Origin of the sequence: Streptomyces flaveolus, assembly GCF_044765825.1 — a bacterium.
Taxonomy (GTDB): Bacteria; Actinomycetota; Actinomycetes; order Streptomycetales; family Streptomycetaceae; genus Streptomyces; species Streptomyces flaveolus.
Genome location: NZ_JBIWKU010000003.1, coordinates 1 through 113,256, shown reverse-complemented (window position 1 = coordinate 113,256; position 113,256 = coordinate 1). Strand labels below are relative to the sequence as shown.

The following is a 113,256-nucleotide window of genomic DNA, read 5'->3' as shown; positions in this document are numbered from 1 at the left end:
GACAGGCGGGCTGTCGCGCGGCGGTCGGGCTCGCTGGGCTCCACGCCGGCCTATGGGATGGTTGTGGGCTCCGCCGAAGGCCGTGCCGCTCGTGGCTAGGACCAGGGTCAGCACATCGCGGACAGGAAGAAGAGAGCGGTCAACCGTGCCCTCGGTCAGCGTCGCCTTCCGCAGTACTGCGCCAGCCGCGTCGCACACGACCACCACGACCCGCTCGTGCCTCAGACCCCTCAGCAGCGGTGCTGCGATCCCTGGCCAGGTCGGCGTATCTGCGAACGTATTGCCAGACCTCGGCTGGTGCTGCCCGGCGCCCCAGCTAAAGGGCGGCCGCGACGCGCACCGCCTTCGCCCGCCCCATCCCTGAGAGCCCCGCCAGCTCATGTGCCGGTGCCCGGGAGAGTTCGCACAGCCCGCCGTGCTGAGCGATGAGCTGCCCGGCCAATTCCACCGCATCGTCCGTGCCTGAGCCAATCCGCAGGGCAAGGGGTTCGCAGTCGGAGAGCGCTTCCGCTCCTCGATCCAGCAGCCACTCCCGGGGCCGGTCAGCAACCGGTACATCCACCATCCGCATTCGGCCCCAACTCATCCATCAGTCCGCAGAATCGCGGTCGATCGGTTCGTCCAGGAGGGAGTCGGAGTCCGCTTCCTCCTCTAGTCCCTCGTTATCGGGCAACGACTCCTCACCCCTCGCGGCAGGGCTCACCGGTCCCGCCGCTCCACCGATCAACTCCATCAACCGCCGGTGCAACGTCTCCGACCTCACGCGCAGAAATGTGTCGTAGTCGTCCCGCAGCGCCGCCTGGTAGGCGTCTTCCTCTACCAGGCAGGTGCTCAACCGCTCACGTAGCGGCCCCTCGCCCTCGATATCGGCCAGGTCCCGCAGATACTGCGAGGGCGGCCGGTCGGTCACCCAGATGTTGCTGTGAGAGGTCAGCATGACCAGATTGCCGCAGACATTCGCCCCGGCGCTGCTCACCCCGCGCGACCGCAGAAACGCCTTGGGAAAGAAGTGGTGAAACTCCTTATCGTTCTGCCACGACAAGGCCCTGCCCACGTCGATCCGTTGTCCAGTGAGCAGGTCCAGCGGGTCCTCGTACGCAAGGAGGAGAGCGAGGAGCTTGCTCGGTGCGTTCCGTTTGGAGAAAGCGCTCCGCCGCCACACAGCGCTCCGCGGGAGTGCCGCTCCCGTCTCGATTTCTTGGGCCTCACCCTTGGCGAAGGAAGTGATCGCCTGCAGGTCGGGACCCATCTGGGCCTCGCTCCAGCCCTTGAAGTACTCACCGCTCGCGGTCAGCCAGAACCAGCGGCGCAACGCGTCGTACTGCGCGGACGAAGGCTTCGGTAGCTGCCGGAACACTTCGACGAGCACCGCGAACTGGTTGTAGTAGGGCAGCGCATCGGCCTTCGGTGTACGGATCTGGGTGCTGAGGAAGTCCACCGCCCGCTCGGCCGCCTTCGCCGCCTCGGCCACAGCCTCCCGCAACCGCTCCTTGTCGAGTTCTCTCAGACGGTTGATGTCCTTGGTGGAGAACCCGAATCCGGAGGCAACCGCGATCGTGCGGAGCATGGTCTTGGTGTCGACCCGGCCGTAGCGCTTCGCGTCGAGGACCTGGAGCAGTGATTCGATCTCCTCCTTGAGGTCGAAGTCGGGGCTCCATGTGCCCGCCCGCGCCACGTCGACGATGTTCATCGTCGTGCCCGTGCTGTTGATCCGCACGAAGACCTCCGCCGACTCCTCAGCAGACATGTGGTCCAAGGTCACCACTGGCACCAGGTAATTGGCGAACTGCTCGTACAGCTCGGTCGCGCGCTCGCGCAGCTCGGGGGACAACTCGGCCACCTGACCGAAGAGAGATCCCGCCGAGCTCACCTTCCGCATGGGAATGATGTGCGGCCCCGTCGGGCTCTCCGGGGTGCGCTGGAAGAAGCGCTCCTCTTCCAGGTCGTAGGCGATGTCCCAGGCGCCGGTGCCGCCGTGCAGTGCGCCGATGATGCTGGCGAGCCTCTGCTGGCCGTCGAGGATGTACTTGACTGGGCGACCGGGGCGCGGCGGGTCCACATCCAAGCCAGCGACGGTTTCCTCGCTCGCGAGTGGCTCCGTGGTGTCCCACAGCAGCAGGCTGCCGATGGGGTAGTTGCGCAGCACCGAGTCCAGAAGGTGGAGGATCTGGTGCGGCCCCCACACGAACGCCCGCTGGTACTTCGGAAGCACGATCTCGCCGGTCAGCACACGGTCGGCGAGCCGGGAGACCGGCACGATCGTCGGTTCCGGGCTGGCGGATTGGCGCCTGCGGCCTGTTGCGCTCACTGAGCATGCCCCCGTATGCCGAATCCTTGGAAGAGTGTTCACTGTGCATCCTAGGGAGTAGCACTGACAGACAGACGTGCTCGAGACCGGATCGGCACGGATGCTTCGGCACTGTCGTGCCCAGCAGAGCTCACTCTCGCGGCCGCCGGACGCTGGCGGCCTTTAGAAGCACAAAGACCTGCACCCACGGTTCTGCCAACCGACAGGGTCCCAACACACTTTCCAACTGTGGTGGTGCCTTGCGGGGGCGCGTCCAGGGTCGTTCACGGGTGGTCGGCGGCCGGTGCCCGGCTAGCTGCGGAACGCGTCTGAACGCCTATGAACGAGACGGGCCGCTGCCCTCTTACGCCGGGTAGGTTAACCCCAAGCCCTGCTATTAGCCGGTGAGTTAACGCCAGTCGAGTCCGTGCCATTTGTGCGGCACCCGATCGGCTGACCAGGCCAGGTCACTACGGGGAACCTAGGGCGTCACGGCTGCGCAACAGATCAGACGCTTGACGGCGGCGCTCGCAACTCTGTGGTTGTGCATATCGACATCAACATCGGCGGCACGCTCGCATCCGTTGCACTCGGTGCGGGGTTGACCGCCGGCATCAACTCCCGTGTGGCCGCCCGTACCGAAGCCAGGCAAGACCGAGAGACCCTCGGCGCTCAGTTCGACGCCATGGTGCTCGCCGTCGCCGGACTCCGCGCAGCGATCGAGGCGGACCATGTCCTGTGGAGCGGCTGGAAGGAGCAGGCGCGCACCTTCGTACTGGCGGCGGTGACCGGTCTCGCCCCGGCTGCGTTCGTCACGGGCTCCGACCGCCGCGAGGTCGCCGCCGCGCTCGGCGGCGCAGGCTGGTTCCTGGCCCACGAGCGGCATCAATCAAGGGCAGCCTCCGCCGGCATAACCCCGAAGCTCGAAGCAGTCATAGCCGCCGCCGCTCCGCTTCAGCGACACCCCAGCAGTGATGTCGTCGACGCCACCGACAGACTCGTGGCGGCCACCTTTAGCTATCACGCGTCGCGCGACTCTCGGCACCTCGACTCAGCAGCCGCCGACTTCGGAAACGCGGTGCGCGCTGTGCTTCACCCCGCCCCACGACGGCGTCTCCCGCGGCGCCGCCGCGGCCAGTAACGTCCGGGCAGCCTGAGGCGTACGCTGATCGCGAGTCCTCGAAAATGTAGCGTTTAGGGGGCGTGAATCGTGTGCCGTGAGTGCTAGAACCTCGCCTCAGAGGTGCGCAGATTGCAGAGTTGCGGCGCACCCTGCTCAGGCGTTGACGATCTTCTGGACCTCGCGCAGCTTCTCATCCGCAGTCAGTGACGAGTAGTCGCCGCTCACCAATCCGTCCAAAGCGCTTCGTACGTTGTATGACTGGGGGCGCAGAATGGCATCCAGAATACGGGCACGCTCGCCCCCATCCCGCGTGTACACCCACAACTGCTGGTCCTTACGGGGCTCCGTGTTACACCGAGGATCCAAGACGGCGAGCGGGAAGTACCCGAGACCGACGGATTCAAGCTCACGAGCGATGGAGCTGAGAACATGCTTGCCGAGTCTGTCGAAACCCAATGAGGTCCGTAGACGCCCCAAGTTGTCTTGCATCAATCCGCCCTCATCCTCGCATGCCCCAGCTGTCTCCTGAAGATCAGCCACTTCGCCCTCCCTCTTATGCAGTACCGAGCTGGAAAATCCTACAAAGTTCAAGTTGCTTATTCTGATGGCCAAAAGCGCTTCGCGTTTACGGCTTCGATGAAATTGGTCTCTATTTCTTCTTCAAGATTGAGCGCCAGAATGTCAATTGGCGGGTAGGTGACAAGTTCCCTTATTCTGTTACAGATTTCATGCGCCAGACTCAGATCTCCCTCTCTGTACACGAGAAGAATGTCGACATCCTTGGGATGGTGATTGGTAGGATTTGTGGCGGAGCCGAATACGTATAGCTGCACCTCGGTGAGGTGTACTGGCCAACAGGCAAGCACCTGGCCGAGGATCCGTTCGGTGCACCGCAAGGTGGCTCGGTTACGGATTTTTCAGCGCTCCCATAAGGGAACTCAGGTTCAGTAGGCGAACGCCAGCGTGTTTGGCGTGCTCGAGTGCGGCCGCTGTCATCCTCCCATTGGGATTGGAGTTCAAAACGACGTCCATCCCTGGGTGGCGATCCAGCGCCTTTACTAGAGCCTCCTCGCTGAACTCATATCCATATTCAACGGATACTGTGACGTTGGACATGTTCCCCACTCGGACAATCCGCATGGAAGACTCGCAGATCATCTGGACTTGATGGACCTGTGAATGCTGACGCAAGATTCGTCTGGTAACGGTCACATCGTTCGACAAGAACCCCTGTGGGTTCTCCTCGGTCATCGACCAAAATACTTCGCTCATTGTCTGTACGTCTGAACCCAACGCGGCGGCACGCTCGCGGGCAGACCACAGGTAGTGCGAAGCTTTAGGGACCAGGCAGATAATTGTCGCTATATCCTCCCGAATAATTTCCTCCACCAGATCCGCGGACAGGACCTCCACCTGAACCGGCGCGATCGTCAGAGCAACACCATCTTTTCGAAGTACACTGAGACGCTTGTCGGAAAGACGCTTCGATGATGCAACTGCGCTGTGCTGCGCGATTTTAGGGATGAACCAGTCGGTGAGATACCGGATCTCAGTCATTTGTTCGCCTCACTGAAAAGCGCTTCTGCTCGCTCCGGGAAGCGAGGTGCCGGCCCGAGGAGGGTTTCTCCTCTGTGTTTACTCTCAAGAGCGTCAGTATGCTGTCTAAGTAGTTCTGCCGTTTCCATCTCTTCAGCAGTGGCCAAGTCCTCGTTCACCTCTATCAGTGCCACTAGGAGCCGATTATTTGGCACGATTTCATTCAGAACGCAATCGGACCAGACTGCGGCCCGCTCGCGCGAGTCGATTGCCCCTGTCTCGGGATTCGGCCCTTTCGCCCTGAACGACGTCATGTTGCGCAACAAAAGGCGTTTTGCTGCTTTCCGGGCATCGCTGCGGTTGGAGAATGTCGGTGTCCCGCCGATGTAAGCAATGGCCTGCTGGCGGTCCTTCTTTGCTTTGAGTAGAGACTCGACTGGGTAACTCTCGGGCGCCTTGTCAATTTTGGTGTGACAATTCGGACAAAGGAGAACGATATTTGCTGGGTCGTCTCGGAACTCCTGGGATGCATCAGCATTCGCGCGTGGGCCTTCGTCGCTGTAAGCGACAATGTGTGCCCGTTCGGCGATAGGAATGGATCTCTTGCGTGCGGGGTCGCTTGGGAAGAGAGTGGTATTGCATAGAAGGCAAGTTCCCGCCGATTCGGCAAATAGAGCGCGATCGGCGTCTTGGCTTAGAGTTGGCCGCCCCGAGATGCACGCCATCCAGCACTCCCCTTGTGAAGATAATGTGTGTGCCATGGATCATGCCAGAGCCCCAACCCCCTGGCCACCGCTTCGCCTATAAAGACCCGACGAGGTCGGCGGAGCGGCTTTGGGCTGGAGCTGCTTTGGCGCGAGTGATCATGGCCCCGTAAGCTTCCGGCGCGTCGGGCAGTCTGTGGACCTGCCCGCTAAAGCACGACGTTGGGGCCATGATCTTCGAGGCTCGCGCCAAAGTGGCTGCCTAAAGCCGTGGAGGCGACCGCCCCAGCCACGACGCACCCCTTCTCTAACCCCAAGCGGCTGATTGCCCTGAGCGCGGCACGGGCGCCGGCCGGGCTGGAGCGGGGCGGAGACAGGAGCGCAGGCCCGGCCGGGGGTCGGGCCGCGCGCGGTGAGCGGAGCGAGCCGCCTTGAACCAGTAAAGAAAGTTGTAACTCAGTCCGTGGTGCGGGGCTTGAAGTCGTGCGCGCACGCGGGTAGTTCGGCCGGTCCTCGGTGTGCGAATGGCAGGAAGAGTGCTGGTCGGACCGTCCATGTGATGCGGGTGCTGACGTGTGTGACTGTCACTGTGCAGGGCTCCGACCGCAGGAGGGCCTGTCTGGTGTCGATTCGGCCGTCGTACAGCCAGGTCCATGCCTCGTCGGATGCGTCGGAGTCGAGTGCTGGTGAGATGGTGCGTAGGGCGACTGCGATCCAGCGGTCTGCCTGTGGTGCCGAGTGGGCGTCGAAGGAGGCCCGGAGTGTCGGCCTTTCGTCAGTGGCCAGGTTCTCGGTCCAGCACTCGCACCAGTAGCCGCGGGTGAGCGCCTTCATGAGGTCGCTCTCGTGGGGTAGGCCGCCAGGACGTAGCGGGTGGTGTCGTCGTAGAGGGTGAGTTGGTAGCCCGTGCCTGTGGCCAGGTAGGTGAGGGCGCGTTCGTGCTCCGCCTCGTCTGTCAGCCAGTGCAGTCCCGGGCGTGCGTATGCGACGTCGAGCTGGTCGGTGATGTGGCGCGTGCGTTCACGTAACCAGCGCAGAGCCAGGCGTGGGCTCGTTGCCGCATGTGATCCCAGTGAGATCGACCGGGCCTCGTCCATGGGGTAGGCGGCGGCCTGGCACTGGTAGGGGTGGAAAGGGCTGCCCGCCGCCGGTGCTGCGGGATGCGGGTGCGTCAGCATCGGTGTTCTCCCGTGCTGCCCGGTGCGGCGAACAGTTCTGCCGTGACGGTGTGGCCGGCCTCGCTGTGGTGGACGATGACCCGGTGGGCGAGGGCGCTGACGAGTCCCAGGCCGCGGCCGTGTTCGGCGTCCTGGTCCTGGTGCTCGGCCTTGGGGGCTGTGCTGGTGCCTCCGTCGTCCGTGATCGACAGGGCGATGGCCTGGGGCGATACCGCCAAGGCGAGGTGGAAGCCGCCCGACTGCTGCCCGCTGGCCGTGTGCAGGATCGCGTTCGCGCTCAGCTCGCTCACGATCAGTTCGGCGTCCTCCGCCCATGGCGATCCGCGCAGGATGTCCCGCGTCCAGCGGCGGGCTCTGCTCACCTCTTCCGGGAATCCTGGACAAGACAGTCCCCAGACCCTCGCCGTACTCGTATACTCGTGCATACAAGTTCCTTCATGCTGGTAGGCCGCCATGTGCAGCGGGTTCGGGCTAGACGAGTTTCACGCCGTCATGGGCGCGGATGGCCGGCGGAGACGCCGCGTCGAGTGCGTCCAGGACGCGGATCGCGTACGCCTCGTCGGCAAGCTCGGTGACTTCTTCGCGGGTGGCCCAGCGCAGTGCGCGGGTTTCGGCTCCGGTGGTGGGAGCGCCATCGGCGGCTTCGCAGCGGAAGACCAGCGAGACGATCAGACCCGTCATGTTCTTGTAAACGCCGGTCAGGATCGCCGGAAGTGCGATCTTGATGCCGGTCTCTTCGAGGACTTCACGCTGAAGGGCCTCGGGGACGGTCTCCTCGCGTTCGAGGACACCGCCCGGCGGTTCCCACTTGCCGTTGTCCCGGCGCTGGATCAGGAGGGCCCGGCCCTGGTCGTCAACGACGACTCCGGCCACGCTCACGGAGTGCGGGCGTTCAGTGCTCACGTTCCTCGGCCCTCTCGGCTGACTAGGCTCTCCACCGTAGCAACAACACTCGGCCACTCGTCTAGATACCTAAAGGAGTACACGTGAGCCCTCTTCCTTCGGGCCTCCTCGGTGATCTCGACCCCACGAGCGATCGTGCGGTCTTCCGGCAGATCGCCGACCAGTTGCGCGAGGCCATCGACCGTGGGCGGTTCCGTGAGGGCGAGAAGCTGCCCTCGGAGGCCGAGCTGGTCGAGCACTACGGGGTCTCCCGGATGACGGTCCGGAACTCCTTCTCCATCCTCCAGGGCGAGGGCCTGGTGCACGCCGAGCACGGCAAGGGCGTCTTCGTCCGCCCCCGGCCGCCGGTGCGCCGACTCGCCTCCGACCGGTTCGCCCGGCGGCACAGGGAGCAGGGGAAGTCCGCGTTCATCGTGGAGGCCGACGCCGCCGGAAGTCACCCGCAGGTCGACAGCCTGGAGGTGAAGGAGGAGAAGGCCAGCCCCGACGTCTCCGCACGGCTCGGGTCCGTGCGGCGCGTGCTCGCCCGGCGCCGGCGGTACCTGCTCGACGGGCGCCCGGTGGAGTTCGCCACCTCGTACCTGCCGCTCGACATCGCCCGCGGCACGCAGATCGCCGAGCCGAACCCCGGCCCCGGCGGCATCTACGCCCGCCTCGAGGAACTGGACCACCACCTCGACCACTTCGAAGAAGAGATCCGCGCACGGATGCCCTCGCCGGACGAGGTCCGAACGCTGCGGCTCGCCTCCGGAGTGCCGGTCATCCACTTGATCCGGACGGCCTTCGACAGTGACGGGCGGGCCGTGGAGGTCTGCGACACGGTCATGGCGGCGGACGCGTACGTCCTGTCGTACCAGCTCCCGGCCACGTGAGCGCATGACCTGCGGTGGTGCGCGGGGACGCTCTCCCGAACTCGTACACCCCAACACGCTTACTCGTATAGACGAGTGGGCAAGTTGTATGGCAAGGTGATCGCGTGATCCCGGAAGTCGGGCTCACAGGTCGATTCTTGTCTAGACGAGTAGATAGGAGTGTGTGCCTTGCGCACCATCCGCGTTGAGACCTCCGCCGCCACGATCCTGCTGACCGAGGCCCCGGAACCGAAGATCCGCGACCGGCAGACCGGCGAGATCGCCAAGGACGCCGTGTCCGGCGAGGCGCTGATGACCATCGGCGTCGTCTACATCGAGGACGGCGAGTCCTCGCTGCTCAAGGTCACCGTTCCGGAAGGCGGCATCTCCGAGGGGCTGGTCCTCGGCTCTCCCGTGTCGCTGCCGGGGCTGGTCGCCCGTCCGTGGGAAAGCGTCTTCAACGGGCAGCAGCGTCACGGCATCGCCTTCCGGGCCGCCGCCGTCACGCCGGCCGCGTTCCCGGCCGCCATGGGGGCCACGGCCTGATGACCGATCTGGTGACGCTTCTGGAGGTGGGTGGTCCTGTCGCCGCGCTCGGTGGCGGGGCCGCCTACACCCGGGCCAAGTACCCGGCTGCCTACTGGTCCGCAGTCGGCCTGCCGATCACCACCGCCCGGCTGCTCGGCTCCTACGGCTCGGTCATGGACGCATGCGGCCTCACCGTCGCTCCGTCCCGGCTGCGGGCCCTGACCATGAAAGCCACCACCCGCCGCGAGGTCCGGCCGGTCCCGCCCCGCCGGGGCATCATCCGGCCCACCTCGACCGGCTTACGGCTTCGGCTGCGGCTGGCTCCGGGGCAGGAACCGGCGGACGTCGCTGCCTCCGCGGAACGGCTGCGGCACGCCTGGGGCGTCCACGCCGTGTACGTGACCGCCGTCAGGCCGGGCGTGGTCGAACTGCGGCTCGTCGGCTTCGATGTGCTGCGGCGGGTACGGATGCCCCGCAAGGTCGAAGCGGGACTCCTGCAAGTTCCCGTCGCGCTGCGCGAGGACGCCACGCCCTTCGTACGCGACTACCGCGTCATCCCGCACCAACTCACGCTGGGCGCAACGCTGTCCGGCAAGTCCATGTACCTGCGCCACCTCATCACGGGCCTCGCCCGTCAGCCCGTCGCCCTGGTCGGCATCGACTGCAAGCGCGGGGTGGAACTGGCGCCGTTCGCCTCCCGTCTGTCGGCGCTCGCCACCGACCCGGAGCAGGCGGCCGAACTGCTGCCCGTACTGATCAAGGAAATGGAGGACCGGTACGACCTGATCAAGGCCCGGCAGGGCATCGCGCCCGGCACGCCGTTCGAGGAGATCACCTCCGACATCTGGGGCCTGCCCGAGGGCGAACGGCCGGTGCCGGTCGTGCTGTTCGTCGACGAAGTGGCCGAACTCTTCCTCGTCGCCACGAAGAAGGACGAGGAACGGCGCGACGAGATGGTCACCCAGCTCATCCGCCTCGCCCAACTCGGCCGGGCCGCCGGCATCTACCTGGAGGTCTGCGGACAGCGCTTCGGCGCCGAACTGGGCAAGGGCGCGACCATGCTGCGGGCCCAGTTGACCGGCCGCGTCTGCCACCGCGTCAACGACGAAGCCTCCGCCAAGATGGCGCTCGGCGACATCGCGCCCGAAGCCGTCACGGCCGCCTGCGCCATCGCCCCCGAACGGCCAGGCTTGGCCGTCGCCGGTGACACCTCGGGCGGCTGGTCCCGCATCCGTACGCCGTACCTCTCCCTCGGCGACGCGGCACGCATCTGCCAGGAGTCGGCCCACCTCGCGCCCGAACTGACCGCGCTGAAGCCGTTCCGGCCCGATGCCCCCGCCGGACTCGTCGAGACCCCGGCACCAGTACCAGTCGTCCGGCCATTCCCGGTCGCCGACTGAGGCTCACCCCTCCTCAGCATTCAACTGGCGCGGCTGCCTCGCGCCACGTCCCTACCCCGTCATGCCCGATTCCGGAAGGAGCCGCGTCATGCGTGCTCACCTGGCCCGTGTCGACGCGGTGCTCGTCCAAGCACTCATCGCGGCGGCGCTGTCCTTCGCCCACCTTCACGATGTCGCCTCGGCGGCCGGACAGGACGGGTGGAAAGCGTGGGCCTATCCCGTCTCGGTCGACCTGCTGCTCGTCGCCGCCTGGCGCCGACTGCGGTCCGGTGACGCCAAGGCGTCCGGGTGGTGCTGGTTCGTGATCGCTCTCGCCGCCTCGCTCGGCGCCAACGTGGCCACCGCCGGTCTGCTCGACCTGCACCAGGTGCCGGCCTGGCTGCGCATCCTCGTCGCCGGGTGGCCCGCGGTCGCCTTCCTGGGCGGCACGCTGCTCGCCCATTCGGCGTCCGCCTCCACCGACAGTGCCCCGGAGGCCGCCGACGTCGTCGAGGACCAGGACGAGCGGGACGGCCGGGAGAACACGCCCGATCCAGCACTCGGACAGGCCGAGCCGACCACCTCGCCCGCACCGCAACCGGCCCCGGTGGCCGTCCCCGAACTGCCTGCCGTATCCGTCCCGGCCGCACTCGTCGAGCACGCCCGCAAGGTCGCCGCCGAGCACCACACCCGCACCGGCACTCCCATCGACACGCCAACCCTGCGCGCCCGCCTCGGCGTCCCCGCGCCCCTCGCCGAAGCCATCACCGCCTGCCTCTGAAAGGAGTCTCCGTGACCGCGAACCGCCGCTTCCGCTCCGTCGTCCGTATCGGCCCCGTACAGGTCGGCACCTCCTACGACGGCCGGGGCCGCGAGAAGCACACCGCTGCGTGCACCGCCCCGCGCTGCGGCTTCTCCGCCGACTACGACAGCCGGGCCGCCGCCGAGCTGGCCGCCCGCACCCACCGCTGCCCCGTCCGCTGAAAGGACTCCGTGCCCGTGACCGTCAGCCTCCCGCTCGTCGTCGTCCTCGGCTTCTTCGCCTGGGGAGCGGTCAAGTTCCTCGGCGTCCGCACCTGGGTCGTCGTCCTGGTCGCCCTCTTCGGGTTCTGGCTCTCGCACACCTTCCTCGCCCCCGCCATCGAGTCCGGTACGCGCTCCGGCGTGGACGTCATAAACGGCTCACATGACTAGACGAGTAGACCAGAGGAGTTCCGCTGTGTTCCTGCCCAAGTACCCCGACAGCCCCACCCCGCCGCCGGCGCACACCCACACTCCGACCGACCCGGCGCCCGTACGACGCGCGCTGCCGTCCGTCTCGATCAGCACCGGAACGGTCGTCGCCGTGATCACCGGCGGCGTGGTCCTGACCGCGCTCCTGGCCGCCGTCGCCGTCACGGCCGTCTCGGTGGCCGTCGCCGCCGTCGTCCTGCGCTCCCTGCTCCGCGAGCACCACCGCCGCTGAACACGACGCGCACACCCCTGGGGCGGCCACGACACCGCCAAGCATCCGGCCGCCCCAGGGCTCTCACTCCCGACCCGAACAGTCAGAAGGAGAGAAGCCATCTTCACCCGCCCCACCCCGCCCCCGCTCCCGGAACTGGCCAAGCTCGCCGCGCACGGCACCCTGCCCGGTATCCTCCGCCAGCTCTCCGGCCTCGGCGGCTGCACCCAGCCGATCCGCCTCGACGGCCACCGCACCGAGTACGACGTCGACACGACCACCGGCGAGATCGGCCGCGTCCTCCAGCACCTCGACTCGACCGACCTGCCCGCCGGCCAACTCCTCGTGCGCTGCAACAACCGCCGAACTACCCGCTGCCCGGCCTGCTCGGAGGTCTACCGCCGCGACACCTTCCACTTGATCACCGCCGGACTGCGCGGCGGCAAGGGCCTGACCGAACAGGTCGCCGCGCACCCGCGCGTCTTCGCCACCTTCACCGCACCGAGCTTCGGCCCGGTCCACAACCGCCCCAGCGGCCCAGCGGGCACAGTGCGCCCCTGCCGCTGCGGTGCACGCCACGACCAGGACGACCCCGCCCTCGGCACCCCGCTCGACCCGGACACCTACGACTACGAAGCGGCCGTGCTGTGGAACGCGCACGCCGGGGCCCTCTGGCAGCGCTTCTCGACCTACCTACGCCGGGAGGTCGCCAAGCGCGCGGGCCTCTCCCAGCGCCGGTTCCGCGAACACGCGCGGGTGTCCTTCGCCAAGGTCGCCGAGTACCAGAAACGCGGCGCCGTCCACTTCCACGCCGTCATCCGCCTCGACGGCCCCGGAGGCGGCGACACCGCCCCGCCGACCTGGGCCACCGCCGAGCTGCTGACCGATGCCATCCGGGCCGCGACCTCGAAGGTCCGCGTGGACGGGCCGGTCGTCGACGGCCGCGCCCACACCTTCACCTTCGGCTGCCAACTCGACGTCCGCACGATCCGGTCCGCCGACTTCAACGACGGCCAGGAGCTGACCGAACGGGCCGTCGCCGCCTACATCGCCAAGTACGCCACCAAGGGCGCCGAGACCGCGACGGGAGCTCTCGACCGGCCGCTGAAGTTCGCCGCCGAGTTGGCCCAGCTCGATATCAGCGACCATGCCCGCCGCCTCATCCGCACCGCCTGGGCCCTCGGCGCACGCAAGGACCTCGAACACCTCCGCCTGCGCGCCTGGGCCCACATGCTCGGCTTCCGCGGCCACTTCTCCACCAAGTCCCGCCGCTACTCCACCACCCTCGGCGCCCTCCGCGACGCCCGCGCCGAATGGCGCCGAGCCCAGGTCGCTGCGGCGAACGGGCCCGAGCTCGACACGACGTACGTCCTCGCGCACTGGGTCTTCGCCGGGACCGGCCTGTCCGACGCCGAAGCCTGGCTCGCCACATCCCTCGAACCCGCCCCCGGAACGGAAGGAGAATCGACATGGACCACCGACGCGACGAGCTGATGACTGTTCGGCAAGTCCTGGATGAGTTGGGCGGTGTCTCTCGCCGAACGTTCTACCGGTGGCGCGAGCTGGGACAGGGACCCGCTGCATTCAAGCTGCCCAACGGCGAACTTCGGGTGTGGCGGAGTGACTTCACCACGTGGCTGCGGCAGTTGGAGGCGGCGGCGTGAAGTCTCTCGACGTAAAGGTGTGGGGCGTCCGGAAGAGGAACACCAAAAAGTCTTCCTATGACGTCCGGTGGACCGTTGCCGGGAATGTGTTTTCCGAACAGTTCCGCACCAAGGGGCTCGCGGACCACTACCGTTCCAAGTTGCTCCGCGCCGCCCATGCTGGCGAAGAGTTCGACACAGAGACCGGGCTGCCCGATTCGATGGTCGAAAAAGCAGCCTCAATGACCTGGTACACCTTCGCTTTGAAGTACCTCGCCATGAAGTGGCCGCACGCAGCACCAAACACGCGCAACGGGATCAATGAGGCCCTGACCGCCGTGACGATGGCCCTCCTCGACGAGCGACCGGGGCAGCCTCCCGAGGAACTGACCAGGAGGGCGCTTCGCAACTGGGCCTTCGTCCTTCCCGGACCGGACGAGCGCGAAGTGCCGACCGAGATTGCGAACACCTTGCACTGGGTGGCCAAGGCATCGCGCCCGCTCTCGGACCTCGGTGACGCTGCGATTGGCAGGGCCGTCCTGGATTCGCTCAAGCTGAAGCTCGACGGGACGGCGGCAGCCGCGGAGACCGTCCGACGCAAGCGTCGGACGCTCGTCAATGCGCTGCACTATGCAGTCGATCTCGGGGAGTTCAAAGAGAACCCGATCACAGGCATTCGCTGGAAGAAACCGAGGGTGGCCGGGGAAGTTGATCCTCGGGTGGTCGCCAATCCCGCTCAGGCGCGTGCCCTGCTGACTGCAGTCTCGTACGTCGGTGGGTACGGCCGGGCGCGTGGTCGCCGACTCGTCGGCCTGTTCGCCTGCATGTACTACGGCGCCTTGCGTCCGGCTGAGGCCGTCGGCCTCACCGATGCGGACCTGAAACTGCCCGAGGCCGGCTGGGGGACGGTGTTGCTCAACCGGACGCGTCCCAGCGTTGGAAAGCAGTGGACAGACTCCGGTGAGACTCATGACGACCGAGGCCTCAAGAACCGACCAGCGGAAGAGGTCCGGCTCGTGCCGATCCCGCCCCAACTCGTCGCCATCCTCCGGCAGCACCTCGACACGTTCGGCACCGCTGAGGACGGGCGGCTGTTCACCAACGAGCGTGGGGGAGTGGTCGGGTCATCGACGTACTACCGCGTCTGGCAGGAGGCCCGTGCGCTGGCGCTTCCGCCGGCCGCGGTCGCCTCTCCGCTCGCGGCTCGCCCGTACGACCTCCGACACTCTGCCCTGTCGACCTGGCTCAACTTCGGGGTGGACCCGACGGAGGTCGCCGAGCGTGCGGGCAACAGCGTGGAGGTCCTGCTGAGCCGCTACGCCAAGTGCATCGACGGACGGCAGGAGATCGTCAACCGCAAGATCGAGGAGTTGTTGCGCGAGTACGAGTGATCACGCGCGCAGGCCGTCAGCCCTCCAGCCCGCTTGGGCCGGAGGGCTTCGCCATGTCTCGGCCGTGTGCCGTCGGCCATTGGTTGCTGGCTGCACCTGCCGCGTCGTGTTTCGCCCCGCTGGCGGACGGTTGCCCCAGGGGTTCCGTCCGGTTCGCGCTCTACGCTTGGACTGCCGGGCTGGCGACCCTCGCAGTATGGGGGCCTTGGAGGAAAAGCCGCGGCGGCTGGGGGCTGGGCAGCCCCGCTGCCCGTACTGCGGGCTGCTGCAGGATCGGGTGGCGACGCTGGAGCAGGACTGGGTATTGCTGGAGCCGGACATGCATCCGCTAGCCCACACAGTGCCGGCGGAGCATCGGTGGATCGAGCTGTCCGACGGACGGGTGACGGTCTACGGGGTGTGCCCGCCGGATCAGTTCCAGCGGTGCCGCATTGAGCACCGTCTCGCCTGCCCGGCACAGCCGCTCCCGGACCTGTGGCCGTGGTTGACGAGCCTGCGAGGCGAGAACGCCCGACAGGCAGAGCGACAGAGCGATCCGGAGCCACCTCCGCCTCCGGAAGAGTGGCCGGACGCCGGCTGACGGGCACTTCGAAAACCTCGGGGCTGACCAGGGAGGATGCCCCAAGATCCTGTCCACGAATAGTCCACGGACCCCGGCATACGGCCGCTCCGGGCGGCACATAGCTGCACATACGCGAAGACCCCGTTCTCAGCGTTTCCGCTGGTGACGGGGTCTTTGGGCACCTCATGCTGGGTGCCCCCGGCAGGATTCGAACCTGCGCACACGGCTCCGGAGGCCGTTGCTCTATCCCCTGAGCTACGGGGGCGTGTCGGCCGGGGAGCTGTTGCTCGCGGCGACGGGTAGAACACTACCAGCTCGGTCGGGGTGGTCATGAACGGGTTTTCACCGCTGGCCGCCGTTCCTCGCCGGGGCCGAAGCGGAGCGTCGGCGTCAGGGGGGAGGGCGGCGATGTCCCCCGCGTGGGGTGGAAGTGGGGAAAACCCGGACGCGGTGGCCGGGCCGGACCTACTCTCGAGTTGTGCCTAGGGCGTCTGGCCGAGTTCTTGTTGTGGACGACAACAAGGTCATCCGGCAGCTGATCAGGGTCAATCTCGAGCTGGAGGGCTTCGAGGTCGTGACCGCGGCCGATGGTGTCGAATGTCTGGAAGTGATCCATCAGGTGCGGCCCGACGCCGTCACGCTGGACGTGGTCATGCCGCGGCTGGACGGGCTCCGGACCGCCGCGCGGCTGCGTGCGGATCCGCGGACCCGGGACCTTCCCCTCGCCATCGTCAGCGCCACCTCTCAGTACGAGGTCGGCGCCGGGGGAGAAGGCGGTGTCGCTGTCGGTGTCGATGGTGGCGTCGACGCTTTTCTGTCCAAGCCCTTCGAGCCCGCCGAGCTCGTCGCCCTCGTACGGCAACTGGTCGACGGGCGGAGCGACCTCTTCGGGGCCGCCGGGGAGAATGAGGCCTCCGCCCAGGCCGAGTCGGCCGGGTAGGTGCTCCGCCCCGCCCATCGATCCGCCCCGCCCACCGATCCGCATGCCGACGCCCTGGTCATCGCCGCCGACCAGGACTCCGCCCGCGCCCATCGATCCACCCCGCCCACGCGGGCTTCCGTCCACATCCCGGGATTGCCGTAAACCGGTTCGCTTACCCACCCCCTTCCTCCCATACGCTTGACCCGTGACCCCCGTAGAGCTCTCCCGCACCGTGCTGCACGCGGTGCGTCGCGCTGTCGACGCGGGTGAGCTCCAGGTGGCCGTTCCCGAGCGGGCCGTGGTCGCTCCGCCGGGGCCCGGGGGGTGTGGCGACTACGCCACCAACATCGCCCTCCAGCTCGCAAGGCCGGCCGGACAGCCCCCTCGCCGTGTCGCCGAGGTGCTGCGGCCCTATCTCGCCGACGTCGACGGCATCACGGACGTCGTCCTCACCGGGCCCGGGTTCCTCAACATCAGCCTCTACGGCACCGCCCCCGCCGCCCTCGTCGAGGAGATCCTGCGGCGCGGCACCGGCTACGGACACGCCGACGGACCCGACGGACGGGTCGTGCAGCTGCACTGCCCCCACGATCTCCGTGCCGTCGTGGTCGCCGAGGCCGCCGCCCGCATCCTCCGTTCCCAGGGCGCCCTCGTCCGCACGAGCTGCGCGGCCCCCCTCGCCCCCGAGTGGACCGCTGCCCTCGGGGTCCGCGTCGACGCCGCCGGGCCGGCGCCCGCGGAGCTCGCCGTGACCACCCGGCCCGTGCCCGCCCCCGGCGATCCCGACCCCCTCCGCCTCGGTCGCGACGCCGGCCGCTGGGCCCTGCTCCACCCGGCCCCGCACGACCGGCCCCGGACCGGCGGCGAGCACCTCGTCCAGCGCGAGAGCAACCCGCTCTTCCGCGTCCGGTACGTCCACGCCCGCGCCCGCGCGCTCACCCGCAACGCCGCCGACCTGGGCTTCACCGCCGAGCCGGGCCCTCTTGTCCGGCCTGCCGGTTACGCAGCGTCCCCCGCCGAGTCCACCGCCCAGGCCCTCCTCGCCGCCCTCGCCGACCACCCCCGCGTCCTCGCCGCCGCGGCGGAGCACCGCGCCCCCGACCGGCTCGCCCGGCACCTCGTCACCGTCGCCGACGCCGCGCTGCCCTTCCTGCCGGCCGTGCTCCCGCGCGGGGCGGAGAAACCCTCGGCCGCCCACCGCGCCCGGCTCGCGCTCGCCGAAGCCGCCGGGACGGTGCTGGCCGGCGGCCTGTCCCTGCTCGGTATCGACGCACCCGACCATCTCTGAGAGAGCCCTGAAGACGCCATGAGCCGTTCCGCCCACCCCGCCGGGCCCCGTCACGCCGACGTCCTCCCCGAGGGGCACTACTCGGCGCCGCCCGCCGACCTCAACGCCCTCGACCCCAAGGTCTGGGCCCAGACCGTCGCCCGCGACGCGGACGGCGCCGTCACCGTCGGCGGGATTCCCGTCACGCGGCTCGCCGAGGAGTACGGCACCCCCGCCTACGTCCTCGACGAGGCCGACTTCCGGGCCCGGGCGCGGGCCTGGCGCACCGCCTTCGGTGCCGACGCCGACGTCTTCTACGCGGGCAAGGCCTTCCTGTCCCGGGCCGTCGTGCGGTGGCTGGACGAGGAGGGGCTGAACCTCGACGTGTGCTCCGGCGGCGAGCTCGCCACCGCGCTGTCCGCCGGGATGCCCGCCGACCGCATCGCCTTCCACGGCAACAACAAGAGCGAGCGGGAGATCCGGCGGGCCGTCGAGGCCGGTGTCGGGCGGATCGTGCTCGACTCCTTCCAGGAGATCGTGCGCGTCGCCCACATCGCGCAGGAACTCGGCACGCGCCAGCGGGTGCAGATCCGGATCACCGTCGGCGTCGAGGCCCACACGCACGAGTTCATCGCCACCGCCCACGAGGACCAGAAGTTCGGCATCCCGCTGGCCGGCGGGCAGGCCGCCGAGGCCGTGCGGCGGGCGCTGCAGCTCGACGGGCTCGAGGTCATCGGGATCCACTCCCACATCGGGTCGCAGATCTTCGACATGTCGGGCTTCGAGGTCGCCGCGCACCGCGTCGTCGGGCTGCTCAAGGACATCCGTGACGAGCACGGTGTCGAGCTGCCCGAGATCGACCTCGGGGGCGGCCTCGGGATCGCGTACACCAGTGACGACGACCCCCGTGAGCCGCACGAGATCGCCAAGGCGCTGACCGAGATCGTGACGAGGGAGTGCGAGGCCGCCCGGCTCGCCACCCCCCGCATCTCCGTCGAGCCCGGGCGGGCCATCGTCGGGCCCACCGCCTTCACGCTCTACGAGGTCGGCACCATCAAGCCGCTGGAGGCGCTGCGTACGTACGTCTCCGTCGACGGCGGCATGTCGGACAACATCCGCACCGCGCTGTACGACGCCGAGTACAGCGTGGCCCTCGTCTCCCGCACCTCCGACGCGGAGCCCATGCTCGTCCGGGTCGTCGGCAAGCACTGCGAGAGCGGCGACATCGTGGTCAAGGACGCCTTCCTGCCGGGCGACCTGGCACCGGGTGACCTCATCGCCGTACCCGCCACCGGGGCGTACTGCCGGTCCATGGCCAGCAACTACAACCACGTGCTGCGGCCGCCCGTCATCGCCGTGCGGGACGGTGAGGCACGCGTCATCGTCCGGCGTGAGACGGAGGATGATCTGTTGCGTCTCGACGTCGGATGAGACGTCGGGCGAGGCGCCGGACCGGGCGTCGGACGACGTCGGGGTGGAAGATCTTCCGTCCTCCAGCCCTGCGAAAATGAAATAAATGTCTCACGATCCGGACGAAACGCAGAAAATCCCGTCCGGTGCATGAGACTGGTCCCACCGTAGAAGGTATGAAGGAAACGAGGTCGGATGATGCGTACGCGTCCGCTGAAGGTGGCGCTGCTGGGCTGTGGAGTGGTCGGCTCAGAGGTGGCGCGCATCATGACGACGCACGCCGACGACCTCGCCGCCCGCATCGGGGCCCCGGTGGAGCTCGCCGGGGTCGCCGTACGCCGGCCCGACAAGGTGCGTGAGGGAATCGACCCCGCCCTGGTCACCACCGACGCCACCGCCCTCGTCAAGCGCGGGGACATCGACGTGGTCGTGGAGGTCATCGGTGGCATCGAGCCCGCCCGGACCCTCATCACCACCGCCTTCGAGCACGGCGCCTCCGTCGTCTCCGCCAACAAGGCCCTCCTCGCCCAGGACGGCGCCGCCCTGCACGCCGCGGCGGACGCGAACGGCAAGGACCTCTACTACGAGGCCGCCGTCGCCGGTGCCATCCCGCTGATCCGTCCGCTGCGCGAGTCCCTCGCCGGCGACAAGGTCAACCGGGTGCTCGGCATCGTCAACGGGACGACCAACTTCATCCTCGACGCCATGGACACCACCGGCGCCGGGTACCAGGAGGCCCTCGACGAGGCCACCGCCCTGGGCTACGCCGAGGCCGACCCGACCGCCGACGTCGAGGGCTTCGACGCCGCCGCCAAGGCCGCCATCCTCGCCGGGATCGCCTTCCACACGCGCGTGCGCCTCGACGACGTCCACCGCGAGGGCATGACCGAGGTCACCGCCGCCGACTTCGCCTCCGCCAAGGAGATGGGCTGCACCATCAAACTGCTCGCCATCTGCGAGCGGGCCGCGGACGGGGCGTCGGTCACCGCGCGCGTGCATCCCGCGATGATCCCGCTCAGCCATCCGCTGGCGAGCGTGCGCGGGGCCTACAACGCCGTCTTCGTGGAGTCCGACGCCGCCGGGCAGCTCATGTTCTACGGGCCCGGCGCCGGCGGTTCGCCGACCGCGTCCGCCGTGCTCGGCGACCTCGTCGCCGTCTGCCGCAACCGGATCGGCGGCGCCACCGGGCCCGGCGAGTCCGCCTATGCCGCACTGCCCGTCTCGCCGATGGGCGACGTCGTCACGCGCTACCACATCAGCCTCGACGTCGCCGACAAACCGGGCGTCCTCGCCCAGGTGGCGACCGTGTTCGCCGAGCACGGTGTCTCCATCGACACCGTCCGGCAGTCGGGGAAGGACGGCGAGGCCTCCCTCGTCGTCGTCACCCACCGAGCGTCCGACGCCGCCCTCGGCGGTACGGTCGAGGCGCTGCGCAAGCTCGACACCGTGCGGGGTGTCGCCAGCATCATGCGGGTTGAAGGAGAGTAACCAGCAATGACCCACCAGTGGCGCGGAATCATCGAGGAGTACCGGGACAGGCTGCCGGTCTCCGACAGCACGCCGGTCGTGACGCTCCGTGAGGGCGGCACGCCGCTCGTGCCCGCGCAGGTGCTCTCCGAGCGCACGGGCTGCGAGGTCCACCTCAAGGTGGAGGGTGCGAACCCGACCGGGTCCTTCAAGGACCGCGGCATGACCATGGCCATCAGCAAGGCCAAGGAGGAGGGTGCGCAGGCCGTCATCTGCGCGTCCACGGGCAACACGTCCGCCTCCGCCGCCGCGTACGGCGTGCGGGCCGGGATGGTCTCCGCCGTCCTCGTGCCGCAGGGCAAGATCGCGCTCGGCAAGATGGGCCAGGCCCTCGTGCACGGCGCGAAGATCCTCCAGGTCGACGGCAACTTCGACGACTGCCTCACGCTCGCTCGCGCGCTGAGCGACAACTACCCCGTGGCGCTGGTCAATTCGGTCAACCCGGTACGTATCGAGGGGCAGAAGACGGCCGCCTTCGAGATCGTGGACATGCTCGGCGACGCGCCCGACATCCACGTCCTGCCGGTGGGCAACGCGGGCAACATCACCGCGTACTGGAAGGGCTACAAGGAGTACGCCGCCGACGCGATCAGCACGAGGACGCCCCGGATGTGGGGCTTCCAGGCCTCCGGCAGCGCCCCGATCGTGCGCGGCGAGGTCGTCAAGGACCCGTCGACCATCGCCACCGCCATCCGCATCGGCAACCCCGCCTCGTGGGACTTCGCGCTCGCCGCGCGGGACGAGTCCGGCGGCGCCATCGACGAGGTGACGGACCGTGAGATCCTGCGCGCATACCGGCTGTTGGCCTCCCAGGAGGGCGTCTTCGTCGAGCCCGCGTCCGCCGCGTCGGTGGCCGGTCTGCTGAAGGCCGCCGAGCAGGGCAAGGTCGACCCGGGGCAGCGCATCGTGTGCACCGTCACCGGCAACGGGCTGAAGGACCCCGACTGGGCCGTCGCCGGCGCCCCCCAGCCGGTCACCGTCCCGGTCGACGCGGCCACCGCGGCCGAGCGCCTCGGCCTCGTCTGAGCACGCGCCCGGCCGGGCGCGTGCCGGGCTCTCGGCGGGGCGGCCCGGCCGTCCCGCCGACGGGAAAACGCGCCCCTCCCACCGGCGCGAACGGGCGTAAGCGACGCCCATCCGGGAAAGCCCTTAGCGGGGGGTGCACAGGGGGCTTACGACACGCATCGTGCGCCGCCTGTGCGCCCTGTGTCGCCACAGAACCTTCCTTCGATAGGCTGTACCGAACCCGCCCGCCGCATATGCCGCGGTACCGCGCTGTCTCCGCGGTCGGCAAGCGGCAGCGGTCCGGTCGCCCGTTCGGCAGGAAGCGGCGGCCCCGGGGTTCCTGTACGTCACCGAATGCCGATCGAACGTCATTCGACCACCACGCAGCTCAAGGAGAGTCATCGAGCGATGGCCGGTCCAGCGTTCCGCGCCGCCGCCGTCCGGGTGCGCGTCCCCGCCACCAGCGCCAACCTCGGCCCGGGCTTCGACGCCCTCGGCCTCGCGCTGGGCTTGTACGACGACGTGGTCGTCCGGGTGGCCGACTCCGGGCTGCACATCGACATCGCGGGTGAGGGCAGCGAGACGCTGCCGCGCGACGAGAAACACCTGCTCGTACGCTCCCTGCGCACCGCCTTCGACCTCCTCGGCGGACAGCCGCGCGGCCTGGAGATCGTCTGCGCCAACCGCATCCCGCACGGCCGCGGCCTCGGTTCCTCCTCCGCCGCCATCTGCGCCGGCATCGTCGCCGCGCGCGCGGTGACGATAGGCGGCGAGGCCCGCCTCGACGACGCCGCGCTGCTCGACCTCGCCACCGAGATCGAGGGCCACCCCGACAACGTGGCGGCCTGTCTGCTGGGCGGCTTCACCCTGTCCTGGATGGAGTCCGGCGCCGCCCGGGCCATCAGGATGGAGCCCTCCGATTCCATCGTTCCGGTGGTTTTCGTGCCCGGAAAGCCGGTCCTGACGGAGACCGCGCGCGGTCTGCTCCCGCGCACCGTGCCGCACGTCGACGCCGCCGCCAACGCGGGCCGCGCCGCCCTGCTCGTCGAGGCCCTGACCAGGCGCCCCGAGCTGCTGCTGCCGGCCACCGAGGACCGTCTCCACCAGGAGTACCGCGCGCCGGCCATGCCGGAGAGCGCCGCACTGGTGGAGCGGCTGCGCGGCGACGGCATCCCGGCGGTCATCTCCGGTGCCGGCCCCACGGTGATGGCGCTCGCCGACGCCGTCACGGCCGACAAGGTCGAGGCGCTGGCGGGCACGGACTGGGCGGCCAACCGGCTGAGCCTGGACCAGCAGGGCGCCAGCGTCCTGCCACTGGCGACCTCCGGTGACCTCTAGACGCGGACGGTTGCCGGATTTCGAGAGGGGGAATGTTTGTTGGATCCGGTAGTGTTAATCTCAAGTCTGCACCCGACCCCACCATGGCGAGGTGCCTCGTGTCCCCGTCCGGGACAGACATTCTTCCGGGAGCCCCCCAAGCCGCATTGTGTGCTCGACGTCGTACGTCATCAGTACGGCCGACACGGACACTGAGCGGCCCGCCGGGCACGCTTCGGAACCGGTGCGACCACACCGCGTGACACAGACACTGGGTGCCACGGCCAGGGGGAGCGCCATCACCAGATATCTCTTCCGCCGCTTAGGCGGACCACCGCCCCGGCACGGTTCACACAGCAAGGACCGAAGCCGGACAGCACAACCGGTCGCCGAGCCAGACAGGCCGACGTCCGCTCCAGGGAAGGACCCTTCGTGAGCGACACCACCGATCTGATGGGCGCACGTGTCGAGGAGACCGCTGCCGCGCCCGCCACGGACGCCTCCGCGCCTGCCACCGGTGCCGGCTCCCGGCGGCGCCGCGGTACCGGCCTCGAGGGCATGGTGCTGGCCGAGCTGCAGCAGGTCGCATCCGGCCTCGGCATCAGGGGCACCGCGCGGATGCGCAAGAGCCAGCTGATCGAGGTCATCAAGGAAGCGCAGGCCGCGGGGGGCGCCCCCGCCAAGGCCGCGCCCGCCGCGGACGCCGCCGGCGAGACCAAGCCGAAGCGCCGCGCCACCTCCCGCTCCCGTACGGGCGACGAGAGCGCCACCGCCGAGAAGGCCGCGAAGGCCGGCAAGGCCGAGAAGAAGGCGGACAAGACGGCCGCCGACAAGGCCGTGGCCCAGCAGCAGATCGAGATCCCCGGCCAGCCGTCCCCGAAGGTGTCGGCCTCCGCCGACCAGTCGGGTGCCCCCGCCGACGACGCCCCCTCCGAGCGCCGCCGTCGCCGGGCCACCGCCGACGCCGGCAGCCCGGCCGCCGCCACCGACACGGCCGTCGCCGAGGTCAAGAGCGAGCCGAGGAACGACTCCTCCGCGCAGCAGTCGCAGCAGAACCAGGGCGACGGGCGGGGCGACGCCGGTGACGGCGCCGAGGGCCGCCGCCGCGACCGCCGCGACCGCGACCGCGATCGTGACCGCGGGCGTGACCGCGACCGCCGCGGCAAGGGCGACGACCAGCAGCAGAACCAGGGCGGCGGTCAGCAGCGCCAGCAGCAGGGCGGCGGACGCCAGGACCGTCAGCAGCAGGACGACGACGACTTCGACGGCGGCCGCCGTGGCCGTCGCGGCCGCTACCGGGACCGCCGGGGCCGTCGCGGGCGCGACGACATCCAGCAGGAGCCGCAGATCAACGAGGACGACGTCCTCATCCCGGTCGCGGGCATCCTCGACATCCTCGACAACTACGCGTTCATCCGGACCTCCGGCTACCTGCCCGGTCCGAACGACGTGTACGTCTCCCTCGCCCAGGTCCGCAAGAACGGCCTGCGCAAGGGCGACCACCTCACCGGTGCGGTGCGGCAGCCGAAGGAAGGCGAGCGGCGCGAGAAGTTCAACGCGCTGGTCCGCCTGGACTCCGTCAACGGCATGGCGCCCGAACACGGCCGCGGACGGCCGGAGTTCAACAAGCTGACGCCGCTGTACCCGCAGGACCGCCTCCGCCTGGAGACGGACCCCGGCGTGCTCACCACCCGCATCATCGACCTCGTCTCGCCCATCGGTAAGGGCCAGCGCGGTCTGATCGTGGCCCCGCCGAAGACCGGCAAGACCATGATCATGCAGGCGGTCGCCAACGCGATCACCCACAACAACCCCGAATGCCACCTGATGGTCGTCCTCGTCGACGAGCGTCCGGAAGAGGTCACCGACATGCAGCGGTCGGTGAAGGGCGAGGTCATCTCCTCGACCTTCGACCGCCCGGCCGAGGACCACACCACGGTCGCCGAGCTCGCCATCGAGCGCGCCAAGCGACTGGTGGAGCTGGGCCACGACGTCGTCGTGCTGCTCGACTCGATCACGCGTCTGGGCCGTGCGTACAACCTCGCCGCCCCGGCCTCCGGCCGCATCCTGTCCGGTGGTGTCGACTCGACCGCCCTGTACCCGCCGAAGCGCTTCTTCGGTGCGGCCCGCAACATCGAGGACGGCGGCTCGCTGACCATCCTCGCCACCGCCCTGGTGGACACCGGGTCCCGCATGGACGAGGTGATCTTCGAGGAGTTCAAGGGCACCGGCAACATGGAGCTCAAGCTCGACCGCAAGCTCGCCGACAAGCGCATCTTCCCGGCGGTGGACGTGGACGCGTCCGGTACCCGTAAGGAAGAGATCCTGCTCGGCAGCGACGAGCTGGCCATCGTCTGGAAGCTGCGCCGGGTGCTGCACGCGCTCGACTCGCAGCAGGCGATCGAACTGCTCCTCGACAAGATGAAGCAGACCAAGTCGAACGCCGAGTTCCTGCTGCAGATCCAGAAGACGACCCCGACGCCGGGCAACGGCGACTGACGTCTTCGCACACCACAGAGCCGCCCCCGTCACACCCGTGACGGGGGCGGCTCTGTGCGTTGTCTGTGAACAGGTGTACGATCACGCCTTCGCGAGTGTTCGGCGTCCGGGGGGATCGACCGGCGCCACGCCGCTCGCTTCACCAATTTCTCATCTCCTGGGGGGACTTGAGTGCCTACATCCCTGTCCGCGTCCGGACGGACCCGCCGCCACAGACGCGGCACTCGTGTCGCGCTGCCCGCGCTCGCCGCCGGCCTCGCCGGGCTCGTGGCCGCCACGCTGACGACGTCGTCCGCCACCGCCGCTCCCACCGTGCCGGACCCGACGGTCCGGCCCGCCCCGAGGACCGTGCCGCAGGCCGAGCTGCAGCGGCGCATCGCGGGCGCCGTGGCCGGCGACGACAAGGCCGGCGAGCACGCCGGCCGGACCCAGCGCAGTGACACCACCGGCGACGCCGCCGCGATCGACCCGAAGATCATCGGCGGCACGCAGACCGGCATCTCCACCGCGCCGTGGATGGCCCAGCTCTGGTACTACGACGACCGCGGCACCACGGGCGAGAGCGACGACATCGGCTTCTTCTGCGGCGGCGCCGTCGTCGCCCCGACGAAGATCCTCACCGCCGCGCACTGCGTCAAGGGCTACAACTGGTACGCCAACGGCGCCGTCGTCACCGGCACCGCGCAGCTGGCCACGAACAGCGACCTGCACGGCGGCACCGTGTCCGGCGTGTGGCGGCAGTGGAACCACCCGTCGTACAACGCGGTGACCATCGACAACGACCTGGCCCTGCTGACCCTGCCGAACCCGGTCACGGCCAAGCCGATCCCGATGACGACGGCGAACGACACGGCCTCCTACCAGGCCGGGACCGGCGCCAAGGTGTACGGCTGGGGCCGCACCAGCTCCACCTCCGACGACATCTCCGACGTGCTGAGGACGGCCACGCTGCCGATCCAGTCGGACGGCACCTGCGCCGGCGCCTGGGGCGCCGACTACGTCAAGGGCCACATGATCTGCGCCGGCGCACCCGCGACCGGGTCCGACACGGGCACCGTCACGCCGTGCAACGGCGACTCCGGCGGCCCCCTGGTCGTCGGCGGCCGCATCGTCGGCGTCGTCTCCTGGGGCGTGGAGGACTGCGTCGCAAAGGGCGCGTACGGTGTCTTCGCCAAGGTCAGCACCTACGCCGGCACCACCTACCCGCGGGTGGACGACACCGACATCAGCGGCGACGGCCGCGCCGACCTGTGGCTGCGCCAGGCGTCCAACAAGGTGGGCTACTCCCAGAACTCCAAGGGCACCTCCTTCGCCGCCCGCGAGGCCTGGGGCGACTGGAGCGGCGTCAACCTGGTCGTCCAGGCCGACCTCGACCGGGACGGCTACCAGGACCTCGTCAGCCGCGGCACCGACGGCAGCCTGGTCTGGTCGCACTACCAGCCCTCCAGCCAGTCCTGGGCGCACAAGACCCTCGCCACCGGCTGGGGCAGCCGCAAGCAGATCCTCGTGCCGGGCGACCTGACCGGGGACACCCTGCCCGACCTCCTGTCGCTGGACTCCGCGAACACCCTCCTGCTCTACCCGGGCCGCGGCAACGGCACCTTCGGCAGCCCGATCCGGGTGACCACCGGTTTCTCCGCCTACAACCAGCTCCGCGGGCACGGCGACTTCACCGGCGACGGCAAGGCGGACCTGCTCGCCCGCGCCGGCAACGGCGACCTCTACCTGTACTCGGGCCGCGGTACGGCCACCAGCGCCTTCTCGTCCCGGATCAAGCTGCGGTCCTGGCCCGACGTCAAGACCGTCGTCTCGCCCGGCGACGTGACCGGCGACGGCAAGGCCGACGTCGTGGCCATCACGAAGTACGGGAACGCCTACCTGTACGCCGGTACCGGCAAGGCCGGAACCGCGATCTTCGCCACAGCCGTCAAGATCGGCAGCGGCTACGGCAGTTACGACATCGTCAGCTGAAACCGCAGGTGACCGCGGGATTCGCGGTCCCGCAGGCGACTCTCTGTGCCCGGCGCGTCACGCGCCGGGCACAGTGTGTTGTGCAACCCTGTCCCGAGTTCCGCCGTCCGACGTACGGGGGGACGATGGTGAGGTACCGGTGGAAACCCGCCGGATCCGCACCGACCCGACCCTGAGAAGCAGGGGGTAGCCGACCGTACGAGAACCGAGGAGCACATGTCCGCCGAGAGTATGCCGGATCCCGCCATACCCGGCCCCGGAGAGTCCGGCGCCGACGGGCCCCGCCGCCGGGGCAAGGGGCGCCGCCGCAAGCCCCGCGACAGACGGCGCAAGGCGCTGCTCGCCATGGCCTGGACCGCCGCGGGCATCGTGGTCCTGGGCGGCACCGGCGCCGGAGTCCTGTACTTCAAGCTCAACGGCAACCTCACGAGCGTCGACATCGACCAGGCCCTCGGCACCGACCGGCCCGAGAAGGCCGACAACGGCTCCGAGAACATCCTCGTCCTCGGCTCGGACACCCGCTCCGGCGGCAACAAGCGGCTCGGCGGCGGCGCCGACGACGGCACCGCCCGCTCCGACACGGCGATGGTCGTGCACGTCCACAAGGGACACAAGAAGGCCAGCGTGGTCTCCATCCCCCGCGACACCCTCATCGACCGGCCCGAGTGCACCGGCACCGACGGCGACGAGCACCCCGCCGCGACCGACGTGATGTTCAACTCCGCCTACTCCACCGGCGGCGCCGCCTGCGCCGTGAAGACCGTCGAATCGGTCAGCGGCCTGCGCATGGACCACTACCTCGAGGTCGACTTCAGCGGCTTCCAGCAGCTCATCGACGACCTCGGCGGCGTCGAGGTCACCACCACCGCGGACATCAAGGACCCCGACAGCCACCTCGACCTGAAGGCCGGCACCCACCGGCTCGACGGCGAGCAGTCCCTCGGTCTGGTCCGCACCCGGCACGGCGTCGGCGACGGCTCCGACCTGGGCCGCATCCAGCTCCAGCAGGCCTTCGTCAAGGCCCTGGTCAACCAGGTCGACGACATCGGCCTGCTCGGCAACCCCAAGAAGCTGTACGACGTCGCCGACACCGCCACCAAGACCGTCACCACCGACTCCGACCTGGGCTCGGTGAACTCCCTGATGTCCTTCGCGAGCGGCCTCAAGGGCATCGGCCCCGCCAACATGCACATGGTCACCATGCCGGTGATCTACGACCCCGCCGACGCCAACCGCGTCCTCGTCGAGGAGGCCAAGGCCCGGCAGGTGTGGGACGCGCTGAGGCACGACCGGCCGATCCCGGCGAGCGCGACCGCGGACACGGCCACCGGCCAGGCCAAGGACGTCGTGTCCGCGTCCTGAGCACCCGGCACCCGGAAGGCGGCCTACGGCACCCGGGGAATAGATCACCCGGCCCCCCGGTTTTGGGAGATGCGGCCGGTCCTGGCAGACTGGTACGTCGGCCCCGGTTCACGCTCCCGCATCCCGCGGCGGCGACCCGGCGCCCTCCCGAACCTAGGAGACACCTTGAAGCGCGACATCCACCCCGAGTACGTCGAGACGCAGGTCAGCTGCACCTGTGGCGCGTCGTTCACGACCCGCAGCACCATCGACTCCGGCACCATCCGGGCCGAGGTCTGCTCCGAGTGCCACCCGTTCTACACGGGCAAGCAGAAGATCCTCGACACCGGTGGCCGCGTGGCCCGCTTCGAGGCCCGCTTCGGCAAGGCTGCCGCCGGCTCCAAGAAGTAGCGAGCCACCGATCGCCGGTCCACGGCCGCACCCCCGGGCGGGGGGCGCCGGGACCGGCGTTTTTGGTCGCCCGCCTTCCCCCTCACCGCAGTAGCAGGAGCCCAAGATGTTCGAGGCCGTCGAGGAACTCGTCGCCGAGCACGCCGACCTGGAGAAGAAGCTCGCCGACCCGTCGGTCCACTCCGACCAGGCCAACGCGCGCAAGCTGAACAAGCGTTACGCCGAGCTCACCCCGATCGTCGCCACGTACCGCTCCTGGAAGCAGACCGGCGACGACATCGAGACCGCACGCGAATTCGCCGCCGACGACCCGGACTTCGCCGCCGAGGTCAAGGAGCTGGACAAGCAGCGCGAGGGGCTCACCGAGAAGCTGCGCCTGCTGCTCGTCCCGCGCGACCCCAGCGACGACAAGGACGTCATCCTGGAGATCAAGGCCGGTGCGGGCGGCGACGAGTCGGCGCTGTTCGCCGGTGACCTGCTGCGCATGTACCTGCGCTACGCCGAGCGGGTCGGCTGGAAGACCGAGATCATCGACGCCACCGAGTCCGAGCTGGGCGGCTACAAGGACGTCCAGGTCGCCGTGAAGACCAAGGGCGGCCAGGGCGCCACCGAGCCCGGCCAGGGCGTCTGGGCCCGGCTGAAGTACGAGGGCGGCGTACACCGCGTGCAGCGCGTGCCCGCGACCGAGTCCCAGGGGCGCATCCACACCTCCGCGGCCGGCGTGCTCGTCACGCCCGAGGCCGAGGAGATCGACGTCGAGATCAACCCCAACGACCTGCGCATCGACGTCTACCGGTCCTCCGGCCCCGGCGGCCAGTCCGTCAACACCACCGACTCCGCCGTGCGCATCACGCACATTCCGACCGGAGTCGTCGCCTCCTGCCAGAACGAGAAGAGCCAGCTGCAGAACAAGGAGCAGGCGATGCGTATCCTGCGCTCCAGGCTGCTCGCGGCGGCGCAGGAGGAGGCGGAGAAGGAGGCCGCGGACGCCCGTCGCAGCCAGGTCCGCACCGTCGACCGCTCCGAGAAGATCCGTACGTACAACTTCCCGGAGAACCGCATCTCGGACCACCGCGTCGGCTTCAAGGCGTACAACCTGGACCAGGTCCTGGACGGCGACCTCGACTCGGTGATCCAGGCCTGCGTCGACGCGGACTCGGCGGCCAAGCTCGCCGCCGCGTAAGCACCGCCGCACCACCCGCACCGGACCACAGCTCAGCCCCGGAGGACCAGCGTGAACCTGCTGCTCGCGGAGGTGGCCCAGGCCACCCAGCGGCTGGCCGACGCCGGCGTGCCCTCGCCGCGCACCGACGCGGAGGAGCTCGCCGCGTACCTGCACGGCGTCAAGCGGGGCGAGCTGCACACCGTGCCGGACGCGGACTTCGACGCCCGCTACTGGGAGGTCGTCGCCCGCCGCGAGGCGCGTGAGCCGCTCCAGCACATCACCGGCCGCGCCTACTTCCGCTACCTGGAGCTCCAGGTCGGCCCCGGCGTCTTCGTGCCCCGCCCCGAGACCGAGTCCGTCGTCGGCTGGGCCATAGACGCCGTGCGCGCCATGGACGTCGTCGAGCCGTGCATCGTCGACCTGTGCACCGGCTCGGGCGCCATCGCGCTCGCGCTCGCCCAGGAGGTGCCGCGCTCGCGCGTGTACGCCGTGGAGCTGTCCGAGGACGCCCTGGTATGGACCCGCAAGAACATGGAGGGGTCCAGGGTCGAGCTGCGCCAGGGCGACGCCCTGACCGCCTTCCCGGACCTCGACGGCCAGGTCGACCTGGTGGTCTCCAACCCGCCGTACATCCCGCTCACCGAGTGGGAGTACGTCGCCCCCGAGGCCCGCGACCACGATCCCCAGATGGCCCTGTTCTCCGGCGAGGACGGCCTCGATCTGATCCGCGGCCTGGAACGCACCGCGCACCGCCTGCTGCGCCCCGGCGGGGTCGTCGTCGTCGAGCACGCCGACACCCAGGGCGGCCAGGTGCCGTGGATCTTCACCGAGGAGCGGGGCTGGGCCGACGCGGCCGACCACCCCGACCTCAACAAGCGCCCTCGCTTCGCGACCGCCCGCAAGGCGCTGCCGTGAACACCCCGATGACTTCGACCCCGCAGTACGTGTACGAGGAGGCCCGCTAAATGGCTCGGCGATACGACACCAACGACGCGACCGACCGTGTGACCGGTCTGCGTGAGGCCGCGTCCGCCGTCCGCCGTGGCGAGCTCGTGGTGCTGCCCACGGACACGGTGTACGGCATCGGCGCCGACGCGTTCTCGTCGGAGGCCGTCGGTGACCTGCTGGAGGCCAAGGGCCGCGGCCGCAACATGCCCAGCCCCGTCCTGATCGGCTCCCCGAACACCCTGCACGGCCTGGTCACCGACTTCTCGGAGAAGGCCTGGGAGCTGGTCGACGCCTTCTGGCCGGGCGCGCTGACCCTCGTCGCCAAGCACCAGCCCTCGCTGCAGTGGGACCTCGGCGAGACCCGCGGCACGGTGGCCGTGCGGATGCCGCTGCACCCCGTCGCCATGGAGCTGCTCACCGAGTTCGGCCCCATGGCCGTCTCCTCCGCCAACCTGACCGGTCACCCGGCGCCGGAGGACTGCGACGCCGCCCAGCAGATGCTCGGCGACTCCGTCTCCGTCTACCTCGACGGGGGCCCCACCCCCGGCAACGTCCCGTCGTCCATCGTCGACGTCACCGGCGAGGTGCCGGTGCTGCTGCGCGCGGGCGCGCTGTCGGCGGAGGAGCTGCGCAAGGTGGTACCCGACCTCGAGGTGGCGAATTGACGGCCCCTGAGACGGGGCGTGGCATAGGCATCGGGGAACGCGCCGCGGAGGTGACGACGACCTTCGGCTTTCCGCGCGACAGCTTCCGCATCCTCCACGTCAGCACGGGCAACGTCTGCCGCTCGCCCATCACCGAGCGGCTGACCCGGCATTTCGTGACGGAGCGGCTGGGCGTCCTGGGCGGCGGCCTCATCGTGGAGAGCGCGGGCACCTGGGGCCACGAGGGCGCGCCCATGGAGGCGAACGCGGAGACGGTCCTCGCGGAGTTCGGCGCGGACGCGGCCGGCTTCACCGGGCGTGAGCTGCTCGACGAGCACGTGATCCGGGCCGACCTGGTGCTGACGGCGACCCGGGACCACCGGGCGCAGGTCATCTCCATGGGGCACTCGGCGGGGCTGCGCACCTTCACGCTCAAGGAGTTCACCCGCCTGGTGAACGCCATCGACCCCGCGACCCTGCCGTCCCTGGACGAGGGCGTGGTCGCGCGTGCGCGCGCGCTGGTGCGCGCGGCGGCGGCTCTACGCGGGTGGCTGCTGGCGCCCACGGCGGAGGCGGACGAGGTGTACGACCCCTACGGGGCGCCGCTGACGTTCTTCCGGTCGATCGGCGACGAGATACACCAGGCGCTGGACCCGGTGGTCACGGCGCTGACCGGGGTCGCCGCGCGGACGTGACGCGGTAACTCGGGCATTCGGGACTTTCCGGGCCTACATTGGTCGTACGTCACCGTCGACGCACGCCCGGAGCGCACCATGTCGGTCACCCACGCCCTCGAGGCCGGTCACAGCATGTTGGAGGGACTGCTGCGGCAGGACCCCGAGCTGGCCGAGATCCTGCTCGCCGAACGCCGCCGGCAGTCGACGACGCTCCAGCTGATCGCCGCCGAGAACTTCACGTCCCCCGCCGTGCTGGCCGCCCTCGGCTCCCCGCTCGCCAACAAGTACGCCGAGGGCTATCCGGGTGCCCGGCACCACGGCGGCTGCGAGATCGTCGACGTGGCCGAGCGGCTCGCGGTCGAGCGGGCACAGGCCCTGTTCGGCGCCGAGCACGCCAACGTGCAGTCCCACTCCGGCTCCTCCGCCGTGCTCGCCGCCTACGCCGCGCTGCTGCGCCCGGGTGACACGGTCCTGGCGCTCGGCCTGCCGTACGGCGGTCACCTCACGCACGGCTCGCCCGCCAACTTCTCCGGCCGCTGGTTCGACTTCGTCGGCTACGGCGTCGACGCGGAGACCGGGCTCGTCGACCACGACCAGGTGCGCACCCTGGCCCGCACGCACCGGCCCAAGGCGATCGTGTGCGGGTCGATCGCCTATCCCCGCCACCTGGACCACGCCTTCTTCCGCGACGTGGCCGACGAGGTCGGCGCCTATCTGATCGCGGACGCCGCGCATCCGATCGGCCTGGTGGCCGGGGGAGCGGCGCCCAGCCCGGTGCCGTACGCCGACATCGTCTGCGCCACCACGCACAAGGTGCTGCGCGGCCCGCGCGGCGGCATGATCCTCTGCGGGAGCGAACTGGCCGAGCGGGTCGACCGGGCCGTGTTCCCGTTCACACAGGGCGGCGCGCAGATGCACACCATCGCCGCGAAGGCCGTCGCGTTCGGTGAGGCGTCGACCCCGGCCTTCGCCGCGTACGCCCATCAGGTGGTCGCCAACGCCCGCACCCTCGCCGCCCACCTCGCCGCGGAGGGGTTCGTCGTGACCACCGGCGGCACCGACACCCACCTGCTCACCGTCGACCCCGCCCCGCTCGGCGTCGACGGCAGGGCGGCCCGGGGGCGGCTGGCGGCGGCCGGGATCGTGCTGGACTGCTGCGCGCTGCCGCACGCGGACGCCCGGGGACTGCGCCTGGGCACGGCGGCGCTGACCACGCAGGGCATGGGGGAGCGGGAGATGCGGACGGTGGCCACGCTGCTCGCGGGGGTGCTGCGGGGCGCCACGGACCCCGCCGCGGCGCGGGACGGCGTACGGGACCTGACCGCGGAATTCCCGCCGTATCCGGGCTGAGGTGGGGTAGGGGCACACCTGTGCACAGCCACTCGTGCAACCATCGTCGCTACCCGGAAGTCCTCACCCGTATGCGCGCATCGCTAGGGTGTGGGGCTGGGAATGGCCAGCGAGACCTGTGGGGAAGCCCGTGCGTGAATACCTGCTGACGCTCTGCGTCACGGCCGCGGTGACGTATCTGCTGACAGGGCCGGTACGGAAGTTCGCGATCGTGGCGGGAGCGATGCCGGAGATCCGGGCGCGTGACGTGCACCGGGAACCCACTCCGCGGCTCGGCGGGATCGCGATGTTCTTCGGACTGTGCGCGGGCCTGCTGGTCGCCGACCACCTCACGAACCTCAACGAGGTCTTCGAGAAGTCCAACGAGCCACGGGCCCTGCTCTCCGGGGCCGCCCTGATCTGGCTGATCGGCGTCCTGGACGACAAGTTCGAGATCGACGCCCTGATCAAGCTGGGCGGCCAGATGATCGCCGCCGGTGTGATGGTGGTGCAGGGTCTGACCATCCTGTGGATCCCCGTGCCGGGCGTGGGGACGGTGGCCCTGACCCAGTGGCAGGGCACACTGCTCACCGTCGCGCTGGTGGTCATCACCATCAACGCGGTCAACTTCGTGGACGGCCTCGACGGGCTGGCCTCCGGCATGGTGTGCATCGCGGCGGCCGCGTTCTTCATGTACGCCTACCGGATCTGGTACTCGTACGGCATCGAGGCCGCCGCCCCGGCCACGCTGTTCGCCGCCATCCTCATGGGCATGTGCCTGGGCTTCCTGCCGCACAACATGCACCCCGCCCGGATCTTCATGGGCGACTCCGGCTCGATGCTGATCGGGCTCATCCTCGCGGCCGGCGCGATCTCGGTCACCGGGCAGGTCGACCCGGACGTGATGAAGCTGTTCTCCGGTTCCGAGCGCAACGCCGTGCACCAGATGGTGCCGGTGTACATCCCGCTGCTGATGCCGCTGACCATCATCGCCATCCCGGCCGCCGACCTGATCCTCGCGATCGTGCGGCGCACCTGGCGCGGCCAGTCGCCGTTCGCCGCGGACCGGGGGCACCTGCACCACCGGCTGCTGGAGGTCGGGCACTCCCACAGCCGCGCGGTGCTGATCATGTACTTCTGGTCGGCGCTGATCGCCTTCGGCGCGCTCGCCTACTCCGTCAACTCGGCGTCGATGTGGATCGTGCTGGGCGTCGTCTTCCTCAGCGCGATCGGCCTGGTGCTGCTCCTGCTGCCCCGCTTCACCCCCCGCGCCCCGCGCTGGGCCGAGCACTTCGTGCCGCCGCGCTACCGGCGCCGCAGGAAGGCGGCCGCCGAGGCGCCGGCCGCCGCGGACGAGGCGGAGGACCGCGTCCCCGTCGTCGCCGGCGTCTCGGGCGTCTCGGGTGTCAACGGCGCGACCGCCGTCGGCCCCCGCTCGGGCACAAGGTAAGAATCTGACTAGAGCATTGCCAACTCGTGGTGGAGCAAAGCGCCGTAATACCAGACAAGTCGGTGCGGTAATTGCACAGACGCGCACGGTCACTCTCATGTGTGACAGCAAGCACACCCTCAGGTAAAGACCTCATCAAATAGTTTGTGATACGGTTCACGAGAACCCCCGGGTAGAGCCTAAGGACCGTAGTGCGACGGTCTCTTGGCCGTCAGGACTCCGTTCGGCCCGGGACTACGCTCGTCCATGACGACACACTGCCCCCTGCGAAAAGCGGAGTTGCCGCCATGCCGTCCAATGACGTCCGGATCTTGCTTCAGGCTGCCGTGCCCACGGCTGCCGTCGGCGCTGTTGCCGCCGTCGTCAGTGCTGTGGTCGCCGGCGGCAAGGGGGCGGTCGGAGCCGTCGTCGCGACCGTGGTGGCGATGCTCTTCATGGGTATCGGTCTCTACGTTCTGCAGCGCACCGCCAAATCGCTTCCGCACCTTTTCCAGGCGATGGGCCTGATGCTCTACGCGGCACAGATCCTGCTGCTGTTCGTCTTCCTCGCCGTCTTCAAGAACACGACGCTGTTCAACCCCCGGTCCTTCGCGATCACCTTGGTCGCCGTCACGCTGGCATGGATCGCGGCGCAGACGCGGGCCCACATGAAGTCCAAGATTCTCTACGTCGAGCCTGAACCGTCGGGCAAAAAGCCCGAAAAGACGGGCCACTCGTCGTGAGGGGTAGGGCCGGGATAAAGAGGCATGTGAAGTCCTGCTATCGTCCGGTGCCAACTGCGGCATCGCGGGCGCGGGCATTCGAGCTGACGCCTGCTCAATCGCGAGGCGAGATGCCCCACAGCCGCCCCCACATCCGTAACACCAGTCCCGTGCCGAACTGCGGCCCCGCGCCGCGCCGACACAACGAGGTTGCCGTATCCATGCGCCACGCTGAAGGAGCCCGCGGTGAGTGCTGACCCGACGCAGGTGCTCGCCTTCGAGACCGACTGCCACATCTTCGACGGCTGTGGCTTCCCGGCTCCCGGCCTGCACTCGTTCCTGTTCGAGCCCCTCTGGGGCGACGCGGACAGCAACGTCTACTTCAACAAGACGATGTTGCTGGCGCTGCTCGGCTCGCTCGTCATCATCGGCTTCTTCTGGGCCGCCTTCCGCAAGCCGAAGGTCGTCCCGGGCAAGCTCCAGATGGTCGCCGAGGCCGGTTACGACTTCATCCGGCGCGGCGTCGTGTACGAGACCATCGGCAAGAAGGAAGGCGAAAAGTACGTCCCGCTGGTCGTCTCGCTCTTCTTCTTCGTCTGGATGATGAACCTCTGGTCGATCATCCCGGTCGCTCAGTTCCCCGTCACCGGCATCATCTCGTACCCGCTGGTGCTGGCCCTGATCGTCTACATCCTGTGGGTCTCGCTGACGTTCAAGCGGCATGGCTTCGTCGGCTTCTTCAAGAACGTGACCGGCTACGACAAGTCGCTCGGTGCAGTGCTGCCGTTGGCCATGACGATCGAGTTCTTCTCGAATCTCTTCGTCCGGCCGTTCACCCACGCCGTCCGGCTGTTCGCGAACATGTTCGCGGGTCACACCCTGCTGCTGCTGTTCACGATCGCCAGCTGGTACCTGCTGAACGGCATCGGCATCGCCTACGCCGGCGTCTCGTTCATCATGACGATCGTGATGACGGCCTTCGAGCTCTTCATCCAGGCACTGCAGGCATACGTCTTCGTGCTCCTGACCTGCACCTACATCCAGGGCGCCCTCGCCGAGCACCACTGAGCGTCCGCACCCCAACACCTGGTCGTCCGGTGGCCAACCCCCACCGGTCCGTAAAGAAAAGGAAGAACTGGCATGTCCCAGACCCTTGCCGCTGTCACCGGTGACCTGAAGGCTCTCGGCTCCATCGGTTACGGCCTCGCTGCCATCGGCCCCGGCGTCGGCGTCGGCATCATCTTCGGTAACGGCACGCAGGCCCTCGCCCGCCAGCCCGAGGCTGCCGGCCTGATCCGCGCCAACCAGATTCTCGGCTTCGCCTTCTGTGAGGCGCTCGCCCTGATCGGTCTGGTTATGCCGTTCGTCTACGGCTCCTGATCACTTCAGGCTGACGACCAGCAACCCAGACGAAAGGCAACGACATGAGCCAGCTGCTCATCCTGGCGGCTGAGGGGGAGGCAGAGAACCCCCTCATTCCGCCGATCCCCGAGCTCGTCATCGGCCTCATCGCCTTCGTCATCGTCTTCGGCTTCCTCGCCTGGAAGCTCCTCCCGAACATCAACAAGGTTCTGGAAGAGCGTCGCGAGGCCATCGAGGGCGGTATCGAGAAGGCCGAGGCCGCGCAGACCGAGGCCCAGAGCGTCCTTGAGCAGTACAAGGCCCAGCTCGCCGAGGCCCGGCACGAGGCCGCGCGCCTGCGCCAGGAGGCACAGGAGCAGGGCGCCACGCTCATCGCCGAGATGCGCGCGGAAGGCCAGCGGCAGCGTGAGGAGATCATCGCCGCCGGTCACGCCCAGATCCAGGCCGACCGCAAGGCCGCCGCTTCGGCGCTGCGCCAGGACGTCGGCAAGCTGGCCACCGACCTGGCCGGCAAGCTCGTCGGTGAGTCCCTCGAGGACCACGCCCGGCAGAGCCGCGTCATCGACCGCTTCCTGGACGAGCTCGACGACAAGGCGACGAAGGCCGAGGCCACGCGATGAACGGAGCGAGCCGCGAGGCCCTGGCCGCCGCACGTGAGCGTCTCGACGCGCTGACGGACTCCACGTCCGTGGACGCCGGCTCGCTCGCCGACGAGCTGGCCTCCGTCACCGCGCTGCTCCACCGCGAGGTGTCGCTGCGTCGGGTCCTGACCGACCCGGCGCAGGCCGGCGAGGCCAAGGCCGAGCTCGTCCAGCGCCTCCTCGGCACCCAGATCAGCGGCCCCGCCGCCGACCTGGTGTCCGGCATGGTGCGCTCCCGCTGGTCGCAGTCCCGCGACCTGGTGGACGCGCTGGAGGAGCTGGCGAACACCGCCGACCTCACCGCCGCGCAGAAGCGGGGCCGGCTCGACAACGTCGAGGACGAGCTGTTCCGGTTCGGCCGGATCGTCGCCTCGAACACCGAGCTGCGCGCCGCGCTGACCAACCGGTCGGCCACCACCTCGGCCAAGGGCGAGCTGCTGCGCAGCCTGCTCGGCGGCCGGGCGGAGCGGACCACCGAGCGTCTGGTGACGCGCCTTGTGACCGCGCCGCGGGGACGTAGCCTGGAGTCGGGACTCGAGTCCCTGTCCAAGCTCGCCGCCGACCGGCGAGACCGGATGGTCGCCGTCGTCACCTCGGCGGTGCCGCTGAGCGACACGCAGAAGCAGCGCCTCGGCGCCGCCCTCGCGAAGGTCTACGGCCGTCCGATGCACCTCAACCTCGACGTGGACCCCGAGGTCCTCGGCGGGATCCGGGTGCAGGTCGGCGACGAGGTCATCAACGGCTCCATCGCGGACCGCCTGGAGGACGCCGGCCGCCGCCTGGCGGGCTAGCGACCACGGCGGCCACGGCGACACGTCGCCGGCGGCCGACGGCACAGCACAACAAGCAGTACGTACTTACGACGGCCCTGGTTGGGCCGTGCAGAGGATTCACCTCTTATTGGGGGGAGTCCCGACTCGTGGAATACCCCCCAAGTGAAACTTCGGGCCCAACAAGGAGAGCAGGGAACTCAGATGGCGGAGCTCACGATCCGGCCGGAGGAGATCCGGGACGCGCTGGAGAACTTCGTCCAGTCGTACAAGCCGGACGCGGCCTCGCGCGAGGAGGTCGGTACGGTCACCCTTGCCGGCGACGGCATCGCGAAGGTCGAGGGTCTTCCCTCGGCCATGGCCAACGAACTGCTGAAGTTCGAGGACGGCACCCTCGGCCTCGCCCTCAACCTCGAGGAGCGCGAGATCGGTGCCATCGTCCTCGGTGAGTTCAGCGGCATCGAGGAGGGTCAGCCGGTCTCGCGTACCGGTGAGGTCCTCTCCGTGGCCGTGGGCGAGGGCTACCTCGGCCGCGTGGTCGACCCCCTCGGCAACCCGATCGACGGCCTCGGCGAGATCGAGACCAGCGGTCGCCGCGCCCTCGAGCTGCAGGCCCCCACGGTCATGCAGCGCAAGTCGGTGCACGAGCCGATGGAGACGGGCTACAAGGCCGTCGACGCCATGACCCCGATCGGCCGCGGTCAGCGTCAGCTGATCATCGGCGACCGCCAGACCGGCAAGACCGCCCTGGCCGTCGACACGATCATCAACCAGCGCGACAACTGGCGCACCGGCGACCCGAACAAGCAGGTCCGCTGCATCTACGTCGCCATCGGTCAGAAGGGCTCCACCATCGCGTCGGTCCGCCGCGCGCTGGAGGAGAACGGCGCGCTGGAGTACACGACCATCGTGGCCGCCCCGGCGTCCGACCCGGCCGGCTTCAAGTACCTGGCGCCGTACACCGGCTCGGCCATCGGCCAGCAGTGGATGTACGAGGGCAAGCACGTCCTGATCATCTTCGACGACCTGTCGAAGCAGGCCGACGCCTACCGCGCCGTGTCGCTGCTGCTGCGCCGCCCGCCGGGCCGCGAGGCCTACCCGGGTGACGTCTTCTACCTGCACTCCCGTCTGCTGGAGCGCTGCGCCAAGCTCTCCGACGACATGGGCGCCGGTTCCATGACGGGTCTGCCGATCGTCGAGACCAAGGCCAACGACGTCTCGGCGTTCATCCCGACCAACGTCATCTCCATCACCGACGGCCAGTGCTTCCTGGAGTCCGACCTGTTCAACGCCGGCCAGCGTCCGGCCCTGAACGTCGGTATCTCGGTCTCCCGCGTCGGTGGCTCCGCCCAGCACAAGGCCATGAAGCAGGTCTCCGGCCGACTGCGCGTGGACCTCGCCCAGTTCCGTGAGCTCGAGGCGTTCGCCGCCTTCGGTTCCGACCTGGACGCCGCGTCGAAGTCGCAGCTGGAGCGCGGTCAGCGCATGGTCGAGCTGCTGAAGCAGGACCAGTACCAGCCGATGGCCACCGAGGACCAGGTCGTCTCCGTCTGGGCCGGCACCACCGGCAAGATGGACGAGGTGCCCGTCGCCGACATCCGCCGCTTCGAGAAGGAGCTGCTGGAGTACCTGCACCGCCAGGAGCAGGGCCTCATGACCTCCATCCGCGAGGGCGGCAAGATGTCCGACGACACCCTGCAGGCCGTCGCCGAGGCCATCGCGTCGTTCAAGAAGCAGTTCGAGACCTCGGACGGCAAGCTGCTCGGCGAGGACGCCCCGTCCACCGCCAAGTGACGTAAGGAAGGGACCTGACTCATGGGAGCCCAGCTCCGGGTCTACAAGCGTCGCATCCGATCCGTCACCGCGACCAAGAAGATCACCAAGGCGATGGAGATGATCGCCGCCTCGCGTGTCGTCAAGGCGCAGCGCAAGGTGGCGGCCTCCACGCCGTACGCGCAGGAACTGACCCGCGCGGTCACGGCGGTCGGTACCGGGTCGAACACGAAGCACCCGCTCACCACGGAGGCGGACAACCCGACCCGTGCCGCGGTTCTGCTCCTCACGAGCGACCGCGGTCTGGCCGGCGCCTTCAACTCCAACGCCATCAAGGCGGCGGAGCAGCTGACCGAGCGCCTCGAGCGCGACGGCAAGCAGGTCGACACGTACATCGTCGGCCGGCGCGGTCTCGCCCACTACAACTTCCGTGAGCGCAAGGTCGCGGAGTCGTTCACGGGCTTCACCGACGAGCCGACGTACGCGGACGCCAAGAAGGTCGCGGCGCCGCTGATCGAGACCATCGAGAAGGCGACGGCGGAGGGCGGCGTGGACGAGCTCCACATCGTCTACACCGAGTTCGTCTCGATGATGACGCAGACGGCGGTCGACTCCCGGCTGCTTCCGCTGCGCCTCGAAGAGGTCGCGCAGGAGTCGGCGGCGAAGGACGAGATCCTTCCGCTGTACGACTTCGAGCCGTCGGCGGAGGACGTCCTCGACGCCCTGCTGCCGCGCTACGTCGAGAGCCGCATCTACAACGCGCTGCTGCAGTCGGCCGCTTCCAAGCACGCCGCCACGCGGCGCGCGATGAAGTCGGCCACCGACAACGCGGGCGAGCTGATCAACACGCTCTCCCGTCTTGCCAACGCGGCCCGCCAGGCCGAAATCACCCAGGAAATCAGCGAGATCGTCGGTGGCGCGAGCGCACTGGCCGACGCGACCGCGGGGAGTGACAACTAATGACCACCACTGTTGAGCCGACCGCTGCGTCGGGCGTGGCCACCGGCCGCGTCGCGCGGGTCATCGGCCCGGTCGTCGACGTGGAGTTCCCCGTCGACGCGATGCCGGAGATCTACAACGCCCTCCACGTCGAGGTCGCCGACCCGGCGCAGGAGGGTGAACTCAAGACGCTGACCCTGGAGGTCGCCCAGCACCTGGGTGACGGCCTGGTCCGCACCATCTCCATGCAGCCCACCGACGGTCTGGTCCGCCAGGCCCCGGTGACCGACACGGGCTCGGCCATCTCCGTCCCCGTCGGCGACTTCACCAAGGGCAAGGTGTTCAACACCCTCGGTGAGGTGCTGAACGTCGACGAGACCTACGACGGTGAGCGCTGGCCGATCCACCGCAAGGCGCCGGGCTTCGACGAGCTCGAGTCGAAGACCGAGATGTTCGAGACCGGCGTCAAGGTCATCGACCTGCTGACCCCGTACGTCAAGGGCGGCAAGATCGGTCTGTTCGGCGGCGCCGGCGTCGGCAAGACGGTGCTCATCCAGGAGATGATCTACCGCGTCGCCAACAACCACGACGGTGTCTCCGTGTTCGCCGGTGTCGGTGAGCGCACCCGTGAGGGCAACGACCTCATCGACGAGATGAGCGAGTCCGGCGTCATCGACAAGACCGCGCTGGTCTTCGGTCAGATGGACGAGCCGCCGGGCACCCGTCTGCGCGTCGCGCTGGCCGGCCTGACCATGGCCGAGTACTTCCGTGACGTCCAGAAGCAGGACGTGCTGTTCTTCATCGACAACATCTTCCGCTTCACCCAGGCGGGTTCCGAGGTGTCGACCCTGCTCGGCCGCATGCCCTCCGCGGTGGGCTACCAGCCGAACCTGGCCGACGAGATGGGTCTCCTCCAGGAGCGCATCACCTCGACCCGTGGTCACTCGATCACCTCGATGCAGGCGATCTACGTCCCCGCGGACGACCTGACCGACCCGGCCCCGGCCACCACCTTCGCCCACCTCGACGCGACGACGGTTCTGTCCCGTCCGATCTCCGAGAAGGGCATCTACCCGGCCGTGGACCCGCTGGACTCGACGTCCCGCATCCTCGACCCGCGGTACATCGCGGCGGACCACTACCAGGCCGCGATGCGCGTGAAGAACATCCTGCAGAAGTACAAGGACCTGCAGGACATCATCGCGATCCTCGGTATCGACGAGCTCGGCGAGGAGGACAAGCTCGTCGTCCACCGTGCCCGTCGCGTGGAGCGCTTCCTGTCCCAGAACACCCACGTCGCCAAGCAGTTCACCGGCGTGGACGGTTCGGACGTGCCGCTGGACGAGTCGATCGCCGCGTTCAACGCGATCTGCGACGGCGAGTACGACCACTTCCCGGAGCAGGCGTTCTTCATGTGCGGTGGCATCGAGGACCTGAAGAACAACGCCAAGGAGCTGGGCGTCTCCTGAGCCACGTGCTCATCGTGAGCCCCAGGGCTCACACCGGAGGGGGCGGGCACGTCCCGCCCCCTCCGGCACGCCCCTTAGACTTGTAACCAACACCCGGCTCTCCCGCCGGGTGGTGACCCGAGGAGCCACCTTGGCTGCTGAGCTGCACGTCGCGCTGGTCGCGGCCGACCGAGAGGTCTGGTCCGGCGAGGCCACCCTGGTCGTCGCGCGCACCACGTCCGGCGACATCGGCGTCATGCCCGGTCACCAGCCGCTGCTCGGTGTGCTGGAGTCGGGCCCGGTGACCATCCGTACGAGTGATGGTGGGACGGTCGTCGCCGCGGTGCACGGCGGTTTCATCTCGTTCGCCGACAACAAGCTGTCGCTGCTGGCCGAGATCGCCGAACTGTCGGACGAGATCGATGTCCAGCGCGCGGAGCGGGAGCTCGAGCGCGCGAAGGCGGAGGGCGACGCCCACGCCGAGCGCCGCGCGGACGTCCGACTGCGCGCGGCGGCGGGGCGCTGACCCACGGCGCTGTGCTATGACGTCACTCAGCCGCGGCTGGGACCGGAGCGATCCGGACCCGGCCGCGGCTGAGGCAGATCAGGGTGATTTTTCCGTTCCGTTACCTAGGAGACGAGGAGGTCGGTGCCGATGGTCCTCGCTCTGACCGTGTGCGGAATTGTCGTCGCCCTGGTGGTGGTCGGACTGTTCGTCTTCGGTCTGCGCCGCAGACTGATCCAGCGTTCCGGCGGCACCTTCGACTGTTCCCTGCGCTGGGACGCGCCCGAGGAGGGCGACGGCGGCGGCAAGGGCTGGGCCTACGGCGTGGCCCGCTACAACGGCGACCGGGTCGAGTGGTACCGAGTCTTCTCGTACTCTCCCCGGCCGCGGCGGGTCCTGGAGCGTTCCGCGATCGAGGTGGCCGGCCGGCGGCTCCCGGACGGGGAGGAGGAGCTGGCGTTGCTCTCCGACGCCGTCGTCCTGGCCTGTCTGCACCGGGGCACCCGGCTCGAACTGGCGATGAGCGAGGACGCGCTGACGGGATTCCTCGCATGGCTCGAGGCGGCTCCGCCGGGACAGCGGGTGAACGTGGCCTAGCCGCGTTCACCCGCTGACGCACGTGACGCTCCCCCCGGACCGGATCCGGGGGGAGCGTCGTCGTTGTTCCGCGGTGGTTACTTCAGGCCGCTGTCGATGGCGCTGACCAGCTCGCCGTTGGCGGTGTCGCCGCTGAACTCCCAGAAGAAGGAGCCGCCGAGACCCTGGCTCTTCGCCCAGTCCATCTTGGACTTGACGGTCGCCGGGGTGTCGTAGGACCACCAGTTGGTGCCGCAGTGCGCGTACGCGGTGCCGGCGACGGTGCCGGTGGTCGGGCAGCTGTTCTTGAGGACCTTGTAGTCCTCGATGCCCGCCTCGTACGTACCGGCCGCCGGGCCGGTCGCGGTGCCGCCGGGCGCCGCCTGCGTGACGCCGGTCCAGCCGCGGCCGTAGAAGCCGATGCCGAGCAGCAGCTTGCCGGCCGGCACGCCCGCCGCCTTGAATTTCGCGATTGCGTCGGCGGAGTTGAAGCCCTGCTGCGGGATGCCGGTGTACGAGGTCAGCGGCGAGTGGGGAGCGGTCGGACCGTTCTTCTCCCAGGCGCCGAAGAAGTCGTACGTCATCACGTTGTACCAGTTGATGTACTGCGCGGCCGGGCCGTAGTCGGCGGCCTCGATCTTGCCGCCGGCCGAGCCGTCGGCGGTGACGGCCGCGGTGACCAGGTCGTTGCCGAACTCGGCGCGCATCGCCTTCATCATGGAGCTGAAGGCGTTCTTGGTGCTGGTCGTGTCGCAGCTGAGGCCGCAGGCGTTCGGGTACTCCCAGTCCAGGTCGATGCCGTCGAAGACGTCGGCCCAGCGCGGGTCCTCGACCAGGTCGTGACAGGACTTGGCGAAGGCGGCCGGGTTCTTGACCGCGTCGGGGAAGCCGCCGGACCAGGTCCAGCCGCCGAAGGACCAGATGACCTTGATGTGCGGGTACTTGGCCTTCAGCTTGCGCAGCTGGTTGAAGTTGCCGCGCAGCGGCTGGTCCCACGTGTCGGCGACGCCGTCGACGGACTGGTCGGCGGTGTACGCCTTGTCGTAGTCGGCGTAGGAGTCGCCGATGGTGCACTTGCCGCCCTGGACGTTACCGAAGGCGTAGTTGATGTGCGTGATCTTCTCGGCGGAGCCGGAGGTGACCAGGTTCTTCACGTGGTAGTTGCGCCCGTAGACGCCCCAGTTGGTGAAGTAGCCGAGCTTGACCTTGTCGCCGCCGCCCGGGGTGCCGCCGTCGCCGCCGGTGGTGCGGACCTTGACGGCGCCGCTGGCCGGACCGGTCTGGTCGGCGGTGTCGCGGGCCTGGACGGTGTAGGAGTAGTCGGTGCCCTTGGTGAGGCCGGTGTCCGTGTACGTGGTGCCGGTCACCGTGGCGACCTTGGCACCGTCCCGCAGGACGTCGTAGTTCTTGACGCCCTTGTCGTCGGTCGCCGCCGACCAGGTCAGCTTCACCGAGGTGTCGGTGATGCCGGAGGCGGTCGGGGTGCCCGGCGCGGAGGGGGCCGCGTCACCGGGGACGGAGGTGCCGTCGCAGCTGCCGCCGTTGAGCTTGCAGCCGGACGGGGAGCCGGAGCCGGTGCCGTTGAAGCCGAACGAGACGGACGCCCCGGGGGCGAGGGTGCCGTTCCAGCCGACGTTCTTGGCGGTCCAGTGGTCACCGGAGTTGGTGACGGTGGCGTCCCAGGCGGAGGTGACCTTGGTGCCCGAGGGGAAGTCCCACTCGACGGTCCAGGAGTTGATGGTCGTGGTGCCGGTGTTCTTCACCGTCCAGTTGCCGCCGAAGCCCGTGCCCCAGTCCGAGGTCTTGGCGAAGGTGGCCGTGGCGCTCGTGGCCGCCTGGGCGGGGCTCGCGAGCCCGACCAGTCCGGCGAAGGGGAGGGCCAGGGTCGCGGCCAGGGCCGCGGCTCTGTGTCTGAAGCGCATGCTGCGCCTCCTTATGTGGGGATGTTGTTGTGGGCATGACTGAGCCTCATGCCCGCAGTGCCGCGAGAATAGAAAGGTCTGGACCAGAGGTCAATAGGTCTGGACCAGTGCTCGCAAAGGTGGGCTAGATCCCCAACTCCTGAGCCAGTACGGCCGCTTGCACCCGGCTGCGCAGTTCCAGCTTCCCCAGCAGACGGCTGACGTGCGTTTTCACCGTGGCCTCGGCCATCTCCAGGCGCCCGGCGATCGCGGCGTTGGACAGCCCCTCGCCGAGGCAGGACAGGACCTCGCGCTCCCGACGGGTCAGGCCCTCGAGGACGGCCGGGTCGGCGGTGGCCCCCCGGACCGGCCGCGCCGCGAACTCGGCGATCAGGCGCCGGGTGACGGCCGGGGCGACGATCCCCTCGCCGCCCGCCACCGTACGCACCGCGGTGATCAGATCCTTCGCCTCGGTGTTCTTCAGCAGGAACCCTGCGGCGCCCGCCCTGAGCGCCCCGAAGACGTACTCGTCCAGGTCGAACGTGGTCAGCACGAGCACGTCGGCCAGCCCCTCGCCGACCACCCGCCGGGTCGCCGACATCCCGTCGAGGCGGGGCATCTGCACGTCCATCAGGACCACGTCCGGGCGCAGCTCCCGGGCCAGCTCCACCGCCCGCTCGCCGTCCGCCGCCTCGCCGACCACCTCGATGTCCGGGGCGCTGCCCAGGATCAGCACCAGTCCCGCGCGGACGGCGGACTGGTCCTCGGCGACGAGGACGCGGATCATGCGGGGTCTCCTTCGGTCAGGGGCAGGGTGGCGCGGACGGCCCAGACCTTCGTGCCGTCCGCCGTCTCGGGTCCGGCCTCGAACGTGCCGTGCAGCAGCGCGGTCCGCTCCCGCATGCCGACCAGGCCGGCGCCCGAGCCGGGGGCGCGCGGTGCGTCCCGGTCACCGTAGGGGCTGGTGACCCGGACCCGCAGCAGGCGCCCGTCGCGGGTGACGGCCACCCCGACCGGTCCCTTCGACGCGTGCTTGAGCGCGTTCGTCAGCGATTCCTGCACGATGCGGTACGCGGCCAGCTCCACCGGCGCGGGGACTCCGTCGCCGGGCACCGCCTCCAGGGTGACGTCGAGGCCGTTGGCGCGGGCCCCGTCGACCAGGGCGCCGAGGCCGTCGAGGGTGGGCGCGGCGGCCGGCCCGGTGTCGCCGCCGGTGTCCCGCAGGATGCCGATCAGCCGCCGCATCTCGGCCAGCCCCTCGACGCTGTTCTCCCGGATCACCCCCAGCGCCTGCCGGGTGGTCGCCGGGTCGTCCAGGGACAGGGCGGCCGTGGAGTGGATGGCGATGGCGGAGAGGTGGTTGGCGACCATGTCGTGCAACTCGCGGGCCATCCGCGAGCGTTCCGCGGTCACCGCCTGGACGCGGTCCATCTCGGCCAGCAGCGCGGTCTGTTCGGCGCGCAGCCGGGCCGCGTCGGCTGCCTCGCGGTGGTTGCGCACGATCAGGCCGGTGGACGCGGGCGCGAACGAGACGATCCCGACGGCGACGCCGATCAGCAGCGCCTCGGGCACCCGCCACAGCGCGAACGGCACGATCGTGCCCGCCACCGTGAGCAGCCCGGTGATCCGCGGGATGCGGCGGGCCGAGGCGGGCGGGCCGTAGAGCACGGCGGCGTACATCAGGTCGGTGTACATGATCACCGTGACCAGGCTGCCCTGCGTGAGCGTGTCCGCGACCAGCGCGGCCGTGCCGATCAGCAGGCCGGTGCGCGGCGCGGCCCGGCGCAGCAGCTCGCAGCCCGCCGTGACGGCGAGCGGGACCAGCAGCGGCCAGCGGCCGTCGAACAGCACGATCGGCTCGTCGGCCGGCCGGACGCCCAGGCCGATGCCCCACAGCAGCAGCCCGCCGAGCAGACCGGCCGACGCGGCGTACACGTCGAAGCGGCGCGGGCGGGGGAGTCGTACGGGCATGCCACCATCCAACACGGCCCGCGTCCCGCCCGCCTGATGCCCGGGAAGGGTCCGGCACTGCATCTTTCGATGTACCGCGGGTTCGTCACCGGCGACGACGAACGCGGCGGATTCCCACGGGAGCCTGGAAGGGTGAACGAAGGGAGTGCGTCGTGGTCGTCGCGTTGATCATCGCCTGCGAGGTCGGCTTCTGGGTGCTGCTGGCGCTCGGGCTGGCCGCCCGCTACCTGCTGAAGTGGCGCCGCACCAGTGTGGTCCTGCTGCTGTGCGAGCCGCTCCTCGAACTGGTGCTGTTCGCCGTCACGGCGGTCGACCTGAGGAACGGCGCCGAGCCGGGCTGGGAGCACGGCCTGGCCGCGCTGTACATCGGCTACACCGTGGCGTACGGCCACTGCACGATCCGCTGGCTCGACGGCCATGCCGCCCACCGCCTCGGCGGAGGCCCGCCCCCGGTGAAGCCCCCGCGCCACGGCATGCCCCGGGCGCGCCACGAGGGCCGGCTGTGGCTGCGCACGGTGCTGGGCGGCGCCGTGGCCTGCGCGCTGCTCCAGGGCGCGGTCTGGTACGTCGGCGACGAGGGCGACGTCTCGTCCCTGCGGGCCTTCCAGTGGGCGGCCCTGCGCGTCGTCGGCATCCACGGGCTGATCGCCCTCACGTACCTGATCTGGCCGAAGAAGGCCCCGGCGGGCACGCCGTCGACCGAGGCCGGCGAGAGCGCCCCCGAAGGGGCGCGGGGAACGGCGCGGTCAGCCACCACGAAGCGGTAGACGGCCGACGGCCGTCACGCCCCTGCCCGCGGAGCGCTCAGCGTTCCCCGCCCGGTACCCACAGCACGTCCCCGACCTCCTTGTTGGCGGTGCGGGCCAGGATGAACAGCAGGTCCGACAGGCGGTTCAGGTAGGTCGCGGTGAGCGGGTTCATCGTCTCGCCGTGGACCTCCAGCGCCGCCCACGTGGAGCGCTCGGCCCGCCGGACCACCGTGCACGCCTGGTGCAGCAGGGCCGCGCCGGGCGTGCCGCCGGGGAGGATGAAGGACCGCAGCTTCTCCAGCTCGGCCAGGAAGCGGTCGCAGTCCGCCTCCAGCTTGTCGACGTAGAACTGCTCGACCCTCAGCGGCGGGTACTCCGGGTTCTCCACCACCGGCGTCGACAGGTCCGCGCCCACGTCGAACAGGTCGTTCTGGACGCGGACGAGGACCTTGACGACCTCCTCGTGCAGGCCGCCGAGGGCGATCGCCGTGCCGATCACCGCGTTCGCCTCGTTGGCGTCGGCGTACGCGGAGATCCGGAGATCGGTCTTGGGGACCCGGCTCATGTCACCGAGGGCGGTGGTGCCCTGGTCTCCGGTCCGGGTGTAGATGCGCGTCAGGTTGACCATGAGGCCAGCGTAGTTAGGCTCCGGCGGTCCGGAAGACGCGTGTGCCCACCGTCACGGTCAGCGCGGTGAGGGCGACGGCGACGAGGACGCCGTACAGCATGTGCGCCGTCGCGTAGCTGCCGACGTAGGCGTCCCGTACCGCGTCCACCAGATAGCGGAACGGCATCAGGTGCGACAGCACGTCCAGCCACGCCGGCCCCAGCGTCATCGGCAGCATCAGGCCGGACAGCAGCATCGAGGGCATCGTGAGCGCGTTGACGGTGGGCCCGAACTCCTGCGGCGTACGGACCTTCATCGCCAGCGCGTACGACAGCGAGGCCAGCGAGACGGTGAGCAGAGCGACGAACGCGAACCCGATCAGGACGCCGGGCAGGGGTGCGCGCAGGCCCATCGCCACCGCCGCCAGGACCAGCAGCACCGCCTGGAACGCGAACACCGTGGCGTCCCGCAGCACCCGGCCCAGCAGCAGCGCCAGGCGGCTGACGGGGGTGACGCGCATCCGCTCGACCACACCCAGGCTGTTCTCGATGATGACCGAGAAGCCCGCGAAGGAGGCGCCGAACAGTCCGAGTTGCAGCAGCAGGCCGGGCACGAGCATCTGCCAGGAACTGCCCCGCCCGCCCAGCGGCAGGTCGGTCAGCAGCGGGCCGAAGAAGAGCAGGTACAGCAGCGGCATCAGGACGCCGAACAGCAGCGCGAAGCGGGAGCGCAGCGACTGGCGCAGATAGCGGCCGTAGACGAGGCCGGTGTCGTGGAACAGCATCGGAGGTCCTCGGGTCGTCGGAGTGCTAAACGGCAACGGGGGCGGCGTCCGCGGGTGAGGCGCCGCGGCCGGTGATGGCGAGGAAGGTGTCCTGGAGCGAGGCGTCGAGCGAGCCGCCGTGGCGCAGCTTCAGGGCCGCGGGGGTGCCCTCGGCGGCCACCACGCCCCGGTCGACTACGACCAGCCGGTCGGAGAGCGCGTCGGCCTCGTCGAGGTAGTGCGTGGTCAGGAAGACCGTGGTGCCGTGCTCGTCGCGCAGCCGGCGCACCAGGTCCCACAGGCCGGCGCGGCTGCCCGGATCCAGACCGGTGGTCGGCTCGTCCAGGAAGAGCACCCGGGGACCGTGGGTGAGCGCCATCGCGATGTCCAGCCGGCGCCGCTGACCCCCGGACAGCGCGCCGCACTTGCGGTCGAGCAGCCCCGCCAGGTCCAGGTCGCGGGCCAGCTCCTCGGCGCGCTCGGCCGCCCGCGCCCTCGACAGGCGGTACAGGCGGCCCTGGGTGACCAGCTCCTCCCGCACGGTGATCTGCGGGTCCACGCCGCCCGACTGGGCCACGTACCCGCACGCCCGGCGCACTCCGGCCGGGTCGGACACCAGGTCGTGGCCCGCGACGGTGGCCGCGCCGCCGGTGGGGGCGAGCAGGGTCGTGAGCATCCGGAGGGTCGTTGTCTTGCCGGCGCCGTTGGGGCCCAGGAAGCCGAGGATCTCGCCCTCGCGGACGGTCAGGTCGATGCCGCGCACGGCCTCGACCGGGCCCTGTCTCGTCGTGAAGGTACGGGCCAGCCCGGCCGTACTGATGATTGCCATGCGCCCAGAAAAACAGAGTCACCCAAATTTTGCAATGACTCCAAGTTTTGGGCGGCTCCAGCGAAGTTAGGATGCGGGCATGGCCGAGGGACTCAGGGAACGGAAGAAGCGGCAGACCAGGCAGTACATCTCGGATGTCGCCACGAGTCTGTTCCTGGAGCGCGGCTTCGAGGCCGTGACCGTGGCGGAGGTCGCGGCGGCGGCGGACGTCTCCGTCAACACCGTCTACAACTACTTCCCGGCCAAGGAGGACCTCTTCCTCGACCGCTCCAAGGGCGTGGTCGACCGGCTCTCCCGCTGGGTGCGCGGGCGGCACGACGGGGAGTCGGCGGCACGGGCCGTGCTGCGGGAGCTGCGCGAGGAGGTCGAGTCGGTCTCGCCGCGGGTCGGCCTCATGGACGGGTACGCGCGCTTCATGGGGGTCATCGACGCCTCGCCCTCGCTGCGCTCCCGGCTCTGGGCGATCGCCCAGGAGGTGCAGGAGAACCTGGAACGCACCCTGCGCGAGGAGACCGGGGCCCTGGACGACGACCCGGTCCCCGCGCTGATGTCGGGTCAGATCAGCTGGCTGCACGGCACGGTGATGACGGCCATCGGCCGCCGGATGACGGCCGGCGGGAGACCGGCCGCGGTGTCCCGCGACGTCCTCGTGCTGCTGGACGAGATGGAGGAGCTGTTGAGCGACAGAGTGCTCAACTACGCCGTCCGAGGCGCGGACTGACACCCGAATGGCACCCCCCGGTGTGACGTCCGTCATTTGAGACGTGACGCGCGTTACTAACCGGTCACACAGCGGCTCACGCCCGCTAATCTCCGGCCGAGAGGACACAAACGGCCTGTATCAGGGGAGTCGCACAGTGGCACGGAAGCTCGCCGTCATCGGAGCCGGACTCATGGGGTCCGGCATCGCCCAGGTCTCCGCGCAGGCCGGCTGGGACGTCGTCCTGCGCGACGTGACCGACGAGGCGCTCCGGCGGGGGACCGACGGCATCAAGGCCTCGTACGACAAGTTCGTCGCCAAGGGCAAGCTCGCCGCGGACGACGCCGAGGCAGCCCTCGCCCGCATCACCGCGACCACCGACCTGGACGCCGCCGCCGACGCGGACGTCGTCGTCGAGGCCGTCTTCGAGAAGCTGGAAGTCAAGCACGAGATCTTCCGCGCCCTCGACAAGCTGGTGAAGGACGAGGCGATCCTCGCGTCCAACACCTCCGCCATCCCGATCACCAAGATCGCGGCCGTGACCGAGCGCCCCGAGCGGGTCGTCGGCGCCCACTTCTTCTCGCCGGTCCCGATGATGCAGCTGTGCGAACTGGTGCGCGGCTACAAGACCAGCGACGAAACGCTCGCCACCGCCCGGGAGTTCGCCGAGTCCACCGGCAAGACCTGCATCGTCGTCAACCGCGACGTCGCCGGCTTCGTGACCACCCGCCTCATCTCCGCCCTCGTCGTCGAGGCCGCGAAGCTGTACGAGTCGGGCGTCGCCACCGCCGAGGACATCGACCTCGCCTGCAAGCTGGGCTTCGGCCACGCCATGGGGCCGCTGGCCACCGCCGACCTGACGGGCGTGGACATCCTGCTGCACGCCACGAGCAACATCTACACCGAGTCCCAGGACGAGAAGTTCGCCCCGCCGGAGCTGATGCGCCGGATGGTGGACGCCGGTGACATCGGACGCAAGAGCGGGCAGGGCTTCTACAAGCACTGAGTCCGCACCGAGTCCATCCCCGGCCCGGGCAACATCACACGCCGGGGTGAATTCGGTATCGGTTCGCTTACAGGCGGCAACCTCCGACCGTTCCGGTCAGTCAGAGGTTGCACGACCTGATATCGCCGAGAGACCACCTCGTGGGACGAAAGATCGCCCCGTGGGACACATCGCCGAGACGAGACGCACGCCGGGGAGCGCATATGCACATCAGGGGCGACCACGTCGAGCTGGTCGTCGGGGGCCGCCTCGACGTCCGCAGCGCGGCGGACGCCCGTACGGTCCTGCACTCGGCCGTCGACGACGGCGTCGGCGACCTGGTCCTGGACCTGTCAGAGCTGGACTCCTGGGACGCCACCGGACTCGGGGTGATCATGGGGGCCCACCGGCGGGCCGGCCGCTGCGGCCGGCGCCTGGTGCTGCGCGGCGTACCGCCGCAGATGCAGCGCCTGCTGGTGGCCACCCGGCTGCACAGGATCCTGGCCATCGAGGGCGGTATCGGCGTGGAGACCCTGCCCAGGGTGTGACGCCCCGGGAGCCGGTGCGCCCCGGCGGCCGCGCGGACCTGCGGGACACGGTCCGGCGAAACGCCCGACGCGCGCAATCCTCACGAGACTGTGACGTCTCGGACGGGCCGGCACCCCGGACTGTCGGACATACTGAGCGAAGGTTTAGGGTCTGGCTGCCCGCCGCATCGCAACCCACTGGCGGGCCCGGACCAGAAGCGACAGCGCGGTGTGCGGCAAGGCCGGGAGGGGTGGTCCCGACCGGGGACCCGGCACACGACGCTTTTGGGGGGCTTGGACCTATGGACCCGAACGACCGGGGACCCGAGGAGCACGGCCACGACGGCAGCACGCCGCGCCCGCGCCCGCCCAGGGACTCGCTCACGCCCGACTTCGGACAGCACACGCCCGCGCTCGCCCGCACCGTGCAGCTCGTCTCCGGCGACTTCCTGCTCACCGTCAACCCCGTCGACGGCAGCGAGATCGAGGTCTGCCCGCCGGCCGAGCGGCCCGCCCGGCCGGAGAAGCTCACCGCGGCCGAACGGGCCGAACTGGACCGCGCCGCACGGCCGCCCGTCCCCCCGGGACCGGCGCGGCCCGCACTCGGGCTGCCGGCCCGCCAGGACGAACGCGAACGCCTGGCCCGGCTGCTGGCCCGCGGCCGGTCGGTGCGCCTGACCGGCCCCGCCGGCTCCGGCCGCACCAGCCTCCTCGACGTCGTCGCCGAGGACTGCGCCGACCTCGCGCCCGACGGCGTGGTCCGCCTCAGCGGCTTCCGCCGCACGGCCGACGACCTGCTGTACGACCTCTTCCACGCCGTGTACCGCGCACCCCTGCACCGGCCGGAACGGGAGGAACTGCTCGGTCTCGTCCGCGAGGTCGGCGCGGTCGTCCTCCTGGACGACGCGGAGTTCGGCGGCACCGCCCTCGACGAACTGCTGGACGCCACCCCCGAGTGCGCCTTCCTCATCGCCGCGACGCCGGACGTGCCCGCCCCCTCCGCCGGTTCCGCCGTCGAGGAGGTCTTCCTCGCCGGCCTGGACCGCTCGGACGGCGTGGAGCTGCTGGAGCGTGCCACCGGACGGCCCCTCACCGACGAGGAGGCCAACTGGGCAGGCGACCTCTGGTTCGAGTCCGAGGGCCTGCCGCTGCGCTTCGTGCAGGCCGCTGCGTTGCTGCGCCGGCGCGACCGGCTGCGGGCCGGCGCCGACGCCGTCGACGAGTTCGGCGTCTTCACCGACGCCCGCCCGGCCGACGGGGCGCCCTACGACGCCGCCGAGAGCGACGAGGTACCGCTGCCGTCCGTCGGCGAGGCCGCCGCGCCCGCGCCGCTGCTCGCCGCCCGGCTGAGCGCCTCCGCCCGCGCCACCCTCGAACTCGCCGTCGCCCTCGGCGGCGAGGTGCCGCACCAGGCGCACCTGCCCGCGCTGGTCGGCGACACCCACGCGGACGCCGCCCTCGGCGAGCTGGCGGACTGCGGACTGGTCTCGCCGGTCGGCTCCCGCTACCGGCTCGCCGCCGGGGTGCTCACCCAGCTGGAGAGCGCCGGATACGCCGACGACGCACGGGAGAAGGCTCCGGCCACCGCCCGGCACTACGCCTGGTGGGCCGGTCACCCCTCGGTCACCCCCGAGCGCGTCTGCGCCGAGGCCGACGCCGTGCTGGCCGCCCTCGCCGTGCTGGTGCCGGCGACGACCCCGCCCGCGGACGACGAGGAGAGCCCCGCCGTCCAGCTGGCCCGCACCGCGGCCCCCGCGTTCGCCGCCGGGCTGCACTGGAGCGCCTGGGAACGGGCGCTGCGCTCCGGCGCCGAGGCCTCCCGGCTCGCCGGTGACGTCGCCGAACAGGCCTACTTCCACCACGAACTCGGCGTCCTCGCGCTGTGCGAGGGGCAGCTCGACCGGGCCCGCGCCGAGCTGGAGGCGTCCATCGGGCTGCGCGGCGCGCTCTCCGACAAGCGCGGCGCCGTCGCGGGCCGCCGTGCCCTCGCCCTGGTGGCGGACCGCTCCGGGGACACACCCGGCCTGGGCACGGGCGCGCCCGGGGCCGCGGCGGCCGGACTCGGGGCCGTCGGCGGGGGACTCGGCGCCGCCCTCGGCCCGACCGCGGGCGAGGAGGTGCCCGACGCCCGGCACGAGGAGTCGGCGTCGCCGCCGGCCGGTGTGCCCGCGCCCTTCCCGCCGCTCCAGCCGTCTCCGCAGTCCCCGACGCTCGTCGTCCGCCGGGACTCGTCCCCCGGGCCCTCGCGCAAGGCCGGAGGCGGCATCAAGGGCCTCGCCCGGCGCAATCTGGTGGCCGCCGGCGCGGGCGCGCTGCTCGTCGCCGTGCTCGGCACGGTGGTGACGCTGGGCGCCACCTCCGAGAACGACGCGGGCACGCCCTCCGACCAGGTCGGCGTCAACCCGTCGGCCAGCCAGGGCGTCGACGACGGCAGCCTGGGCGCCGACCGGCCGACGGACGACGGCGACGGCTCCGCGGACACCGGCGAGGCGACCGCCCGGCCGACCGACCCCGGCCCGGACGGCACCCTCGGCACCTCCGACGACCCGACGCCGAGCCGGACGGCCCGGCCGTCGGGCAGCGCCGGCGGCAGCAGCGGGCCCGGAAGCCCGAGCGGCTCCGGCGAACCGAGCGGCCCGAGCGGCTCGGGCGGGCCGACGAAGACGCAGCCGCCGACGTCGCCCAAGCCGCCCACGTCGCCGAAGCCGCCGACGTCGTCCAAGCCGCCCACCGACCCGCCGTCGGAGACGCCCACGTCCGAGCCGCCCTCCGAGTCGCCGACGTCGGAGCCGCCCCCGCCGTCGACCCCGGAGACCTCCAACAGCGCGACCGGCCCCGGCACCACCCCTACCACCGCGAGCGCTCCCGTCAGCAGCCCCGCGACCGCCACGCAGAGCGGCACCGCGACCGGCGGCACGGGATCCGCTCCGGCGAGCGGGCAGATCATCTGAGACGGCGACACGAGAGGGGCCGGGTCCGCACCACGGACCCGGCCCCTCCCGCACGCGGGCTCGGCGCCCGCACCGCTCAGAACAGCCGCAGCTTGTCGTCCTCGATGCCGCGCAGCGCGTTGTAGTCCAGCACCTGGCAGCCGATGCCGCGGTCGGTGGCCAGCACCCGGGCCTGCGGCTTGATCTCCTGGGCGGCGAAGACGCCGCGCACGGGGGCGAGATGGGGATCGCGGTTCAGCAGCTCCAGGTACCGGGTGAGCTGCTCCACGCCGTCGATCTCGCCGCGCCGCTTGATCTCGACGGCGACGGTCTTCCCGTCGGCGTCCCGGCACAGGATGTCGACGGGTCCGATGGCCGTCGGGTACTCGCGGCGGATCAGGGTGTAGCCCTCGCCGAGGGTCTCGATGCGGTCGGCGAGCAGCTCCTGGAGGTGCGCTTCCACGCCGTCCTTGATCAGGCCGGGGTCCACGCCCAGTTCGTGCGAGGAGTCGTGGAGGATCTCCTCCATCGTGATGATGAGCTTCTCGCCCGCCTTGTTGACGACGGTCCAGACACCCGCCTCGTCACCGGCGCCCTCCTTGAGGGTGCAGGGAGGCGACATCCAGTTCAGGGGCTTGTAGGCCCGGTCGTCGGCATGGATCGAGACGCTGCCGTCCGCCTTGACCAGAATCAGCCGGGGGGCCGAGGGGAGGTGGGCGGTGAGCCGTCCGGCGTAGTCGACGGAGCAGCGGGCAATGACGAGACGCATGGTCGGCAACGCTACTCGACGCGTCCGTCCCGACGCGATTCGCCTCCGCCCCCGGCGCCCGACGGAACGCCCCACTTCTCCCATTGGACCCGTGTTGCGCACTGGCCGATTGTGTGCGTACCGGATGATGCCCATCTGGGCATTCTCCTGGTGCGGTCACGATCGGTTGCTTACGGTATTGAACGGGAGGTCGCGAGGTGTGTACTCAGCGTGTCCGACATCACGCGCTCCCTTCACTGTCCGGCAACCCCTGCTGGTCGGGGGTGCGAGAGGAGTACCCATGTCGCTCGACGTCTCACCGGCCCTACTCGAAAAGGCCGAGCGAGGCGAGGTCGACGAAGCAGAATTCGTCGACTGCGTCCGGATCTCCCTGCCCTACGCATGGGAGATGATCAGCTCCCTGGTGGCACAGCTGAAGGTCGACGGCGGAGCGTTCGCCGACAACCAGACGCCCCCGCCGGACGAGCAGGCGCGTGGCCAGCTGCTGCGTGCGCTCGCGAGCGACGCCATACGCGGTGCGCTGCAGCGGCACTTCGGGGTGCGGCTGGCCTTCCAGAACTGCCACCGGGTGGCGGTGTTCCCGTTGGACTCCTCCGTCGACGAGACGCTGACCCGTTTCACCTCGGTGCGCAGTCAGGTGCTGAACCAGTCGCCGGAATTCCGCGACTGCTGACGCCATGGTCGTCCGCTTGCCGCTCCGTACGCGGGAGGTGCAGTTCGTACCGGAGCGGCAAGCTTCCCGCCCGGCCCTTCGCGGGTCCCGGGCGTCCGTCCGTCCCCGGCCCGCTCAGCGGAGCTGGGGGAGTACCTCGGTCCCGAGCCGCCGCACGTTCTCCTCGGTGGCCGCGAGGTCGCCGGAGCCCTCGACGAGCAGCGCGAAACGGGAGATGCCGGTCCGCTCGCTGGTCGCCGCGAGCCGGTCCGCGCACAGCCGGGGCGTGCCCACCGGGTGCAGTCCGCAGAGCAGTTCCGTGTACGCCAGCGGGTCGCGCATCTGCCGGGCGCGGCCGTCCACCGTGACATGGGCGCCCAGCCCCTGCCGCAGCCAGCCCGGCATCGCCTTGAGCAGCGTCTCCGCCGCGTCGGCGCGCCGGTCCGCGATCTGGCAGACGCCGGCCGAGACATGGGCCGCGCCGTGGATCTCCGCGTCCGGGCGGCCGGCGGCGCGGGCGTGCCGCCGCCACAGGGCGACCATCTCGGCCTTCTCCTCGTCCCCGACGTGCATCCCGAGCAGCATCGGCAGTCCCCGCTCGGCCGCCGTGCGCACGCTCGCCGGGGAGGTGCAGGCCACCACGACCTCCGGCCCCGGAGCCTCGGACAGGGCCTCCGAGGGCCGCGGGACGACGGGTACCTCACGAAACCGGAAGCGGTCCCCGTGGGCGCCGACGGCCGGTTCGCGCAGCCAGCGCACCAGCAGATCGAGTGACTCCGGGAACCCCGTCTCGTACGCCTCCAGGCCCGCGCCGAACACCTCCAGGTCGACCCACGGGCCGCCGCGGCCCACGCCCAGCGAGAACCGGCCGCCGCTCGTGACGTGCAGCAGCGCGGCCTGCTCGCCGAGCGCCACGGGATGGACGGTGGGCAGCACGCTGACCGCCGTGCCGACCCGGATGCGGCGGGTGCGGCCCAGCAGCAGCGCGGCCAGCGTCACGGCCGACGGACACGTGCCGTACGGCACGAAGTGGTGCTCGGCCAGCCAGACCGTGTCGAGCCCCGACTCCTCGGCGACCTCGGCCGAGCGGACCGCGCGGTGCAGCGCTTCTCCCTGGCCCTGGCCCGGGAACTGGGCGCCCAACACGAAACTTCCAACGCGCATTGCTCTTCCTGCTTCCTCGGCTCCGACACGGAGCTCCCCCACACGGCATAACCGTCCGACACGTGCCGAGGACACGGCCGGGTGGGGGGATATGCGGATTGTCTGCAGAATCGGCCGTCACGGGAGGTCCGAGGGCGCCCCGTCCGTGCCGCGTAGGCTGGACGCGGCCCGTACTTCCTGTATAGCTCCGTGAGGTGTCCTGTGTCCCCGCGTCGCAACCGACCCAAGGGAGCCGGCATGTCCGGCCGGAGCGCCGAGGACGACGGCTCCGGCCGCTACGGCGGCTGGCAGTCGTCGGAGAGCTGGCAGGGCGAGGACTGGAGCGTACGGCACGTGGCGGGCGCGAGCGCGCAGGGGAAGGCGTACCGCTGCCCGGGCTGCGACCAGTTGATTCCGGACGGCGTCCCGCACGTGGTGGCCTGGCCGGCGCACTCGGGCGTCGACGACCGCCGGCACTGGCACAAGTCCTGCTGGAACGCGAAGGACCGCCGCACCACGCGGGTGCAGCGGTCCCGTAACGCGCCGAGGTTCTGAGCCCGCTCAGACGTCCCGCTTCTGGAGCAGGGCGAAGGCACCGGCGAACACGGCGGCCGTCACCACGAGCATGATCCACAGCGGGTCCCAGCCGGACGGGCCGGACTCCGTGAGCGAGTTGGTGTAGAAGATGCTCATCTGGTTCGGGATCGAGTACTCGAACAGGGCGGTGCGCACGTCCTCCAGGGACCGCGAGAACATGAACAGCGCGATCACCAGCGGCGCGAGCACGGCCCCGATCATGAGGGTGATGGCCCCCGCCGAGTGCCGGATGACGGAGCCGACGGCGAGCGAGAGCAGTCCGAGCAGCGCGATGTAGAACGAGACGCCCACGGTGCCCTTCAGCCACTCCTCGCCGGAGGGCGACACCGCGCCGTGGTCCTCCAGCAGGGCCACGTGCAGCAGGGCGACGAGCGTCGCGGACACCAGCGTCACCACGAACGCGACCAGGAAGAAGACGATCGCCTTCGCGGCGAGCACCCGGCCGCGGCTCGGGCAGGCGGTCATCGTCGTGCGGACCATGCCGGTGCCGTACTCCGAGGCGGTGGTCAGCACGCCGAGCGTGATGATGCACATGCTGCCGAGCAGCAGACCGAAGAAGCCGAGGCTCAGCGCGCTCTCGCCGGACGCGTCCGTGGTGGAGTTCGCCACCACCACTCCGGTCAGCGTGCCGATGCCGAGGACCAGCAGGACGAACACGCCCAGCGTCCACATCGTCGAGCGCACCGACCTGATCTTGGTCCACTCGGAGGCCAGCGCGTGCCCGAGATGCGTGCGCACCACCGGGATCGGCGAGGTGTAGGTGGGGTACGGCGAACCGGGCGCCGACCGCCACTCGGGTGCGGCCTGCGGCATCGGGGGCTGGGGCGTGCTCATCGGGCGTCCTCGGACTGGGTCGGGTCGGTGACGGGCGCGGGGGCGGTGGCGGGAGCCGGGGCGGCGGGCGCGGGCGAGGGGGCGGCCGGGGGAGCCGCCGGGGCCGCCGGGGACGGCTGCGCGTACGGGTTGTCCGACGGCGCGCCGGCCGCGGGCGCACCGGATGCGGCCGGGCCGCCGTACGGGCCCGCGGGGGCCTGGCCGGGCGGGCCCTGCGGCGGGGCGGGCTGACCGCCCGGGTGGGGCGGCGGCGGGGCGTACCAGCCGGGCTGGCCCTGCCCGGGCACCGGCATCGCCGGCTGCGCGCCGGGCGGCAGCGGCTGCTGGAGCCCGGCCTTCTGGTCGATGGTCGACCGGTAGTCGACGGCGCCCTGCGTCATCCGCATGTACGCCTCCTCCAGCGAGGCCTGGTGCGGCGACAGCTCCCACAGCCGTACGTCGGACTCGTGCGCGATGTCGCTGATCCGGGGCAGCGCCAGGCCGGTCACCCGCAGCGCCCCGTCCTGCTCGGGCAGCACGTGCCCGCCCGCCTCGGTCAGCGCGGACGTCAGCTTCTCGCGCAGCTGCGGCTCGGTGTCCGGCGTGCGCACCCGCGCGAAGTCGGCGGAGTTCGCCGAGATGAAGGCCGTCACGCTCATGTCGGCGAGCAGCTGGCCGCGCCCGATGACGATCAGGTGGTCGGCGGTCAGCGCCATCTCGCTCATCAGGTGCGAGGAGACGAAGACCGTACGGCCCTCGGCCGCGAGCGCCTTCATCAGGTTCCGCACCCAGAGGATGCCCTCGGGGTCCAGGCCGTTGACCGGCTCGTCGAAGAGCAGCACCTGGGGGTCGCCGAGCAGCGCGGCGGCGATGCCGAGCCGCTGGCCCATGCCGAGGGAGAAGCCCTTGGAGCGCCGCTTGGCCACGTCCTGGAGGCCGACCACGCCGAGCACCTCGTCCACGCGCCGGGCGGGGATGCCCGACAGCTGGGCCAGGCTCAGCAGGTGGTTGCGGGCGGACCGGCCGCCGTGCACGGCCTTGGCATCGAGCAGGGCGCCGACCTGGCGGGGGGCGTTGGGGAGCCTGCGGTACGGGTGGCCGCCGATCGTCACGTGTCCCGCGGTCGGGTTGTCCAGGCCGAGGATCATGCGCATCGTCGTCGACTTGCCGGAGCCGTTGGGTCCGAGGAAGCCGGTGACGGCACCGGGCCGCACCTGGAAGGACAGGTTGTACACAGCGGTCTTGTCGCCGTAGCGCTTGGTCAGGCCGACTGCCTCGATCATGCTCCGCACCCATCGAAAGGTTCAGGACAGCGGGGCACACGCCCCCGTAAGGGTTAGGAGGATATCGAGGCGCTGACGGTTCCCCTCAAGTCCGGGTAAAAAAACCGGCCGACCCCTAGGCGTCCCGCCGCTTCAGCACGAGGTAGCCGCCGACGAGCGCCGCCACCACCCACAACGCCATGATCCCGAGGCCGCCCCACGGGCCGTACGGGGTGTCGTCGTCGAGCGGTGTCACCACCTGCATGATCTTGCTGCCGGCCTGGTCGGGCAGGAACTGACCGACCTTCTTGGTCACGTCGACGTTGCCCAGGATGTTGGAGATCAGGAAGAAGAACGGCATCAGGATGCCGAGCGACAGCATCGGTGAGCGCAGCATCGCGGCGACACCCATCGAGAACATCGCGATGAGGGTCATGTAGAGGCCGCCGCCGATGACCGCCCGCAGCACGCCCGGATCGCCGATCGACGCCTTGAGGTCGCCGAGCATCGCCTGCCCGAGGAAGAAGGCGACGAAGCTGGTGATCATGGCGACGACGAAGGCGAGCCCGGTGGCCACGGCGATCTTGCTGAACAGGAAGGTGCCGCGCTGCGGCAAGGCCGCCAGCGAGGTGCGGATCATGCCGGAGCTGTACTCGTTCGCCACCACCAGCACCCCGAAGACGATCATCGCGAGCTGACCGAGACTCATCCCGGCGAAGCTGATGAAGGTCGGGTCGAAGGAGAGCCGGTTCCGCTCGCTCATGTCGCCGAACTCGTTCTTCGACAGGGCCGAGATCAGCATGCCGAGGGCGACGGTGACGACCACGGCCAGGGACAGCGTCCACACCGTGGACGCCACCGACCGGATCTTGGTCCACTCGGACCGGACGACCTGTGTCGCGGCCGTGCTCATCGCTGCCTCCAGTCGCTGCCCCACTGCTGTGCCGGCTGCTGTCCGCCCCGCTGTCCGCCCAGCTCCGCCCCCGCTGGGGGCGCCACCGCGAGCGGGGGCCCGTCGTGCGCGTGGTACTCCACCGACTCCGCCGTCAGCTGCATGAACGCGTCCTCCAGCGAGGCCCGCTGCGGGCTCAGCTCGTGCAGCACGATCTGGTTCCGCGCCGCCAGCTCGCCGATCGCCTCCGACTTGTCGCCGTCGACCTCCAGCACCTCGGCGCCGCTCTCGACGACCGTGATCCCGGCCCCGTGCAGCACGTCGAGCAGCCGCTCCCGCTGCGGGGTGCGGATCCGGACGTAGCTGCGCGAGTTCTCCTCGATGAACTCGGCCATCGAGGTGTCCGCCAGCAGCCTGCCCTGGCCGATGACGACCAGATGGTCGGCGGTCAGCGCCATCTCGCTCATCAGGTGGGAGGAGACGAAGACCGTACGGCCCTGGGCGGCCAGCGTCTTCATCAGATTGCGGATCCAGTGGATGCCCTCGGGGTCCAGGCCGTTGACCGGCTCGTCGAACATCAGGATCCGGGGGTCGCCGAGCAGCGCGCCGGCGATGCCGAGCCGCTGGCCCATGCCGAGCGAGAAACCCTTGGCCTTCTTCTTCGCGACCGCCGTCAGACCGACGGTGTCCAGCACCTCGTGCACCCGCCGGGGCGGGATCCCGTTGGCCTGCGCCAGGCACAGCAGATGGTTGTAGGCGCTGCGTCCGCCGTGCATCGCCTTGGCGTCCAGCAGGGCACCGATGTAGGTGAGCGGGTCCTTCAACTGGTCGTAGCGGCGGCCGTCGATGCGGACGTCTCCGGCGGTGGGCCGGTCCAGGCCCAGCACCATCCGCATGGTGGTCGACTTGCCCGCGCCGTTCGGCCCGAGGAAGCCGGTGATGATGCCGGGTCTGACGGTGAACGTGAGGTTGTTGACCGCCACCTTCTCGCCGTACCGCTTGGTCAGCCCCTCGAGCTCGATCATGCGGCCCACGCTAGAACGGGACGAAGCCCTCTGCCACCCCAGTGACAGAGGGCTTCGCCCGTGTTCTGCTCTTGTTCGCCGGACCGCGCCCCGGCGTCAGCGGGACTGCTGGGCCGGCACCCCGCGGGAGACCGGCTCGTCCTCGGCCGGCGTACCGGCGGCGGCCACCGCGGCGCCCGTGAGGGTCGCCAGCATCTCGCGCACGTTGGTCAGCTGCGCGTTGATGGAGTCGCGGCGGTTGGTGAGGGCGGCGAGCTCGCGCTCCGACTCGGAACGGATGCGGTCGGCCTTGGCGTTGGCGTCGGCCACGATGTCCTCGGCCTGACGCTGCGCCGTCTCGACGGTCTGGCGGGCGCGGCGCTCGGCGTCCGTGCGCAGCTTCTCGGCCTCCAGGCGCAGCTGCTCCGCGCGGTGCTCGATCTCCGCGAGGCGCTTCTCGGCCTTGGCCTGACGGGAGGCCAGGTCGCGCTCGGACTGCTCGCGGCGCTTGGCCAGGTTCGTCTCGAAGTCGGCAGCGGCCTGCGCGGCCTTGGCGCGGGTCTCCTCGAAGAGGGCGTCCGCCTCCTCGCGCTTGGACTGCGCGTCCTTCTGCGCCTCGGAACGCAGCTGCGACGCGTCGCTCTTGGCCTTCTCGACGATCCGGACGCCCTCGTCCTCGGCCTTGGCCTTGCGCTCCGCGGCGTACGACTCGGCGTCGTTGCGCACCTGCTGGGCCGCCGACTCGGCGAGCTCGCGGTGCTGCTCGGCCGCGCGCCGGGCCTCCTCCCGCAGGTCCTTCGCCTCCTCCTCGGCGAGGCGCAGGATCTTCTCGACCCGCGCACCGAGTCCGGCGTACGACGGCTCGGCGTCGTTGACCTGGGCCTGGGCGTTCTGAGTCTCGAGGTGGAGCTCCTCGATGCGCTTTTCCAGAGCGGTGATGCGGGAGAAAGCGCTGTCGCGATCAGAGATGATCTTGGAGATGTATTCGTCCACCTGAGCGCGGTCGTACCCACGCCGCACGTGCTCGAAGCCGTAGGGGGAAGTGTCGCTCATGGGGTTCCTGTCGAAAGAGACCGGGTGAGGTGATAGAGGGAATCCTAGGCGCCAATGCGGTGTGTCATCGAGCGGATGCGTGTTTGATCTGGAGAATGACACCTCTTTTGAGTGGCTAACCCACGGATTGCTTGCCAGAGTTCAGGTCAAAGGTCAAGACGGAGGGTGAGTCAGAGCCTTCCAGGAGACACCGAAACCACCCCGCACGCTAGCCGTCTGACGACTTGCCACCCGAACGGGGGGCGCCGACCGTCGCACCGGCCTTCACCCCGTTGTCCTTGCCGCCCGCCGGGGCCTCGAAGGACTCCAGCGCCTCCAGCACGTCCTGCACCCGCGAGATCTCCGCGTTGATGTCCTCGCGGCGCCGCACCAGGATCTCCAGCTCGCGCTTGCCCTCCTCGACCGTGCGCCGGGCCTCCCGGACCGCCTCGGCCTTGAGCTCCTCGGCCTCCCGGACCAGCGAGGCCTTCTTCTGCTCGGCCTCCTTCAGCAGCCCCTCGGCCTTCTTGACGGCGGCGATGCGCACCTTGCCGGCCTCGGAGTTGGCCTCCGACACCAGCTCCTTGGCCTTCGCCTCCGCCTTGGCGAGCTGCTCCTCGGCGGCCTTGATGAGCGCGTCGCAGCGGTCGCCGGCCGACTTCATCGTCTCGGCGGCCTCGCGGCGGGCCCGCTCGTGCAGCTCCTCGATCTCGGAGGTGAGGCGCTCGCGCAGCTCCTCCGCCCGCTCCCTTATGGCCGTCGCGTCCCGCCGGGCGCCGACGAGCAGTTCGTCCGCGTCCGTACGGGCCTTCTCCACCCGGGTGTTGCCCTCGACCGTCGCCTCGGCGACGATCCGGTCGGCCTCCGCACGGGCCGCGCCGACCATCGTGTCGGCCTGCGACTCGGCGTCCGCGGTGGTCTTCTGGGCCTGCTGCTGGGCCTCGGTGAGCAGCTTGTCGGCCTCGGCCGTGGTCTCCGTGATGAGCGTGTCGACCTGCTCGGCCGCCTCCGAACGCCGCTTGTTGGCGTCCTTGCGGGCCTCGTCCAGGGTGCGCTCGGCCTCCTCGCGGGCGGCCGTCGTCACCCGTTCGGCCTCCGCCGCCGCCTCGGTCTTGAGCCGCTCCGCCTCGGTGCGGATCCGCTCGGCGTGCTGCTGCGCGGAACCGACCGCCTCGGCGGCCTCGGCCCGCAGCCGCTCCGCCTCCCCCCCGGCCTCCGACAGCAGACGTTCCGCCTGGGCGCTCGCCTCGGCCCGGACCCGGTCGGCCTCGGCGACCGACTCCGTGCGCAGCCGCTCCGCCTCGCCGGCCGCCTCCGAGCGCAGCCGCTCCGCCTCGGTCGCCGCCTCCGCGCGGACCCGTTCCGCCTCCGCGACCGTCTCCGTGCGGATCCGGTCGGTCTCGGCGGCCGTCTCCGTGGTGAGCCGCTCGGCCTCGGACCGCGCCTGCGTGATCAGGGTGTCCGCCTGCGTCGCCGCGTCGGAACGGATGCGGTTGGCGTCCTCGCGGGCGTCCGCCCGGGTGCGTGCCGCGCTCTGCTCCGCCTCGGCGATCGTGTCCGACGCCTCCGTGCGCACCCGCTGGGCGTGCTCGGACACGTCCGCGCGGATCCGGTCGGCCTCCGTGATCGCGTCGGACATCGTCCGCTCGGCCAGCGCCTTGGCGGCCTCCGACTCCTCCTGCGCCTCGCGGCGCAGCCGGCCGGCGTCCTCGCTGGCCCGCTCCCGCTCCGCGTAGGCGTCGGCGCGGACCCGGTCCGCCTCCTCCTCGGCCTCGCGCCGGGTGCGCTCCGCCGCGTGCTCGGCGGCGCTGCGCAGCCCGGTGATCTCCTCCTGGGCCTGCTCGTGCAGCCCGGCGACCGACTCCCGTACCTGCTGCGCGTGCTGCTCGGCGGCCGACACCATCTCGGTCGCGCGCCGGTCGGCCTCCTCGACCAGCCGGGTCGCCTCGGCCTGCGCCTCCTCCACGCGGTTGCGCGCCGAGGCCAGCAGTTCCTCGCTCTGCTCGCGGGCCCGCTCGCGCTCCTGGTCCGCCTCCTGGCGGGCGGCGCCCAGCAGCTCCTCGGCCTCGCGGCGGCGCCGGGCGGCCTCCTCCTGGGCGGCGGCCAGCGTCTCGGACGCCTCGGCGGCGATGCGCTCGGCGGCGGCCTGCGCCTCCGCCCGCACCCGGTCCGCGCTCTCCTGCGCCTCCGACTTCAGCCGCTCCGCCTCGCTCGCGGCCTCCGACCGCAGCCGTACGGCGACGGCCTCGCCCTCCGCGCGGGACGCGGAGGCGTCGGCGGCGGCCTCGGTGCGCAGCCGCTCGGCCTCCGTCTCGGCCTGCTGCTGCAGCGCGCGGATCCGCTCCGCGGCCTCCGTGCGCAGCCGCTCGCTCTCCTCGGCGGCCTCGCGGCGGATCCGCGCGCCCTCCTCACGAGCCTCGGTCAGCGCCTGCTCGGCGGCGCTCCGGCGCTCCTCCGCCTCGCCGTGCAGCCGCGTCAGCTCCTCGGCGGCCTCCGCCTGCCGGGCCTCGACGGCACGCTCGGTCTCCTCGCGCAGCTCGCGGGCGGCCCGCTCGGCGTCCGCCTGGAGCTCCTCGGCGCGCTCGGCGGCCTCCGCGCGGTGCCGCTCGGCCTCGGCGCGGGTGCGCTCCAGCGTCTCCTCGGCCTGGCGGCGCAGGGTCGTCGCCCGCTCGATCGCCTCGGTGCGGACCTTCTCGCTGTCCGCGGTGGCCGTCTGCCGCAGCTCGTCGGCGTCCGCCTTGGCCTTGGCGAGCAGCTCCTCGGCGGTCTTGGCCGCCTCCTCGATCTGCGCCACGGCCTCCTTGCGGGCCTCGGCGCGGATCTTCTCGCCCTCGGCGACCGCGTCGGCGCGCAGCTGCTCGGCCTCACCGCGCAGCCGGCGCGCCTCCTCCTGGAGCTCGACCGTCTTGGCGCGGTACTCCTTGGTGTCGTCCTTCGCCGCGCCCTTGAGCTCCTCGGCGATGTCGTGTGCCTCGGCCCGCAGCCGGTCGGCCTCCGCCTCGGCCTCACGGCGGATCCGCTCGGCCTCCTCGACGGCGGCCTTCGTGGTCCGCTTGGCCTCCTCGGACGCCTTGTTCAGGACGTCCTCGGCGGTCTTGGCGGCCTTGGACAGCTGGGTGGCCGACTCCTCGGCGGTGACCGTACGGGCCTTCTCGGCGGCCTCGGCGACGATCTTCTCGGCCTCGGCGCGGGCGTCCGCGACCAGCTGCTCGGCCTCGGCCTTGGTGGTCTCGGCGTCCTTGGTGGCCTCGCTGACCAGCCGGGCGACCTGCTCCTTGGCCGTACGGGTGCGCTGCTCGTTGGCCGACTCGGCGCTCGCGAGGGTCTTGGCCGCGGACTCCTTGGCCTCGGCGACCAGCTTCTCGGCCTCGGCCTGCGCCTTGCGCAGCGCCTCCTCGGCCTCGCTCATGCGCTGCTCGGCGGTCCGGCTCAGCTCCTGGGCCTGCCGGCGGGCGGACTCCGACTCGCTCGCCGTGGAGCTGCGCAGCTGCTCGGCGTGGTCGGTGGCCTCCTGTGCCTGCGTGGAGGCGGCGTTCAGCAGCCGTTCGGCGTCCGCGCGGGCGCGGCGCAGGAGCTGCTCGGCCTCGGCGCGCGCCGTCTCGGCGTCGTTGCGCAGCCGCTGGCGGGCCTCGGAGGTCAGCCGTTCGGCCTCCGCGCGGGCCGCGGCCAGGGCCTGCTCGGCCTCGGCACGGGACTCGTCGAGCAGCCGGCGGGCCTGCTGCTCGGTGCGGGCGCGCAGCTGCTCCGCCCAGGCCACGTTCTCGTTGACGTGCGACTCGACGGTCTGCCGGCGCTCGGCCAGCTCCTGGTCGAGCTGCTGGCGCCGGGTCACCGCCTCCTGGTGCAGCTCCGCCTGGAGCCGGGCGGCCTGCTCGGCGTGCTCCTGGAGGATGCGCTGGGTCTGCGCGCGGGCCTGGCTCAGCTCCCGCTCGGCGTCCGCGCGCAGCTGGTCCGCCTGCACCTGCGCGTTGCGCAGCAACTGCTCGGCCTGGTACCCGATGTCGCCGCCGTCGAAGGCGGGCCGGGACATGATGGTGCGCCGCGCCTCGTGCAGCTTGGCGCGCAGCACCTCGACCTGGTAGCCGAGGTCCTCGGCGTGCTGGATCGCCTTTTCCCGCTCGGTCTTCAGCCGCTTCATCTCGGCCTCGAACCGAGAGAGGTGGTCGACGTCAGCCGCCGGCTCTCGCTCCTGGCTCTCGTAGCCCCGCACTGCGCGGTCCCATCCGTCCCCTGGTCGCAAATCCCTTAGAACGGGCTCCGTCCGTCCGCCGAACGGGGCCCCCGGGGGAATGGTGTCAGATCAACGGCGGAGCATGGGCTGCTGCCCCGTCGCTCGCCCCCCGAAACACGGACCCCGGCGGTCCCGGCGCCGACGACGACAGGACCGGGTCACCCTGGACTGAGCGGCGACCGCACCCAACCCTACCGGCCCTTATGTACGAGGGTCAGTGCTCAGGTGACTCAACGGCCGCCGAAGTGACCAGTTCTGTCAGGACGCCGTGGCAGTCCTTGGGGTGCAGAAAGGTGATCCGCGACCCCATGGAACCGCGCCGGGGCTCGTCGTACAGCACGCGTACGCCCTTCTGGCGGATGTCCGCGGCGTCCGCGTCGACGTCCGCCGTGCCGAAGGCGATGTGGTGGACACCCTCCCCGTTCTTCGCCAGCCACTTGCCGACCGCGGAGTCCTCCCGGGTCGGCTCCAGCAGCTGGAGGTACGAGGCACCGCCGTCCGACGTATCGTTGATCTTGAGCATGGCCTCGCGCACGCCCTGTTCCTCGTTGACCTCGGTGTGGAACACCTCGAAGCCATAGGTGGCACGGTAGAACTCGACGGTCGCGTCGAGGTCGTGGCAGGCGATTCCGATGTGGTCGATTCGCGTCAGCATGGAATCAGTGCAGCGCTCCGGAGGTGGTTGCGCAACGTGCGGGCGATCACACCGACAGCACAGTGACGGGCGGGATACCGCTCAGTACATTCGAGTAAACCCTCGTTCACTCCTCGGCCTGTGCGGGCCGGAAAAGGGGATCGCAGCTCATGTCTTCTGCAACGAACGGCACGACCTCCGTCATCGTCGCGGGTGCCCGCACCCCGATGGGGCGGCTGCTCGGCTCGCTGAAGTCCTTCTCCGGGGCCGACCTCGGCGGCTTCGCGATCAAGGCCGCCCTCGACCGTGCGGGGATCGGCGGCGACCAGGTCCAGTACGTGATCATGGGGCAGGTGCTCCAGGCGGGTGCCGGCCAGATCCCGGCCCGCCAGGCCGCCGTCAAGGCCGGCATCCCGATGAACGTCCCGGCGCTCACCATCAACAAGGTGTGCCTCTCCGGTCTCGACGCCATCGCGCTCGCCGACCAGCTGATTCGCGCCGGCGAATTCGACGTGGTCGTGGCCGGCGGCCAGGAGTCGATGACCAACGCCCCGCACCTGCTGCCCAAGTCCCGCGACGGCTACAAGTACGGCGCGGTGCAGATGCTCGACGCCATGGCGCACGACGGTCTGACCGACGCCTTCGAGAACATCGCCATGGGCGAGTCGACGGAGAAGCACAACACCCGCCTCGGCATCGCCCGTCCGGAGCAGGACGAGATCGCCGCCCTGTCCCACCAGCGCGCCGCCGCCGCCCAGAAGAACGGCATCTTCGAGGCCGAGATCACCCCGGTCGAGATCCCGCAGCGCAAGGGCGACCCGGTGCTGTTCAGCAAGGACGAGGGCATCCGCGGCGACACCACCGCCGAGTCCCTCGGCAAGCTCCGCCCGGCCTTCTCGAAGGACGGCACCATCACCGCCGGCTCCTCCTCGCAGATCTCCGACGGCGCCGCCGCCGTGGTCGTCATGAGCAAGGCCAAGGCGCAGGAGCTCGGGCTGGAGTGGATCGCCGAGATCGGCGCCCACGGCAATGTGGCCGGCCCCGACAACTCTTTGCAGTCGCAGCCGTCCAACGCCATCCAGCACGCCCTGAAGAAGGAGGGCCTGGAGGTCGGCGACCTCGACCTGATCGAGATCAACGAGGCGTTCGCGGCCGTCGCCGTGCAGTCGATGAAGGACCTCGGCGTTTCCACCGAAAAGGTGAACGTCAACGGCGGCGCCATCGCCCTGGGCCACCCCATCGGCATGTCCGGCGCCCGGCTCGTGCTGCACCTGGCGCTGGAGCTCAAGCGGCGCGGCGGCGGCGTCGGCGCGGCGGCGCTGTGCGGCGGCGGCGGTCAGGGCGACGCGCTGATCGTCCGGGTGCCCAAGGCCTGAGCCCCTCTTCTCCTCACGTACGTGCTACTCGGAACGGAGCTGTGATGCAGGACGTCTCCTCACTGGTCGCCCAGGCCAGGGAAGGCCGGCCGCGGGCCGTGGCCCGGCTGATCTCCCTGGTGGAGGGGGCGTCCCCGCAGCTCAGGGAGGTCATGGCGGCCCTCGCGCCGCTCACCGGGGGCGCGTACGTGGTGGGCCTGACGGGCTCGCCGGGCGTCGGCAAGTCGACGTCCACGTCCGCGCTGGTCACGGCGTACCGCAAGCAGGGCAAGCGGGTCGGCGTCCTGGCCGTCGACCCGTCCTCGCCGTTCTCCGGCGGTGCCCTGCTCGGCGACCGGGTCCGGATGTCGGAGCACGCCTCCGACCCCGGCGTCTACATCCGCTCCATGGCCACCCGCGGCCACCTCGGCGGCCTCGCCTGGGCCGCGCCGCAGGCCATCCGCGTGCTGGACGCGGCGGGCTGCGACGTGATCCTCGTCGAGACCGTCGGCGTCGGCCAGTCCGAGGTCGAGATCGCCTCGCAGGCCGACACCTCCGTCGTCCTCCTCGCCCCCGGCATGGGCGACGGCATCCAGGCCGCCAAGGCCGGAATCCTGGAGATCGGCGACGTCTACGTCGTCAACAAGGCCGACCGCGACGGCGCGGACGCCACCGCCCGCGAGCTGAACCACATGCTGGGCCTCGGCGAGGCCCGCGCCGCCGGGGACTGGCGCCCGCCCATCGTCAAGACGGTCGCCGCGCGCGGCGAGGGCGTCGACGAGGTCGTCGAGGCGCTGGAGAAGCACCGCGCCTGGATGGAGGAGCGGGACGTGCTGGCCGAGCGCCGACGGGCCCGCGCCGCCCGCGAGGTCGAGACGATCGCCGTCACCACCCTGCGCGAGCGCATCGGCGACCTGCACGGCGACCGGCGCCTCGGTGCGCTGGCCGAACGGATCGTGTCGGGCGAGCTGGACCCGTACCGCGCCGCGGACGAGCTGGTGACGGGGCTGACGCAGGGCTGACCCACGGCTGGCGCGGACCGGAAAAGGTATGGCCGGTCCGCGTACCCCGCTGCTAACTTGACGCGCGTGTTCCTCCTCTTGGCCTAGGGCCCGCCCCGCACGCGACCGCCGCATCCGGCCGTCGCGGGCTTCGGCGTCCCCTTGTCGCCTCCCTCCTGAGGAACCTTCGCGTGTCCACGCCCACTCCGCGGCCCTCGTACGCCGCCGGTCTCCGCGTCCCCCATGCCCGCCGCACGTTCGCGGCCGCCCTCGTCGGGCGGCTGTCGTACGGCACGGTCGGTCTCGCCCTGATGCTCTCCGTGACCCGGGCCAGCGGGTCGTACGCCGTCGCCGGCACGGTCATGGCGCTGTTCGGCGCCACGAGCGTCATCCTGTCCCCCTACCGCGCGGGCCTGGTCGACCGGCACGGCCCGCGCCGGGCCCTGCTCCCCATGGCCCTGCTGTACGCCGCCCTGCTGTGCCTCCTGGCGGCGGCCTGCGGTTATCCGGGCACGCCCCCGGCCGTCCTCGCGGTGACCGCGGCCCTCACGGGAGCCTGCACGCCCCCGCTCGGCTCCACGATGCGCGCGGTGTGGGCCGGCCTGCTGCCCGACCGGCGCATGCTCCAGCGCGCCTACAGCCTGGACGGCGTAGCCGAGGAACTGCTCTTCGTCTCGGGCCCGCTCCTGGTCGGCGTGGTGGTCGCCGTCGCTCCGCCGGCCGCCGGTGTGCTGCTCAGCGCGCTGCTGGTGGCGGTGGGCACCCTCGCCTTCGCCACGTCACCGGCCGCCGGCGCGCTGCGGACGGCGGGCGGCGCCAAGGAGGACGCCGGCCGGGCGGGCGCGGGGCACGGTCGCGCCCTGCTGCAACCCGTCGTGGTCACCGCGGGCGTCGGGGTCGCGGTGAGCGCCGTGGACCTGCTGGTCGTCGCCTTCGCCGGGCAGCGCGGCCTCGGGGGCGACACCGTCGCCTGGGTGCTCGCGGCCCTGTCGGTGGGCAGCGCGGTCGGCGGTCTGCTCAACGGCGCCGTCACCTGGAAGTCGGCCGCCCGCGCCCGGCTCCCGTTCCTCGCCGCCGGCCTCGGACTCTGCCTGGCCGCCGCCGGCCTCGCCCCCGGTGTCGGCGCCCTGGTCGCGGCCGTCGTCTGCGCGGGGCTGTTCGTGGCGCCGGCGCTGACGACGGCGTACCTGATCGCCGACGAGAGCGTGCCGCCCGGCTTCCGGAACCGGGCGGGCGCCTGGGTCAACGCCGCCGTGAACGCCGGGATGTCCGGCGGTTCCGCGGCGGTGGGCCTGCTGGTGGAGCGGCTGCCGCTGCCGGTGTGCTTCGCGGTGTCCGGCGCGGTCGCCGTGGCGGCGGCCCTGGTGCCGCCGGGCCGCCACGGCCGGCCGGGCGGGCGGCCGTGGCTGCTCAGTCGTCGTCCGGGCCGGAGTCGTCCGAGCCGGAGTCCGAGCCGTCCGAGTCGTCCGAGCCCGAGTCGTCCGGGCGATCGGCCGTGACCTTGCCGGTCTTCCCGTCGACCCGCCAGTCCTGCTCGGCCTTGCCCGAGGCGCGGGTGCCGACCTCCCAGACGGCCCTGCCGCCGCCGTGGTCGTCGTCGTCCAGCTCGACCGAGGTCACGGTGCCGTGGCCGGCCGCGGCCTTCGCGGCCTCGGCGGCGTCCACGGACGTGCCCTTCAGCGCGGCCCGCACCTCCGCGGTGTCGTCGGTGTCGTCCTCGGACTCCGTCTGCGAGCCGAGGACCTTGCCGGTCGACGGGTCGATCCGGACGCTGTGCCAGGTGCCGTCGCCGGCGAGGACGTCGACCTCCCAGGCCGCGCGCTCACCGTCGTCGTCGCCGTCCTCGTCGTCGAGTTCGGCGGAGACGGCGGTGCCCGGCGCCTCCCGCAGCGCGGAGGCGACGGCGTCGCCGGCCGAGACCTTCACCGAGGTCACCCGGGCGCCGTCGTCGTCCGTCCGAGGTGCCGTGCTCGGGGCGTCGTCCCCCGTGGTGGCCAGGGCCGTCGCCGTGCCGCCTCCGACCAGTACGGCGGCGGTGACGGCGGCGATCACGATGTTGCGCTGCATGCGGTTCCTCCCGAGTCGTCGACTGTCGCTTCGTTCCGACGTCCTCACTGTCACCGGCCGGCGCTGAGGGCAGCCTGAAGCCGCCTGAAGGGATCTTCAGCTTCGTTTTGGGACCCTTGCGCCATGCGCCTGTTGATCGTGGAGGACGAGAAGCGGCTGGCCCTGTCGCTCGCCAGGGGACTGACCGCCGAGGGCTATGCCGTGGACGTCGTCCACGACGGGCGGGAGGGACTGCACCGGGCGTCCGAGGGCACGTACGACCTCGTCCTCCTCGACATCATGCTGCCCGGCCTCAACGGCTACCGGGTCTGCGCCGCCCTGCGCGCCGCGGGACACGACGTGCCGATCCTCATGCTCACCGCCAAGGACGGCGAGTACGACGAGGCGGAGGGCCTGGACACGGGCGCCGACGACTACCTCACCAAACCCTTCTCGTACGTCGTCCTCGTCGCCCGCGTGAAGGCGCTGCTGCGGCGCCGGGCCCAGGGCGTCGGGGCCTCGCCGGTGCACGTCCACGGTGACCTGAAGGTCGACACCGCCGCCCGCCGGGTGTTTCTCGGCGACAGCGAAGTCGTCCTCACCGCGAAGGAGTTCGCCGTCCTGGAGGAGCTCGTGGTGCGGGCCGGGCAGGTGGTGTCCAAGGCGGAGATCCTGGAGCACGTCTGGGACTTCGCCTACGACGGCGACCCCAACATCGTCGAGGTGTACGTCAGCGCGCTGCGGCGCAAGCTGCGCGCCGGGCTCATCCGGACCGTGCGCGGCGCCGGATACCGGCTGGAGGCCGGGCGATGAGCCGGCTCTTCGGGTCCGTCCGGGCCCGCGCGACCCTCGCCGCCACCCTCGTCGTGGCCGTCGCCCTCGTCGCGGCGGGCACCGCGGTTCTGCTGTCCCTGCGCTCCAACCTGCTCGGCGAGGCGGGCACCCAGGCGGAACGCTCCGCGCGGGAGGTCGCCGCCGAGCTCTCCGTCGGGACGCCGTACGGCGATCTGTCGCTGGACGTGGACGACCGGCCGGTCCAGGTCGTCGACGAGGCCGGCAGGCTGGTCGCCGCCAGCGAGGACCTGGAGCGGATCAGCGGCACCGGCGTCGCCGCGGTGAAGCCGCTGCCGGCCGCCACGGGGGAGCGCGGCGGCGACGACGACGACCGGGGCGACGACGACCGGGGCGGCGACGACGACTCCGGCGAGTCCCTGGAACCCGGCGAGATCGGCGAGCGGACCACCGTCGGCGACGGGTCGGCGACGATCGACGGCGACACGGAGGACTACCGGTTCGCCGCCGTACCCGTGGAGACCCGGGACAAGAGCCGGCTCACCGTCTACGCCGGTGCCCCGCTGTCCGCCGAGCACGGCGCCGTCGACACCGCGCTGACCGTGATGCTGATCGGCTTCCCGGCGCTGCTCGCGGTCGTGGCGTGGGTGACCTGGCTGGTCACCCGGCGGGCGCTGCGCCCGGTGGAGGGCATCCGCCGGGAGATGGCCGCGATCACCGCCAGCGAGGACCTCGCCCGGCGCGTCCCGGTGCCGGGCACCCACGACGAGGTCGCCCGGCTCGCCTCCACGACCAACGAGACGCTGGCCGCGCTGGAGAGCTCGGTGGAGCGGCAGCGGCGGTTCGTCGCCGACGCCTCGCACGAACTGCGCAGTCCGATCGCCTCGCTGCGGACCCAGCTGGAGGTGGCCGCCGCCCATCCCGAGCTGCTCGACCTGGACGGCGCCGTCGAGGACACCGTACGGCTGCAGCGGCTCGCCGCCGACCTGTTGCTGCTGGCCAGGCTGGACGCGGGGGAGCGGCCCGCCGACGCGCGGGTCGACCTCGCCGCGCTGGCGCGTGCGCAGGCGCAGGGCCGGGCCGGGGTGGGCGTGCGGGCCGGGGACGCCGTGGCGGTCGCCGGATCGCGGGGACAGCTGGAGCGGGTGCTGGCCAATCTGCTCGACAACGCCCAGCGGCACGCCCGCTCGGCGGTGGAGGTGTCCGTGCGCCGGGACGGCGACGTGGCGGTGGCCGCGGTGGCCGACGACGGGGAGGGCGTGCCGGCGGCCGACCGGGAGCGGATCTTCGAACGGTTCGTACGGCTCGACGCCGCCCGCAGCCGCGACGACGGCGGGGCCGGTCTCGGGCTCGCCATCGCCCGTGACGTCGCCGTGCGGCACGGCGGCACGCTCACGGTCCGCGACGCGCCGGCAGGCGGCGCCCTGTTCGAGCTCCGCCTGCCGGTCGCCTAGGGCGTGTCGAGGGGGCCGTGCGGGGTCAGGGACGTCCTCGCTGGCCGCGCAGGTGCTCCGCGATGGGCCTGAGCGCCTTGTCGAGCTCCGTCAGGGCCTCGGGGGCCAGCAGGTCGATGAAGTGCCTGCGCACGGACGCCACGTGGTGCGGCGCGACCTTCCGCATGGTCTCCAGGCCGTGCTGGGTGAGGACGGCGTAGAGCCCGCGGCGGTCGGACTCGCAGTTCTCCCGCCGGACCAGGTTCGCGTTCTCCATGCGCGTGATCTGGTGGGAGAGGCGGCTCTTGGACTGCAGGGTGGCGGAGGCGAGGTCGCTCATCCGCATCCGGTCGTCCTCGGACTCGGAGAGGTTCACCAGGATTTCGTAGTCGTTCATTGTCAGGCCGAACGGCTGCAGGTCCTTCTCGAGCTGGTGCGTCAACAGCCTGTTGACCTCCAGGTGGGTGCGCCAGGCACACTGCTCCGTATCGGTCAGCCAGCGGGTGGCCGTCTCGGTCTCCATGAATGAAGTCTACCTAAAAAGTTGAAAGGCGAACTAGTGAGGGGTTTCGTGTGACGGTGAGACGGGTGCGCACGCGTTCGATGTCACACTCCGCAGGTTACCGCTCACAGCCCGAAGCGGCGCTGGAGGTCTCCCAGCTGTCCGGGAAGCCCCGGTACCCCTGACCGGCCCCCCGGCACGCCCTGAGTCCCGCCGCCGGGCACGCCCGCCTGCTGCGGAGTGACCCCCGTGGCCTGCTCCGCCATCAGCGTCTCGCTCGACTGCAGCAGCACCGTCCCCGCCCCGACGAACTCGAACTGGTGCTCCTCCCCGGAGGCACCGCCCAGGCCCGTCATCGCACGTAGACCGCCCAGCAGGCCGGTCATGTACCCGTGGTCGTAGTGATGGCAGGGCGAGGGGCAGTCGGCCCAGCCGACCAGGGCCTGCGGGTCCACCCGGATCGGAGGTTCCATGAACACCACCGGACCGTTCGACGCGGCCACGAACTTTCCGGTTCCGATCAGGGTCAGGAAACCCGGCACGATCGACTGCTTGAGAGCGAGACTTGGCTGAAAAGCGAGCAAGTTGCCCGAGCGAATGGTCAGGTTGCCGTCCTCGAGGTCGTACGAATTCACGTCGAAGGCCCGGTCGGCGAGCAGCATCTTGCCCGTCCCCTCCGCCACGACCCAGTCGCTCGCGTGCAGAGGCGAATGGAAGGACGTGCGCATCAGACGGTCCAGCCGGCCGTGCCCGATCCCGTGGAAATCGATCGTCCCGTAGTAGGCGATCATCTTCCCCTTCTGCAGGAACCACCGGCTCCCGGTGAGCTCCACGCAGAACGTGTACGCGTTGACGTTGTCGTCGGCCGGCAGCGTCGCCGGGTCGTGGTGGACGGTGCTCACAGCTTCTCCTCGGACGCCTGGACGTACACCGCGCCGCTGCCGCTCAGCTCCAGCTGGAACGCCTCGCCGGAGCCGCGCCCCACCATGTCCCGCCAGCCCAGCGCCGTGGACAGCCTGTTGCGGACGTCGCCGTGGTGGGCGACGTAGGCCTGCGGGTCGACGTGCACCGCCCGGTGCGGGGTGACGGGCACCTCGAAGACGCCCCCGTGGGCCATCACCGCCACCGCGCCGTGCCCTCGCAGGGTGGTCGTGAACAGCCCCTGCCCGCTGACCTGCCCGCGCACCATGCCCATCACCCCGCCCTGGGCACCCAGGAACATCGTCCCCTGCTCCAGGGTGCCCTCGAAGGCGAGGAGCCGGTCCGCCTCGACGTACAGCGTGTCGCCGGAGAGACGGATGACCTGCAGGTGGTGGCCGCCGTGCCCGAAGAACACCGTGCCGCTGCCCTCGACGGTCATCAGCGGGGTGTCCTCGTTCGCCACCCGGCGGCCGATCATCGACACGACGCCGCCCCGGCCGCCGGTCAGGTTCGGGGTGAAGGACACGTCCCCCCGGTAGGCGAGCATCGCGCCGCGCTGACTGAACAGCCGCCGCCCCGGCGTCACGGTCGCCCGGACCATCTTGGAGTTCACTTCCTCGAAAGCCATGTCACACGTCCCCCGCGATCGTGTTCCGCTCGCTCGGCTGCACGTACACCAGTCCGTCACCCTCGAAACGGATCTGGAATGCCTCCCCGCCGCCCTCGCCCAGCAGCGTGCGGAAGGTCACACCCGACTGGAAGGACTGCCGCAGGTTCCCCTGGTGCGCGACGTAGGCCCCCGGGTCCACGGTCAGCGGGTACTGCGCGCTCACCCGCAGCACCACCGCCGGACCGTGCGACATGATCGCCGCCTGCCCGTTCCCCTCGACCGTCGTGGTGAACAGTCCGTTGCCCTGCGCGGCGCCGCGGGCCCCCGTGAAACTGGTGCCCGTGCGCAGCCCGGCGTCGGCCGCCAGGAAGTTGCTGGACTCGACGTACAGCGTGTCGCCCCGGAGCCCCACCAGGGTGATCTCCGAGGCCCGGTCCGCGAACCAGCAGGTCCCCTGCCCCCTCACCTCCATCACCGTCATCTGCTCGCCGGTGAGCCGCCGGGTCACCATGCCCCGGATGCCCTCACCGCCGCCGCTCAGCTTCTTGAAGGCCATCTCCCCGTCGTACGCGACCATCGAGCCGTTCTTCGCCTTCACGGCGTCCCCGGTCATGTCGACGGCGAGCACCTTGCTGCCTTGGAGTCGGAACATCGCCACAAATGAGAACGTAGCCGTCAGATGGGCCCGCCGACAGGCCCCACGGGGGGACGGCGACCCCCTCACCCGGACGTGCCGCGGGTTTGCCACAATGGACGGGCGCTTGTGAGTGTGTTCACAAAGCGCCGGCTCGCGATCGATCCCTCCCCCATCCCCTCTCCCACCGAAGGTGACCCGTGGACCTCAAGACCGCCACCGCCCTCCGCCGCCTCCGCCTGGTCTCGGGCCCCGAGGCGATCTCGTTCATCCTGCTGCTCGTCTGCTCGGTCCTGAAGCGGACCACGGACTTCAACGCGGTGCCGGTGATGGGTGCGATCCACGGCATCCTCTTCGTGCTGTACGTCCTCTTCTGGGCGGACGCCTGGAACCGCGCCAAGTGGCCCTTCGGCACGGCCGCCCTCTACTTCGTGCTGTCGGTCCTGCCGACCGGCGGCTTCTTCGCGGAGCGCAAGCTCAAGCGTGAGGCCGAGAACGCGGTCATCGCCTCGCGCGCCCGCCAGGAAGGGGTCGTCAACGCATGATCGTCGCCTTTTCCGTGACGCCGCTGGGCGTCGGCGAGGACGTCGGGGAGTACGTGGCCGACGCGGTCCGGGTGGTCCGCGAGTCCGGGCTGCCGAACCGCACCGACGCGATGTTCACGTCCGTCGAGGGCGAGTGGGACGAGGTCATGGACGTCGTCCGGCGGGCCGTCGCCGCCGTCGAGGCGCGGGCGCCGCGGGTCTCCCTGGTCCTCAAGGCGGACATCCGCCCCGGTGTGACGGACGGCCTCACCTCCAAGGTCGAGACGGTGGAGCGCCACCTCGCCGGATGACGCGGCCGGCGGGCGGTGGTATCGAGGGGCGAGACGGGGCTGACCGGCATGTGACCGGCCGGTAAGGTCTGATGCCGTGCCGAAGCCCCTCAGCCTCTCCTTCGATCCCATCGCCCGCGCCGACGAACTCTGGAAGCAGCGCTGGGGCGGCGTCCCGTCCATGGCCGCGATCACCTCGATCATGCGCGCCCATCAGATCCTGCTGGCCGAGGTCGACGCGGTGGTCAAGCCGTACGGGCTGACCTTCGCGCGCTACGAGGCGCTGGTGCTGCTCACCTTCTCCAAGTCGGGCGAGCTGCCGATGTCCAAGATCGGCGAACGGCTCATGGTGCACCCGACCTCCGTGACGAACACCGTCGACCGCCTGGTCAGGTCGGGCCTGGTCGACAAGCGCCCCAACCCCAACGACGGCCGCGGCACGCTCGCCAGCATCACCGACAAGGGCCGCGAGGTCGTCGAGTCGGCCACCCGCGACCTGATGGCCATGGACTTCGGCCTCGGCGCGTACGACGCCGAGGAGTGCGGCGAGATCTTCGCGATGCTGAGGCCCCTGCGGGTGGCGGCGGGGGACTTCGAGGAGGAGTGAGCGCGTCGGCGGGCCCGCCGGAAGATCGCCCGAAACGTGTGGTTACGCTCGTGGCATGAAAAAGAGCGTGCTGACCCGCTACCGCGTCATGGCGTACGTCACCGGTGTCCTGCTGATCGCCCTGTGCCTGGGCATGATCGCCAAGTACGCCCTGGAGATGGACGGCGCCGCCGACTTCACCCGGGTCGTCAGCATCGCCCACGGCTGGCTGTACGTCATCTACCTCGTCTTCGCCTTCGACCTGGGCTCCAAGGCGAAGTGGCCGGTCAAGAAGCAGCTCTGGGTGCTGCTCGCGGGGACCGTCCCGACGGCCGCCTTCTTCGTGGAGCGGAAGATCAGCCGGGAGCTGGAGGCCAAGGTCGCCCGGCCCGCACCGGCACCCGCCAAGGCCTGACCCCGCCGCCGTACGGACACCCGTACGGCGGTACCCCATCGACATTTACTTGGACGTCCTAGTAAATTCGAAGGTATGGACGCTGACGCCATAGAAGAAGGCCGCCGTCGGTGGCAGGCTCGGTACGACGCCGCGCGCAAGCGTGACGCGGACTTCACCACGCTCTCCGGCGATCCCGTGGAGCCGGTGTACGGGCCCCGGGACGGGGACCGGTACGAGGGGTTCGAGCGGATCGGGTGGCCGGGGGAGTACCCCTTCACCCGGGGGCTGTATCCCACCGGCTACCGCGGGCGGACGTGGACCATCCGGCAGTTCGCCGGGTTCGGGAACGCCGAGCAGACCAACGAGCGGTACAAGATGATCCTCCGCAACGGCGGAGGAGGGCTCTCCGTCGCCTTCGACATGCCGACGCTGATGGGCCGCGACTCCGACGACCCGCGCTCACTGGGCGAGGTCGGGCACTGCGGGGTCGCCATCGACTCGGCCGCCGACATGGAGGTGCTGTTCAAGGACATCCCGCTCGGCGACGTGACGACCTCCATGACGATCAGCGGGCCCGCCGTGCCCGTGTTCTGCATGTACCTCGTCGCCGCCGAGCGGCAGGGTGTCGACGCGTCCGTGCTCAACGGCACGCTCCAGACGGACATCTTCAAGGAGTACATCGCCCAGAAGGAGTGGCTCTTCCAGCCCGAGCCGCACCTGCGGCTCATCGGCGACCTGATGGAGTACTGCGCGGCCGGCATCCCCGCCTACAAGCCGCTCTCCGTCTCCGGGTACCACATCCGCGAGGCCGGGGCGACGGCCGCGCAGGAGCTGGCGTACACGCTGGCGGACGGTTTCGGGTACGTCGAGCTGGGGCTCAGCCGGGGGCTGGACGTCGACGTCTTCGCGCCCGGGCTGTCCTTCTTCTTCGACGCGCACGTCGACTTCTTCGAGGAGATCGCCAAGTTCCGCGCGGCCCGGCGCATCTGGGCGCGCTGGATGCGGGACGTCTACGGCGCGAAGAGCGAGAAGGCGCAGTGGCTGCGGTTCCACACCCAGACCGCCGGGGTCTCGCTGACCGCCCAGCAGCCGTACAACAACGTCGTCCGCACCGCCGTGGAGGCGCTGGCCGCCGTGCTCGGCGGGACCAACTCCCTGCACACCAACGCCCTGGACGAGACCCTCGCCCTGCCCAGCGAGCAGGCCGCCGAGATCGCCCTGCGCACCCAGCAGGTGCTGATGGAGGAGACCGGCGTCGCCAACGTCGCCGACCCGCTGGGCGGTTCCTGGTTCGTCGAGCAGCTCACGGACCGGATCGAGGCGGACGCGGAGAAGATCTTCGAGCAGATCAAGGAGCGCGGGCTGCGCGCCCACCCGGACGGGCAGCACCCCATCGGGCCGATCACCTCCGGCATCCTGCGCGGCATCGAGGACGGCTGGTTCACCGGCGAGATCGCCGAGTCGGCCTTCCGCTACCAGCAGGCGCTGGAGAAGGACGACAAGAAGGTCGTCGGCGTCAACGTCCACACCGGCTCCGTCACCGGTGACCTGGAGATCCTGCGGGTCAGCCACGAGGTCGAGCGCGAGCAGGTGCGGGTGCTGGGTGAGCGCAAGACAGCCCGGGACGACGCGGCCGTGCGTTCCGCGCTGGACGCGATGCTTGCCGCGGCGCGGTCCGGCGGGAACATGATCGAGCCGATGCTGGACGCGGTGCGGGCGGAGGCGACGCTCGGGGAGATCTGCGGGGTGCTGCGGGACGAGTGGGGGGTGTACACGGAGCCGGCGGGGTTCTAGGCGCCGCTTCGCCGGTGCGGGCGTCACCAGGGGGCTCCGCCCCCTGGACCCTCGGCCCGTGCCCACCCGCCGGAGGTGGGGTCAAGCGGTGGGGCCGGGCGGTTGAGCGGCCAGGCCCCTCAGCAGCACCTGGGTGAAGCCCCGTACCCAGTCACCGTCGGCCGGTTCCGCGCTGACCAGGGTGCGGTGGACCACCGCGCCCGCCACCACGTCGAAGATGAGGTCCGCCGTGCGGGCGGCCTCGGCCGGGTCGGTCTCGGCGGGCAGCTCGCCGCGCGCCTGGGCACGGGCCCTGCCCTCCAGCACCAGACGCTTCTGCCGGTCGACGATGGAGGCGCGGATGCGTTCGCGCAGCGCGTCGTCACGCGTGGACTCGGCCACCACCGCCATCAGCCCGCTCTTGGCCTCCGGCCGGGCCAGGATCGCCGCGAACTGCAGCACCACTCCCTCGATGTCCGCGGCCAGGCAGCCGAGGTCGGGCAGTTCGAGTTCGTCGAAGAGCTCCGCGACCGCGTCCACGACCAGTTCGTTCTTGCCCGCCCAGCGGCGGTAGAGGGTCGTCTTGGCAACCCCGGCCCGCGTCGCCACGTCTCCCAGGGTGAGCTTCGACCAGCCGAGGTCCACCAGGGCCGCCCGCGTCGCGGCCAGGATCGCGGTGTCCGCCGCGGCACTGCGCGGGCGCCCGGCACGGCCGGCGGGGGTGCTGCTCTGCATGTCCCGACCATAACCGGCGCGTTTGTGCCGGCCGGCCGTGAGGGAGATCACCGGGGCGGGGTGTTCCGACGGCCCGTCATGGCATTACGCTACGACTCGTAGCGAAAGCACGGGTGCGCCCGTGCCCGAGCGACGACCACGGGCGCAGGGTGGGGACCCGGCGCCGGACAACTCGTGCCGACGGCACACATCAGGGCGGGCTTTCACGCCGTTTTTCACACACGCGCGCAGGACAGGGGAGGATAGACCCATGCAGCCACGGAACATGTCCATGAGCGGGGTCGTCGACCTCGCCGCGGTGAAGGCGGCCCAGGAGGCCAAGGCCAAGGCGGAGCAGGCGCGCGCCGAGGCCGCCCGGCACGGCGGAGCGGGGGGCGTCTCCCCGGCCGATCTCGTCATCGACGTCGACGAGGCCCGCTTCGAGAGCGACGTCCTGCAGCGTTCCACCGAGGTCCCGGTCGTCATCGACTTCTGGGCCGAGTGGTGCGAGCCCTGCAAGCAGTTGAGCCCCGTCCTGGAGCGGCTCGCCGTCGAGTACAACGGGCGCTTCCTCCTCGCCAAGATCGACGTCGACGCCAACCAGATGCTGATGCAGCAGTTCGGCGTCCAGGGCATCCCGGCCGTGTTCGCGGTCGTGGCCGGACAGGCGCTGCCGCTCTTCCAGGGCGCCGCCGGTGAGGCGCAGATCCGTCAGACCCTGGACCAGCTGGTGCAGGTCGCCGAGCAGCGCTTCGGTCTGACCGGCCTCGTCGTCGACCCGGAGGCGGAGCCGGGAGCGGAGCGGGCCGCCGCCCCCGAGCGTCCGGCCGGACCGCACGACGCGGCACTGGAGGCCGCCGTGCAGGCGCTGGACGCCGGTGACCTGGCCGGTGCCGTCCGCGCGTACAAGAACGTGCTCAGCGACGACCCGGGCAACACGGAGGCCAAACTGGGCCTCGCCCAGGCCGAGTTGCTCCAGCGCGTGCAGGACGCCGACCCGCAGCGGGTCCGTCAGGACGCGGCCGACAAGCCGGACGACGCGCAGGCGCAGATCGCCGCCGCCGACCTGGATCTGGTGGGCGGGCACGTCGAGGACGCCTTCGGCCGGCTCATCGACACGGTGCGCCGCACGGCCGGGGACGACCGGGATGCCGTACGGATGCGGCTGCTGGAGCTGTTCGAGGTGGTCGGCGCCGACGATCCGCGGGTGACCGCGGCGCGCAGGGCGCTCGCCCGCGCCCTGTTCTAGAGGGCGTTCCGGGGCCCGTTCGCCGGGCGGTCGCCGACCGTCCGGCCGGGTGATGCCCGAGTGAGAGAACTGCCGACGAGGCGTCAATGCGGCCGCGCTTTACCAAATCTTGGCAATCGCGGCCGCTGTTACTGCTAGTAAGTCACGGGCGTCGTTCTGTCGGATTCTGTCCAGCGATCAACAGTTTTGTTCTGCTCTCATGGCACACCCAGCGTCGCCGTCCGGGGCCGGTGTGTCGTCCTGCGGTTATCCGGCCGTTACTAGTGAGTAACGAACCCCCTTGTGTCGGCGGCGAGAATGCACCACGATCGGCGACGCTCGGTCCATTCCCGTACCCCGAAAGCCAATCGGGTCGCGGGGGTTCCTGGGTCCCCACCGAGCAGAGCCGGCGGCAGTGGGCCGGCTCTTGGGCAGGGGGGTCTTCACCCACTCGGTGAAGCCTGTCCAGCAGGGTTGTGCGTGATGCGTGTCAGGCGCGACCAGTGGTTGTCGCTCGGGGGTGATCGCCGGTGATTCGGGCGCGTTGTACGTGCCGCCGAGCGCGGGCGCTCTCCTTCCCGAGGACGTAGCACTTCTCCCATCCCTGCCAGGCCGAGCCACCGATCCGGGGGCGGGCCGAGGCCAGGAGATGTACGTCCGAGAAGGAGGAAATATGGAGTCCCAGGTGCGTGGCGGGACCAGATGGAAGCGGTTCGCTGTGGTGATGGTGCCCAGCGTGGCCGCCACGGCTGCGATAGGCGTCGCGCTCGCGCAGGGCGCTCTCGCCGCATCGTTCAGTGTCTCCGGCCAGTCGTTCAAGGTGACGGCGGACCAGCTCGACGGTACGGGCTTCGTCCAGTACGGGGCGATCGACTCGGGTTACACGCTGGACGGACAGAAGACGGCTCACCCCGTCGCCGTCTCGGCGTTCAAGTCCGCGTCCATCAAGGGCATGTGCCAGTCCGTGGTCACCCCGGACATCCCGCTGATCGGTTCGGTCAGCCTCATGCTCAAGGCGGGCGGTGGCAGTACACCGGTCGAGGCCGAGAACCTGTACATCGACGTCGAGCAGCTCGAGGCCGATGCCACCTTCCGCGGCATCGACATCGGTGTGGCCGCCAAGGACGCCACCAAGGGTCCCGGCATCAAGAAGGGCGACACCGCGAACCCGTACGGGTTCTCGCAGCAGGCCGACTCGGCCACGCTGAAGAACGTGAAGCAGACGGCGTGGGCGACCACCGCCGGAACCTTCAAGCTCAGCGGTCTGAAGATGTCGCTGTCCAAGGGTGTCAAGGAGTGCTACTAAGCACTCGCTGACGGGCGGGGGAGCCGATGGCGCCCCCGCCCGTCCACTCTCCGGCCGGGCCTTCGCGCACGGCCCACATCTCCACCACAGCAAAGCCGTACCAGGGAGCTGTTTTCCATGAGCGCCGAGACTCCTGCCGCCACCGGCCAGTTCACCCGCCGGAGGCTGCAGTTCCGTGCCTGGAGAGGCGCGCGGCCGTTCTGGGCCGGTCTGTTCGTCGCCCTCGGCGGACTCCCCATCGCCTACTTCCCGTACGCGAACCTCCAGATCGGTCACCTGACGCTGGCGATGGCCACCACCGCGGGCGCCGGGTCCCTGATCATCGGCGTGCTGCTGGTCGTCCTGGGCGTCAGCCTGTGGTTCCAGAAGCACGTCCGGGTCTTCGCGGGCGTGGCGGCGATCCTGCTGGCGCTGGTGTCCATCCCCGTGTCCAACCTCGGTGGTTTCCTCATCGGTTTCCTGCTCGCGCTGGTCGGCGGAGCGATGGCCGTGTCGTGGGTACCGGGTCAGCCGCCGCAGGCCGAGCCGCCGGTGGAGGGCAAGGGAACGGGCGACGCGCCCGAGGGCGTGGTCCCCGGCATCCCGGTGCCCGACGCCACGGTGCCGCAGCCGCGGGACGGTGTGGAAGAGCCGAACGATCTGTCAGGAACGAGCCCGGCCAACGGGGCGAACGGGAGGCACAGTGCCGGCTGACGAGGTGACCCGCGGGACTGACGCGGAGGCGTCCCGTGTGAGAACCGGGCCGCGCCACGCGGCACCCAGGAAACCGTTGTTCACCAGGTTCCACATGCCGGCCGGGAAGGCGATAGCCCTGGCGGCGATGCCCACGGCGGTCCTCATGGGGATGGGGTTCACGCCGACGCTGGCCCTCGCCGACGGCAACGACGCGGCGCCGTCGTCGAACAGCCTGACGGCCGACGAGTACAAGGACTGCGTGGCGGCCCTCGAGGGCGCCGAGAAGGGCTCCTCGGAGTCCCCCACGCCGTCGCCCTCGGCGACGGACGGGGCGGACGACGAGAAGGCCGACGACAACAACAAGGCCGACGACAAGGGCGACGCGACGGAACCGGAGCCCTCGGCCACCGGTGACGCGGACCCGGACAGCGGCAAGGGCGCCGACCAGGGCGCCGGTTCGACCTCTTCGCCGGATTCAGGTTCCGACGACAAGGCCGAGCCCGCACCCTCCGCGTCCCCCGCGGCGCAGAGCCAGGAGAAGGCGTCCGGCACCGAGACCCCGTCGCCCTCGCCGTCCGAGAGCGAGAACGGCGGCGTGCTGAAGGACCTCGGCGACGCCATCGGGGGCATCCTCACCGGCGGCAAGGCCGAGGAGAGCCCGAGCCCCGCACCCAGCCCCTCGGCGTCCGCGAGCGCCGGCGAGGGTGCCGGTGAGAGCGCCTCGAAGGACGCCACCGACACCGTGGAGGACACGGTCGAGAAGGCCACCGACACGGCGACGGACACCGCGAAGGACGCCACCGACGCGGCGTCCGGGGCGGCCGAGGACGCCGGGAAGACGGTGGACGAGTCCGTCGACGAGGCGACGGAGGCCGCCGAGGACGCCACCGCCTCGCCCAGCCCCGACGCCTCCGAGAGCGCCGGCACGGACGTGGACGACTGCCCGGTCGCCACGGACGCGGAGGGCGGCGTCGACAACAAGGTGCCGCTGCCGGACGACCCCTGGTACCTCAACGCCAGCTCGCTGCTGCTCAAGGGCGCCTCGTACAAGGGGGTCGTGGAGGTCAGGACGGCCAACGGCGCCACCAAGAAGGTGCTGAAGTACGTCATCTCGAACGGCACCGACATCGGCGACCTGCACCAGACGGTGAAGGACGAGCAGTCCGGCAAGACCTACCACGTGCAGGCGGCCCAGGGCTCGACGTCCACGATCCGCGACGGCGAGACCGTGATGTACACGGAGAGCATCTCGGGCAACCTGCTCGGGCTGATCCCGATCACCTTCGATCCGCAGAACCCGCCGCCGCTGGACATCCCGCTGATCTACTTCACCAAGGTGACGGTCGTCCAGGCCGGCCAGTTCGGCGGGACCCTGCACATCCCCGGGCTGCACCAGTACACGACCTGAGCGCACCACAGGCCCGTTCCGGGAGCCGCGAAGAGCGAGGGCGCCCCCTGACCACAGGGGGCGCCCTCGTCGTGTGCCGCGGGCGGCGTCAGGCGCGGCGCGACTCGCCGAGGTGGTGCACACGGACCATGTTGGTGGTGCCGGGCACGCCGGGGGGCGAACCGGCGGTGATCACGACGATGTCACCGTCGTTGAAGCGGCTGAGCTTCACCATCTCCTGGTCCACCAGCTCGACCATCTCGTCCGTGCTGTTGACGAACGGCACCACGTACGGCTCCACGCCCCAGCTGAGCGCGAGCTGGTTGCGGGTGGACTCGTCGGTGGTGAAGGCGAGGATCGGCTGGGCCGCGCGGTAGCGGGACAGGCGGCGCGCGGTGTCGCCGGACTGGGTGAAGGCCACCAGGCCCTTGCCGCCGAGGAAGTCGGCGATCTCGGCGGCGGCACGGGCCACCGAACCACCCTGCGTGCGCGGCTTCTTGCCCGGCACCAGCGGCTGGAGGCCCTTGGAGAGCAGCTCCTGCTCGGCCGCGGTGACGATCTTCGACATCGTCTTCACGGTCTCGATCGGGTACGCGCCCACGGACGACTCCGCCGACAGCATGACCGCGTCCGCGCCGTCCAGGATCGCGTTGGCCACGTCGGAGGCCTCGGCGCGGGTCGGCCGGGAGTTGGTGATCATCGACTCCATCATCTGGGTCGCCACGATCACCGGCTTGGCGTTGCGCCGGCACAGCTCGATCAGGCGCTTCTGCACCATGGGGACCTTCTCGAGCGGGTACTCGACGGCCAGGTCGCCACGGGCCACCATGACGGCGTCGAACGCCATCACGACGTCCTCCATGTTGTCCACCGCCTGCGGCTTCTCCACCTTGGCGATGACGGGGACCCGGCGGCCCTCCTCGTCCATCACACGGTGGACGTCGGCCACGTCCTTGGCGTCCCGGACGAAGGACAGCGCGACCATGTCGCAGCCCATGCGCAGCGCGAAGCGGAGGTCCTCGACGTCCTTCTCGGACAGCGCGGGCACGTTCACCGCGGCGCCGGGCAGGTTGATGCCCTTGTGGTCGGAGATGACACCGCCCTCGATGACGATCGTCCGCACCCGAGGGCCGTCGACCTCGGTGACCTTCAGCTCGACGTTGCCGTCGTTGATGAGCACCTGGTCGCCCTTGGACACGTCGCCGGGCAGGCCCTTGTACGTCGTGCCGCAGATCGTCCGGTCGCCCGGCACGTCCTCGGTGGTGATGGTGAACTCGTCACCGCGCACCAGCTCGACGGGGCCCTCGGCGAAGGTCTCCAGGCGGATCTTGGGGCCCTGCAGGTCGGCGAGGACACCGATGGCCCTGCCGGTCTCCTTGGCGGCGGCCCGGACACGGTCGTAACGCCCCTGGTGCTCGGCGTGAGTTCCGTGGCTGAAGTTGAAGCGGGCCACGTTCATGCCGGCTTCGATCAGCGCGACGAGCTGCTCGTGGGAGTCGACCGCGGGGCCGAGAGTACAGACGATTTTCGAACGGCGCATGGGGCGATCCTATCGGTTTGTTTCGCTGCGGAATATTCCGTCTGGCGGAAAATACAAAAGGGCGGGATGCCGCTCAGGTGAGATTCCCTGAACCAATTACCAGCGCGTAGGTTTGTGTCGCGATCTCCATTTCCTCGTCGGTCGGCACCACGGCCACCGCCACCCGCGCGGACGCGGGCGAGATCAGCCGCGCCGCGTCGCCGCGCACGGCGTTCAGGTCCGCGTCGACCGCCAGGCCCAGTCCCTCCAGGCCCGCCACGGCAGCTTCCCGCACCGGCGCCGCGTTCTCCCCGACCCCGGCCGTGAAGGCGACCGCGTCCACCCGTCCGAGAACGGCGTAATAGGCGCCGATGTACTTCTTCAGCCGGTGAATGTAGATGTCGAAGGCGAGCCGCGCCCGCTCGTCGCCCTCGTCCACCCGGCGGCGGATCTCCCGCATGTCGTTGTCGCCGCACAGGCCGAACAGACCGCTCCTCTTGTTGAGGAAAGTGTCGATCTCGTCCGTGGACATTCCGCCAACGCGCTCCAAATGGAAGATGACCGCCGGGTCCAGGTCTCCCGACCGCGTACCCATCACCAGTCCCTCCAAGGGCGTCAGTCCCATGGAGGTGTCCACGCACCGGCCGCCCTCGACCGCCGACGCCGAGGCGCCGTTGCCGAGGTGCAGCACGATGACGTTGACCTCCGACGGGTCCTTGCCCAGCAGCCGGGCCGTCTCGCGGGAGACGTACGCGTGCGAGGTGCCGTGGAAGCCGTAGCGGCGGATGCGGTACCGGTCGGCGATCTTCGGGTCGATCGCGTAGCGCGCCGCGGACTCCGGCATCGTGGTGTGGAACGCCGTGTCGAAGACGGCCACCTGGGGCAGGTCGGGGCGGAGCGCCTGCGCGGTGCGGATGCCGGTGAGGTTGGCCGGGTTGTGCAGCGGTGCCACCGGGATCAGCCGCTCGATCTCGGTGAGCACGGAGTCGTCGACGAGGGTGGGCTCGGTGAAGAACATGCCCCCGTGCACGACCCGGTGCCCGATCGCGGCCAGCTCCGGGGACTCCAGGCCCAGACCGTCCCGGCTCAGTTCCGCGGCGACCGCCTTCAGGGCGGCCTCGTGGTCGGCGATGGGGCCGTTCTGCTCGCGGGTGCCGCCGTCGGCCACGTGGGTGTGCTTGAGCCGGGAGGTCTGCTCGCCGATCCGCTCGACGAGGCCCACCGCCAGCCGGCTGTTGTCGCGCATGTCGAGCAGCTGGTACTTCACCGACGAGGAGCCGGAGTTGAGGACGAGGACGCGGGTGCCACTCACAGGTCGGACGCCTTCTCACTGGGGGACTGCTGGGCCTGGATCGCCGTGATGGCGACGGTGTTGACGATGTCCTGGACGAGCGCGCCCCGGGACAGGTCGTTGACCGGCTTGCGCAGGCCCTGGAGGACCGGGCCGACGGCGATGGCGCCGGCCGAGCGCTGCACGGCCTTGTACGTGTTGTTGCCGGTGTTCAGGTCGGGGAAGATCAGCACGCTGGCCTGCCCGGCGACCTCGGAGCCGGGCAGCTTGGTCGCGGCGACCGACGGTTCGACGGCCGCGTCGTACTGGATCGGTCCCTCGACCCGCAGGTCGGGGCGGCGCGAGCGGACCAGCCCGGTCGCCTCGCGCACCTTGTCGACGTCCGCGCCGGAACCGGACGTGCCGGTCGAGTACGACAGCATCGCGATCCGCGGATCCACGCCGAACTGCGCCGCCGTGGACGCCGACTGCGTCGCGATGTCGGCGAGCTGCTCGGCGTTCGGGTCCGGGTTCACCGCGCAGTCGCCGTAGACGAGGACCTTGTCGGCCAGGCACATGAAGAAGACGGAGGAGACGATCGACGCCTCCGGCTTGGTCTTGATGATCTCGAAGGCCGGGCGGATGGTCGCCGCCGTCGAGTGCACCGACCCCGACACCATGCCGTCGGCCAGCTCCTCCTGCACCATCAGCGTGCCGAAGTAGTTGACGTCGGAGACGACGTCGTACGCCAGCTCCACGGTGACGCCCTTGTGGGCGCGCAGGGCCGCGTACTTCTCGGCGAAGGAGTCGCGCAGCTCGGACACCGCCGGGTCGATCAGCTGGGCGGCGCCGAGGTCGATGCCGAGGTCGGCGGCCTTCTTGCGGATCTGCTCGACCGGCCCGAGCAGCGTCAGCTCGCACACGCCCCGGCGCAGCAGCACCTCCGCCGCGTGCAGCACCCGCTCCTCGGTGCCCTCGGGCAGGACGACCCTGCGCAGGTCGGAGCGGGCCTGTTCGAGCAGCTTGTGCTCGAACATCATCGGGGTGACGCGGTCGCTGCTCGGCGCGGAGACCCGCTTGTTGAGGTCGGCGGTGTCGACGTACCGCTCGAAGAGGCCGAGGGCGGTCTCCGCCTTGCGCGGGGTGGCCGCGTTCAGCTTGCCCTCCAGGGAGAACAGCTGCTCGGCGGTGGGGAAGCTGTTGCCGGTCACCGAGAGCACCGGCGTGCCCGGGGCGAGCCGGGCGGCGAGGGTGAGGATGCTGTCGCCCGGCACCTCGTTCAGGGTCAGCAGCAGGCCGGCTATCGGCGGGGTGCCGGCGCTGTGCGCGGCCAGGGTGCCGATCACCAGGTCGGCCCGGTCGCCGGGGGTGATCACCAGGCAGCCGGGGGTCAGCGCGCCCAGCAGGTTGGGCAGCATGGCCCCGCCGAAGACGAAGTCCAGCGCGTCGCGGGCGAGGCCCGAGTCGTCCCCGAGGATCACCTCGGCGCCGAGGGAGTGCGCGATCTGGGAGACGGTCGGCGCCGACAGCGCGGGCTCGTCGGGGACCACCCAGCAGGGCACCGGCAGCCGGTTCGCGAGCCGCTCGGCGATCTCGTCCCGGTCCTCGCGGGCGACCCGGTTGGTCACCATGGCGAGGACGTCGCAGCCCAGCCCGTCGTAGGCGCGGAAGGCGTTGACCGTCTCGGCGAGCACCGACTCGGCGGTCTGCTTGCGGCCGCCCACGACCGGGAGCACCGAGGCGCCGAACTCGTTGGCGAGCCGCGCGTTCAGCGACAGCTCGTCCGGGAGCTGGGTGCCGGCGAAGTCGGTGCCGAGGACGAGGACGACGTCGTAGTCGCGGGCGACCAGGTGGAACCGGTCGACCAGCGCGGACACCAGCTCGTCCGTGCCCTGTTCGGCCTGGAGCGCGGACGCCTCCTGGTAGTCGAGGCCGTAGACCGTCGCGGGATCCTGCGAGAGCCGGTAGCGGGCGCGCAGCAGCTCGAAGAGCCGGTCCGGCCCGTCGTGGACCAGGGGACGGAAGACGCCGACCCGGTCGACCTGCCGGGTCAGGAGCTCCATGACCCCCAGCTCGACGACCTGGCGGCCGTCGCCGCGGTCGATACCGGTCACGTACACGCTGCGCGTCACGCGTGCTCTCCGTTTCGTCTGGTGGCTGTCCTGATGGCGGCTGTCCGGCGGCGGCTGTCCCCATGCACAAAAATCGCCCACCGGGGTGAGCAGAACCCTCTTGACAATACCTCTCCCAATAGATAAGGCGCCCGTCAGTGAGCGGCGCTCGAGGGCCGCTATGGTGCCGACCGTACGGAAGCGGCATCCCCCTGGGGGACGTGAAAGAATCGGACATGGCTCACCGGTGTCCACAGCGAGCAGGAGACACAGCACGATGCGTATCGGAGTTCTCACCGCAGGCGGCGACTGCCCCGGCCTGAACGCAGTGATCCGGTCGGTCGTGCACCGAGCGGTCGACAACTACGGCGACGAGGTCATCGGCTTCGAGGACGGCTACGCGGGCCTCCTGGACGGCCGTTACCGCGCCCTCGACCTGAACGCGGTCAGCGGCATCCTGGCGCGCGGCGGCACCATCCTCGGCTCCTCCCGGCTGGAGCGCGACCGGCTCCGCGAGGCCTGCGAGAACGCGGGCGACATGATCCAGAACTTCGGCATCGACGCGCTGATCCCGATCGGCGGCGAGGGCACGCTGACGGCGGCCCGGATGCTGTCCGACGCCGGTCTGCCGGTGGTGGGCGTGCCCAAGACGATCGACAACGACATCTCCTCCACCGACCGCACCTTCGGCTTCGACACGGCGGTCGGCGTGGCGACGGAGGCGATGGACCGCCTCAAGACCACCGCCGAGTCCCACCAGCGCGTGATGGTCGTCGAGGTCATGGGCCGGCACGCCGGCTGGATCGCCCTGGAGTCCGGCATGGCCGCCGGCGCCCACGGCATCTGCCTGCCCGAGCGGCCCTTCGACCCCGCCGACCTGGTCAAGATGGTCGAGGAGCGGTTCGCCCGCGGCAAGAAGTTCGCCGTCGTCTGCGTCGCCGAGGGCGCCCACCCCGTCGACGGCTCCATGGACTACGGCAAGGGCGCGATCGACAAGTTCGGCCACGAGCGCTTCCAGGGCATCGGCACGGCACTGGCGTACGAGCTGGAGCGCCGGCTCGGCAAGGAGGCCAAGCCGGTCATCCTCGGTCACGTCCAGCGCGGCGGCGTGCCGACCGCCTACGACAGGGTGCTCGCCACCCGCTTCGGCTGGCACGCCGTCGAGGCCGCGCACCGGGGCGAGTTCGGCCGGATGACCGCGCTGCGCGGCACGGACGTCGTCATGGTGCCCCTGGCCGAGGCCGTCACCGAGCTGAAGACGGTGCCGAAGGACCGCATGGACGAGGCCGAGTCGGTCTTCTGACCGGGGAGGGGCCCGGCCCCGGCCGCCGGGCCCCGCATCCGGTCACAGCCGTTCCTCCGCCACCGCGGCGGTGAAGCGCGCCGCCAGCGCCTCGACGGCGGCCCGCAGTTCCTCCCCGCCGTCGACGCGGAAGGCGAACGGCATCCGCGCCAGCCACTCCTGCGCGTACATGTCCGGGTTGCGGGTGCTGCCGACCAGCACGCACCCGTTCCCCGCGGGCTCGAGCCTCCCCATGGGCGGCCGGATCCACGGAGCCACCTCGCCCGGCGGGGCGTCGAACACCACGCGGGTGGCGAACTCCCAGCCGAGGCCCAGGTTCTCCTCCAGCACTGCCACCGGATCCAGGTCCTCGGGCGGCTCGAAACCGTGCCCGGTCTGCCGGACCGCGCGGATCCGGTCGACCCGGTAGGTGCGGACGGCGTCGGCGCGCAGGGAGCGGCACAGCAGATACCAGCGCCCGTGGCGGACGACGAGGGACCACGGCTCCACCTCGGCCTCCCACTCGTTGCCGGCCTCGCTGCGGTACGTGACCAGCACGCGGCGCCGGGCGGCGACGGCGTCCACGAGGTCGCTGGTGACGGCCGGATCCGGGCGGACCGCGTACGGATCGGGCGCGGCCGACGCGTACTCCCGCAGCAGTGCCGCCTGCCGGCCGACGCTCTCCGGCAGCGCCTTGACCACCTTGCCCAGGGCGGCGCCGACCAGGTCGTCGGCGTCGGCCGCGGCCGGCTGGTCGCCGAGCACGGCCATCACCAGGCCCAGCGCCTCGGCCTGCGTGAAGTGCACCGGGGCCGGCCGCGTGCCGCGCCCCAGCCGGTACCCGCCGTGCGGCCCCCGGGCCGACTGCACGGGGATGCCCGCCTCCCTGAGGATCCCGACGTACCGCCGCGCGGCCCGCTCCGTGACGCCCAGCCGCGCGGCGAGGTCACCGGCCGTCGTTCCGGGGCGGGCCTGGAGGATCTCCAGGGTGCGCAGCGCTCGCGCGGTGGGGCTGAGGTCGTTCGGCACGGGAGCAGGCTAGTCCGGCCGGCGGCTCGATGGTCGCCGGACGAACCGGCAGTGGATCGTCCGGATCTCCTCCTACGGTGAAACCCGCTGCGGGGAAGTCCCCGCGGAAGGGGTCTCGTCGGGCGATCCCTGCGTCAGGCGATCTCTGCTCCGAAGAACCCTGAGAAAGGGGAACCGACCATGGACATCCTGCTCGTCGGCGGCCTGTGGCTGGACGGGTCCGTGTGGGACCGCGTCGCGTCCGCGCTCGAACCGCTCGGCCACCGCCCCGTGCCGCTCACCCTCCCCGGCCAGGGCGACGGCGCCGCGTCCGCGACGCTCGACGACCAGCTCGCGGCGGTGCTCGCCGCGGTGGACGCGGCGCCCGGCAGATGCCTGGTGGTGGGCCACTCCGCCGCCTGCACCCTGGCCTGGCTGGCCGCCGACCGGCGGCCGGAGCGGGTGGCCGGGGTCGCCCTCGTCGGCGGCTTCCCGACCGGGGACGGACAGCCGTACGCCGACTTCTTCGAGGTGCGCGACGGTGTCATGCCCTTCCCCGGCTGGGACCCGTTCGACGGGCCGGACGCCGCCGACCTCGACGCCGAGGCCAGGCGGGAGTTCGCGGCCGCCGCGATCCCCGTGCCCGAGGGCGTGGCCCGGGGCGTGGTGCGGCTCGCGGACGAGCGGCGGTTCGAGGTCCCGGTCGTGGTCGTGTGCCCCGAATTCACCCCGGCACAGGCGCGGGAGTGGATCGCCGCCGGCGACGCCCCGGAACTCGCCCGGGCCGAGCACGTCGGCTTCGCCGACATCGACTCGGGCCACTGGCCCATGATCACCAGGCCCGCCGATTTCGCCCGGATCCTGGCCGCCGCCGCCGACGCGGTCCGACCGGTCGCGTCTCATTCGGTGTGCTTGCGGACCACCGTCCAGAAGTGCTCCACGATCCGCTCGAGGTAGTCGCGGCCGGCCGCGCTCGAGTCGCCGCTGCCGCCGCCCCAGCTGAGGGTGGCGACCATGTGCCCCTGGTAGTCCTGGTGCAGTTCCTGGAGCACGTCCTCCAGGATCCGCCGGTCCAGCGGAGCGATCTTGGCGACCTGGCGGACGTACCCCTGCCAGCGGGTGTTCACCGCGCTGCGCAGCAGGTCGGCGAGTTTCCCGTCGCGCCCCGTGACGGTCACGAAGTCGGGCAGTTCGAGGCCGAGCACGTCGGCGAGCGCGGACGACTGGCGGTCGGTGCCGCGCCAGTCCTCCTTCTCCTCCATCTTCAGATAGGCGTCCAGACCGAGCCCGACGGCACGCGCGACGTCCTCCGGTGCGAGCCCGCGGGCGATGCGGTGCTCGCGCAGGGTCTGCGGGCGGCCGATGAGCTCACCGGGCGAGCACCACAGCACGCCCGCGAGGGCCGTGAGCTCGGAAGGCCCGGGGGAGGTGAGCCCCCGCTCCCAGGCGACGACGAGGTCCGGGGTGACGTACGGCAGCCCGTACGACACCCGCATGCCGTGGGCGACGTGCTCGGGCCCCATGCCGAGGGCGGCACGGAGGCGGCGGGCGGCAAGGGCGTTGAACGGGGGACCCGACTGGTTCGGGTGAGGTGAGGGTCGGCGCACGGGCCACACCGTAGGGGCCCCCGGCCGACTTGACTACGGGCTGTTCACCCAGCGATACGGATTGTGCGAACCTACGGGCGCGTACGGCCGCCGCCCCGCTCACCCCCTGGCCGCCCCGCCTCACCCCTTGACCGCCCCGCCCAGCGCGAAGCCGCCGCCGAGCCGCCGGGAGATCAGCACGTACAGCAGGATCACCGGCGTCGAGTAGACGATGGAGAACGCCGCGAGCTGTCCGTACGCCACCATGCCCCGGTTGCCGAAGAAGTCGTTGATGCTCACCGACGCCGGCATCTGGTCCGGCGTGAGCAGCAGCATGAAGGGGACGAAGAAGTTCCCCCACATCATCACGAACGAGAACACCGTCACCACCGCCACCCCCGGACCCATCAGCGGCAGCACGATCCGCAGCAGCGACTGGAACGGGGACGCGCCGTCCGTCCACGCCGCCTCCTCCAGCTCCTTGGGCACGCCGTCCATGAAGTTCTTCATCAGCCAGATGGCGAACGGCAGTTGGGACGCGGCGAAGAAGAAGATGGTGCCCTGGAGGGTGTCGATCAGGTTCACCCGTACGAACAGGGCGTAGACCGGCACCATGATCGCCGTGATGGGCAGGCTGGTCGCGAACAGGACGGTCAGCAGGAACGGCCGGTTCAGCCGGGAACGGAACCGGGACAGCGGGTACGCCGCGAGCGCCGCGCACACCACCGTGAGCAGGGTCGCGCCGCCGCACAGCACCAGACTGTTGAGCAGCGGGGTGAAGGTGATGTCGTCGGTGAGGATCGCGTCGAAGTTGTCCAGGGTGAGGCCGTCGGGAGCCTTCACCCGCAGGCTCGCGTGCGGGTCCAGGGCGGACAGCACCACCCACGCCAGCGGCAGCACGAAGGCGGCGGCGGCCACCAGCAGTCCGGCGTCGGCGGCCAGGCGCCGTCTCGTGCGACGGGAGGCGGGTGTGCGCGTCGTGCGGGCCATGGGCGATCAGACCTCCGTCCGCAGCAGGCGCAGGTACACGACCGAGAACAGCGAGCCGATCAGCAACAGCAGCAGTGCCACCGCCGTGCCGTAGCCGATCAGGCTGTTCTGGAAGGCCTGTTCGTACATGAACAGCGGCAGCGTCTGGCTCCTGCCGCTCGGGCCGCCGCGCGTCATCACCCAGATCAGGCCGAACACCGACAGCGTCTGCAGGGTGTTGAGCATGAGGTTGGTGCCGATGGAACGGCGGATCATCGGCAGCGTGATGTGCCACATGCGGCGCCAGCCGCTCGCCCCGTCCACCTCGGCGGCCTCGGTGACCTCCTTCGGGATCTCGTTCAGGGCGGCCGAGTACACCAGCATCGAGAACGCCGTGCCCCGCCAGACGTTGGCGAAGGACACCGCCAGGATCGGCAGCGTGAACAGCCAGTTCTGGGACGGCAGACGGAGCCAGTCCAGGATGGCGTTGAGGGTGCCCTCGCGGCGGAAGAAGGCGTAGAGCAGGAAGCCCGCCACCACCTCCGGCAGCACCCACGCCGTGACAACGATGCCGCCGGTGAGCGTACGGACCGGCTTCGAGGCCCGCTGCATCAGTGAGGCCAGCGCCAGCCCCAGGGTGTTCTGCCCGATCAGCGACGACAGCACCGTGAAGACCAGGGTCAGCCACACGGCGTTGAGGAACGCCTCGTCCTGGAAGGCCCGCCGGAAGTTGTCGAAGCCGACGAAGGACTCCTCGGCCTGCCCGGTGAGCTGGAGGTCGGTGAAGGCGATGACGACGCAGTAGACGATGGGGCCGGCGAGGAAGAGCAGCAGCAGGACGACGGCGGGGGAGACGGGCAGGGCGCGGACCAGGGAGCGGCGCACGGCGCCAGGCCCCGGGCGGGCCGGGACGGCGGCGGGCGGGCCCGGCGGGACCTTGCGGACGTCCGGGCCCGTGTGCCGCGGCGCGGCCGCGGTCACTTGCGGACCACCTGGCCGTCGGTGGCCTCCTTCAGCGCCTCGTCGTAGCCGCGCGCCGCCTCCTCGACCGACATGTCACCGGTCGTCACGCCCTCCATGGCCTCCTGGACGGCCACGGACACCTTCGGGTACGCCGGGTAGGCGGGCCGGTAGTGGGTGCTGGCGACCAGGTCGGTGAAGAACTTGATGCCGGGCTGGGCCCGGACGTACGCGGGGTCGCTCGCGACGTCCTCGCGGACCGCGATGCCGGAGTTGGCGACGTACCACTTCTGCGCGTTCGCCTTGGTCTGCATGGTCTTGATGAACTCGAAGGCCAGGTCCGGGTTGGCCGCCTTGGCGGGGATCGCCCAGGTCCAGCCGCCGGACATGCTCACCTTGCCGGGGGCCTGGCCCTTCTGGGTCGGCATGGCGGCCAGGCCGAGCTTCTCGGACCACTCGGGCCACTCGTGGCCGCTGCCCTCCAGCCAGTCCTGCGGCAGCCAGGAGCCGTCCAGGGCGATGCCGAGCCTGCCCTGCGGGAGGAGCTCGCCGCGGACCGTGGTGGAGAAGTTGGGGTCGAGCGCGTCGGACACCTCGGGGCCGAGCTTCTCCTTGTAGACCGTCTCGACGAACGCGAGGGAGTCCCTGAAGCCCTGCCCCGCCGCGATCCACTTCTTGCTGCCCTTGTCGTACAGCGGGTCGGTGGTCCCGTCGTTCGTGCCGTACAGCAGCATCTCGAAGCCCTGCATGGTGGCGGCCTCGCCGGCGGGCTTGCCCGTGTACACGTTCAGCGGTGTGACGCCGGGGACCTTCTCCTTGATGGTGCGGGCCGCCGAGAGCACGTCGTCCCAGGTCCTCGGCTGCCAGTCGGCGGGCAGACCGGCCTTGGCGAAGACGTCCTTGCTGAACCACAGCCCGCGGGTGTCGGTGCCGTCCGGGACGCCGTACGTCTTGCCGTCCTCGCCCTTGGCCGCGGCCTTCGCGGTGTCGATGAACCTGTCCCAGTCCTGCCACTTGGCGAGGTAGGCGTCGAGGGGCTTCAAGTACCCGCTGGTGATGTCGGAGTTGATGAGGAAGGTGTCCTCGTAGACCAGGTCGGGCGCGGTCTTGGGGGAGCGCAGCATCTGCTGCACCTTGGTGTAGTACTCCGAGTCCGGGGCCTTGATCGGGACGAGCTCGACCTTCTTGCCCGGGTGGGCTTTCTCGAACTGCTTCTTGATGTCGGCGAGATAGGTGTCCATCACCTTGACGGAGTTGTCCGTCGACTGCTTGAAGGAGACCTTCACCGTGTCCGGATCGCTTCCGGAGCCGCTCGAACAGGCGGCGAGTGCGGTGGAGGCGAGCGCGGTCAGGGTGACGAGAGAGGTGAACCGGACGGTGGGACGCACGGGCAACGACCTCCTGCTGGCGCACGACGTTGTGGCCGGGACGGCTGCTCGGCGAACGTAAGAGGGGTGGTCCAGCCAGGTCAATGCGTGTGCGGTGGATTACCTGCGCGGATTGCCTGCGCTCATCTGCTCCGGTCGGTGTCCCGGATCCACCGGTACACCAACTCCGGCCGCCCCACCTGCCCGTAGAGCGGGCTCCGCCGTGCGCGGCCGGTGTCCACCAGGTGCTCCAGGTAACGGCGGGCGGTGATCCGCGAGATGCCCACGGCCTCGGCCACGCCGGCCGCGGTGAGGCCCTCCTCCGCGCCCCGCAGCGCGCCCGTCACCCGTTCCAGCGTGGGCGCGCTGAGTCCCTTGGGCAGCGCCGCCGGGCCGGGGGCCCGCAGTGTGGCCAGTGCCCGGTCCACCTCGTCCTGGCCGCTCGCCTCCCCGACGGTGCCCCGGAACTCGGCGTACCGCACCAGCCGGTCCCGCAGGGTGGCGAAGGTGAACGGCTTCAGCACGTACTGGACGACGCCCAGCGACACGCCCTCCCGTACGACCGTCAGGTCCCGGGCCGACGTCACCGCTATCACGTCGGTGTGATGCCCGGCCGCCCGCAGCGAACGGGCCAGCTGGAGCCCGTGCACGTCCGGCAGATGCAGGTCGAGCAGCAGCAGGTCGACCGGCGTACGGTCCAGCAGGCGCCGCGCCTCCGCCCCGGTGTGCGCCTTGCCGACGGCCGTGAACCCCGGCACCCGCCCGACGTACATCACATGCGCGTCGGCGGCGACGGGGTCGTCCTCGACGACGAGCACGCGGATGGGCTGCTGCTCACTCATCCCCGGCCTCCGCGACCCGGTCTGCGGACCGGGGTCCTGCGCGCGGCCGCGACGCGGGGCTCCGGGCGGTGCGGGGCCGGGACCGCGAGGGGCTGCCCGACGGACAGGACGCGGCGGGGGTGCGCGGCGGCCGGGGTCCGGTGGGGCCGGCCGACGGCCGGGAGGCGGACCGGGCACTTGGCAGCCGGGAGGCGTGCGGAGCGGTCGGCGGCCGGGACCCGGCGGGGCTGCCGGGTGGGCCGGCGGTGCGTGGCGCGGGTCGTGGTCATGCGTGGCCTCCGGGTGCCGGAGCCGGGCTGCCCGTCGGTGACGTAGCCGACGCCGGTGTCGGCGTACCGGCGGCGCCCTCCAGCGGCAGCCGTGCCTCGAAGCGGGCGCCGCCCCCGTCGGCCTCCGTCACGGTCAGCGTGCCCCCGTGCCGGTGCACCGCCTGATGGACCAGCGCGAGACCCAGGCCCCGTCCGCCGGGCCCGGACGGCTTGGTCGAGAAGCCCCGCTGGAAGAGCAGGCCGGCATGGGCGGGGTCGACGCCCGCACCGGTGTCCGACACCCGCAGCACCAGCTCCGAGCCGCCCCCGTGCGTGTCCCTGTCCGTGTCGGTGTACGCCGCCACCGTCACCCGCGAGGGCACCCGGCCCTGGGCCGCGTCCACCGCGTTGTCGATCAGGTTGCCCAGGATCGTCACCAGGTCCCGGGCGGGCAGCGACGACGGCAGCAGCCCGTCGTCCAGCCGGCTGTCCTGCGACACCACCAGTTCCACTCCCCGCTCGTTCGCCTGTGCCGTCTTGCCCAGCAGCAGCGCGGCCAGCACCGGCTCGCCGACCGCCGCCACCACCTGGTCGGTGAGCGCCTGCGCCAGCTCCAGCTCGGCCGTCGCGAAGTCCACCGCCTCCTCGGCGCGCCCCAGCTCGATCAGCGAGACGACCGTGTGCAGCCGGTTGGCCGCCTCGTGCGCCTGCGAGCGCAGCGCCTGCGTGAAGCCGCGCTCCGAGTCCAGCTCGCCCATCAGCGACTGCAGCTCGGTGACGTCGCGCAGGGTCACCACCGTGCCCCGGCGCTCACCGCCCGAGACCGGCGAGGTGTTCACCACCAGCACCCGCTCGGCCGTCAGGTGCACCTCGTCCACCCGCGGCTCCGACGCCAGCAGCGCCCCCGTGAGCTGCGCCGGCAGGCCGAGGTCGGCGACCGAGGTGCCGACCACGTCGCCGCTCACGCCGAGCAGCTCCCGTCCGCCGTCGTTGATCAGCGCGACACGGTACTGCCAGTCGAGCATCAGCAGCCCCTCCCGTACCGCGTGCAGCGCCGCCTGATGGTAGTCGTGCATGCGGCTGAGCTCGTCCGCGTTCATGCCGTGGGTGTGCCGGCGCAACCGCGCGTTGATCACGTACGTGCCGACCGCGCCGAGCACCAGGGCGCCGACCGCGACGCCGAGCAGGGCCGTCAGCTGGTCCTGCACCCGCTTGCTGATCTCCTCGACCTTGATCCCGGCGCTGACCAGGCCGACGACCCGTCCGTCGTCCCGCACGGGCGTGACCGCCCGGACCGACGGGCCCAGCGTCCCCGTGTAGGTCTCGGTGAAGGTCTCGCCGCGCTGTGCGCGCTCGATGTGCCCCTGGAAGAGACGGCCGATCTGCCGCGGGTCGGGATGGGTCCAGCGAATCCCCTGCGGGGTCATGATCGTGACGAAGTCGACGTCGGTGTCCCGCATGACGCGCACCGCGTACGGCTGGAGCCGTGCCGTCGGGTCGGCGGTGCCGATGGCCTCCAGCACGGACGGCGAGTCGGCGATCGACAGTGCCACCGACCTGGCCTGACGTCCCGCGGCCTCCTCGGCCTGCCCCCGGTCGCCGAGGTAGGTGAACAGCGCGTATCCGGCGACGACGACCGCTATCAGCACGGCCTGCATCGCGAAGAGCTGGCCGGCCAGGCTGCGGGGTCTGGGGACGCTGAGGCGCATGCCGCCAGTGTCTCTCCTGGCTGATTGCGAACTAAATGAACGCAAGGGTGACCGCGCTCACAGCTCGGGAGATAGTCACCGCATCCCCGAACCGAACCGCCCGGACGTGAGCCGCACGCCGGTGATGCCGACGACGTCGTCAAGGAGGGCCGCCGTGACAGCCGATACGGCACCTGCCGCACCCCCCGCCAAGCGGGACCGCACGCACTACCTCTACATCGCGGTGATCGTCGCGGTCGCCCTCGGCATCGCCGTCGGCCTGGCCGCCCCCGACTTCGCGGTCGAGCTGAAGCCGATCGGCACCGGCTTCGTGAACCTGATCAAGATGATGATCTCGCCGATCATCTTCTGCACGATCGTGCTGGGCATCGGCTCGGTGCGCAAGGCCGCCAAGGTCGGCGCGGTGGGCGGCATCGCCCTCGCCTACTTCATGGTGATGTCGCTGGTCGCCCTGGCGATCGGCCTGATCGTCGGCAACATCCTGGACCCGGGCACCGGCCTCGCGGTCACCGACGCCGTCAAGGAGACCGGTCACGCGCAGGTCGACGCCGAGGCCAAGGACACCACCGAGTTCCTGCTCGGCATCATCCCGACCACGATCGTCTCGGCGTTCACCGAGGGCGAGGTCCTGCAGACCCTGCTGATCGCCCTGCTCTGCGGCTTCGCGCTCCAGGCGATGGGCAAGGCCGGCCAGCCCGTGCTGCGCGGTGTCGAGCACATCCAGCGCCTGGTCTTCCGCGTGCTCGCCATGATCATGTGGGCGGCGCCGGTCGGCGCGTTCGGCGCGATGGCGGCGGTGACCGGTTCGGCCGGCGTCGACGCCCTGAAGAGCCTGGCCGTGCTGATGCTCGGGTTCTACGTCACCTGCATCCTGTTCGTCATCGTGGTGCTGGGCGCCCTGCTGAAGATCTGTACCGGCGTCAACGCGCTCTCGCTCTTCAAGTACCTGGGCCGCGAGTTCCTGCTGATCCTGTCCACCTCCTCCTCCGAGTCGGCGCTGCCCCGTCTCATCGCCAAGATGGAGCACCTGGGCGTCAGCAAGCCGGTGGTCGGCATCACCGTCCCGACCGGCTACTCCTTCAACCTCGACGGCACCATGATCTACATGACCATGGCCTCGCTGTTCATCGCCGACGCCATGGGCACGCCGATGTCGATCGGTGAGCAGATCCCGCTGCTGCTGTTCCTGTTCGTCGCCTCCAAGGGCGCCGCCGGTGTCACCGGCGCGGGACTCGCGACGCTGGCCGGTGGTCTCCAGTCGCACAAGCCCGCCCTGGTGGACGGCATCGGCCTGATCGTCGGTATCGACCGCTTCATGAGCGAGGCCCGCGCCCTGACCAACTTCGCGGGCAACGCGGTGGCCACCGTCCTGATCGGCACCTGGACCAAGGAGATCGACAAGGAGCGGGTCGCCGAGGTGCTGGCCGGGCGGGTCCCGTTCGACGAGCGGACACTCCTCGACGACAGCCACGGCGACGACGACACCCCGGCGCGGCTGCCCGAGCAGGGCGGCGAGAAGGAGCTGGCGAAGGCCTGACGCCCGCCCCGCGCATACCCCGGGCGGCTGAGGGCTCCCCCGTTGCTCAGCCGCCCGGCCTCTTCTTCCCTCCTTGCCTTGACGTCCGCGTCAAGGCTTACGTTCGTCCTCATGCGAATCGGTGAGCTGGCCGCACGCGCCGGGACCACGACGCGGACGCTGCGGTACTACGAGTCACGCGGGCTGCTGCCCGCGCGGCGGGACGCCCACGGGTACCGGACCTATGACGAGCGCGACGTGAAGCTGCTGGAGCAGATCAGGACGCTGCGCGACTTCGGGTTCGACCTGGAGGAGACCCGGCCCTTCGTGGACTGTCTGCGGGCGGGTCACCCGGAGGGCGACTCGTGCCCGGCGTCGCTCGCCGTCTACCGCCGCAAGCTCGCGGAGCTGGACGCGCTGATCGGCGAGCTGCGGGGCGTGCGGGCGACGGTCGCGGACCAGCTGGCGCGCGCGGAGGCGGCGCGGGACGGGCTGGCCACCGAGGCGCTGGTTCCGGGGGGCCCGGAGCCCGAGTGCGAACTGGGAGGGCGAGGACTGTGAGCGTAGCGAGTGGTGTGGCCGAGGTGACCGACGCGACCTTCGCGGAGGAGGTCATCGGGGCAGGGCTGCCGGTGCTGGTGGAGTTCACGGCGGACTGGTGCCCGCCGTGCCGGCAGATGGCCCCGGTGCTCACCGCCCTGGCCGCGGAGGAGGCGGACCGCCTCCGGGTGGTCCAGCTGAACGTCGACGCGAACCCGGAGACGACCAACGCCTACAAGGTGCTGTCGATGCCGACCTTCATGGTGTTCCGGGACGGTGAGCCGGTGAAGGCGATGGTGGGCGCCCGGCCCAAGCGGCGGCTGCTGGAGGAGCTGTCCGACGTGCTGTGACCTCATCGGCAAAAGAAATCCCCCGAGCGCAATTGCGCTCGGGGGATTTCTTTGCGTATATTCGATGATTCGTGACTTCAGAATAAGGGCGTCACGAAGAAGTTCACTGAGCACAGTATATGCGGGCGGGAGTGGCATTGTCAAACAACGAATTTCCGGACGATGAATTGCGGCACGAACAGGAATTCATCGACGGACTGTACGCGCGCGTGGACGCGCTGCGGGGCGACACCGAGGTCTCGGTCACGGACGCGCTCGCGCAGGGCAACACCCCCATGCAGGCCCGGCTGGAGCGGGACATCCTGGTCGCCGAGCGCTCCGGACTGCTCGCCGCGCTCAACGCGGTGGACGGCTCCCTGTGCTTCGGCCGGATCGACCTCGCCTCCGGCGAGGGCCACCACATCGGCCGCATCGGCCTGCGCGCCGACGACGCCGAACGCACCCCGGTCCTCATCGACTGGCGCGCCGACGTCGCCCGCCCCTTCTATCTGGCGACCGGCCACACCCCGATGGGCCTGCGCCGCCGCCGGCACATCGCGAGCGAGGGCCGCCGCGTCACCGCCCTGCACGACGAGATCCTCGACCTCGGCGACGAGACCCGCACCGGCCACGAGGACCCGTCGGGCGACGCCGTGCTGCTCGCCGCGCTGAACTCCGCGCGCACCGGCCGCATGGGCGACATCGTGCAGACCATCCAGGCCGACCAGGACCGCATCATCCGCGCCCCGCACCGCGGTGTGCTGGTCGTCGAGGGCGGCCCCGGCACCGGCAAGACCGCCGTCGCCCTGCACCGCGCCGCCTACCTGCTCTACGAGCACCGGGAACTGCTCGCCAAGCGCGCCGTCCTCATCGTCGGCCCCAACCCGGCCTTCCTCGGCTACATCGGCGAGGTACTGCCCTCCCTGGGCGAGACCGGGGTGCTCCTCGCGACCGTCGGCGAGCTGTTCCCCGGCGTGAAGGCCTCCGCCGCGGACACCCCCGGGGCGGCCGCGGTGAAGGGCCGGGCCGACATGGCCGACGTCCTCGCCGAGGTGGTCCGCGACCGGCAGGCACTGCCCGACCCGGTCATCGCGATCGAGCACGACCGCGACGTCCTCATGCTCGACGACGACCTGGTCAACGTCGCCCGCGAGCGCACCCGCGCCGCCGGGCTGCCCCACAACGCGGCCCGCGAGCACTTCGAGGGCCACATCCTCAACACCCTCACCGACATGGTCGCCGAACGCATCGGCACCGACCCCTACGACGGCTCCAACCTCCTCGACCCCAGCGACATCACCCAGATCCGCGACGAACTCGCCGAGAACCCCGAGGTCTGGGCGGCCGTCGACCGGCTGTGGCCCCGGCTGACCCCGCAGCGCCTCGTCGCCGACTTCCTCGCCGCGCCCGAGGCCTTCCTGTCCGCGGAGGACGCCGCCGCCGTCCGCCGCCCGGTGACCCGCCACTGGACCGTCGCCGACGTCCCCCTGCTGGACGAGGCGGCCGAGCTGCTCGGCGTGGACGACCGGATCGCCCGCTCCCGCGCCGAACGCGAGCGGGAGGAGCAGATCGCCTACGCGCAGGGCGTGCTCGACGTCTCGTACGCCTCCCGGACGTACGAGTTCGAGGACAAGGACGAGGAGGACGCCGAGGTCCTGTCCGCGCACGACATCATCGACGCCGAGCGCTTCGCCGAACGCCAGGAGGAGGACGACCACCGCAGCGCGGCCGAACGCGCGGCGGCCGACCGCACCTGGGCGTTCGGGCACATCATCGTCGACGAGGCGCAGGAGCTGTCCCCGATGGCCTGGCGGCTGCTGATGCGCCGCTGCCCGACCCGCTCCATGACCCTGGTCGGCGACCCGGCGCAGACCGCGGAGGCGGCCGGCGTCGGCTCCTGGTCGAAGATCCTCGACCCCTACGTCGAGGACCGCTGGGAGCACACCCGCCTCGGCGTCAACTACCGCACCCCGGCCGAGATCATGGACCTGGCGGCGGCCGTCGTCCGCGCCGAGGACCCGGAGTTCGCCCCGCCGAGCTCGGTGCGCTCCACGGGGGTGCGCCCCTGGATCCGCGCCGCCGGCGACCTCCCCGCCGCCGTCGCCGAGGCCGCCCGGGAGCTGGCCCCGGACGAGGGCCGCCTCGCCGTCATCGCCCCGCGCGAACTGCACCGGACCCTCGCGGCCCGGCTGGACGGTGTCACGGCGGGCGCCGAGCCGGACCTGACCCGGTCCGTCGTCCTCCTCGACCCGCGCCAGTCCAAGGGCCTGGAGTTCGACTCCGTCCTGGTCGTCGAGCCCGGCCGCTACGGCACGAGCGACCTGTACGTGGCCCTCACCCGGGCCACCCAGCGGCTCGGCGTCCTGCACACCGAGCCGCTGCCGAAGGGACTGGCCGACGCGTAGCCGGCAGGCGCTACGCCGGACGCAGCCACACCGTCGCCAGGGGCGGCAGGGTCAGCCGGATGCTCGCCGGGCGGCCGTGCCACCCCTGCGGCTCCGGCTTCACCGGGCCGGGGTTGCCCACGTCGCCGCCGCCGTACCGGGCGGCGTCGGTGTTGAGCACCTCGTGCCAGGCGGGCACCTCGTCGGGGACGCCGAGCCGGTAGTCGGGGCGGACGACCGGTGCGAAGTTCGACACCGCCAGCAGCGGGGTGCCGTCCGCGTCGCACCGCAGGAACGCGAGGACGTTGTCCTCGGCCGCGTCCCCGACCACCCACGAGAAACCGGCGGGGTGGGTGTCCCGCTGCCACAGCGCGGGGGTGTCCCGGTACACGGTGTTCAGATCGCGGACCAGGTCCAGCACGCCCCGGTGGTCGGCCGCCGCCCCGTACTGCGGATCGAGCAGCCACCAGTCGGGGCCGCGCTCCTCGGACCACTCGGCGCCCTGCGCGAACTCCTGGCCCATGAACAGCAGCTGCTTGCCGGGGTGCGCCCACATGAAGCCGAGGTACGCCCGCTCGTTCGCGCGCTGCTGCCACCAGTCGCCCGGCATCTTCGACACCAGCGACTTCTTGCCGTGCACCACCTCGTCGTGCGATATCGGCAGCACGTAGTTCTCGCTGTACGCGTACACCATGGAGAAGGTCATCTCACCGTGGTGGTACTTGCGGTGCACCGGCTCGTGGCTCATGTACTCCAGCGAGTCGTGCATCCAGCCCATGTTCCACTTCAGTCCGAACCCGAGTCCGCCGAAGCCGCTGGGCCCCTTGTGGTGCGTGGCGCGCGTGACCCCGTCCCAGGCCGTGGACTCCTCGGCCACGGTCACGACGCCCGGCACCCGCCGGTACACCGTGGCGTTCATCTCCTGGAGGAACGCCACCGCGTCCAGGTTCTCCCGGCCGCCGTGCTCGTTGGGCGTCCACTGGCCCGGCTCGCGCGAGTAGTCCAGGTACAGCATCGAGGCGACCGCGTCCACGCGCAGCCCGTCGATGTGGAACTCCTCGCACCAGTACACGGCGTTGGCGACCAGGAAGTTGCGCACCTCGCGGCGCCCGAAGTCGAACTCCAGCGTCCCCCAGTCCGGGTGCGCGGCCCGCAGCGGATCGGAGTGCTCGTACAGGGGACGCCCGTCGAACTCGGCCAGCGCCCAGTCGTCGCGCGGGAAGTGCGCGGGCACCCAGTCCATCAGCACGCCGATGCCGGCCTGGTGCAGCCGGTCGACCAGGTACTTGAAGTCGTCGGGCTCGCCCAGCCGGGCCGTGGGCGCGTAGAAACCGGTGACCTGGTAGCCCCACGAGCCGCCGAAGGGGTGCTCGGCGACCGGCATCAGCTCGACGTGCGTGAAGCCCAGGTCCTTGACGTAGGCGGGGAGCTGATCGGCCAGCTCACGGTACGTCAGACCCGGCCGCCAGGACGCCAGATGGACCTCGTACACGGACATCGGGGCCTCGTGCGCGGGCGCGCCGGCCCGTCCGGCCAGCCACTCGTCGTCGCCCCAGGTGTAGTCCGAGGCGTACACGACGGAGGACGTGGCCGGCGGCACCTCCGTGCGGCGGGCCAGCGGGTCGGCGCGGAAGGTGCGCGAGCCGTCGGGCCGGGTGATCTCGAACTTGTACAGTTCGCCCGCGTCGATGCCGGGCAGGAACACCTCCCACACGCCGGTCCCGCCGAGCGACCGCATGGGGTGGCCGGTGCCGTCCCAGAAGTTGAAGCCGCCGGCGACCCGCACCCCGCGCGCGTTCGGCGCCCACACCGCGAAGCGGGTGCCGGTCACCCCCTGGTGGGTCGTCGGGTGCGCGCCGAGCGCCTGCCACAGCTGCTCGTGCCGGCCCTCGCCGATCAGGTGCAGGTCCAGGTCGCCCAGTGTGGGCAGGAAGCGGTACGGGTCCTCGGTCTCCTGGACCGTCCCCTCGTAGGCGACGAGGAGGCGGTAGGCCGGGACCTCGTCGAGGGGCAGCAGTCCCGAGAAGAAGCCGTCGCCGTCGTGGTCCAGCTCGGCGCGCAGTTCGCCGGCCAGGACGGTCACGGCGAGCGCGTACGGCCGGAACACCCGCACGGCGATCCCGCCGGGCACCGGGTGGGCGCCGAGCACGGAGTGCGGGTCGTGGTGCGTGCCGGCCAGCAGCCGCTCCCGGTCACCGGCGTCCAGCGCGAGGGAGGCGGCGGGCACGACGGGGGCGAGCGCCGTCCTGGCGGTGGTCCGCCTCGGCGCGGGAGTCTTCCTCGCGGCGGCCTTCGTCGCGGCGGCCTTCGTCCCGGCGGTCCTCTTCACCGCCGGGGCCTTTTTCGCCGCAGGGGCCTTTTTCGTGGCGGCCTTCTGGGCGACGGCTTTCCTGGTGACGGCGTTCTCCGTCACGGTCTTCTTGCCGGCCGCCGTCTTCGCGACCACCTTCTTCGCGGCCACCTTCTTCGCAGGCGTCCCCTTCGCAGGCGTCTCCCGCGCGGCCGTCTCCTTCGCGACCACCTTCTTCACGGCCGTCTTCGCCGTCTTTTTCGCCGCCTTCTTCGCGGGTGTCCTCTCGGCGGCCGCCTTTTTCGCGCTCTTCTCCTCGGCCGTCTTCTTCGGATCCGGACCGCTGGACGGGGGGCGGGGGGTCACGGGGGAGCCTCCTAGGCGCAGGGCGAGCGGGAAAAGGGGGTCAGGAGGTGACGCCGGGCCGGTCGGGCATGGCCAGGCGGCGCACCGCGGACAGGGGTACCGGGAGCCAGTCGGGGCGGTGCCGGGCCTCGTACACGACCTCGTAGACGGCCTTGTCCGTCTCGTAGGCGCGCAGCAGCACCGGGTCGGTGCGCGGGTCGAAGCCGCCGGCCTCCGCGTACCCGGTGCAGTACGCGGCCCGGCAGGTCTCGGCCCAGCCGGGCACCGGGACGTCGGCCGAGTGCGCCGCGTAGTCGAAGGAACGCAGCATCCCCGCGACGTCCCGTACCGGCGGCTGCGGCATCCGCCGCTCGGCCAGCGGTTTCGCGGGCTCGCCCTCGAAGTCGATCAGCGACCACTGCCCGGAGGGCGACCGCAGGCACTGTCCGAGGTGCAGATCGCCGTGGACGCGCTGCGCGGTCCAGGTCCGGCCCTCGCCGGCCAGATCGGCCAGGGCCGTGAACGCCGTGCGCAGCCCGGGCGCGTACGGCAGCAGGGCGGGCACCGCGTGGACGGCCTCCTCCAGCCGCGCGGTCATGCCGTCGGCCAGCGGCCCCAGCTGGCTGTGACCCAGCGTGACCGTCGGCAGTGCGCGGGCCAGCGCGGTGTGCACCTCGGCCGTGGCCCGGCCGAGCGCCCGCGCCTCGGCGGCGAAGTCCTGGCCCTTGGCCAGTTCGCGCAGGGCCAGGTCCCAGCCGTCGGTCGCGCCCTGCACATACGGCTGGAGCACGCCCAGCACCCAGGTCTGCCCGGCCAGGTCCGCCACCATCCAGCCCGTGGGCGCGGGCACCCGGGGGCAGCCCGCGCGGGCCAGCGCCAGCGGCAGCTCCAGATCGGGGTTGATCCCGGGCACGATCCGGCGCAACAACTTGAGAATGAACGTATCTCCATACACGACCGACGAGTTCGACTGCTCGGCGGTCATCAGGCGCGGCACCAGTCCGGTGCGGATCTCCTGGTCCGGGTCGCGCTCGAAGCGGAGCCCGCCCACGCGGGCCCGGGAGCGCAGCGCCTCCAGCAGCACCTCGGCGGGCCTGGTGTCGTACAGGGCGTCGTAGGCGGTGCGTCCGGCCAGCGGGCCCTCGGTGACATGCCCGATCAGGGCGGGTGCCAGCCGGGGCGGCAGCGCCTCGCGCACACCTATCAGGAGCTGGTAGCAGTCGCCCGGCTGCTCGGGGGAGCCGAGGGCCGGCACGAGCGGCTGGTGGGCGCGCACCAGCACGTGGAAGAGGCCGAGACGGGCGTCGGCCGGCAGCAGCTCGGTGGCCGCGACCAGCGAGAACCCGGTGACCGGTCGCCCCTTGCCCGCGAACCAGCGTTGTCGCGGCAGCCATTCCCGCAGCAGCGGGTCCAGGGACGCCAGGAGTCCGGGCGGGCTCGTGACGGTGCGTATGACGGCTTCCGACATGGCGTCGCGTCCTTTCCCCGGGTCGACGGGGTGTTACTGATGCGTGCCCCGGGCGGGGCGACGGAAACCGCCGCGCCCGGGGTCTGGGCCTAAGCGGCGTCCTTGCGGAGCCGGAACCAGTAGAAGCCGTGCCCGGCCAGTGTCAGCAGGTACGGCAGCTCTCCGACCGCCGGGAAACGGACCCCGCCGAACAGCTCGACGGGGTGGCGTCCCTCGAAGGCGCTCAGATCGAGCTCGGTGGGCTGTGCGAACCGGGAGAAGTTGTGGACGCACAGCACCAGGTCGTCCTCGTACTCGCGCAGGAAGGCCAGCACGGCGGGGTTGGACGAGGGCAGTTCCGTGTACGAGCCCAGGCCGAACGCCACGTTCTGCTTGCGGATCTCGATCATCCGGCGGGTCCAGTGCAGCAGGGACGAGGGCGAGGCCATCGAGGCCTCGACGTTCGTCACCTGGTAGCCGTAGACCGGGTCCATGATCGTCGGCAGGAACAGCCGGCCCGGGTCCGACGACGAGAAGCCGGCGTTGCGGTCCGGGGTCCACTGCATGGGGGTGCGCACCGCGTCGCGGTCGCCGAGCCAGATGTTGTCGCCCATGCCGATCTCGTCGCCGTAGTACAGGATCGGCGACCCGGGCAGGGACAGCAGCAGGGCCGTGAACAGCTCGATCTGGTTGCGGTCGTTGTCGAGGAGCGGGGCGAGGCGCCGCCGGATGCCGATGTTGGCACGCATCCGCGGGTCCTTGGCGTACTCGGCCCACATGTAGTCGCGTTCCTCGTCGGTGACCATCTCCAGGGTCAGCTCGTCGTGGTTGCGCAGGAAGATGCCCCACTGGCAGCCCGACGGGATCGCCGGGGTCTTGGCCAGGATCTCCGAGACCGGGTAGCGCGACTCCCTTCTGACCGCCATGAAGATCCGCGGCATCACCGGGAAGTGGAACGCCATGTGGCACTCGTCGCCGCCGCTCGGATAGTCGCCGAAGTAGTCGACGACGTCCTCCGGCCACTGATTGGCCTCGGCCAGCAGCACCGTGTCCGGATACTGGTCGTCGATCTCCTTGCGCACCCGCTTCAGGAAGGCGTGCGTGGCCGGGAGGTTCTCGCAGTTGGTGCCCTCCTGCTGGTACAGGTACGGCACGGCGTCCAGCCGGAAGCCGTCGATGCCGAGGTCCAGCCAGAACTTCAGGGCGGAGATCATCTCCTCCTGCACGGCCGGGTTCTCGTAGTTCAGGTCCGGCTGGTGGGAGAAGAAGCGGTGCCAGTAGTACTGCTTGCGGACCGGGTCGTACGTCCAGTTCGACGCCTCCGTGTCCACGAAGATGATCCGCGCGTCCTGGAACTGCTTGTCGTCGTCGGCCCAGACGTAGTAGTCGCCGTAGGGCCCGTCGGGGTTCTTCCGCGACTCCTGGAACCACGGGTGCTGGTCGCTGGTGTGGTTCATGACGAAGTCGATGATCACACGCATGCCGCGCTGGTGGGCGGCGTCGACGAACTCGACGAAGTCGGCCAGGTCGCCGAACTCGGGCAGGACGGCGGTGTAGTCGGAGACGTCGTAACCGCCGTCCCTGAGCGGTGACTTGAAGAAGGGCGGCAGCCACAGGCAGTCCACGCCCAGCCACTGCAGGTAGTCCAGTTTGGCGGTCAGGCCCTTGAGGTCACCGACGCCGTCGCCGTTGCTGTCCTGGAAGGAGCGGACGAGGACCTCGTAGAAGACGGCTCGTTTGAACCAGTCCGGGTCCCGGTCCTTGGCCGGTGTGTCCTCGAAGGTGTCCGGTACGGGCTCGTTGACGATCATGTTGTGGGGGACCCTCCGATCTGCGGGGTGGACGGTCGCAGAACCGTGCAGACATGCGCGGGCGTCCGGCCCGGCTCGAGGCGCACATAGTTGGCCCTGCCCCAGTGATAGGTCTCACCGGTGAGCTCGTCGCGCACCGGCACCGACTCGTGCCAGTCCAGGCCGAGTTGCGGCATGTCCAACGAGACCGTGGCCTCCTGGGTGTGGTGCGGGTCGAGGTTGGCGACCACCAGAACCGTGTTCGATCCCTGCCGCTTCGAGTACACGATCACCTCCTCCTTGTCCGCGTGGTGGAAGTGCAGATCACGCAGTTGCCGCAGGGCCGGGTTCTCCCGCCGGATGCTGTTGAGTCTGGTGATGAGGGGGGCGATGGTGCGTCCCTCGCGGTGGGCGGCGTCCCAGTCGCGGGGTTTGAGCTGGTACTTCTCGCT

At 70.8% G+C, this 113,256-nt stretch carries 111 protein-coding genes, 1 tRNA gene and 1 pseudogene (1 of these 113 only partly in view); 65 read left to right on the top strand and 48 right to left on the bottom strand.

What is annotated here, in order from left to right:
* The 4 genes and pseudogenes from ACIRG6_RS10010 to ACIRG6_RS09995 form a co-directional block, all read right to left on the bottom strand.
* Positions 1–44, bottom strand: the beginning of a protein-coding gene (locus ACIRG6_RS10010; protein ID WP_403321958.1) for a JAB domain-containing protein. Its footprint begins 139 nt before the window's first position; 44 of the gene's 183 nt are visible here — the first part of the coding sequence; the start codon lies at positions 42–44; its stop codon lies beyond the left edge, outside the window.
* Between the two features lie 61 nt (positions 45–105).
* Positions 106–381 (bottom strand): annotated as a pseudogene (locus ACIRG6_RS10005) (JAB domain-containing protein); the annotation flags it as partial.
* On the bottom strand, positions 317–565 hold the full coding sequence (locus tag ACIRG6_RS10000) for a UPF0758 domain-containing protein (protein WP_403322483.1): 249 nt from the start codon (positions 563–565) through the stop codon (positions 317–319). The pseudogene ACIRG6_RS10005 and the gene ACIRG6_RS10000, both read right to left, overlap by 65 nt.
* A 24-nt stretch (positions 566–589) precedes the next feature.
* The gene (locus ACIRG6_RS09995) at positions 590–2,308 is read right to left on the bottom strand and encodes a GmrSD restriction endonuclease domain-containing protein (RefSeq protein WP_403321955.1); all 1,719 of its coding nucleotides are present in this window, start codon (positions 2,306–2,308) and stop codon (positions 590–592) included.
* A 523-nt stretch (positions 2,309–2,831) separates the two neighbouring features.
* Here ACIRG6_RS09995 and ACIRG6_RS09990 point away from each other — a divergent pair.
* Complete coding sequence (locus tag ACIRG6_RS09990; RefSeq protein ID WP_403321953.1) at positions 2,832–3,428, top strand: hypothetical protein; 597 nt, start codon at positions 2,832–2,834, stop codon at positions 3,426–3,428.
* 135 nt (positions 3,429–3,563) lie between these two features.
* On the opposite strand, the gene ACIRG6_RS09985 is transcribed toward ACIRG6_RS09990, so the two are convergent.
* The 8 genes from ACIRG6_RS09985 to ACIRG6_RS09950 form a co-directional block, all read right to left on the bottom strand.
* On the bottom strand, positions 3,564–3,950 hold the full coding sequence (locus ACIRG6_RS09985) for a hypothetical protein (RefSeq protein WP_403321952.1): 387 nt from the start codon (positions 3,948–3,950) through the stop codon (positions 3,564–3,566).
* 56 nt (positions 3,951–4,006) lie between these two features.
* Positions 4,007–4,243 (bottom strand): hypothetical protein, encoded by a 237-nt coding sequence (locus tag ACIRG6_RS09980; protein ID WP_403322480.1) that lies wholly within the window; start codon positions 4,241–4,243, stop codon positions 4,007–4,009.
* A gap of 73 nt (positions 4,244–4,316) precedes the next feature.
* On the bottom strand, positions 4,317–4,967 hold the full coding sequence (locus ACIRG6_RS09975; RefSeq protein ID WP_403321950.1) for a hypothetical protein: 651 nt from the start codon (positions 4,965–4,967) through the stop codon (positions 4,317–4,319).
* Complete coding sequence (locus tag ACIRG6_RS09970; protein WP_403321949.1) at positions 4,964–5,671, bottom strand: HNH endonuclease; 708 nt, start codon at positions 5,669–5,671, stop codon at positions 4,964–4,966. The genes ACIRG6_RS09975 and ACIRG6_RS09970 overlap by 4 nt, the downstream gene beginning before the upstream one ends.
* A gap of 435 nt (positions 5,672–6,106) precedes the next feature.
* Positions 6,107–6,484 (bottom strand): hypothetical protein, encoded by a 378-nt coding sequence (locus ACIRG6_RS09965; protein WP_365594337.1) that lies wholly within the window; start codon positions 6,482–6,484, stop codon positions 6,107–6,109.
* Complete coding sequence (locus ACIRG6_RS09960; RefSeq protein ID WP_365594339.1) at positions 6,481–6,828, bottom strand: hypothetical protein; 348 nt, start codon at positions 6,826–6,828, stop codon at positions 6,481–6,483. Before ACIRG6_RS09960 ends, ACIRG6_RS09965 begins: the two co-directional genes overlap by 4 nt.
* Positions 6,822–7,253: an ATP-binding protein gene (locus ACIRG6_RS09955; RefSeq protein ID WP_365594341.1), complete on the bottom strand. Its 432-nt coding sequence runs from the start codon at positions 7,251–7,253 to the stop codon at positions 6,822–6,824. Before ACIRG6_RS09955 ends, ACIRG6_RS09960 begins: the two co-directional genes overlap by 7 nt.
* Positions 7,254–7,299: 46 nt before the next feature.
* The gene (locus ACIRG6_RS09950; RefSeq protein WP_365594487.1) at positions 7,300–7,707 is read right to left on the bottom strand and encodes an NUDIX hydrolase; all 408 of its coding nucleotides are present in this window, start codon (positions 7,705–7,707) and stop codon (positions 7,300–7,302) included.
* A gap of 107 nt (positions 7,708–7,814) precedes the next feature.
* Between ACIRG6_RS09950 and ACIRG6_RS09945 the strand changes: the two genes are divergently transcribed.
* From ACIRG6_RS09945 to ACIRG6_RS09895, 11 genes are all read left to right on the top strand, one after another.
* Complete coding sequence (locus ACIRG6_RS09945; protein WP_403321946.1) at positions 7,815–8,603, top strand: GntR family transcriptional regulator; 789 nt, start codon at positions 7,815–7,817, stop codon at positions 8,601–8,603.
* A gap of 168 nt (positions 8,604–8,771) precedes the next feature.
* A complete protein-coding gene (locus tag ACIRG6_RS09940) occupies positions 8,772–9,128 on the top strand; it encodes an SCO3933 family regulatory protein (RefSeq protein WP_392829808.1) in 357 nt (118 codons plus the stop codon).
* Positions 9,128–10,510, top strand: coding sequence for an FtsK/SpoIIIE domain-containing protein (locus ACIRG6_RS09935; RefSeq protein ID WP_403321943.1), 1,383 nt, complete (start codon positions 9,128–9,130; stop codon positions 10,508–10,510). Before ACIRG6_RS09940 ends, ACIRG6_RS09935 begins: the two co-directional genes overlap by 1 nt.
* Before the next feature lie 88 nt (positions 10,511–10,598).
* Complete coding sequence (locus ACIRG6_RS09930; protein ID WP_403321941.1) at positions 10,599–11,270, top strand: DUF2637 domain-containing protein; 672 nt, start codon at positions 10,599–10,601, stop codon at positions 11,268–11,270.
* A gap of 11 nt (positions 11,271–11,281) precedes the next feature.
* A complete protein-coding gene (locus ACIRG6_RS09925) occupies positions 11,282–11,473 on the top strand; it encodes a mobile element transfer protein (protein ID WP_189878055.1) in 192 nt (63 codons plus the stop codon).
* 15 nt (positions 11,474–11,488) lie between these two features.
* Entirely contained in the window at positions 11,489–11,683 is a 195-nt protein-coding gene (locus ACIRG6_RS09920) for a hypothetical protein (protein WP_111003627.1), read from the top strand.
* 25 nt (positions 11,684–11,708) lie between these two features.
* Entirely contained in the window at positions 11,709–11,954 is a 246-nt protein-coding gene (locus tag ACIRG6_RS09915) for a SpdD protein (RefSeq protein WP_392829815.1), read from the top strand.
* Between the two features lie 162 nt (positions 11,955–12,116).
* Positions 12,117–13,427: a replication initiator gene (locus ACIRG6_RS09910; RefSeq protein ID WP_403322478.1), complete on the top strand. Its 1,311-nt coding sequence runs from the start codon at positions 12,117–12,119 to the stop codon at positions 13,425–13,427.
* The gene (locus ACIRG6_RS09905; RefSeq protein ID WP_109539121.1) at positions 13,403–13,597 is read left to right on the top strand and encodes a helix-turn-helix transcriptional regulator; all 195 of its coding nucleotides are present in this window, start codon (positions 13,403–13,405) and stop codon (positions 13,595–13,597) included. Before ACIRG6_RS09910 ends, ACIRG6_RS09905 begins: the two co-directional genes overlap by 25 nt.
* The gene (locus tag ACIRG6_RS09900; protein WP_403321937.1) at positions 13,594–14,967 is read left to right on the top strand and encodes a tyrosine-type recombinase/integrase; all 1,374 of its coding nucleotides are present in this window, start codon (positions 13,594–13,596) and stop codon (positions 14,965–14,967) included. Before ACIRG6_RS09905 ends, ACIRG6_RS09900 begins: the two co-directional genes overlap by 4 nt.
* Positions 14,968–15,163: 196 nt before the next feature.
* Positions 15,164–15,547 (top strand): DUF6083 domain-containing protein, encoded by a 384-nt coding sequence (locus ACIRG6_RS09895; protein WP_392829819.1) that lies wholly within the window; start codon positions 15,164–15,166, stop codon positions 15,545–15,547.
* A gap of 175 nt (positions 15,548–15,722) precedes the next feature.
* Here the strand turns inward: ACIRG6_RS09895 and ACIRG6_RS09890 are convergent.
* Positions 15,723–15,794, bottom strand: a tRNA-Arg gene (locus ACIRG6_RS09890).
* 165 nt (positions 15,795–15,959) lie between these two features.
* Between ACIRG6_RS09890 and ACIRG6_RS09885 the strand changes: the two genes are divergently transcribed.
* From ACIRG6_RS09885 to ACIRG6_RS09760, 26 genes are all read left to right on the top strand, one after another.
* Positions 15,960–16,469: a response regulator gene (locus ACIRG6_RS09885; protein WP_350719305.1), complete on the top strand. Its 510-nt coding sequence runs from the start codon at positions 15,960–15,962 to the stop codon at positions 16,467–16,469.
* A 187-nt stretch (positions 16,470–16,656) separates the two neighbouring features.
* The gene (gene nrtL / locus ACIRG6_RS09880) at positions 16,657–17,739 is read left to right on the top strand and encodes an ArgS-related anticodon-binding protein NrtL (RefSeq protein WP_403321936.1); all 1,083 of its coding nucleotides are present in this window, start codon (positions 16,657–16,659) and stop codon (positions 17,737–17,739) included.
* An 18-nt stretch (positions 17,740–17,757) separates the two neighbouring features.
* Positions 17,758–19,149: a diaminopimelate decarboxylase gene (gene lysA, locus ACIRG6_RS09875; RefSeq protein WP_403321933.1), complete on the top strand. Its 1,392-nt coding sequence runs from the start codon at positions 17,758–17,760 to the stop codon at positions 19,147–19,149.
* A gap of 174 nt (positions 19,150–19,323) precedes the next feature.
* Positions 19,324–20,616, top strand: a complete 1,293-nt coding sequence (locus ACIRG6_RS09870) for a homoserine dehydrogenase (RefSeq protein WP_239762764.1) — start codon at positions 19,324–19,326, stop codon at positions 20,614–20,616.
* A 6-nt stretch (positions 20,617–20,622) separates the two neighbouring features.
* Complete coding sequence (gene thrC / locus ACIRG6_RS09865) at positions 20,623–21,681, top strand: threonine synthase (RefSeq protein ID WP_189228647.1); 1,059 nt, start codon at positions 20,623–20,625, stop codon at positions 21,679–21,681.
* A gap of 387 nt (positions 21,682–22,068) precedes the next feature.
* Positions 22,069–22,998 (top strand): homoserine kinase, encoded by a 930-nt coding sequence (gene thrB, locus ACIRG6_RS09860; protein ID WP_403321930.1) that lies wholly within the window; start codon positions 22,069–22,071, stop codon positions 22,996–22,998.
* A 411-nt stretch (positions 22,999–23,409) separates the two neighbouring features.
* Complete coding sequence (gene rho, locus ACIRG6_RS09855) at positions 23,410–25,476, top strand: transcription termination factor Rho (protein ID WP_403321928.1); 2,067 nt, start codon at positions 23,410–23,412, stop codon at positions 25,474–25,476.
* Positions 25,477–25,647: 171 nt separating this feature from the next.
* Positions 25,648–27,447: a trypsin-like serine protease gene (locus tag ACIRG6_RS09850; RefSeq protein ID WP_403321927.1), complete on the top strand. Its 1,800-nt coding sequence runs from the start codon at positions 25,648–25,650 to the stop codon at positions 27,445–27,447.
* A 216-nt stretch (positions 27,448–27,663) separates the two neighbouring features.
* The gene (locus ACIRG6_RS09845) at positions 27,664–28,809 is read left to right on the top strand and encodes an LCP family protein (RefSeq protein WP_364682072.1); all 1,146 of its coding nucleotides are present in this window, start codon (positions 27,664–27,666) and stop codon (positions 28,807–28,809) included.
* Between the two features lie 165 nt (positions 28,810–28,974).
* Positions 28,975–29,199, top strand: a complete 225-nt coding sequence (rpmE, locus tag ACIRG6_RS09840; RefSeq protein WP_018571447.1) for a 50S ribosomal protein L31 — start codon at positions 28,975–28,977, stop codon at positions 29,197–29,199.
* Between the two features lie 106 nt (positions 29,200–29,305).
* The gene (gene prfA / locus ACIRG6_RS09835; protein WP_239762782.1) at positions 29,306–30,382 is read left to right on the top strand and encodes a peptide chain release factor 1; all 1,077 of its coding nucleotides are present in this window, start codon (positions 29,306–29,308) and stop codon (positions 30,380–30,382) included.
* Positions 30,383–30,433: 51 nt separating this feature from the next.
* Entirely contained in the window at positions 30,434–31,279 is an 846-nt protein-coding gene (prmC, locus tag ACIRG6_RS09830) for a peptide chain release factor N(5)-glutamine methyltransferase (protein ID WP_161168806.1), read from the top strand.
* A gap of 50 nt (positions 31,280–31,329) precedes the next feature.
* Positions 31,330–31,977 (top strand): L-threonylcarbamoyladenylate synthase, encoded by a 648-nt coding sequence (locus ACIRG6_RS09825; RefSeq protein ID WP_403321924.1) that lies wholly within the window; start codon positions 31,330–31,332, stop codon positions 31,975–31,977.
* Positions 31,974–32,651 (top strand): arsenate reductase/protein-tyrosine-phosphatase family protein, encoded by a 678-nt coding sequence (locus ACIRG6_RS09820; protein WP_239762788.1) that lies wholly within the window; start codon positions 31,974–31,976, stop codon positions 32,649–32,651. The genes ACIRG6_RS09825 and ACIRG6_RS09820 overlap by 4 nt, the downstream gene beginning before the upstream one ends.
* 78 nt (positions 32,652–32,729) lie before the next feature.
* Positions 32,730–33,983 carry a serine hydroxymethyltransferase gene (locus ACIRG6_RS09815; RefSeq protein ID WP_403321922.1) on the top strand — a complete coding sequence of 418 codons (1,254 nt, stop codon included), beginning with the start codon at positions 32,730–32,732 and terminating at the stop codon, positions 33,981–33,983.
* A gap of 130 nt (positions 33,984–34,113) precedes the next feature.
* Entirely contained in the window at positions 34,114–35,412 is a 1,299-nt protein-coding gene (locus tag ACIRG6_RS09810; protein ID WP_365020706.1) for an MraY family glycosyltransferase, read from the top strand.
* A gap of 287 nt (positions 35,413–35,699) precedes the next feature.
* On the top strand, positions 35,700–36,134 hold the full coding sequence (locus ACIRG6_RS09805; RefSeq protein ID WP_189228638.1) for a hypothetical protein: 435 nt from the start codon (positions 35,700–35,702) through the stop codon (positions 36,132–36,134).
* A gap of 225 nt (positions 36,135–36,359) precedes the next feature.
* Positions 36,360–37,181: a F0F1 ATP synthase subunit A gene (gene atpB, locus ACIRG6_RS09800; RefSeq protein WP_225636100.1), complete on the top strand. Its 822-nt coding sequence runs from the start codon at positions 36,360–36,362 to the stop codon at positions 37,179–37,181.
* 72 nt (positions 37,182–37,253) lie between these two features.
* Positions 37,254–37,493: an ATP synthase subunit c family protein gene (locus tag ACIRG6_RS09795; protein WP_005311859.1), complete on the top strand. Its 240-nt coding sequence runs from the start codon at positions 37,254–37,256 to the stop codon at positions 37,491–37,493.
* 44 nt (positions 37,494–37,537) lie between these two features.
* Complete coding sequence (locus ACIRG6_RS09790; RefSeq protein WP_225636101.1) at positions 37,538–38,095, top strand: F0F1 ATP synthase subunit B; 558 nt, start codon at positions 37,538–37,540, stop codon at positions 38,093–38,095.
* The gene (locus ACIRG6_RS09785; protein ID WP_350719323.1) at positions 38,092–38,907 is read left to right on the top strand and encodes a F0F1 ATP synthase subunit delta; all 816 of its coding nucleotides are present in this window, start codon (positions 38,092–38,094) and stop codon (positions 38,905–38,907) included. The genes ACIRG6_RS09790 and ACIRG6_RS09785 overlap by 4 nt, the downstream gene beginning before the upstream one ends.
* A gap of 183 nt (positions 38,908–39,090) precedes the next feature.
* On the top strand, positions 39,091–40,680 hold the full coding sequence (atpA, locus tag ACIRG6_RS09780) for a F0F1 ATP synthase subunit alpha (protein ID WP_350719325.1): 1,590 nt from the start codon (positions 39,091–39,093) through the stop codon (positions 40,678–40,680).
* 21 nt (positions 40,681–40,701) lie between these two features.
* Positions 40,702–41,619 carry a F0F1 ATP synthase subunit gamma gene (locus ACIRG6_RS09775; protein ID WP_350719327.1) on the top strand — a complete coding sequence of 306 codons (918 nt, stop codon included), beginning with the start codon at positions 40,702–40,704 and terminating at the stop codon, positions 41,617–41,619.
* Entirely contained in the window at positions 41,619–43,067 is a 1,449-nt protein-coding gene (atpD, locus tag ACIRG6_RS09770) for a F0F1 ATP synthase subunit beta (RefSeq protein ID WP_364682064.1), read from the top strand. The genes ACIRG6_RS09775 and atpD overlap by 1 nt, the downstream gene beginning before the upstream one ends.
* 130 nt (positions 43,068–43,197) lie before the next feature.
* A complete protein-coding gene (locus ACIRG6_RS09765) occupies positions 43,198–43,572 on the top strand; it encodes a F0F1 ATP synthase subunit epsilon (RefSeq protein WP_019326852.1) in 375 nt (124 codons plus the stop codon).
* Between the two features lie 129 nt (positions 43,573–43,701).
* Positions 43,702–44,148 carry a DUF2550 domain-containing protein gene (locus ACIRG6_RS09760; RefSeq protein WP_189228631.1) on the top strand — a complete coding sequence of 149 codons (447 nt, stop codon included), beginning with the start codon at positions 43,702–43,704 and terminating at the stop codon, positions 44,146–44,148.
* Positions 44,149–44,225: 77 nt separating this feature from the next.
* On the opposite strand, the gene ACIRG6_RS09755 is transcribed toward ACIRG6_RS09760, so the two are convergent.
* From ACIRG6_RS09755 to ACIRG6_RS09745, 3 genes are all read right to left on the bottom strand, one after another.
* Complete coding sequence (locus ACIRG6_RS09755; protein WP_403321917.1) at positions 44,226–46,049, bottom strand: glycosyl hydrolase family 18 protein; 1,824 nt, start codon at positions 46,047–46,049, stop codon at positions 44,226–44,228.
* Between the two features lie 124 nt (positions 46,050–46,173).
* A complete protein-coding gene (locus tag ACIRG6_RS09750) occupies positions 46,174–46,815 on the bottom strand; it encodes a response regulator (protein WP_403321914.1) in 642 nt (213 codons plus the stop codon).
* A complete protein-coding gene (locus ACIRG6_RS09745; RefSeq protein WP_364682057.1) occupies positions 46,812–47,999 on the bottom strand; it encodes a sensor histidine kinase in 1,188 nt (395 codons plus the stop codon). The genes ACIRG6_RS09750 and ACIRG6_RS09745 overlap by 4 nt, the downstream gene beginning before the upstream one ends.
* 152 nt (positions 48,000–48,151) lie before the next feature.
* Between ACIRG6_RS09745 and ACIRG6_RS09740 the strand changes: the two genes are divergently transcribed.
* Entirely contained in the window at positions 48,152–48,766 is a 615-nt protein-coding gene (locus ACIRG6_RS09740) for a hypothetical protein (RefSeq protein WP_364820345.1), read from the top strand.
* Positions 48,767–48,803: 37 nt separating this feature from the next.
* Here the strand turns inward: ACIRG6_RS09740 and ACIRG6_RS09735 are convergent, their stop codons facing one another.
* The 3 genes from ACIRG6_RS09735 to ACIRG6_RS09725 are packed head-to-tail and all read right to left on the bottom strand — an operon-like array spanning position 48,804 to position 50,947.
* Positions 48,804–49,376, bottom strand: coding sequence for a cob(I)yrinic acid a,c-diamide adenosyltransferase (locus ACIRG6_RS09735; RefSeq protein ID WP_318214456.1), 573 nt, complete (start codon positions 49,374–49,376; stop codon positions 48,804–48,806).
* A gap of 13 nt (positions 49,377–49,389) precedes the next feature.
* Positions 49,390–50,139: an ABC transporter permease gene (locus tag ACIRG6_RS09730; RefSeq protein WP_364820347.1), complete on the bottom strand. Its 750-nt coding sequence runs from the start codon at positions 50,137–50,139 to the stop codon at positions 49,390–49,392.
* A 25-nt stretch (positions 50,140–50,164) separates the two neighbouring features.
* The gene (locus tag ACIRG6_RS09725) at positions 50,165–50,947 is read right to left on the bottom strand and encodes an ABC transporter ATP-binding protein (RefSeq protein WP_364682049.1); all 783 of its coding nucleotides are present in this window, start codon (positions 50,945–50,947) and stop codon (positions 50,165–50,167) included.
* Positions 50,948–51,026: 79 nt separating this feature from the next.
* Between ACIRG6_RS09725 and ACIRG6_RS09720 the strand changes: the two genes are divergently transcribed.
* The 4 genes from ACIRG6_RS09720 (at position 51,027) to ACIRG6_RS09705 (ending at position 56,110) form a co-directional block, all read left to right on the top strand.
* Positions 51,027–51,668, top strand: a complete 642-nt coding sequence (locus ACIRG6_RS09720; RefSeq protein ID WP_364682047.1) for a TetR/AcrR family transcriptional regulator — start codon at positions 51,027–51,029, stop codon at positions 51,666–51,668.
* A gap of 136 nt (positions 51,669–51,804) precedes the next feature.
* Positions 51,805–52,653 carry a 3-hydroxyacyl-CoA dehydrogenase family protein gene (locus ACIRG6_RS09715; RefSeq protein ID WP_239762817.1) on the top strand — a complete coding sequence of 283 codons (849 nt, stop codon included), beginning with the start codon at positions 51,805–51,807 and terminating at the stop codon, positions 52,651–52,653.
* Between the two features lie 203 nt (positions 52,654–52,856).
* On the top strand, positions 52,857–53,180 hold the full coding sequence (locus ACIRG6_RS09710; RefSeq protein ID WP_003973611.1) for an STAS domain-containing protein: 324 nt from the start codon (positions 52,857–52,859) through the stop codon (positions 53,178–53,180).
* 281 nt (positions 53,181–53,461) lie between these two features.
* Positions 53,462–56,110, top strand: coding sequence for an ATP-binding protein (locus ACIRG6_RS09705; RefSeq protein ID WP_403321908.1), 2,649 nt, complete (start codon positions 53,462–53,464; stop codon positions 56,108–56,110).
* Positions 56,111–56,186: 76 nt separating this feature from the next.
* Here ACIRG6_RS09705 and nucS read toward each other — a convergent pair whose 3' ends face one another.
* Positions 56,187–56,858, bottom strand: a complete 672-nt coding sequence (gene nucS / locus ACIRG6_RS09700) for an endonuclease NucS (protein WP_318214458.1) — start codon at positions 56,856–56,858, stop codon at positions 56,187–56,189.
* Between the two features lie 280 nt (positions 56,859–57,138).
* On the opposite strand from nucS, the gene ACIRG6_RS09695 reads away from it, so the two are divergent.
* Entirely contained in the window at positions 57,139–57,531 is a 393-nt protein-coding gene (locus ACIRG6_RS09695; protein ID WP_318214459.1) for an SCO5389 family protein, read from the top strand.
* 114 nt (positions 57,532–57,645) lie between these two features.
* Here ACIRG6_RS09695 and ACIRG6_RS09690 read toward each other — a convergent pair whose 3' ends face one another.
* Entirely contained in the window at positions 57,646–58,674 is a 1,029-nt protein-coding gene (locus ACIRG6_RS09690) for an LLM class flavin-dependent oxidoreductase (protein WP_189228618.1), read from the bottom strand.
* 201 nt (positions 58,675–58,875) lie between these two features.
* Between ACIRG6_RS09690 and ACIRG6_RS09685 the strand changes: the two genes are divergently transcribed.
* Positions 58,876–59,208 (top strand): ATP/GTP-binding protein, encoded by a 333-nt coding sequence (locus ACIRG6_RS09685; RefSeq protein ID WP_239762835.1) that lies wholly within the window; start codon positions 58,876–58,878, stop codon positions 59,206–59,208.
* Positions 59,209–59,214: 6 nt separating this feature from the next.
* Here ACIRG6_RS09685 and ACIRG6_RS09680 read toward each other — a convergent pair whose 3' ends face one another.
* From ACIRG6_RS09680 to mce, 7 genes are all read right to left on the bottom strand, one after another.
* Positions 59,215–60,084, bottom strand: coding sequence for an ABC transporter permease subunit (locus tag ACIRG6_RS09680; RefSeq protein WP_365020696.1), 870 nt, complete (start codon positions 60,082–60,084; stop codon positions 59,215–59,217).
* Positions 60,081–61,346: an ABC transporter ATP-binding protein gene (locus ACIRG6_RS09675; protein WP_364682037.1), complete on the bottom strand. Its 1,266-nt coding sequence runs from the start codon at positions 61,344–61,346 to the stop codon at positions 60,081–60,083. Before ACIRG6_RS09675 ends, ACIRG6_RS09680 begins: the two co-directional genes overlap by 4 nt.
* A 115-nt stretch (positions 61,347–61,461) precedes the next feature.
* Positions 61,462–62,238, bottom strand: a complete 777-nt coding sequence (locus tag ACIRG6_RS09670) for an ABC transporter permease (RefSeq protein WP_403321903.1) — start codon at positions 62,236–62,238, stop codon at positions 61,462–61,464.
* Positions 62,235–63,242, bottom strand: a complete 1,008-nt coding sequence (locus ACIRG6_RS09665) for an ABC transporter ATP-binding protein (RefSeq protein ID WP_364682035.1) — start codon at positions 63,240–63,242, stop codon at positions 62,235–62,237. The genes ACIRG6_RS09670 and ACIRG6_RS09665 overlap by 4 nt, the downstream gene beginning before the upstream one ends.
* Positions 63,243–63,338: 96 nt before the next feature.
* On the bottom strand, positions 63,339–64,274 hold the full coding sequence (locus tag ACIRG6_RS09660; RefSeq protein WP_189228612.1) for a coiled-coil domain-containing protein: 936 nt from the start codon (positions 64,272–64,274) through the stop codon (positions 63,339–63,341).
* Positions 64,275–64,482: 208 nt separating this feature from the next.
* Positions 64,483–68,463 (bottom strand): polarized growth protein Scy, encoded by a 3,981-nt coding sequence (gene scy, locus ACIRG6_RS09655; RefSeq protein WP_403321902.1) that lies wholly within the window; start codon positions 68,461–68,463, stop codon positions 64,483–64,485.
* Between the two features lie 235 nt (positions 68,464–68,698).
* Positions 68,699–69,139 carry a methylmalonyl-CoA epimerase gene (gene mce / locus ACIRG6_RS09650; protein ID WP_318214465.1) on the bottom strand — a complete coding sequence of 147 codons (441 nt, stop codon included), beginning with the start codon at positions 69,137–69,139 and terminating at the stop codon, positions 68,699–68,701.
* Positions 69,140–69,288: 149 nt separating this feature from the next.
* Between mce and ACIRG6_RS09645 the strand changes: the two genes are divergently transcribed.
* From ACIRG6_RS09645 to ACIRG6_RS09635, 3 genes are all read left to right on the top strand, one after another.
* Positions 69,289–70,494 (top strand): acetyl-CoA C-acetyltransferase, encoded by a 1,206-nt coding sequence (locus ACIRG6_RS09645; protein WP_225634893.1) that lies wholly within the window; start codon positions 69,289–69,291, stop codon positions 70,492–70,494.
* A gap of 44 nt (positions 70,495–70,538) precedes the next feature.
* Positions 70,539–71,495, top strand: a complete 957-nt coding sequence (gene meaB / locus ACIRG6_RS09640) for a methylmalonyl Co-A mutase-associated GTPase MeaB (RefSeq protein WP_239762851.1) — start codon at positions 70,539–70,541, stop codon at positions 71,493–71,495.
* Positions 71,496–71,665: 170 nt separating this feature from the next.
* On the top strand, positions 71,666–72,973 hold the full coding sequence (locus ACIRG6_RS09635; RefSeq protein WP_403321898.1) for an MFS transporter: 1,308 nt from the start codon (positions 71,666–71,668) through the stop codon (positions 72,971–72,973).
* Here ACIRG6_RS09635 and ACIRG6_RS09630 read toward each other — a convergent pair.
* On the bottom strand, positions 72,885–73,541 hold the full coding sequence (locus ACIRG6_RS09630; protein ID WP_403321895.1) for a PepSY domain-containing protein: 657 nt from the start codon (positions 73,539–73,541) through the stop codon (positions 72,885–72,887). The genes ACIRG6_RS09635 and ACIRG6_RS09630 overlap by 89 nt on opposite strands.
* A gap of 123 nt (positions 73,542–73,664) precedes the next feature.
* On the opposite strand from ACIRG6_RS09630, the gene ACIRG6_RS09625 reads away from it, so the two are divergent.
* Positions 73,665–74,333: a response regulator transcription factor gene (locus tag ACIRG6_RS09625; protein ID WP_364682026.1), complete on the top strand. Its 669-nt coding sequence runs from the start codon at positions 73,665–73,667 to the stop codon at positions 74,331–74,333.
* Complete coding sequence (locus tag ACIRG6_RS09620) at positions 74,330–75,766, top strand: ATP-binding protein (protein WP_403321893.1); 1,437 nt, start codon at positions 74,330–74,332, stop codon at positions 75,764–75,766. The genes ACIRG6_RS09625 and ACIRG6_RS09620 overlap by 4 nt, the downstream gene beginning before the upstream one ends.
* A gap of 25 nt (positions 75,767–75,791) precedes the next feature.
* On the opposite strand, the gene ACIRG6_RS09615 is transcribed toward ACIRG6_RS09620, so the two are convergent.
* The 4 genes from ACIRG6_RS09615 to ACIRG6_RS09600 all read right to left on the bottom strand — a co-directional run bounded on the left by ACIRG6_RS09615 (position 75,792) and on the right by ACIRG6_RS09600 (position 78,430).
* Positions 75,792–76,268: a MarR family winged helix-turn-helix transcriptional regulator gene (locus tag ACIRG6_RS09615; protein WP_364682022.1), complete on the bottom strand. Its 477-nt coding sequence runs from the start codon at positions 76,266–76,268 to the stop codon at positions 75,792–75,794.
* Between the two features lie 104 nt (positions 76,269–76,372).
* Positions 76,373–77,149: an AIM24 family protein gene (locus ACIRG6_RS09610; RefSeq protein WP_318214471.1), complete on the bottom strand. Its 777-nt coding sequence runs from the start codon at positions 77,147–77,149 to the stop codon at positions 76,373–76,375.
* Positions 77,146–77,796: an AIM24 family protein gene (locus ACIRG6_RS09605; protein ID WP_403321888.1), complete on the bottom strand. Its 651-nt coding sequence runs from the start codon at positions 77,794–77,796 to the stop codon at positions 77,146–77,148. Before ACIRG6_RS09605 ends, ACIRG6_RS09610 begins: the two co-directional genes overlap by 4 nt.
* A gap of 1 nt (position 77,797) precedes the next feature.
* Positions 77,798–78,430 (bottom strand): AIM24 family protein, encoded by a 633-nt coding sequence (locus ACIRG6_RS09600; protein ID WP_364682018.1) that lies wholly within the window; start codon positions 78,428–78,430, stop codon positions 77,798–77,800.
* A 182-nt stretch (positions 78,431–78,612) separates the two neighbouring features.
* On the opposite strand from ACIRG6_RS09600, the gene ACIRG6_RS09595 reads away from it, so the two are divergent.
* From ACIRG6_RS09595 to ACIRG6_RS09575, 5 genes are all read left to right on the top strand, one after another.
* Positions 78,613–78,957: a DUF3817 domain-containing protein gene (locus ACIRG6_RS09595; protein ID WP_318214474.1), complete on the top strand. Its 345-nt coding sequence runs from the start codon at positions 78,613–78,615 to the stop codon at positions 78,955–78,957.
* The gene (locus ACIRG6_RS09590) at positions 78,954–79,247 is read left to right on the top strand and encodes an MTH1187 family thiamine-binding protein (protein WP_030187368.1); all 294 of its coding nucleotides are present in this window, start codon (positions 78,954–78,956) and stop codon (positions 79,245–79,247) included. The genes ACIRG6_RS09595 and ACIRG6_RS09590 overlap by 4 nt, the downstream gene beginning before the upstream one ends.
* A gap of 76 nt (positions 79,248–79,323) precedes the next feature.
* Positions 79,324–79,833, top strand: a complete 510-nt coding sequence (locus ACIRG6_RS09585) for a MarR family winged helix-turn-helix transcriptional regulator (RefSeq protein WP_239762881.1) — start codon at positions 79,324–79,326, stop codon at positions 79,831–79,833.
* A gap of 55 nt (positions 79,834–79,888) precedes the next feature.
* The gene (locus ACIRG6_RS09580) at positions 79,889–80,227 is read left to right on the top strand and encodes a DUF3817 domain-containing protein (RefSeq protein WP_364682015.1); all 339 of its coding nucleotides are present in this window, start codon (positions 79,889–79,891) and stop codon (positions 80,225–80,227) included.
* 75 nt (positions 80,228–80,302) lie between these two features.
* The gene (locus tag ACIRG6_RS09575) at positions 80,303–82,003 is read left to right on the top strand and encodes an acyl-CoA mutase large subunit family protein (RefSeq protein WP_318214476.1); all 1,701 of its coding nucleotides are present in this window, start codon (positions 80,303–80,305) and stop codon (positions 82,001–82,003) included.
* Between the two features lie 81 nt (positions 82,004–82,084).
* On the opposite strand, the gene ACIRG6_RS09570 is transcribed toward ACIRG6_RS09575, so the two are convergent.
* Entirely contained in the window at positions 82,085–82,717 is a 633-nt protein-coding gene (locus ACIRG6_RS09570) for a TetR/AcrR family transcriptional regulator (RefSeq protein WP_364682013.1), read from the bottom strand.
* A gap of 250 nt (positions 82,718–82,967) precedes the next feature.
* Between ACIRG6_RS09570 and ACIRG6_RS09565 the strand changes: the two genes are divergently transcribed.
* From ACIRG6_RS09565 to ACIRG6_RS09550, 4 genes are all read left to right on the top strand, one after another.
* Positions 82,968–83,945 carry a tetratricopeptide repeat protein gene (locus ACIRG6_RS09565; RefSeq protein ID WP_225634880.1) on the top strand — a complete coding sequence of 326 codons (978 nt, stop codon included), beginning with the start codon at positions 82,968–82,970 and terminating at the stop codon, positions 83,943–83,945.
* A gap of 652 nt (positions 83,946–84,597) precedes the next feature.
* Positions 84,598–85,230 (top strand): DUF6230 family protein, encoded by a 633-nt coding sequence (locus ACIRG6_RS09560; RefSeq protein WP_351134517.1) that lies wholly within the window; start codon positions 84,598–84,600, stop codon positions 85,228–85,230.
* Between the two features lie 117 nt (positions 85,231–85,347).
* Positions 85,348–85,923 carry a DUF6114 domain-containing protein gene (locus ACIRG6_RS09555; RefSeq protein ID WP_189228593.1) on the top strand — a complete coding sequence of 192 codons (576 nt, stop codon included), beginning with the start codon at positions 85,348–85,350 and terminating at the stop codon, positions 85,921–85,923.
* Positions 85,913–87,313, top strand: coding sequence for an MSCRAMM family adhesin (locus ACIRG6_RS09550; RefSeq protein WP_403321881.1), 1,401 nt, complete (start codon positions 85,913–85,915; stop codon positions 87,311–87,313). Before ACIRG6_RS09555 ends, ACIRG6_RS09550 begins: the two co-directional genes overlap by 11 nt.
* A gap of 88 nt (positions 87,314–87,401) precedes the next feature.
* On the opposite strand, the gene pyk is transcribed toward ACIRG6_RS09550, so the two are convergent.
* The 3 genes from pyk to pta form a co-directional block, all read right to left on the bottom strand.
* Positions 87,402–88,832 carry a pyruvate kinase gene (gene pyk / locus ACIRG6_RS09545; RefSeq protein WP_364682008.1) on the bottom strand — a complete coding sequence of 477 codons (1,431 nt, stop codon included), beginning with the start codon at positions 88,830–88,832 and terminating at the stop codon, positions 87,402–87,404.
* 73 nt (positions 88,833–88,905) lie between these two features.
* Positions 88,906–90,123 carry an acetate kinase gene (locus tag ACIRG6_RS09540; RefSeq protein ID WP_364682006.1) on the bottom strand — a complete coding sequence of 406 codons (1,218 nt, stop codon included), beginning with the start codon at positions 90,121–90,123 and terminating at the stop codon, positions 88,906–88,908.
* Positions 90,120–92,213: a phosphate acetyltransferase gene (gene pta, locus ACIRG6_RS09535; protein ID WP_403321877.1), complete on the bottom strand. Its 2,094-nt coding sequence runs from the start codon at positions 92,211–92,213 to the stop codon at positions 90,120–90,122. The genes ACIRG6_RS09540 and pta overlap by 4 nt, the downstream gene beginning before the upstream one ends.
* 256 nt (positions 92,214–92,469) lie before the next feature.
* Between pta and ACIRG6_RS09530 the strand changes: the two genes are divergently transcribed.
* A complete protein-coding gene (locus ACIRG6_RS09530; RefSeq protein ID WP_189228588.1) occupies positions 92,470–93,495 on the top strand; it encodes an ATP-dependent 6-phosphofructokinase in 1,026 nt (341 codons plus the stop codon).
* 42 nt (positions 93,496–93,537) lie between these two features.
* Here ACIRG6_RS09530 and ACIRG6_RS09525 read toward each other — a convergent pair whose 3' ends face one another.
* Positions 93,538–94,503 carry a helix-turn-helix transcriptional regulator gene (locus tag ACIRG6_RS09525; RefSeq protein ID WP_403321873.1) on the bottom strand — a complete coding sequence of 322 codons (966 nt, stop codon included), beginning with the start codon at positions 94,501–94,503 and terminating at the stop codon, positions 93,538–93,540.
* A 180-nt stretch (positions 94,504–94,683) separates the two neighbouring features.
* Here ACIRG6_RS09525 and ACIRG6_RS09520 point away from each other — a divergent pair, with 180 nt between their 5' ends.
* Positions 94,684–95,439 carry an alpha/beta fold hydrolase gene (locus ACIRG6_RS09520; protein ID WP_364682001.1) on the top strand — a complete coding sequence of 252 codons (756 nt, stop codon included), beginning with the start codon at positions 94,684–94,686 and terminating at the stop codon, positions 95,437–95,439.
* On the opposite strand, the gene ACIRG6_RS09515 is transcribed toward ACIRG6_RS09520, so the two are convergent.
* The 6 genes from ACIRG6_RS09515 to ACIRG6_RS09490 all read right to left on the bottom strand — a co-directional run bounded on the left by ACIRG6_RS09515 (position 95,382) and on the right by ACIRG6_RS09490 (position 102,163).
* Entirely contained in the window at positions 95,382–96,098 is a 717-nt protein-coding gene (locus tag ACIRG6_RS09515) for a helix-turn-helix domain-containing protein (protein WP_403321869.1), read from the bottom strand. The two genes, ACIRG6_RS09520 and ACIRG6_RS09515, sit on opposite strands and share 58 nt — an antisense overlap.
* A gap of 111 nt (positions 96,099–96,209) precedes the next feature.
* Positions 96,210–97,058: a carbohydrate ABC transporter permease gene (locus ACIRG6_RS09510; RefSeq protein ID WP_364820393.1), complete on the bottom strand. Its 849-nt coding sequence runs from the start codon at positions 97,056–97,058 to the stop codon at positions 96,210–96,212.
* A gap of 6 nt (positions 97,059–97,064) precedes the next feature.
* A complete protein-coding gene (locus tag ACIRG6_RS09505; RefSeq protein ID WP_364681995.1) occupies positions 97,065–98,018 on the bottom strand; it encodes a carbohydrate ABC transporter permease in 954 nt (317 codons plus the stop codon).
* Positions 98,015–99,385 carry an extracellular solute-binding protein gene (locus ACIRG6_RS09500; protein ID WP_364681993.1) on the bottom strand — a complete coding sequence of 457 codons (1,371 nt, stop codon included), beginning with the start codon at positions 99,383–99,385 and terminating at the stop codon, positions 98,015–98,017. Before ACIRG6_RS09500 ends, ACIRG6_RS09505 begins: the two co-directional genes overlap by 4 nt.
* Before the next feature lie 122 nt (positions 99,386–99,507).
* The gene (locus ACIRG6_RS09495; protein WP_364681991.1) at positions 99,508–100,206 is read right to left on the bottom strand and encodes a response regulator; all 699 of its coding nucleotides are present in this window, start codon (positions 100,204–100,206) and stop codon (positions 99,508–99,510) included.
* 265 nt (positions 100,207–100,471) lie between these two features.
* The gene (locus ACIRG6_RS09490; RefSeq protein WP_403321865.1) at positions 100,472–102,163 is read right to left on the bottom strand and encodes a sensor histidine kinase; all 1,692 of its coding nucleotides are present in this window, start codon (positions 102,161–102,163) and stop codon (positions 100,472–100,474) included.
* A gap of 124 nt (positions 102,164–102,287) precedes the next feature.
* On the opposite strand from ACIRG6_RS09490, the gene ACIRG6_RS09485 reads away from it, so the two are divergent.
* From ACIRG6_RS09485 to ACIRG6_RS09470, 4 genes are all read left to right on the top strand, one after another.
* Positions 102,288–103,700 (top strand): cation:dicarboxylate symporter family transporter, encoded by a 1,413-nt coding sequence (locus ACIRG6_RS09485; protein WP_364682104.1) that lies wholly within the window; start codon positions 102,288–102,290, stop codon positions 103,698–103,700.
* A gap of 111 nt (positions 103,701–103,811) precedes the next feature.
* Positions 103,812–104,240 carry a MerR family transcriptional regulator gene (locus ACIRG6_RS09480; RefSeq protein ID WP_239762934.1) on the top strand — a complete coding sequence of 143 codons (429 nt, stop codon included), beginning with the start codon at positions 103,812–103,814 and terminating at the stop codon, positions 104,238–104,240.
* A 14-nt stretch (positions 104,241–104,254) separates the two neighbouring features.
* The gene (trxA, locus tag ACIRG6_RS09475) at positions 104,255–104,569 is read left to right on the top strand and encodes a thioredoxin (protein ID WP_318216345.1); all 315 of its coding nucleotides are present in this window, start codon (positions 104,255–104,257) and stop codon (positions 104,567–104,569) included.
* A 119-nt stretch (positions 104,570–104,688) separates the two neighbouring features.
* Entirely contained in the window at positions 104,689–106,953 is a 2,265-nt protein-coding gene (locus ACIRG6_RS09470; protein WP_364681987.1) for a HelD family protein, read from the top strand.
* A 10-nt stretch (positions 106,954–106,963) separates the two neighbouring features.
* Here ACIRG6_RS09470 and glgB read toward each other — a convergent pair whose 3' ends face one another.
* The 4 genes from glgB to ACIRG6_RS09450 all read right to left on the bottom strand — a co-directional run.
* Entirely contained in the window at positions 106,964–109,588 is a 2,625-nt protein-coding gene (glgB, locus tag ACIRG6_RS09465) for a 1,4-alpha-glucan branching enzyme (RefSeq protein WP_364681985.1), read from the bottom strand.
* A gap of 40 nt (positions 109,589–109,628) precedes the next feature.
* Positions 109,629–111,035, bottom strand: a complete 1,407-nt coding sequence (locus tag ACIRG6_RS09460) for a maltokinase N-terminal cap-like domain-containing protein (protein ID WP_403321862.1) — start codon at positions 111,033–111,035, stop codon at positions 109,629–109,631.
* Between the two features lie 89 nt (positions 111,036–111,124).
* Positions 111,125–112,825 (bottom strand): maltose alpha-D-glucosyltransferase, encoded by a 1,701-nt coding sequence (treS, locus tag ACIRG6_RS09455; RefSeq protein WP_189228575.1) that lies wholly within the window; start codon positions 112,823–112,825, stop codon positions 111,125–111,127.
* The coding region (locus ACIRG6_RS09450) for a DUF3459 domain-containing protein (RefSeq protein WP_364681980.1) at positions 112,822–113,256 on the bottom strand (435 nt) is incomplete at its 5' end. The genes ACIRG6_RS09450 and treS, both read right to left, overlap by 4 nt.

Coding starts and splice junctions, on each gene's coding strand:
- ACIRG6_RS09565 (WP_225634880.1), top strand. CDS start 82,968: ATGCAGCCACGGAACATGTCCATGAGCGGGGTCGTCGACCTCGCCGCG.
- ACIRG6_RS09975 (WP_403321950.1), bottom strand. CDS start 4,967: ATGACTGAGATCCGGTATCTCACCGACTGGTTCATCCCTAAAATCGCG.
- ACIRG6_RS09825 (WP_403321924.1), top strand. CDS start 31,330: ATGGCTCGGCGATACGACACCAACGACGCGACCGACCGTGTGACCGGT.
- ACIRG6_RS09460 (WP_403321862.1), bottom strand. CDS start 111,035: ATGTCGGAAGCCGTCATACGCACCGTCACGAGCCCGCCCGGACTCCTG.
- ACIRG6_RS09570 (WP_364682013.1), bottom strand. CDS start 82,717: ATGCAGAGCAGCACCCCCGCCGGCCGTGCCGGGCGCCCGCGCAGTGCC.
- ACIRG6_RS09620 (WP_403321893.1), top strand. CDS start 74,330: ATGAGCCGGCTCTTCGGGTCCGTCCGGGCCCGCGCGACCCTCGCCGCC.
- ACIRG6_RS09815 (WP_403321922.1), top strand. CDS start 32,730: ATGTCGGTCACCCACGCCCTCGAGGCCGGTCACAGCATGTTGGAGGGA.
- ACIRG6_RS09730 (WP_364820347.1), bottom strand. CDS start 50,139: ATGCTGTTCCACGACACCGGCCTCGTCTACGGCCGCTATCTGCGCCAG.
- ACIRG6_RS09480 (WP_239762934.1), top strand. CDS start 103,812: ATGCGAATCGGTGAGCTGGCCGCACGCGCCGGGACCACGACGCGGACG.
- ACIRG6_RS09590 (WP_030187368.1), top strand. CDS start 78,954: ATGATCGTCGCCTTTTCCGTGACGCCGCTGGGCGTCGGCGAGGACGTC.
- ACIRG6_RS09645 (WP_225634893.1), top strand. CDS start 69,289: ATGTCTTCTGCAACGAACGGCACGACCTCCGTCATCGTCGCGGGTGCC.
- ACIRG6_RS09555 (WP_189228593.1), top strand. CDS start 85,348: ATGAGCGCCGAGACTCCTGCCGCCACCGGCCAGTTCACCCGCCGGAGG.
- prfA (WP_239762782.1), top strand. CDS start 29,306: ATGTTCGAGGCCGTCGAGGAACTCGTCGCCGAGCACGCCGACCTGGAG.
- ACIRG6_RS09690 (WP_189228618.1), bottom strand. CDS start 58,674: ATGCGCGTTGGAAGTTTCGTGTTGGGCGCCCAGTTCCCGGGCCAGGGC.
- mce (WP_318214465.1), bottom strand. CDS start 69,139: ATGCTGACGCGAATCGACCACATCGGAATCGCCTGCCACGACCTCGAC.
- ACIRG6_RS09575 (WP_318214476.1), top strand. CDS start 80,303: ATGGACGCTGACGCCATAGAAGAAGGCCGCCGTCGGTGGCAGGCTCGG.
- meaB (WP_239762851.1), top strand. CDS start 70,539: ATGCAGGACGTCTCCTCACTGGTCGCCCAGGCCAGGGAAGGCCGGCCG.
- ACIRG6_RS09795 (WP_005311859.1), top strand. CDS start 37,254: ATGTCCCAGACCCTTGCCGCTGTCACCGGTGACCTGAAGGCTCTCGGC.
- ACIRG6_RS09725 (WP_364682049.1), bottom strand. CDS start 50,947: ATGGCAATCATCAGTACGGCCGGGCTGGCCCGTACCTTCACGACGAGA.
- ACIRG6_RS09710 (WP_003973611.1), top strand. CDS start 52,857: ATGCACATCAGGGGCGACCACGTCGAGCTGGTCGTCGGGGGCCGCCTC.
- ACIRG6_RS09675 (WP_364682037.1), bottom strand. CDS start 61,346: ATGATCGAGGCAGTCGGCCTGACCAAGCGCTACGGCGACAAGACCGCT.
- pyk (WP_364682008.1), bottom strand. CDS start 88,832: ATGCGCCGTTCGAAAATCGTCTGTACTCTCGGCCCCGCGGTCGACTCC.
- nucS (WP_318214458.1), bottom strand. CDS start 56,858: ATGCGTCTCGTCATTGCCCGCTGCTCCGTCGACTACGCCGGACGGCTC.
- ACIRG6_RS09845 (WP_364682072.1), top strand. CDS start 27,664: ATGTCCGCCGAGAGTATGCCGGATCCCGCCATACCCGGCCCCGGAGAG.
- ACIRG6_RS09560 (WP_351134517.1), top strand. CDS start 84,598: ATGGAGTCCCAGGTGCGTGGCGGGACCAGATGGAAGCGGTTCGCTGTG.
- ACIRG6_RS09775 (WP_350719327.1), top strand. CDS start 40,702: ATGGGAGCCCAGCTCCGGGTCTACAAGCGTCGCATCCGATCCGTCACC.
- ACIRG6_RS09965 (WP_365594337.1), bottom strand. CDS start 6,484: ATGAAGGCGCTCACCCGCGGCTACTGGTGCGAGTGCTGGACCGAGAAC.
- ACIRG6_RS09735 (WP_318214456.1), bottom strand. CDS start 49,376: ATGGTCAACCTGACGCGCATCTACACCCGGACCGGAGACCAGGGCACC.
- ACIRG6_RS09665 (WP_364682035.1), bottom strand. CDS start 63,242: ATGATCGAGCTCGAGGGGCTGACCAAGCGGTACGGCGAGAAGGTGGCG.
- ACIRG6_RS10000 (WP_403322483.1), bottom strand. CDS start 565: ATGGTGGATGTACCGGTTGCTGACCGGCCCCGGGAGTGGCTGCTGGAT.
- ACIRG6_RS09750 (WP_403321914.1), bottom strand. CDS start 46,815: ATGATCCGCGTCCTCGTCGCCGAGGACCAGTCCGCCGTCCGCGCGGGA.
- ACIRG6_RS09785 (WP_350719323.1), top strand. CDS start 38,092: ATGAACGGAGCGAGCCGCGAGGCCCTGGCCGCCGCACGTGAGCGTCTC.
- ACIRG6_RS09605 (WP_403321888.1), bottom strand. CDS start 77,796: ATGGCTTTCGAGGAAGTGAACTCCAAGATGGTCCGGGCGACCGTGACG.
- ACIRG6_RS09520 (WP_364682001.1), top strand. CDS start 94,684: ATGGACATCCTGCTCGTCGGCGGCCTGTGGCTGGACGGGTCCGTGTGG.
- thrC (WP_189228647.1), top strand. CDS start 20,623: ATGACCCACCAGTGGCGCGGAATCATCGAGGAGTACCGGGACAGGCTG.
- ACIRG6_RS09805 (WP_189228638.1), top strand. CDS start 35,700: ATGCCGTCCAATGACGTCCGGATCTTGCTTCAGGCTGCCGTGCCCACG.
- ACIRG6_RS09905 (WP_109539121.1), top strand. CDS start 13,403: ATGGACCACCGACGCGACGAGCTGATGACTGTTCGGCAAGTCCTGGAT.
- ACIRG6_RS09490 (WP_403321865.1), bottom strand. CDS start 102,163: ATGCGCCTCAGCGTCCCCAGACCCCGCAGCCTGGCCGGCCAGCTCTTC.
- ACIRG6_RS09960 (WP_365594339.1), bottom strand. CDS start 6,828: ATGCTGACGCACCCGCATCCCGCAGCACCGGCGGCGGGCAGCCCTTTC.
- ACIRG6_RS09790 (WP_225636101.1), top strand. CDS start 37,538: ATGAGCCAGCTGCTCATCCTGGCGGCTGAGGGGGAGGCAGAGAACCCC.
- ACIRG6_RS09600 (WP_364682018.1), bottom strand. CDS start 78,430: ATGTTCCGACTCCAAGGCAGCAAGGTGCTCGCCGTCGACATGACCGGG.
- ACIRG6_RS09705 (WP_403321908.1), top strand. CDS start 53,462: ATGGACCCGAACGACCGGGGACCCGAGGAGCACGGCCACGACGGCAGC.
- ACIRG6_RS09495 (WP_364681991.1), bottom strand. CDS start 100,206: ATGAGTGAGCAGCAGCCCATCCGCGTGCTCGTCGTCGAGGACGACCCC.
- ACIRG6_RS09755 (WP_403321917.1), bottom strand. CDS start 46,049: ATGCGCTTCAGACACAGAGCCGCGGCCCTGGCCGCGACCCTGGCCCTC.
- ACIRG6_RS09660 (WP_189228612.1), bottom strand. CDS start 64,274: ATGAGCGACACTTCCCCCTACGGCTTCGAGCACGTGCGGCGTGGGTAC.
- ACIRG6_RS09760 (WP_189228631.1), top strand. CDS start 43,702: ATGGTCCTCGCTCTGACCGTGTGCGGAATTGTCGTCGCCCTGGTGGTG.
- ACIRG6_RS09970 (WP_403321949.1), bottom strand. CDS start 5,671: ATGGCGTGCATCTCGGGGCGGCCAACTCTAAGCCAAGACGCCGATCGC.
- ACIRG6_RS09895 (WP_392829819.1), top strand. CDS start 15,164: ATGGGGGCCTTGGAGGAAAAGCCGCGGCGGCTGGGGGCTGGGCAGCCC.
- ACIRG6_RS09580 (WP_364682015.1), top strand. CDS start 79,889: ATGAAAAAGAGCGTGCTGACCCGCTACCGCGTCATGGCGTACGTCACC.
- ACIRG6_RS09680 (WP_365020696.1), bottom strand. CDS start 60,084: ATGAGCACGCCCCAGCCCCCGATGCCGCAGGCCGCACCCGAGTGGCGG.
- ACIRG6_RS09615 (WP_364682022.1), bottom strand. CDS start 76,268: ATGGAGACCGAGACGGCCACCCGCTGGCTGACCGATACGGAGCAGTGT.
- thrB (WP_403321930.1), top strand. CDS start 22,069: ATGGCCGGTCCAGCGTTCCGCGCCGCCGCCGTCCGGGTGCGCGTCCCC.
- ACIRG6_RS09485 (WP_364682104.1), top strand. CDS start 102,288: ATGCCGACGACGTCGTCAAGGAGGGCCGCCGTGACAGCCGATACGGCA.
- ACIRG6_RS09510 (WP_364820393.1), bottom strand. CDS start 97,058: ATGGCCCGCACGACGCGCACACCCGCCTCCCGTCGCACGAGACGGCGC.
- ACIRG6_RS09870 (WP_239762764.1), top strand. CDS start 19,324: ATGATGCGTACGCGTCCGCTGAAGGTGGCGCTGCTGGGCTGTGGAGTG.
- atpA (WP_350719325.1), top strand. CDS start 39,091: ATGGCGGAGCTCACGATCCGGCCGGAGGAGATCCGGGACGCGCTGGAG.
- atpD (WP_364682064.1), top strand. CDS start 41,619: ATGACCACCACTGTTGAGCCGACCGCTGCGTCGGGCGTGGCCACCGGC.
- treS (WP_189228575.1), bottom strand. CDS start 112,825: ATGATCGTCAACGAGCCCGTACCGGACACCTTCGAGGACACACCGGCC.
- ACIRG6_RS09530 (WP_189228588.1), top strand. CDS start 92,470: ATGCGTATCGGAGTTCTCACCGCAGGCGGCGACTGCCCCGGCCTGAAC.
- ACIRG6_RS09930 (WP_403321941.1), top strand. CDS start 10,599: ATGCGTGCTCACCTGGCCCGTGTCGACGCGGTGCTCGTCCAAGCACTC.
- ACIRG6_RS09935 (WP_403321943.1), top strand. CDS start 9,128: ATGACCGATCTGGTGACGCTTCTGGAGGTGGGTGGTCCTGTCGCCGCG.
- ACIRG6_RS09625 (WP_364682026.1), top strand. CDS start 73,665: ATGCGCCTGTTGATCGTGGAGGACGAGAAGCGGCTGGCCCTGTCGCTC.
- lysA (WP_403321933.1), top strand. CDS start 17,758: ATGAGCCGTTCCGCCCACCCCGCCGGGCCCCGTCACGCCGACGTCCTC.
- ACIRG6_RS09695 (WP_318214459.1), top strand. CDS start 57,139: ATGTCGCTCGACGTCTCACCGGCCCTACTCGAAAAGGCCGAGCGAGGC.
- ACIRG6_RS09955 (WP_365594341.1), bottom strand. CDS start 7,253: ATGCACGAGTATACGAGTACGGCGAGGGTCTGGGGACTGTCTTGTCCA.
- ACIRG6_RS09720 (WP_364682047.1), top strand. CDS start 51,027: ATGGCCGAGGGACTCAGGGAACGGAAGAAGCGGCAGACCAGGCAGTAC.
- ACIRG6_RS09670 (WP_403321903.1), bottom strand. CDS start 62,238: ATGAGCACGGCCGCGACACAGGTCGTCCGGTCCGAGTGGACCAAGATC.
- ACIRG6_RS09470 (WP_364681987.1), top strand. CDS start 104,689: ATGCGGGCGGGAGTGGCATTGTCAAACAACGAATTTCCGGACGATGAA.
- ACIRG6_RS09745 (WP_364682057.1), bottom strand. CDS start 47,999: ATGCCCGTACGACTCCCCCGCCCGCGCCGCTTCGACGTGTACGCCGCG.
- ACIRG6_RS09630 (WP_403321895.1), bottom strand. CDS start 73,541: ATGCAGCGCAACATCGTGATCGCCGCCGTCACCGCCGCCGTACTGGTC.